This is a genomic window from Rahnella sp. CJA17(1/100), from assembly GCF_963881615.1.
Lineage (GTDB): Bacteria > Pseudomonadota > Gammaproteobacteria > Enterobacterales > Enterobacteriaceae > Rahnella > Rahnella aceris.
In genome coordinates this window covers 228,978-344,320 of sequence record NZ_CAWOJA010000022.1, presented here as the reverse complement: position 1 = coordinate 344,320, position 115,343 = coordinate 228,978, and the positions used below count along the sequence as shown (strand labels likewise).

The 115,343-nt window shown below is 49.3% G+C and carries 108 protein-coding genes, 7 tRNA genes and 1 pseudogene (2 of these 116 cut by a window edge); 56 read left to right on the top strand and 60 right to left on the bottom strand.

All coding sequences use genetic code 11. The features are described 5' to 3' along the window. On the bottom strand, positions 1–831 hold the 5' portion of the coding sequence (gene aroC / locus AACU55_RS13090; protein ID WP_013574539.1) for a chorismate synthase. It extends 255 nt beyond the left edge of the window; only the first 831 of its 1,086 coding nucleotides appear in the window; it begins with the start codon at positions 829–831; its stop codon lies off the left edge, out of view. Positions 832–913: 82 nt separating this feature from the next. Further along, complete coding sequence (gene prmB, locus AACU55_RS13085) at positions 914–1,846, bottom strand: 50S ribosomal protein L3 N(5)-glutamine methyltransferase (RefSeq protein ID WP_013574538.1); 933 nt, start codon at positions 1,844–1,846, stop codon at positions 914–916. A gap of 203 nt (positions 1,847–2,049) precedes the next feature. On the opposite strand from prmB, the gene smrB reads away from it, so the two are divergent. After that, complete coding sequence (gene smrB / locus AACU55_RS13080) at positions 2,050–2,589, top strand: endonuclease SmrB (RefSeq protein WP_013574537.1); 540 nt, start codon at positions 2,050–2,052, stop codon at positions 2,587–2,589. An 85-nt stretch (positions 2,590–2,674) separates the two neighbouring features. Here smrB and sixA read toward each other — a convergent pair whose 3' ends face one another. The 4 genes from sixA to AACU55_RS13060 all read right to left on the bottom strand — a co-directional run bounded on the left by sixA (position 2,675) and on the right by AACU55_RS13060 (position 7,636). Next, complete coding sequence (gene sixA / locus AACU55_RS13075) at positions 2,675–3,163, bottom strand: phosphohistidine phosphatase SixA (RefSeq protein WP_013574536.1); 489 nt, start codon at positions 3,161–3,163, stop codon at positions 2,675–2,677. Between the two features lie 421 nt (positions 3,164–3,584). Then, positions 3,585–5,786 (bottom strand): fatty acid oxidation complex subunit alpha FadJ, encoded by a 2,202-nt coding sequence (fadJ, locus tag AACU55_RS13070; RefSeq protein ID WP_134705589.1) that lies wholly within the window; start codon positions 5,784–5,786, stop codon positions 3,585–3,587. After that, positions 5,783–7,096, bottom strand: coding sequence for an acetyl-CoA C-acyltransferase FadI (gene fadI / locus AACU55_RS13065; RefSeq protein ID WP_037036242.1), 1,314 nt, complete (start codon positions 7,094–7,096; stop codon positions 5,783–5,785). Before fadI ends, fadJ begins: the two co-directional genes overlap by 4 nt. Positions 7,097–7,303: 207 nt before the next feature. Continuing rightward, a complete protein-coding gene (locus AACU55_RS13060) occupies positions 7,304–7,636 on the bottom strand; it encodes a YfcZ/YiiS family protein (RefSeq protein ID WP_134705588.1) in 333 nt (110 codons plus the stop codon). Positions 7,637–8,052: 416 nt separating this feature from the next. On the opposite strand from AACU55_RS13060, the gene fadL reads away from it, so the two are divergent. Further along, positions 8,053–9,330 (top strand): long-chain fatty acid transporter FadL, encoded by a 1,278-nt coding sequence (gene fadL, locus AACU55_RS13055; protein ID WP_037036244.1) that lies wholly within the window; start codon positions 8,053–8,055, stop codon positions 9,328–9,330. Positions 9,331–9,397: 67 nt separating this feature from the next. Here fadL and mlaA read toward each other — a convergent pair whose 3' ends face one another. From mlaA to ccmA, 10 genes are all read right to left on the bottom strand, one after another. Continuing rightward, entirely contained in the window at positions 9,398–10,165 is a 768-nt protein-coding gene (gene mlaA / locus AACU55_RS13050; RefSeq protein ID WP_013574531.1) for a phospholipid-binding lipoprotein MlaA, read from the bottom strand. 34 nt (positions 10,166–10,199) lie between these two features. Further along, on the bottom strand, positions 10,200–11,414 hold the full coding sequence (gene ccmI, locus AACU55_RS13045; protein ID WP_134705587.1) for a c-type cytochrome biogenesis protein CcmI: 1,215 nt from the start codon (positions 11,412–11,414) through the stop codon (positions 10,200–10,202). Beyond that, positions 11,411–11,896, bottom strand: a complete 486-nt coding sequence (locus AACU55_RS13040) for a cytochrome c-type biogenesis protein (protein ID WP_134705586.1) — start codon at positions 11,894–11,896, stop codon at positions 11,411–11,413. Before AACU55_RS13040 ends, ccmI begins: the two co-directional genes overlap by 4 nt. Then, complete coding sequence (locus AACU55_RS13035) at positions 11,893–12,444, bottom strand: DsbE family thiol:disulfide interchange protein (RefSeq protein ID WP_013574528.1); 552 nt, start codon at positions 12,442–12,444, stop codon at positions 11,893–11,895. Before AACU55_RS13035 ends, AACU55_RS13040 begins: the two co-directional genes overlap by 4 nt. Next, on the bottom strand, positions 12,441–14,414 hold the full coding sequence (locus AACU55_RS13030; RefSeq protein WP_134705585.1) for a heme lyase CcmF/NrfE family subunit: 1,974 nt from the start codon (positions 14,412–14,414) through the stop codon (positions 12,441–12,443). Before AACU55_RS13030 ends, AACU55_RS13035 begins: the two co-directional genes overlap by 4 nt. Beyond that, positions 14,411–14,905, bottom strand: coding sequence for a cytochrome c maturation protein CcmE (gene ccmE / locus AACU55_RS13025; protein WP_037036253.1), 495 nt, complete (start codon positions 14,903–14,905; stop codon positions 14,411–14,413). The genes AACU55_RS13030 and ccmE overlap by 4 nt, the downstream gene beginning before the upstream one ends. Further along, positions 14,902–15,162, bottom strand: coding sequence for a heme exporter protein CcmD (gene ccmD / locus AACU55_RS13020; RefSeq protein WP_013574525.1), 261 nt, complete (start codon positions 15,160–15,162; stop codon positions 14,902–14,904). Before ccmD ends, ccmE begins: the two co-directional genes overlap by 4 nt. Continuing rightward, positions 15,159–15,896, bottom strand: a complete 738-nt coding sequence (locus AACU55_RS13015) for a heme ABC transporter permease (RefSeq protein ID WP_013574524.1) — start codon at positions 15,894–15,896, stop codon at positions 15,159–15,161. Before AACU55_RS13015 ends, ccmD begins: the two co-directional genes overlap by 4 nt. A gap of 217 nt (positions 15,897–16,113) precedes the next feature. Then, a complete protein-coding gene (gene ccmB / locus AACU55_RS13010) occupies positions 16,114–16,773 on the bottom strand; it encodes a heme exporter protein CcmB (RefSeq protein WP_013574523.1) in 660 nt (219 codons plus the stop codon). A 21-nt stretch (positions 16,774–16,794) separates the two neighbouring features. Next, positions 16,795–17,436: a cytochrome c biogenesis heme-transporting ATPase CcmA gene (gene ccmA / locus AACU55_RS13005; protein WP_134705584.1), complete on the bottom strand. Its 642-nt coding sequence runs from the start codon at positions 17,434–17,436 to the stop codon at positions 16,795–16,797. A 248-nt stretch (positions 17,437–17,684) separates the two neighbouring features. Here ccmA and AACU55_RS13000 point away from each other — a divergent pair, with 248 nt between their 5' ends. The 10 genes and pseudogenes from AACU55_RS13000 (at position 17,685) to AACU55_RS12955 (ending at position 31,120) form a co-directional block, all read left to right on the top strand. After that, on the top strand, positions 17,685–18,602 hold the full coding sequence (locus tag AACU55_RS13000; RefSeq protein ID WP_134705583.1) for a formate/nitrite transporter family protein: 918 nt from the start codon (positions 17,685–17,687) through the stop codon (positions 18,600–18,602). A 90-nt stretch (positions 18,603–18,692) separates the two neighbouring features. Next, a tRNA-Arg gene (locus tag AACU55_RS12995) sits at positions 18,693–18,767 on the top strand. 179 nt (positions 18,768–18,946) lie between these two features. Next, positions 18,947–20,203, top strand: coding sequence for a tyrosine-type recombinase/integrase (locus AACU55_RS12990; protein WP_134705582.1), 1,257 nt, complete (start codon positions 18,947–18,949; stop codon positions 20,201–20,203). 419 nt (positions 20,204–20,622) lie between these two features. Next, a complete protein-coding gene (locus AACU55_RS12985; protein WP_134705581.1) occupies positions 20,623–22,167 on the top strand; it encodes a recombinase family protein in 1,545 nt (514 codons plus the stop codon). After that, positions 22,167–23,042 carry a ParB/RepB/Spo0J family partition protein gene (locus AACU55_RS12980; protein ID WP_134705580.1) on the top strand — a complete coding sequence of 292 codons (876 nt, stop codon included), beginning with the start codon at positions 22,167–22,169 and terminating at the stop codon, positions 23,040–23,042. Before AACU55_RS12985 ends, AACU55_RS12980 begins: the two co-directional genes overlap by 1 nt. A gap of 10 nt (positions 23,043–23,052) precedes the next feature. Beyond that, positions 23,053–23,922, top strand: a complete 870-nt coding sequence (locus AACU55_RS12975) for a ParB/RepB/Spo0J family partition protein (RefSeq protein WP_134705579.1) — start codon at positions 23,053–23,055, stop codon at positions 23,920–23,922. A gap of 92 nt (positions 23,923–24,014) precedes the next feature. Then, positions 24,015–24,784: pseudogene (locus tag AACU55_RS12970) on the top strand (tyrosine-type recombinase/integrase); the annotation flags it as partial. A gap of 234 nt (positions 24,785–25,018) precedes the next feature. Further along, positions 25,019–28,663, top strand: a complete 3,645-nt coding sequence (locus tag AACU55_RS12965; protein ID WP_134705578.1) for an AAA domain-containing protein — start codon at positions 25,019–25,021, stop codon at positions 28,661–28,663. Then, positions 28,653–30,464, top strand: coding sequence for a phospholipase D-like domain-containing protein (locus AACU55_RS12960; protein WP_134705577.1), 1,812 nt, complete (start codon positions 28,653–28,655; stop codon positions 30,462–30,464). The genes AACU55_RS12965 and AACU55_RS12960 overlap by 11 nt, the downstream gene beginning before the upstream one ends. 245 nt (positions 30,465–30,709) lie before the next feature. Beyond that, entirely contained in the window at positions 30,710–31,120 is a 411-nt protein-coding gene (locus AACU55_RS12955) for a hypothetical protein (protein ID WP_134705576.1), read from the top strand. Position 31,121: 1 nt separating this feature from the next. Here AACU55_RS12955 and AACU55_RS12950 read toward each other — a convergent pair whose 3' ends face one another. From AACU55_RS12950 to AACU55_RS12935, 4 genes are all read right to left on the bottom strand, one after another. Then, complete coding sequence (locus tag AACU55_RS12950) at positions 31,122–31,349, bottom strand: hypothetical protein (RefSeq protein ID WP_134705575.1); 228 nt, start codon at positions 31,347–31,349, stop codon at positions 31,122–31,124. Between the two features lie 730 nt (positions 31,350–32,079). Beyond that, positions 32,080–34,188 carry a peptidase domain-containing ABC transporter gene (locus tag AACU55_RS12945; RefSeq protein WP_134705574.1) on the bottom strand — a complete coding sequence of 703 codons (2,109 nt, stop codon included), beginning with the start codon at positions 34,186–34,188 and terminating at the stop codon, positions 32,080–32,082. Further along, positions 34,181–35,563, bottom strand: a complete 1,383-nt coding sequence (locus tag AACU55_RS12940) for an HlyD family secretion protein (RefSeq protein ID WP_134705573.1) — start codon at positions 35,561–35,563, stop codon at positions 34,181–34,183. The genes AACU55_RS12945 and AACU55_RS12940 overlap by 8 nt, the downstream gene beginning before the upstream one ends. A gap of 265 nt (positions 35,564–35,828) precedes the next feature. Then, positions 35,829–36,620, bottom strand: coding sequence for a hypothetical protein (locus AACU55_RS12935; RefSeq protein ID WP_134705572.1), 792 nt, complete (start codon positions 36,618–36,620; stop codon positions 35,829–35,831). Between the two features lie 1,364 nt (positions 36,621–37,984). On the opposite strand from AACU55_RS12935, the gene AACU55_RS12930 reads away from it, so the two are divergent. The 4 genes from AACU55_RS12930 to AACU55_RS12915 all read left to right on the top strand — a co-directional run bounded on the left by AACU55_RS12930 (position 37,985) and on the right by AACU55_RS12915 (position 40,623). Beyond that, on the top strand, positions 37,985–38,206 hold the full coding sequence (locus AACU55_RS12930) for a hypothetical protein (protein WP_134705571.1): 222 nt from the start codon (positions 37,985–37,987) through the stop codon (positions 38,204–38,206). 238 nt (positions 38,207–38,444) lie between these two features. Further along, positions 38,445–38,885 carry a hypothetical protein gene (locus AACU55_RS12925; RefSeq protein ID WP_167686139.1) on the top strand — a complete coding sequence of 147 codons (441 nt, stop codon included), beginning with the start codon at positions 38,445–38,447 and terminating at the stop codon, positions 38,883–38,885. After that, positions 38,854–40,071, top strand: coding sequence for a relaxase/mobilization nuclease domain-containing protein (locus tag AACU55_RS12920; protein WP_134705570.1), 1,218 nt, complete (start codon positions 38,854–38,856; stop codon positions 40,069–40,071). The genes AACU55_RS12925 and AACU55_RS12920 overlap by 32 nt, the downstream gene beginning before the upstream one ends. Before the next feature lie 231 nt (positions 40,072–40,302). Next, positions 40,303–40,623 (top strand): cell wall-binding protein, encoded by a 321-nt coding sequence (locus AACU55_RS12915; RefSeq protein WP_134705569.1) that lies wholly within the window; start codon positions 40,303–40,305, stop codon positions 40,621–40,623. 52 nt (positions 40,624–40,675) lie between these two features. Here AACU55_RS12915 and AACU55_RS12910 read toward each other — a convergent pair whose 3' ends face one another. The 8 genes from AACU55_RS12910 to nlpA all read right to left on the bottom strand — a co-directional run bounded on the left by AACU55_RS12910 (position 40,676) and on the right by nlpA (position 48,590). After that, positions 40,676–41,098, bottom strand: coding sequence for a hypothetical protein (locus tag AACU55_RS12910; RefSeq protein ID WP_134705568.1), 423 nt, complete (start codon positions 41,096–41,098; stop codon positions 40,676–40,678). Positions 41,099–41,237: 139 nt separating this feature from the next. Next, positions 41,238–41,624, bottom strand: a complete 387-nt coding sequence (locus tag AACU55_RS12905; RefSeq protein WP_134705567.1) for a hypothetical protein — start codon at positions 41,622–41,624, stop codon at positions 41,238–41,240. A gap of 14 nt (positions 41,625–41,638) precedes the next feature. Then, entirely contained in the window at positions 41,639–43,513 is a 1,875-nt protein-coding gene (locus AACU55_RS12900) for a DNA-binding protein (RefSeq protein ID WP_134705566.1), read from the bottom strand. Beyond that, positions 43,513–44,823, bottom strand: a complete 1,311-nt coding sequence (locus AACU55_RS12895; RefSeq protein ID WP_134705565.1) for a tyrosine-type recombinase/integrase — start codon at positions 44,821–44,823, stop codon at positions 43,513–43,515. Before AACU55_RS12895 ends, AACU55_RS12900 begins: the two co-directional genes overlap by 1 nt. Continuing rightward, positions 44,816–46,018 (bottom strand): tyrosine-type recombinase/integrase, encoded by a 1,203-nt coding sequence (locus AACU55_RS12890; RefSeq protein ID WP_134705564.1) that lies wholly within the window; start codon positions 46,016–46,018, stop codon positions 44,816–44,818. The genes AACU55_RS12895 and AACU55_RS12890 overlap by 8 nt, the downstream gene beginning before the upstream one ends. Positions 46,019–46,344: 326 nt before the next feature. After that, positions 46,345–46,551 carry a helix-turn-helix transcriptional regulator gene (locus AACU55_RS12885; RefSeq protein ID WP_032905947.1) on the bottom strand — a complete coding sequence of 69 codons (207 nt, stop codon included), beginning with the start codon at positions 46,549–46,551 and terminating at the stop codon, positions 46,345–46,347. Positions 46,552–46,675: 124 nt separating this feature from the next. Beyond that, positions 46,676–47,530: a DUF6387 family protein gene (locus tag AACU55_RS12880; protein WP_134705563.1), complete on the bottom strand. Its 855-nt coding sequence runs from the start codon at positions 47,528–47,530 to the stop codon at positions 46,676–46,678. Positions 47,531–47,771: 241 nt separating this feature from the next. Next, on the bottom strand, positions 47,772–48,590 hold the full coding sequence (gene nlpA / locus AACU55_RS12875) for a lipoprotein NlpA (RefSeq protein ID WP_134705562.1): 819 nt from the start codon (positions 48,588–48,590) through the stop codon (positions 47,772–47,774). 234 nt (positions 48,591–48,824) lie between these two features. Here nlpA and AACU55_RS12870 point away from each other — a divergent pair, with 234 nt between their 5' ends. Beyond that, positions 48,825–49,352 (top strand): GNAT family N-acetyltransferase, encoded by a 528-nt coding sequence (locus tag AACU55_RS12870; RefSeq protein WP_037036282.1) that lies wholly within the window; start codon positions 48,825–48,827, stop codon positions 49,350–49,352. Between the two features lie 42 nt (positions 49,353–49,394). Here AACU55_RS12870 and AACU55_RS12865 read toward each other — a convergent pair whose 3' ends face one another. From AACU55_RS12865 to AACU55_RS12850, 4 genes are read right to left on the bottom strand one after another with little or no spacing between them, the layout of a single operon-like run. Next, positions 49,395–50,933, bottom strand: a complete 1,539-nt coding sequence (locus tag AACU55_RS12865; RefSeq protein ID WP_013574506.1) for an MFS transporter — start codon at positions 50,931–50,933, stop codon at positions 49,395–49,397. Between the two features lie 41 nt (positions 50,934–50,974). Further along, complete coding sequence (locus tag AACU55_RS12860) at positions 50,975–51,997, bottom strand: Gfo/Idh/MocA family protein (RefSeq protein ID WP_013574505.1); 1,023 nt, start codon at positions 51,995–51,997, stop codon at positions 50,975–50,977. A gap of 13 nt (positions 51,998–52,010) precedes the next feature. Then, the gene (locus AACU55_RS12855) at positions 52,011–53,078 is read right to left on the bottom strand and encodes a Gfo/Idh/MocA family protein (protein WP_134705561.1); all 1,068 of its coding nucleotides are present in this window, start codon (positions 53,076–53,078) and stop codon (positions 52,011–52,013) included. A 2-nt stretch (positions 53,079–53,080) separates the two neighbouring features. Then, a complete protein-coding gene (locus AACU55_RS12850) occupies positions 53,081–54,256 on the bottom strand; it encodes a Gfo/Idh/MocA family protein (RefSeq protein WP_013574503.1) in 1,176 nt (391 codons plus the stop codon). Positions 54,257–54,540: 284 nt separating this feature from the next. Between AACU55_RS12850 and AACU55_RS12845 the strand changes: the two genes are divergently transcribed. Then, positions 54,541–55,602, top strand: a complete 1,062-nt coding sequence (locus AACU55_RS12845; protein WP_134705560.1) for a LacI family DNA-binding transcriptional regulator — start codon at positions 54,541–54,543, stop codon at positions 55,600–55,602. A 92-nt stretch (positions 55,603–55,694) separates the two neighbouring features. Continuing rightward, positions 55,695–56,540: a glutathione-dependent disulfide-bond oxidoreductase gene (gene yghU / locus AACU55_RS12840; RefSeq protein WP_134705559.1), complete on the top strand. Its 846-nt coding sequence runs from the start codon at positions 55,695–55,697 to the stop codon at positions 56,538–56,540. 54 nt (positions 56,541–56,594) lie between these two features. Here yghU and yghX read toward each other — a convergent pair whose 3' ends face one another. Further along, positions 56,595–57,500 (bottom strand): YghX family hydrolase, encoded by a 906-nt coding sequence (gene yghX, locus AACU55_RS12835; RefSeq protein WP_131638713.1) that lies wholly within the window; start codon positions 57,498–57,500, stop codon positions 56,595–56,597. A 151-nt stretch (positions 57,501–57,651) separates the two neighbouring features. Between yghX and AACU55_RS12830 the strand changes: the two genes are divergently transcribed. Then, positions 57,652–58,656, top strand: coding sequence for a hypothetical protein (locus tag AACU55_RS12830; protein ID WP_134705558.1), 1,005 nt, complete (start codon positions 57,652–57,654; stop codon positions 58,654–58,656). Between the two features lie 44 nt (positions 58,657–58,700). After that, on the top strand, positions 58,701–58,901 hold the full coding sequence (locus AACU55_RS12825; protein WP_013574498.1) for a DNA polymerase III subunit theta: 201 nt from the start codon (positions 58,701–58,703) through the stop codon (positions 58,899–58,901). 10 nt (positions 58,902–58,911) lie between these two features. On the opposite strand, the gene AACU55_RS12820 is transcribed toward AACU55_RS12825, so the two are convergent. Then, positions 58,912–59,793 (bottom strand): LysR substrate-binding domain-containing protein, encoded by an 882-nt coding sequence (locus tag AACU55_RS12820; protein WP_037036295.1) that lies wholly within the window; start codon positions 59,791–59,793, stop codon positions 58,912–58,914. Between the two features lie 105 nt (positions 59,794–59,898). On the opposite strand from AACU55_RS12820, the gene AACU55_RS12815 reads away from it, so the two are divergent. The 3 genes from AACU55_RS12815 to AACU55_RS12805 are packed head-to-tail and all read left to right on the top strand — an operon-like array spanning position 59,899 to position 61,198. Further along, the gene (locus AACU55_RS12815) at positions 59,899–60,222 is read left to right on the top strand and encodes a carboxymuconolactone decarboxylase family protein (protein ID WP_013574496.1); all 324 of its coding nucleotides are present in this window, start codon (positions 59,899–59,901) and stop codon (positions 60,220–60,222) included. Between the two features lie 29 nt (positions 60,223–60,251). After that, positions 60,252–60,659, top strand: coding sequence for a tautomerase family protein (locus tag AACU55_RS12810; RefSeq protein WP_134705557.1), 408 nt, complete (start codon positions 60,252–60,254; stop codon positions 60,657–60,659). Next, a complete protein-coding gene (locus tag AACU55_RS12805; protein ID WP_134705556.1) occupies positions 60,656–61,198 on the top strand; it encodes a DUF4865 family protein in 543 nt (180 codons plus the stop codon). Before AACU55_RS12810 ends, AACU55_RS12805 begins: the two co-directional genes overlap by 4 nt. A gap of 5 nt (positions 61,199–61,203) precedes the next feature. On the opposite strand, the gene flhA is transcribed toward AACU55_RS12805, so the two are convergent. From flhA to hypA, 6 genes are all read right to left on the bottom strand, one after another. After that, positions 61,204–63,291, bottom strand: coding sequence for a formate hydrogenlyase transcriptional activator FlhA (gene flhA / locus AACU55_RS12800; protein WP_015689516.1), 2,088 nt, complete (start codon positions 63,289–63,291; stop codon positions 61,204–61,206). A gap of 105 nt (positions 63,292–63,396) precedes the next feature. Then, entirely contained in the window at positions 63,397–64,419 is a 1,023-nt protein-coding gene (hypE, locus tag AACU55_RS12795; protein WP_134705555.1) for a hydrogenase expression/formation protein HypE, read from the bottom strand. After that, on the bottom strand, positions 64,412–65,584 hold the full coding sequence (gene hypD / locus AACU55_RS12790; protein ID WP_134705554.1) for a hydrogenase formation protein HypD: 1,173 nt from the start codon (positions 65,582–65,584) through the stop codon (positions 64,412–64,414). Before hypD ends, hypE begins: the two co-directional genes overlap by 8 nt. Next, positions 65,584–65,862 (bottom strand): HypC/HybG/HupF family hydrogenase formation chaperone, encoded by a 279-nt coding sequence (gene hypC / locus AACU55_RS12785; protein WP_013574490.1) that lies wholly within the window; start codon positions 65,860–65,862, stop codon positions 65,584–65,586. The genes hypD and hypC overlap by 1 nt, the downstream gene beginning before the upstream one ends. Next, positions 65,853–66,614, bottom strand: a complete 762-nt coding sequence (gene hypB, locus AACU55_RS12780) for a hydrogenase nickel incorporation protein HypB (protein WP_134705553.1) — start codon at positions 66,612–66,614, stop codon at positions 65,853–65,855. The genes hypC and hypB overlap by 10 nt, the downstream gene beginning before the upstream one ends. 30 nt (positions 66,615–66,644) lie before the next feature. After that, a complete protein-coding gene (gene hypA / locus AACU55_RS12775) occupies positions 66,645–66,989 on the bottom strand; it encodes a hydrogenase maturation nickel metallochaperone HypA (protein ID WP_013574488.1) in 345 nt (114 codons plus the stop codon). 361 nt (positions 66,990–67,350) lie between these two features. Between hypA and hycA the strand changes: the two genes are divergently transcribed. From hycA to AACU55_RS12710, 13 genes are all read left to right on the top strand, one after another. Then, positions 67,351–67,818, top strand: coding sequence for a formate hydrogenlyase regulator HycA (hycA, locus tag AACU55_RS12770; protein ID WP_134705552.1), 468 nt, complete (start codon positions 67,351–67,353; stop codon positions 67,816–67,818). A gap of 147 nt (positions 67,819–67,965) precedes the next feature. After that, positions 67,966–68,595, top strand: coding sequence for a 4Fe-4S dicluster domain-containing protein (locus tag AACU55_RS12765; RefSeq protein ID WP_015689513.1), 630 nt, complete (start codon positions 67,966–67,968; stop codon positions 68,593–68,595). Continuing rightward, positions 68,592–70,496, top strand: coding sequence for a proton-conducting transporter transmembrane domain-containing protein (locus AACU55_RS12760; protein WP_134705551.1), 1,905 nt, complete (start codon positions 68,592–68,594; stop codon positions 70,494–70,496). Before AACU55_RS12765 ends, AACU55_RS12760 begins: the two co-directional genes overlap by 4 nt. Positions 70,497–70,506: 10 nt before the next feature. Beyond that, the gene (locus AACU55_RS12755; protein ID WP_037036313.1) at positions 70,507–71,460 is read left to right on the top strand and encodes a respiratory chain complex I subunit 1 family protein; all 954 of its coding nucleotides are present in this window, start codon (positions 70,507–70,509) and stop codon (positions 71,458–71,460) included. A gap of 44 nt (positions 71,461–71,504) precedes the next feature. Continuing rightward, positions 71,505–73,229 carry a hydrogenase large subunit gene (locus tag AACU55_RS12750; RefSeq protein ID WP_013574483.1) on the top strand — a complete coding sequence of 575 codons (1,725 nt, stop codon included), beginning with the start codon at positions 71,505–71,507 and terminating at the stop codon, positions 73,227–73,229. 15 nt (positions 73,230–73,244) lie between these two features. Then, positions 73,245–73,802 carry a formate hydrogenlyase complex iron-sulfur subunit gene (locus tag AACU55_RS12745; RefSeq protein WP_013574482.1) on the top strand — a complete coding sequence of 186 codons (558 nt, stop codon included), beginning with the start codon at positions 73,245–73,247 and terminating at the stop codon, positions 73,800–73,802. Beyond that, complete coding sequence (locus tag AACU55_RS12740; protein ID WP_013574481.1) at positions 73,799–74,596, top strand: NADH-quinone oxidoreductase subunit B family protein; 798 nt, start codon at positions 73,799–73,801, stop codon at positions 74,594–74,596. Before AACU55_RS12745 ends, AACU55_RS12740 begins: the two co-directional genes overlap by 4 nt. Then, a complete protein-coding gene (hycH, locus tag AACU55_RS12735; protein ID WP_013574480.1) occupies positions 74,596–75,075 on the top strand; it encodes a formate hydrogenlyase maturation protein HycH in 480 nt (159 codons plus the stop codon). The genes AACU55_RS12740 and hycH overlap by 1 nt, the downstream gene beginning before the upstream one ends. Then, complete coding sequence (hycI, locus tag AACU55_RS12730) at positions 75,068–75,544, top strand: hydrogenase maturation peptidase HycI (RefSeq protein ID WP_134705550.1); 477 nt, start codon at positions 75,068–75,070, stop codon at positions 75,542–75,544. The genes hycH and hycI overlap by 8 nt, the downstream gene beginning before the upstream one ends. A 338-nt stretch (positions 75,545–75,882) precedes the next feature. Beyond that, positions 75,883–76,428, top strand: coding sequence for an electron transport protein HydN (gene hydN, locus AACU55_RS12725; protein WP_013574478.1), 546 nt, complete (start codon positions 75,883–75,885; stop codon positions 76,426–76,428). Positions 76,429–76,451: 23 nt separating this feature from the next. After that, entirely contained in the window at positions 76,452–78,623 is a 2,172-nt protein-coding gene (gene fdhF / locus AACU55_RS12720) for a formate dehydrogenase subunit alpha (RefSeq protein ID WP_037036320.1), read from the top strand. A 63-nt stretch (positions 78,624–78,686) separates the two neighbouring features. Next, positions 78,687–81,014: a carbamoyltransferase HypF gene (hypF, locus tag AACU55_RS12715; protein ID WP_134705549.1), complete on the top strand. Its 2,328-nt coding sequence runs from the start codon at positions 78,687–78,689 to the stop codon at positions 81,012–81,014. Beyond that, complete coding sequence (locus AACU55_RS12710; protein ID WP_013574475.1) at positions 81,007–82,032, top strand: HoxN/HupN/NixA family nickel/cobalt transporter; 1,026 nt, start codon at positions 81,007–81,009, stop codon at positions 82,030–82,032. Before hypF ends, AACU55_RS12710 begins: the two co-directional genes overlap by 8 nt. 11 nt (positions 82,033–82,043) lie before the next feature. Here AACU55_RS12710 and csgC read toward each other — a convergent pair whose 3' ends face one another. The 3 genes from csgC to AACU55_RS12695 all read right to left on the bottom strand — a co-directional run bounded on the left by csgC (position 82,044) and on the right by AACU55_RS12695 (position 83,468). After that, positions 82,044–82,373: a curli assembly chaperone CsgC gene (gene csgC, locus AACU55_RS12705; RefSeq protein WP_013574474.1), complete on the bottom strand. Its 330-nt coding sequence runs from the start codon at positions 82,371–82,373 to the stop codon at positions 82,044–82,046. Between the two features lie 90 nt (positions 82,374–82,463). After that, entirely contained in the window at positions 82,464–82,940 is a 477-nt protein-coding gene (gene csgA, locus AACU55_RS12700; RefSeq protein WP_037036322.1) for a curli major subunit CsgA, read from the bottom strand. A gap of 39 nt (positions 82,941–82,979) precedes the next feature. Continuing rightward, entirely contained in the window at positions 82,980–83,468 is a 489-nt protein-coding gene (locus AACU55_RS12695) for a curlin (protein ID WP_134705548.1), read from the bottom strand. Between the two features lie 871 nt (positions 83,469–84,339). Between AACU55_RS12695 and csgD the strand changes: the two genes are divergently transcribed. From csgD to csgG, 4 genes are read left to right on the top strand one after another with little or no spacing between them, the layout of a single operon-like run. After that, positions 84,340–84,990: a biofilm master transcriptional regulator CsgD gene (gene csgD / locus AACU55_RS12690; protein ID WP_013574471.1), complete on the top strand. Its 651-nt coding sequence runs from the start codon at positions 84,340–84,342 to the stop codon at positions 84,988–84,990. Then, positions 84,971–85,390, top strand: coding sequence for a curli production assembly/transport protein CsgE (gene csgE, locus AACU55_RS12685; RefSeq protein WP_013574470.1), 420 nt, complete (start codon positions 84,971–84,973; stop codon positions 85,388–85,390). The genes csgD and csgE overlap by 20 nt, the downstream gene beginning before the upstream one ends. Before the next feature lie 58 nt (positions 85,391–85,448). Next, positions 85,449–85,841, top strand: coding sequence for a curli production assembly/transport protein CsgF (gene csgF, locus AACU55_RS12680; RefSeq protein ID WP_369794818.1), 393 nt, complete (start codon positions 85,449–85,451; stop codon positions 85,839–85,841). A gap of 32 nt (positions 85,842–85,873) precedes the next feature. Further along, positions 85,874–86,707, top strand: coding sequence for a curli production assembly/transport protein CsgG (gene csgG / locus AACU55_RS12675; RefSeq protein WP_013574468.1), 834 nt, complete (start codon positions 85,874–85,876; stop codon positions 86,705–86,707). 67 nt (positions 86,708–86,774) lie between these two features. Here the strand turns inward: csgG and AACU55_RS12670 are convergent, their stop codons facing one another. Then, positions 86,775–87,233 (bottom strand): nuclear transport factor 2 family protein, encoded by a 459-nt coding sequence (locus AACU55_RS12670; RefSeq protein WP_134705547.1) that lies wholly within the window; start codon positions 87,231–87,233, stop codon positions 86,775–86,777. A 188-nt stretch (positions 87,234–87,421) separates the two neighbouring features. Between AACU55_RS12670 and AACU55_RS12665 the strand changes: the two genes are divergently transcribed. Continuing rightward, positions 87,422–89,227: a DUF4153 domain-containing protein gene (locus tag AACU55_RS12665; protein WP_134705546.1), complete on the top strand. Its 1,806-nt coding sequence runs from the start codon at positions 87,422–87,424 to the stop codon at positions 89,225–89,227. A gap of 43 nt (positions 89,228–89,270) precedes the next feature. On the opposite strand, the gene AACU55_RS12660 is transcribed toward AACU55_RS12665, so the two are convergent. From AACU55_RS12660 to AACU55_RS12650, 3 genes are all read right to left on the bottom strand, one after another. Beyond that, entirely contained in the window at positions 89,271–89,795 is a 525-nt protein-coding gene (locus AACU55_RS12660) for a cytochrome b (protein ID WP_134705545.1), read from the bottom strand. A gap of 168 nt (positions 89,796–89,963) precedes the next feature. After that, positions 89,964–91,223 carry an alanine transaminase gene (gene alaC / locus AACU55_RS12655; RefSeq protein WP_037036327.1) on the bottom strand — a complete coding sequence of 420 codons (1,260 nt, stop codon included), beginning with the start codon at positions 91,221–91,223 and terminating at the stop codon, positions 89,964–89,966. Between the two features lie 116 nt (positions 91,224–91,339). Then, complete coding sequence (locus AACU55_RS12650) at positions 91,340–91,879, bottom strand: GNAT family N-acetyltransferase (RefSeq protein WP_037036329.1); 540 nt, start codon at positions 91,877–91,879, stop codon at positions 91,340–91,342. A gap of 114 nt (positions 91,880–91,993) precedes the next feature. On the opposite strand from AACU55_RS12650, the gene AACU55_RS12645 reads away from it, so the two are divergent. Both AACU55_RS12645 and AACU55_RS12640 read left to right on the top strand, forming a co-directional pair. Next, positions 91,994–93,727 carry a sensor histidine kinase gene (locus tag AACU55_RS12645; RefSeq protein WP_013574460.1) on the top strand — a complete coding sequence of 578 codons (1,734 nt, stop codon included), beginning with the start codon at positions 91,994–91,996 and terminating at the stop codon, positions 93,725–93,727. 64 nt (positions 93,728–93,791) lie between these two features. Then, positions 93,792–94,562 carry a LytR/AlgR family response regulator transcription factor gene (locus AACU55_RS12640; RefSeq protein ID WP_013574459.1) on the top strand — a complete coding sequence of 257 codons (771 nt, stop codon included), beginning with the start codon at positions 93,792–93,794 and terminating at the stop codon, positions 94,560–94,562. A 137-nt stretch (positions 94,563–94,699) separates the two neighbouring features. Here the strand turns inward: AACU55_RS12640 and glk are convergent, their stop codons facing one another. After that, the gene (gene glk, locus AACU55_RS12635) at positions 94,700–95,671 is read right to left on the bottom strand and encodes a glucokinase (RefSeq protein WP_013574458.1); all 972 of its coding nucleotides are present in this window, start codon (positions 95,669–95,671) and stop codon (positions 94,700–94,702) included. 218 nt (positions 95,672–95,889) lie between these two features. Between glk and AACU55_RS12630 the strand changes: the two genes are divergently transcribed. Next, the gene (locus tag AACU55_RS12630) at positions 95,890–97,152 is read left to right on the top strand and encodes an ion channel protein (RefSeq protein WP_013574457.1); all 1,263 of its coding nucleotides are present in this window, start codon (positions 95,890–95,892) and stop codon (positions 97,150–97,152) included. On the opposite strand, the gene AACU55_RS12625 is transcribed toward AACU55_RS12630, so the two are convergent. After that, on the bottom strand, positions 97,149–97,847 hold the full coding sequence (locus AACU55_RS12625; RefSeq protein WP_013574456.1) for an aspartate/glutamate racemase family protein: 699 nt from the start codon (positions 97,845–97,847) through the stop codon (positions 97,149–97,151). The two genes, AACU55_RS12630 and AACU55_RS12625, sit on opposite strands and share 4 nt — an antisense overlap. 102 nt (positions 97,848–97,949) lie before the next feature. Continuing rightward, the gene (locus AACU55_RS12620; RefSeq protein WP_013574455.1) at positions 97,950–98,423 is read right to left on the bottom strand and encodes a multidrug/biocide efflux PACE transporter; all 474 of its coding nucleotides are present in this window, start codon (positions 98,421–98,423) and stop codon (positions 97,950–97,952) included. Between the two features lie 132 nt (positions 98,424–98,555). On the opposite strand from AACU55_RS12620, the gene AACU55_RS12615 reads away from it, so the two are divergent. Next, positions 98,556–99,443, top strand: a complete 888-nt coding sequence (locus AACU55_RS12615) for a LysR family transcriptional regulator (RefSeq protein ID WP_037036332.1) — start codon at positions 98,556–98,558, stop codon at positions 99,441–99,443. Here AACU55_RS12615 and AACU55_RS12610 read toward each other — a convergent pair. After that, positions 99,432–101,090, bottom strand: a complete 1,659-nt coding sequence (locus AACU55_RS12610; protein ID WP_121019569.1) for an alpha-keto acid decarboxylase family protein — start codon at positions 101,088–101,090, stop codon at positions 99,432–99,434. The two genes, AACU55_RS12615 and AACU55_RS12610, sit on opposite strands and share 12 nt — an antisense overlap. Before the next feature lie 328 nt (positions 101,091–101,418). On the opposite strand from AACU55_RS12610, the gene mgrA reads away from it, so the two are divergent. Next, positions 101,419–102,408 (top strand): L-glyceraldehyde 3-phosphate reductase, encoded by a 990-nt coding sequence (mgrA, locus tag AACU55_RS12605; protein ID WP_037036334.1) that lies wholly within the window; start codon positions 101,419–101,421, stop codon positions 102,406–102,408. Between the two features lie 159 nt (positions 102,409–102,567). Further along, positions 102,568–102,981, top strand: coding sequence for a DUF2502 domain-containing protein (locus AACU55_RS12600; RefSeq protein ID WP_134705543.1), 414 nt, complete (start codon positions 102,568–102,570; stop codon positions 102,979–102,981). A 71-nt stretch (positions 102,982–103,052) separates the two neighbouring features. Here AACU55_RS12600 and AACU55_RS12595 read toward each other — a convergent pair whose 3' ends face one another. After that, entirely contained in the window at positions 103,053–104,282 is a 1,230-nt protein-coding gene (locus AACU55_RS12595; RefSeq protein ID WP_013574450.1) for an Nramp family divalent metal transporter, read from the bottom strand. Positions 104,283–104,699: 417 nt separating this feature from the next. On the opposite strand from AACU55_RS12595, the gene AACU55_RS12590 reads away from it, so the two are divergent. Then, complete coding sequence (locus tag AACU55_RS12590) at positions 104,700–105,887, top strand: NupC/NupG family nucleoside CNT transporter (RefSeq protein ID WP_013574449.1); 1,188 nt, start codon at positions 104,700–104,702, stop codon at positions 105,885–105,887. 136 nt (positions 105,888–106,023) lie between these two features. Here the strand turns inward: AACU55_RS12590 and AACU55_RS12585 are convergent. From AACU55_RS12585 to AACU55_RS12575, 3 genes are all read right to left on the bottom strand, one after another. After that, positions 106,024–106,099, bottom strand: a tRNA-Ala gene (locus AACU55_RS12585). A 72-nt stretch (positions 106,100–106,171) separates the two neighbouring features. Beyond that, positions 106,172–106,247: transfer RNA gene (locus AACU55_RS12580), tRNA-Ala, on the bottom strand. Positions 106,248–106,331: 84 nt separating this feature from the next. Next, the gene (locus tag AACU55_RS12575) at positions 106,332–106,472 is read right to left on the bottom strand and encodes a hypothetical protein (RefSeq protein ID WP_153374863.1); all 141 of its coding nucleotides are present in this window, start codon (positions 106,470–106,472) and stop codon (positions 106,332–106,334) included. A gap of 128 nt (positions 106,473–106,600) precedes the next feature. Between AACU55_RS12575 and AACU55_RS12570 the strand changes: the two genes are divergently transcribed. Then, entirely contained in the window at positions 106,601–107,392 is a 792-nt protein-coding gene (locus AACU55_RS12570; protein ID WP_013574448.1) for a formate/nitrite transporter family protein, read from the top strand. 88 nt (positions 107,393–107,480) lie between these two features. Here the strand turns inward: AACU55_RS12570 and gltX are convergent, their stop codons facing one another. Next, a complete protein-coding gene (gene gltX, locus AACU55_RS12565) occupies positions 107,481–108,899 on the bottom strand; it encodes a glutamate--tRNA ligase (RefSeq protein ID WP_013574447.1) in 1,419 nt (472 codons plus the stop codon). Positions 108,900–109,162: 263 nt separating this feature from the next. On the opposite strand from gltX, the gene AACU55_RS12560 reads away from it, so the two are divergent. The 4 genes from AACU55_RS12560 (at position 109,163) to AACU55_RS12545 (ending at position 109,562) form a co-directional block, all read left to right on the top strand. Then, positions 109,163–109,238 (top strand) — tRNA-Val (locus tag AACU55_RS12560). A gap of 46 nt (positions 109,239–109,284) precedes the next feature. Then, positions 109,285–109,360, top strand: a tRNA-Val gene (locus AACU55_RS12555). Positions 109,361–109,403: 43 nt separating this feature from the next. Continuing rightward, a tRNA-Val gene (locus AACU55_RS12550) sits at positions 109,404–109,479 on the top strand. Between the two features lie 7 nt (positions 109,480–109,486). Then, a tRNA-Lys gene (locus AACU55_RS12545) sits at positions 109,487–109,562 on the top strand. A 65-nt stretch (positions 109,563–109,627) separates the two neighbouring features. Here AACU55_RS12545 and eutC read toward each other — a convergent pair. Genes eutC through eat form a run of 3 tightly spaced genes read right to left on the bottom strand, consistent with a single transcriptional unit; the run spans position 109,628 to position 113,262 of the window. Further along, the gene (gene eutC, locus AACU55_RS12540) at positions 109,628–110,437 is read right to left on the bottom strand and encodes an ethanolamine ammonia-lyase subunit EutC (RefSeq protein ID WP_134705542.1); all 810 of its coding nucleotides are present in this window, start codon (positions 110,435–110,437) and stop codon (positions 109,628–109,630) included. An 11-nt stretch (positions 110,438–110,448) separates the two neighbouring features. Next, a complete protein-coding gene (locus tag AACU55_RS12535) occupies positions 110,449–111,831 on the bottom strand; it encodes an ethanolamine ammonia-lyase subunit EutB (RefSeq protein WP_037036339.1) in 1,383 nt (460 codons plus the stop codon). Between the two features lie 21 nt (positions 111,832–111,852). Next, a complete protein-coding gene (eat, locus tag AACU55_RS12530) occupies positions 111,853–113,262 on the bottom strand; it encodes an ethanolamine permease (RefSeq protein WP_015689496.1) in 1,410 nt (469 codons plus the stop codon). A 287-nt stretch (positions 113,263–113,549) separates the two neighbouring features. Between eat and AACU55_RS12525 the strand changes: the two genes are divergently transcribed. Both AACU55_RS12525 and AACU55_RS12520 read left to right on the top strand, forming a co-directional pair. After that, a complete protein-coding gene (locus tag AACU55_RS12525) occupies positions 113,550–114,101 on the top strand; it encodes a nucleotidyltransferase family protein (protein ID WP_037036341.1) in 552 nt (183 codons plus the stop codon). 114 nt (positions 114,102–114,215) lie between these two features. Next, positions 114,216–114,557 carry a FlxA-like family protein gene (locus AACU55_RS12520; RefSeq protein WP_013574442.1) on the top strand — a complete coding sequence of 114 codons (342 nt, stop codon included), beginning with the start codon at positions 114,216–114,218 and terminating at the stop codon, positions 114,555–114,557. Positions 114,558–114,590: 33 nt separating this feature from the next. Here the strand turns inward: AACU55_RS12520 and AACU55_RS12515 are convergent, their stop codons facing one another. After that, positions 114,591–115,343, bottom strand: partial view of a LysR family transcriptional regulator gene (locus tag AACU55_RS12515; protein ID WP_013574441.1) — the 3' portion only. The gene runs 174 nt beyond the window's last position; the window shows 753 of its 927 coding nt (coding positions 175–927); the start codon falls outside the window, past its right edge; it ends in the stop codon at positions 114,591–114,593.

Sequence of the window (115,343 nt, the reverse complement as noted above, 5' to 3'; positions counted from 1 at the left end):
AAGAATGCCGCCAGCGTGGTTGCTTTCGAAACCCTTCGGTGTGATTTCGTCACGATTTTCGCTGCCGCGTTTTGCGACAACCGCAAAACCGTCACCAATTTCAACGCCTTTCACCGCATTAATGCTCATCAGCGCGTGCGCCAGATCGGCATCCAGACGGTCAAACACCGGTTCACCAAGACCGACCGGCACGTGATCCGCCACGACGGTGATTTTGGCACCAATCGAATCGCCTTCTTTTTTCAGCGCACGCATCAGTTCATCCAGCGCTTCCAGCTTGCTTTCATCCGGGCAGAAGAACGGGTTGGTTTCTACCAGATCCCAGTCTTTCAGTTCGCAGGTGATATCGCCCATTTGCGACATATACCCGCGCACTTTAACGCCGAATTTTTCCAGCAGATATTTCTTGGCAACCGCACCTGCGGCCACGCGCATCGCGGTTTCACGGGCAGACGAACGACCGCCGCCACGGTAATCGCGCACGCCGTATTTTTGCTCGTAGGTGTAATCGGCATGTCCCGGACGGAACACGTCTTTGATCGCGCTGTAATCCTGCGAACGCTGATCGGTATTCTGGATAATCAGACCGATGCTGGTGCCGGTGGTCACGCCTTCAAACACGCCCGAAAGAATTTTCACTTCGTCGGCTTCGCGGCGCTGCGTGGTGTAACGCGAGGTGCCCGGACGACGACGGTCGAGATCGTGTTGCAGGTCTGCTTCGGTCAGCGAAATGCCCGGCGGCACGCCGTCAATAATACAGCCCAGTGCCACACCGTGGGATTCGCCAAAAGTAGTGACGCGGAAAAACTGCCCAATACTGTTCCCTGCCATCACGGCTCCTTAACCATTATGTTGATTGTTTTCTGAATGACCGGCACAACACCGGTCATGATTGTCATCGATGACGGGTATATCAGTCGCGGTATGCGCGGAACTCTTCGGCACAATCGACGAGCTGCTGTTTAGTCAGCATAAAGACACCGTCGCCGCCGTTTTCAAATTCCAGCCAGGTGAACGGGATCTGAGGATACTGTTCCATCAGATGCACCATGCTGTTACCCACTTCGCAAATCAATACGCCGTTATCGGTCAGGTAATCCGGCGCGCAGGCCAGAATGCGGCGGGTCAGTTTCAGACCGTCGCTGCCGGAAGCCAGACCCAGAACCGGCTCGTGGCGGTATTCCTGCGGCAAATCTGACATGTCTTCTTCGTCCACATACGGCGGATTGGTGACAATCAGGTCGTATTGCAGCGGCGGCAATTCGCGGAACAGGTCAGAGCGGATTGGCGTGACCCAGTTCTCGATACCGTGCGTGTCGATATTGCGCTCCGCCACGGCCAGCGCGTCGGCAGAAATGTCGACGGCATCGACTTCGGTTTCAGGGAACGCGTAAGCGCAGGCAATGGCAATGCAGCCGCTGCCGGTACACATATCCAGAATGTGTTGGGGCTGTTCGCTCAGAATGCCGGAAAACCGGTTGCTGATCAGCTCACCAATTGGCGAACGGGGCACCAGTACACGTTCATCGACATAGAATTCCATGTCACAGAACCAGGCTTTGTTAGTCAGATAGGCAACCGGAACACGCTCATTAACGCGGCGGATGACTCGTTCAACAATGCGGTGGCGCTCGCTGGATGTCAGGCGCGCGGTGTGCATATCTTCAGGAATGTCCAGCGGCAAAAACACGCTTGGCAAGACCAGTTGCACTGCTTCGTCCCACGGATTATCGGTGCCGTGACCGTAATAGACATTGGCCGCGTTCAGGCGGCTGACGGTCCAGCGCAGCATATCCTGAATGGTATGCAGTTCACTGACAGCTTCGTCGACGAAAATTTTGTCCAATTTTATTCTCCAGGCAGTGCACGGGTTTTTAACAGACGTTTAACCCATTATTTGCCGCATAGTTTGCCACGAAGCCTGCCACAAATCAGCAGCTAGTCAACGCACTTGCGCGATGTCTCGAAGAATTTAACCCTGAGTTTTCTTTAAACCGCAGGGGGACGGAAGGTACACTGTCTGTATTGAACGAAAATGACGATAAAAAAATGAAGAAAAAACACCTGCTCAGCCCCGAGGAAGCGGCGTTATTCCGCGAGGCTGTTCCGGGCATCAAGCGCCTGAAAAACGATACGATTACTCACCGCCCGCTACGGAAAAAGGTATCAGAACTGTCGCCTAAAAAGCTGATTCAGGAACAGGTGGACGCGAGTTATTATTTTTCCGATGAATTCCAGCCGATGTTGCAGGAAGAAGGTCCGGTTCGCCATATCCGGCCTGACGTCAGTCATTTCGAATTGAAAAAATTGCGCCGCGGGGATTATTCGCCCGAACTGTTTCTGGATTTACATGGTTTAACACAGAAAGAAGCTAAGCAGGAACTGGGCGCGCTGATCGCCGCCTGCCGCCGCGAACATGTGCATTGCGCCTGCGTAATGCACGGTCACGGCAAACATATTCTCAAGCAGCAAACTCCGCTGTGGCTGGCACAGCATCCTGATGTCGAGGCCTTCCATCAGGCCCCAAAAGAGTTCGGCGGCAACGCTGCTTTGCTGGTGCTGGTGGAGCTGGACGACAAAATCAGCTAACCGCGAACTCAACACCGATATCCAGAAACGAGAAAGGCACAGCAGAAGCTGTGCCTTTCTTTGTTTAGTTTTCCGTCCCGGAAAACTAAACCTTAGCCATCACCTGGCATGGGCTGAACTGCCAGTCGAAAGTCCCCTGCCCGGTTTCACCGTTCAGTTCAACACTTGCCATCGCGGAAGTGGCGAACATTGGGGGGCAAACACCCGGACACAGCTCTGCCACCAGATAACCGACCAGCGGTAGGTGAGATACCACCAGTACCGCGCTGACGCCGGTCAGCGCCAGATGCTGCAGTTCACTGGCGACCACGGCAGGATCTCCGCCCGGTGTCAGTTCTTTCAGAATATCAATCTCAACGTTTTCAGGCAGCGCCAGACACTGGCGCACTTTTTCAAGCGTCTGCTGCGCACGCAGGTACGGACTGACCAGAACGCGGTCAATTTTGACGCCACGGCCATTCAGCCAGGCAGCCATATGTACTGATTCGTCACATCCGCATTCGCTTAAGGGGCGAACTGAATCGCTTGCAGCTTCGAGAACTGCATCACCGTGACGCATGATTACAACTTGCATATTGCACCGCTTTTGTTAACAAAAATAGCGCCATACAGAAACGCCTTGCGTGCTGTATTACCCATTGCCCAGCATTTCAATCACTGTCTGATTGATGTCTCTCATTACAAGATAGCTGTCAGGCAGTACATCCACTTAACGCGCTGTGCCCACATGCTTTGCATGGTAAGCATCAGCGGTCGGGCATTTTGCCTGAAACTTCACGTAAAGAAAACGCTGTTTTTTACACCAACCCTTACCGCTTGTAAACTATTCAGGCGATTTTTTAACCACTCAGGTTGTAGATCAATCGCTTGGGATTGTTTCTGTACAAAGTCATTCCCACCATAAAAAAGATCCCGCGGGCATTTGTCTGACTGCAAGCATGAAGCATGATCCGTTCCAGATTCTCGCGAAACTCAGCAATAAGCAGTGACCACAATCACACTTTACTGACCTTATCGCCTGTCCCGCTATCTGAACAGAACCGTTCTCCCTGATGCGCCCGACGTAATAGCCCTTCGCATGGGGTGAAGCGCTCACCATACTGATGCGCCAGTCGCTCCAGTGTCTTCACCACACTGGCGATGCCCAACTGGTCCATGTAACGGAACGGTCCCCCAAGGAATGGCGGGAAGCCAATTCCGAACACGGCACCAAGATCGCCATCCCGCGCACTGCGGATCACGTTTTCATCCAGACAACGTACGGCTTCGTTGAGCATCAGCATCACACAACGGTGGGCGATCTCATCTTCTGATTGCTGCACTTTTGGCGTGACATTCAGCAGACGGTAAATCGCCGGATCGACCTGTTTCTTCTTCGTCGCCCGCCCTTTCTGCCCGTAAAGGTAGAAACCTTTACCGTTCTTACGCCCTTTTCGGTCGTCTTTCAGCACTGCATCAAAACCGGAGGGTGCGGCAAAACGCTCACCAAAAGCGTCCACCAGAATCGGACCAATTTTTGTGCCGACATCAATGCCCACTTCATCCAGCAACTGGATGGGCCCGACCGGGAAACCAAAATTCACCAGCGCTTTGTCGATGTGATCGACCGGTTCACCAGCCAGTAAGCAACGCGCCGCTTCATTGATGTAAGGCGCAAGAATGCGGTTTACGTAGAATCCGGCACTGTCGCCCACCACAATCGCCGTTTTCCCCTGTTTCCTGGCCAGCGAGACCGTTGTCGAAATCGTCTGCGCACTGGTGCCCGCATGCGGGATCACTTCCACCAGCGGCATTTTATCCACCGGGCTGAAATAGTGCAGTCCGATCACCTGTTCCGGCCTGTCAGCCTGCTCTGCAATCTTATGAATGGGCAGAGAAGAGGTGTTTGAGGCAAAAATCGTATGGGGGGCAGCATTTTTCTCGATTTCTGCCACCATGGCTTGCTTGAGCGATAAATCCTCAAACACCGCTTCCACCACGATATCAATCTGCGCAAAACCGCTGTAATCCGTGGTGCCGGAAATCAGCATCATCTGCCGTTGCTGTTCGTTGCGGGTCAGCCTGCGGCCTCGCACCTTTTTCTCCAGCAAATCCCAGCTGTATTTCAGGGCATGACGGATGCCTTCGTGATTAATGTCTTTAATACGCACCGGCAGACCGGCTTTGGTGGCAGTCACATTCGCGATACCGCCGCCCATTAGGCCACCACCGAGAATACCTGCACGGCGAACCGGCAAGGGTTCGGCATCGCCACCCTTTTCTTTTTTCAGCGCGGTGGAAGCGAAAAACAGGCCGCGCAATGCTGCAGATTCCGGCGTCATCACCAGCTCGCCAAAGGCTTTAGCTTCCGCCTGATAGCCGCTACCACTGCCCTGATCCAGCCCGGTTTTCACCACATCTATGATTTTTTCGGTGGCAGGATAATTGCCGTGCGTTTTTGCCCGCGTCTGTTTGCGCACAAAATGGAACAGCAAACTTTTGCCCAACGGGCCACCGGCCAGACGCGCCTGCCACGGCAATGGCGGACGTGATTTACGTCCTTTTGCCACACGTTCCAGCGCCGTTTGCAGCAAAATAGAATACGGTACTGCGTCATCCACCAGCCCCATTCTCAGCGCCTGCTTCGCGCGAACACTGCGACCGGTTAACATCAACTCCAGCGCTTTAGGCGCGCCGATAAGCCGCGGAAGCCGCTGCGTCCCCCCGGAACCCGGCAGTAAACCCAGTTGTACTTCCGGCAGGCCGAGTTGCGTTTTTTCATCCAGCGAACACACGCGGGCATGGCACGCCAGCGCCAGTTCCAGACCACCGCCGAGACAGCTACCATGAATGGCCGCCACCACCGGCACGGAAAAGGACGCAATCTGCGACATCACCGTCTGGCCTTTTTGCGCCAGTTCACTGGCTTCGGCAGCGGTCCGGCAACCGGAAATCATCGTGATATCCGCACCGGCAATGAACGAGTCCGGTTTGCCGGAAATCAGCACCAGACCTTTCAGATTGGGATACTGCTGCGCTTTTTGCAAAATGGCACAGATTTGCTGAGCAAATTCAGCCCTTAAGGTATTCACTTTTTCACCGGGAACATCGATGGTGATAATCCCCACGTGTTCAGCAGTAAACATCAGAGAAAAAGCAGAAGCCGGTTCGGCAGCTTCCGTATCTGCCGGATTCAGATTTTCCATATTATCTCTCATTGCGCAGCCTCCAGAATCATTGCCGCACCCAGGCCGCCCGCTGCGCAAGCCGTCGTCAGTCCGTAACGGCCTCCCCGACGGCGTAATTCGTGCAGCGTTTGCGTAATCATGCGTGCGCCAGTGGCCGCAAAAGGATGTCCGTAGGCCAGTGAACCGCCCAGAACATTGAATTTATCCCAGTCTATTTCGCCAACTGCCTGACTGCGGCCGAGTTTTTCGCGGGCGAATTCATCACTGGCTAACATTTTGATATTCGCCAGCGTCTGCGCGGCAAACGCTTCGTGCATATCGATAAGATCCAAATCACCCAGCGTCAGCCCTGCGCGGTCCAGCGCCAGCGGCGTGGCATAAGCAGGCCCGAGAAGCATATCTTCCCAGACGTCGATGGCAGCAAATGCGAAACTTTTCAGGTAGCCGAGAGGTTCAAGGCCCAGTTCACGCGCACGGGATTCGCTCATCATTAATACCGCCGCCGCGCCGTCAGTCAGCGGCGTGCTGGTGGCAGCGGTAACGGTGCCATGTTTGCGGTCAAACGCCGGACGTAATTTGGCGTACTGGCTGATTTCAGAATTCAGGCGGATGTTGTTGTCTTTTTGCAGCACTTCGCGGTAAGGCGGAATCTGCGCTGCCATCACCTGCGAGCTTAAATAATCTTGCTCCCACGCCTGCGCAGCCAGCGTATGAGAACGGTGCGCCAGCTCATCCTGCTGCGCACGGCTGATATTGTGGCTTTTCGCCATCTGCTCAGCGGTATCACCCATGCGCAGACCGGTAGAATATTCGGCTACTGCCGGCGGCACCGGCAATAAATCACGCAGTTTCAGTTTGCTGAAAATGGAAAGGCGCTGCGACAGAGTGCGCGCTTTATTAACATCCACCAGGGCGCGGGCGAGACGTTTGCTGACGCCAATCGGCAGTACTGAAGAAGAATCCGCTCCGCCTGCGATCCCGACCTGCACCATGCCGCTCATAATGCTTTCAGCCACGTTGGCGACCGCCTGAAAACTGGTGGCGCAGGCACGTGAAACGCTGTACGCATCGGTCGACACATTCATGCCGGTGCCGAGCACAATTTCGCGGGCGATATTCGGCGCTTCCGGCATCTGGACTACCTGGCCGAAAACCAGCTGGTCGATGTGCTTCGGGTCTATCCCACTTTTTGCCAGCAGCTCACTGACCACAATTTTGCCGAGATCGACAGCAGGAATGCCGTGATAAGCGGTGGCCTGTTTGGCAAACGGCGTGCGCAAACCGTCGACAATCGCAATGCGATCGCCCTCACGCGTCACCAGTGGAATAACGTTATTCATACAAGCTCCTGAGAAAAATAGGGTCCTAAGAGGTCAGACCTGATAACTCAGTTTTAACCATGTATTTACATTTGGCAAAGTGAAAGGCAATGAAGTGCGAGCAACAGCAAATTTTTCTGAAATAAGAATGAGAAGACAGGCGGCAGGCAGAAATAGCAGACAAAAAAATACCGCTTATTTAAGCGGTATTTATTATCCAGACGGGGATTAACGCAGCCCGAGCTGGAAGATCATGGTTTCAGCCTGACAGCTGAAAGTGAAATCGATATTCAGTTCAACACCGCCTTCCACTTTTTCGATACGGCTGTTGATTTCGCATGGCTCAGATTCCACGCCGCGGGCACGTTCGGTCAGGGCTTGCAGGGTTTCTTTCGCCTGGGCTTCGGTTTCGAAAACGCGGCTGTAAGAAGCAGTGCAATCAGTGTTGTCCATGATGGTACCCACATCTACACAACAGCAGGCTGCGGTTTCTTCCGCACCACATTTGTTGATGGAATGCAGAGGTTGAGTGGATTTAGAGGACATGGTTACGTCAGACATAATTTCTCCCCGGCACCAACGGCAACATCCACCGTCTGGCCTGTTTGCGAATAAAGTTTTATTTCCAGCCTGTATTTTACGCCACCTCTCTGACAACACACTAGCACTTACTTATTATGTGCCTTTCAGGTGATCCAGATCACGTATATGTAAGTAATCGATGATTACAGCGTTATTGTTCTCACTTTAACGTTTCTTAATTGAACTTTTATTGTTTGTTTTTTGTTAAGCAGATCCAATTTCTTGCATCAAATAAGAAATATCAACGAAACATTATTGCAACTTCACCACAGGTCAGACCTATACTTCGCTCACTGGTCTGATTTGTCAGACTGATAACGGACCCTACAATCCCGCGCTCATTGTTACTCCATGTAACATTGTTTGATAAAAAACATAAAATTGAGGTTTTGGTCATGAACCAGAAAAACCTGTTTAAAAGATCAGCTCTGGCAGCTGCAGTGGCAATTGTTTCCTCCAACGTATATGCAGCAGGTTTTCAGTTAAATGAATATACCGCTGCGGGTTTAGGTCGCTCTTTCTCCGGTGAAGGTGCCATCGCTGACACCGCGGCATCCGGGAGCCGTAACCCGGCAACCATGACCATGTTTGATCGTCCTTCCTTCTCCGCGGGCGCGATTTATATCGACCCAGATGTCAAAGTGACGGGCAACTCGCCGGTTACAGGTCAGAGCACTGATGCGGATAACATTGCACCGAATCAGTGGGTACCGAACCTGCACTTTATTATGCCGCTCAATGATCAATGGGCCGTCGGTGCATCGGCTACGTCAAACTACGGTCTGGCGACAGAATTCAGCGATAATTATCCGGCAGGCCCGATCGGCGGCGAAACTGACCTCACTACCGTCAACACTAACTTAAGCGTTGCTTACCGTTTGAACCAGCATTTCAGCTTCGGCCTGGGCTTTGATGCCGTTTACGCGAAAGCAAAAATCCGTCGTACTGCCGGTGAACTGGTGCCGATTAAAACCGGCGGCCTGCTGCCAGCCGATACTGAAGCCGCCAAGCTGAAAGGCAACGAGTGGGGCTACGGCTGGAACGCCGGTATCCTTTATGAAGTCGATGACAATAACCGTTACGGCTTTACTTATCGCTCAGAAGTTAAAATCGACTTCGACGGCGAATACCGCAACGGCATTCCGAAAGCCTTAGGCGGGACTGGCGGTCAAACTGTTCCGGGTTCCCTGACCCTGAACCTGCCAGAAATGTGGGAAGTGTCTGGTTATAACCGTGTGGCACCGAAATGGGCGATTCACTACAGCCTGGCTTACACCAGCTGGAGCCAGTTCCAGGAGCTGAAAGCCACCGGTTCTAACGGCCAGACGCTGTTCCAGAAAGATGAAGGCTTTCATGATGCTTACCGCATCGCGTTGGGTACCACCTACTACTACGACGATAACTGGACGTTCCGTACCGGTATCGCCTTTGATGACAGCCCGGTTCCGGCAGATAACCGCACCATTTCTATCCCGGATCAGGATCGCTTCTGGATTTCAGCCGGTACCACTTACGCCTTCAATAAAGACGCATCTGTGGACGTCGGCGTCTCCTATATGCATGGCCAGACGGTGAACATCAGTGAGAAAGTCGCTGATGGTGTACCGAATTACGAATACCAGGCCAAAGGGACCGCCATGCTGTACGGCGCGAACTTTAACTACAGCTTCTGATGAACTGAGTGATATGCCTGATATAAAAAAAGCGCCGGAAGGCGCTTTTTTTGTGTGTCCGGAACGGTTATTCCGAGTCGATATCTTTCAGGTCGCCCTGAATCAGTGCGGCGTTCGGGTTTTCCTGCGGCATCAGCTGACCGCCTCTTGCCAGGAAATCATGACGCTGGAAGTAAGCCTCACGTATAAACAGATACGGATCAGAAGAGTTACGGATCAGGCCATCAGAATCGAGCAGTTCTGCACGGGTTTCCACCCCTTCCAGTACCCATTTACCGGCTGACATCCAGAATGTCAGATAGCTGAGCATCGGATACAAATCATCAACCAGATCACCACCTTCATCACGAATTGTCGCGCTGCCGTAACCTGGCAGAACCACATACGGGCCGTAACCCACGCCGTAATGGCCAAGCGTGCTGCCAAAGCCCTGCGCCTCTTCACGCGCCAGTTTCGGGTTCGCCATCCCGGCGACGTCGATCAGTCCCCCCATCCCTAAAATGGTGTTCAGGAAGAAGCGGTTAAAGTGGATCGCTGCACGGTACGGATCGCCTTTCAGCAAGGAGTTAACCATGCTGGCCGGTTCATCCAGGTTGCTCAGGAAGTTGCTGGTACCGTTACGCGCCGGTTGCGGCACGTAATCACGCCACGCCACCGCGACAGGGCGCACAAGATACGGATCCATATAGTTATAGTTGAAGTCGAACATCACCCGGTTGAAACCTTCGAGCGGATCAGAACGTCCCTGCTGTTCGCTGTCCGATGATCCGGATGTGCCGGCACAACCGACCAGTAAAACTGTCGCAAACGCCAGCCCAGTCAGGCGTAAGTTCATGGATATCTCCCTGTTTTTGATCGTCGGTTCCTGATTAAGGAACCTGCTGATTAATCTCAATGCTGACCTGACCGTTGCCGGAAAAATCAGTCAGCGGACTGTCGCCGTACCAGTCACCTGAGGCTGGCGTTGCCAGACCATTTTGTGAAATACGAACGCGTACTTTTAATTGATGCAGCGAAGAAAGCAAGCGTTCCGGCATCATTGCGTTGCTGTCATCGACGGTGATCGCCAGCGGGAAGCGACTCAGCGGCAGCTTTTTCACCGCAACCGGCACCGGACTGCTGCCATCTGTCACCGAAATAAAGACCGTGCCATTCTGCGGAAGTTTCACCTGAGCCTCAGCAGAAAGCGTGACATTGACCGCCAGTTTAACCTGATCCAGCCCCGCTTTTTGTTTTGCCTGCGCAATGCTGGCGTTGACCATTTCCAGGCGTTTGTCACCGGCTGGCAGGATTTTCTGCATAACTTCCCACGCGCCAATGGCTTGCGGGTAGTGTCCCTGTTCATATTCATTATAGGCCAGCAGACTTAACACACGCAGATCACCCTGAGATTTTTCCAGCATACTGCGCAAAAGGTTGCCGCCGGTAAGGTTATCCTGCGGATCGGACGAACGGGTTAACACTTCGGCATAACCGAGTTTGACTGACATATCATCCGGCGCGAGCTGATAAGCGTGGGCATAAGCCTGCGTGGCGGTGGCGGCATTATTGAGCGCCATCCCTACACGGCCAAGCATCACCCAGTCCTGGATATTATGCGGATTTGCCTGCAAATCGGTACGCAATCCGAGCCCTAAATCCTGTACGTCGGTGGCGGTCAGCGGCGCGCCGTGATCATCAGCAATGCGATGGCGTAAATCGGGCATACGCTGCATGACCTGATTCCACGCACTCACCTGCCCCAGACCACCGGCGTAGAGATACAAACCCAGCGTGATGATCACCAGCAAAATAGCACCGGGCACCAGCGTCCAGCGACCAATCGGCTGAATGGCAGCAGACGCCTGACCGGCAGGAATATCGGTCAGTAAGTTTTCCTGCAATTCCTGAATATGCGCCGGACGTTCGTCCACCACGCCCTGCGCTTCGTCTTCTTCCAGCTCAGTCAAACGGTGATGATAAAACGCTTTATTCAGCGCATCGCGGGACGTGTGTTCCGCGCGGTCGCCCCGAATAACCGGCACGATAAACAGCGCCAGTGCGATAACCAGCATCGCCAAAATGCACAGCCAAAAAATGCTCATGATCCTTTCCTGTCGCTGTCTTTAAGTAACTGCGCCAGGCGCTGTCTCTCTTGTTCTGACATTGGTGTGGCCGTGTTTTCAGTGCGCGCAGCACCCCGGCGGGAACGCATAAAAATCATGCCTGCGCCGATAACAATGACCAGCACCGGCCCGAGCCACAAAATAAAGGTAGAGGGCGTGACCGGCGGTTCGTAAGTCACGAAATTGCCATAACGCGCCACCATATACGCGACGATTTGCTGTCTGTCCTGCCCTTCATTAAGCAACTGAAACACCTTGGTGCGCATATCGGCGGCGATAATCGAATCCGACGCGGCAATATTGGTGTTCTGACATTTCGGGCAACGCAACTGCGCCGTGATGTCCCGGTAAGCCTGTTCCTGTTCCGGCGATTTGAACTGATACGTGTCGATGGAGGCGAACGCGCTGACACTCAGCAGCATGCCCAGCAACAACGCAGGCAGCGATGAAATCAGTCTCATACATTGCCTCCGTATTTTTTGTACAGCGGCAGAACTTCGGTCTGCCAGACTTTTTCATTTAAGTCACCGGCATGGCGATAGCGGATAATGCCCTGCCCGTCGATCAGGAAGGTTTCCGGCGCGCCATAAACCCCCAGATCTAACCCCAGCATGCCGTCGCCGTCGTAAAGACTCAGCATGTAAGGATTGCCCAGCGTGTTCAGCCAGTTGACCGCTTTCTGCCGGTCGTCTTTGTAGTTCAGGCCGACCACACGGACACCTTTCGCCGCCAGCGTATTGAGATAATCATGTTCGGCGCGGCAGGTCGGACACCACGTCGCCCAGACGTTGAGCAGCATCGGTTTGCCATCGCGCAGCACCGACTGATCGTAGGTTTTGCCCGCCTGCGCCAGCGATTCCAGTTTGAACACCGGCACCGGTTTGCCAATCAGGGCTGATTCCAGCAGCGTCGGATCATCGCCGTTGGCATTGCGGGTCAGCTGCACCAGAAAAGCCGCGGCCAGCGCCAGGAACAAAATCAGCGGAATAAAGAGGAGTTTACGGTTCATGCTTCTTCAGCCTCTGCCAGACCTTGCTTCTTAAGCTTTTTGCTCATGCGATAACGCGGGTCGAGAATACACAGCACGCCACCGGCCGCCATAAACAGGCCACCGAGCCAGATCCAGCGGACAAAGGGTTTGTAGTACAAACGCACTGCCCACGAGCCATCGTCCATCTCTTCGCCGAGCGCCGCATACAGGTCACGCGCCAGATTGCCGTCGATAGCCGCTTCGGTCATCATGCTGCGCGCCACGCTGTAGAAGCGTTTTTCGGCGTGCAGCGTGGTGACTTGCTTGCCGTTCTGCGTCACATCAATATTCGCCTCACCGCCGGTATAGTTCGGGCCGGTGATATCGCGAACGTCGCGGAAGATAAAGTGATAATCATGAATATCCACGGTATCGCCGGACTTCATGCGCACATCGCGCTCAACGCTATAATTCTGGCTAAACGCGATGCCGATCACCGTCACCGCAACACCCAGATGGCCGAGCACCATGCCCCAGTGACTGCGGGAAAGTTTGGTCAGACCGCGCCAGAAAGTGTGCCGGTGCGTGGCGCGTTCGTGCAGTTCCATCAGCGTCAGCACAATCACCCACACCGACATCAGCATTCCCACCACGGTCATGCCGACAATTTTGTCCTGCAACAACCACGGCAGAAGAATCGACAGTACCAGCGTGACGACCAGCGCAACACCCAGACGACGCCACAGTTTGCTGGGCTCATCACGACGCCAGCGCACCAGTGGTCCGATGCCTAACAACAGCGCCAGCGGCGCCATCAGCCAGGTAAACATCGTATTAAAGAAGGGTTCACCGATAGAAATACTGCCCAGCCCGAGCTGTTTGTGGATAAGCGGCAGCAGCGTACCGAGCAGCACCACCAGCATCGCCGCCACCAGCAATACGTTATTGCCCAGCAAATAACTTTCGCGGGAATGCAGTTCATGACGGCTTGGTGCGCGCACCGAGTTACCTTTAAAGGCGTACAGCAGCAGCGAACCGCCGATCACAATGACCAGATACGCGAGAATAAACATGCCGCGTGCCGGATCTGAGGCAAACGAGTGAACCGAAACCAGCACGCCGGAGCGCACCAGGAAAGTCCCGAGCAGACACAGCGAAAATGCAGTGATGGCCAGCAGCACCGTCCAGGCTTTGAACGTCCCGCGTTTTTCGGTGACGGCGAGCGAGTGGATCAGCGCCGTACCCGCCAGCCACGGCATAAAGGAGGCGTTTTCAACCGGATCCCAGAACCACCAGCCGCCCCAGCCTAATTCGTAATACGCCCACGCCGATCCGAGCACGATACCGATGGTCAGGAACACCCATGCGGCTTGTGTCCACGGACGCGACCAGCGCGCCCACGCGGTATCCAGACGCCCTGCCATCAGCGAAGCAATCGCGAAAGCAAAGGCCACAGAGAAACCGACATAACCCATGTACAGCAATGGCGGATGGAATATCAGGCCGATGTCCTGTAACACCGGATTCAGGTCGCTGCCGTCCACCGGAAAATTCGGCAACGAGCGGATAAACGGGTTGGACGTCAGCAGAATAAACAGCAGGAATCCGCCGGTGATCATGCCCATCACCGCCAGCACGCGCGACACCGCATCCTGCGGCATACGGCGGCTGAACAGCGCCACGGCAAGCGTCCAGCAACTGAGTAATAACACCCACAGCAGCAGCGAACCTTCGTGCGCTCCCCACGTCGCCGCCACGCGGTAATACACCGGCAGGTGGGTGTTGGAATTATTAGCAACATAGGCGACGGTGAAATCATTCACCACAAACGCATGCACCAGAATAATGAACGCCAGCGCGATGCAGGCAAACATGCCGTAAGACAACGGGCGCGCCATCGCCATCATCCGGCCATCCTGACGTGCGGCGCCCCACTGCGGATAAATACTCAGCAATACCGCCAGCCCTAATGCCAGACAGAGTGCAAATGTTCCCAGTTCCGGCATCATGAGCGGTCGTTTCCTTTATCGTTACCCACGTAGGCCGAAGCTGGTCCTTTGTGGTTTTCTTTCATGGCGTCGGCAACTTCCGGCGGCACATATTTTTCGTCGTGTTTTGCCAGAACCTGAATGGCATTCACCACATTCCCCGGTTCCATCACACCCTGCGCCACCACGCCCTGCCCTTCACGGAACAGGTCGGGAAGGATGCCGTTGTAGGTCACGGCAATCGCGCCACGCGCATCATAAATTTTAAAGCTCACCTGCAAACTTTTCGGGTCACGTTTCACGGAGCCGGGCATCACCATGCCGCCGATACGCAGGCGCTGGCCCACCGTCGGCAGTTCGTGGTTTTCGCCTTTACCTTGCAGAATCTCACTGGGTGTATAAAACAAATCAATGTTGGAGCGCAGCGCGTACATCACCAGTGAAATGCTCAGACCAAGACCGATCAGCACCACCAGCGCCAGCGACAGCCGCTTTTTACGACGTGGATTCACAATAACTTCTCCGGGGAAGTGTCCGGTTCCAGCGGTGACGTCTGTGCGCCTGGCTGTTTTTTAGACTGAGACTGACTGATGCGTTTTTCGCGTGCCTGACGACGACGGACGTCGCCGAGGATTTGCCGGTGCTGAATCAGGGTATGCGCCACCAGCACAACCAGCGAGAGCAGCGTGGCAGCGACCGACAGCCAGACATAAAAGGCGTAGCCGCCCATCGCAAAGAAATCATGCCAGCTTGAGAATGCAGGACTCATCCGCGACGCTCCTTATTCACAAGACCGGCCACCCACGGACGCAGACGTTCCTGCACCAAAATCAGGTTTCGTAACCGCATCAGCGTCAGGGTAATAAAGAAGAACAGGTAACCGAAAATCGCCCAGCGCAGCGGATAACGCATGCTCGGGTCGATGGTCTGCTGCATATTGGTGGAACCCTGATGCAGCGTATTCCACCACTGCACGGAGTAATGGATGATAGGAATATTCACCACGCCGACCAGCACCAGAATACCGGCGGCACGCCCGGCCAGACGCCGGTCGTCAAAGGCGTTATACAGCGCTATCACACCGAGATACAGAAACAGTAACACCAGTTCGGAGGTCAGACGCGCGTCCCACACCCACCAGGTGCCCCACATCGGTTTGCCCCATGCAGAGCCGGTGACCAGCGCGATAAAGGTGAAAACAGCGCCAACCGGTGCCATTGCCGCTACCGCCAGATCGGACATTTTCATCTGCCACACCAGGCCGATAAATGCCGCAATCGCCATCCCGCTGTAAATCCCCATCGACCAGATGGCCGCCGGGACATGAATATACATAATCCGGTAACTGTTACCTTGCTGGTAATCCGGCGGCGCATAGCCAAAACCCCATACCCAGCCAATCAGCAGGCAGGCAAGCCCCACAATCCCGAGCCAGGGAATGAACCGGCCACAGACGTGGTAAAGCCGTTCAGGCCTGGCGAGTTGATGTAACCATTTCCACATTGTTATCGTTGCTCACTCTAAAATGTCACTGTGTGATATGCCGTGAAACCTCGGTGGGTTCTTGCGCGGTCAGTGTTAAATCACCCGCACTTATTATTGGCAGCTCTATTGTTCACTATAGAGAAGTGTGATGTTAGTCAAAGGTTGCGTTTTTTCTTCTCTATTGTAACGACACGTAAAATAATTCTATGCTATCGCCTTTTACCGGCAAAAAGTGTCAGTGGATACTCACTCTCAAAGCGGCGGCGGTGGCAAAAGGCGCTAACGTTGCACTGCCTGCCAGCATCGCGCCAAGAATGGCGAGATAACCGCCGATCGGCATCGACATCGATGCGGCATCAATCGCGCCGGTGGCAAAAATCAGCACCGGAATATACAGCGGCAATACCAGCAGGCTGAGCAGAACGCCACCTTTGCGCAGCCCGACGGTCAGCGCCACACCAATCGCACCGATAAAACTCAGCGTCGGCGTGCCCAGTAAAATCGTCAGTGCGACGGCTTTCCAGGTCTCAAAATCCAGCGAAAGCAGCAGCGCAATCAGCGGTGAAAGGATCAGTAACGGCAACCCCGTCACCACCCAGTGAGCACATACTTTCCCCAGAACCGTGAGTGCCAGCGGCGAAGGCAATAACAGAAGCTGCTCGAGCGTGCCATCGAGATAGTCATCACGGAACAATCTTTCCAGCGCCAGCAGGGAAGATAACAGCGCGGCGACCCAGACAATGCCGGGCGCAATGCGCGCCAGCAGTTCAGGCTCAGGGCCGATCCCTAACGGGAACAGCGTAATCACAATCAGGAAAAACCACAGCGGATTGATAATTTCAGCGCTTTTGCGAAAGGCAATTTTCAGCTCGCGGCGCAGGACTTTCGTAAACATTCCTTTTATATCCCCTTCGCGTCACACCGGCTCTGCGCTGGTCAGACGAAGTTTTCGCACGTCGCGGTTAACACCCTGCAAATCCTGATGCGTTGTCAGCAACACCATTCCACCCTGCTGCGCATGCTGTTCAAACAGCGCAATCAGTGTGGCAACGCCTTGTTTATCAATGGCGGTCAGCGGTTCATCGAGGATCCATAGCGGCGCATCGCTCAGCCACAGACGCGCCAGTGCGACGCGGCGTTGCTGCCCGGCGGACATCTGCCCCACCGTCACATCTTCATAACCCAGCAATCCGACGTTTTCCAGCGCCTGATAAATCGCTTCCGCGCTGGCATTACCTCTGACCGTCGGGCCATTCACAGACAGATAAAAGGCAAGGTTTTCAAACGCAGTAAGCACTGACTTTACGCCGGGCTGATGGCCGAGGTACAGAAGCTGCTGATGGAAAATATCGCGCTGACGGCGGGTACTCACGCCCTGCCAGCGGACTTCACCGGCGTCCGGAGAGGACAGCCCGGCAAGAATACGCAGTAAACTGGTTTTACCGGCACCGTTACGGCCTTCGATCTGCACCATTTCGCCCGGTTCGATAGTGAAACTTAAGCCGCTAAACAGGGTTCGTTCATCACGAACACAGCTCAGATCAAGGGCTTCAAACATGGTGATGTCTCTTATTTTTCACAAGTGTGCATCATATCACAGGCGTCAGGCGCGACGCAGCTCAGGGAGGCACAGTTTACCCGGCTGAAAAGCCTGAAATCCGGCAAACATCTTCTGAAATGTTCCATCAGGTTCATGGGTTAACGGTTTGTAACTTTTTTGTATACCTGCTCATAATTCACCTGCCTCGCCTATGCTTACTCATGAACATATCTGCAATCACTTTGCTTTACTTTTGGGGAACAACGATGGCCGGAGAAAAACAGCATCACAATGACAACGATGTTGACAGTGACGAACATACACAGGGAAAGGAAATCGAGACCGGTGAAGAGAACTTGCCGTCGAAAGCGGCCGCCGTTCACGAAGTTATCCGCATGGAAGGTGAAAAAGAGCTTGAGCGCGACGGACAGGCGTTGCTGTGGTCAGCAATTGCCGCCGGATTGTCGATCAGCGCCTCGCTGATGGCAAAAGGCATTCTTCACGCCCGCCTGCCCGATACACCGGAACGTTTCTTCATTGAAAATATCGGTTATACCGTCGGGTTCATTATTGTGATCATGGCGCGCCAGCAGTTATTTACCGAAAACACCGTTACTGCCGTGTTACCCATCATGCAAAAACCGACCGGCAGAAACATTCTGTTGTTGCTGCGTTTATGGGGCATCGTGCTGGCGGGTAACGTCATCGGCGGCGGACTGGCGGCGCTGGTGTTTCATCTGGTGCCCTTTTTCGACACGGCAACCGACGAGGCGTTTCGCACCATCAGCATGGATATCATGAAAAAAGACCCCGAAGGTATGTTTGTCGGCGGTATGGTTTCCGGCTGGCTGATTGCCACCATGGTCTGGATGATCCCTTCTGCCGGTACCGCCAAACTGTGGGTGATCATGCTGATGACCTACATGGTGGCGATTGGCGACCTGACGCACATCGTCGTCGGCTCGGTAGAAGTGCTGTATCTGGTGTTCTCGGGCGCCATTCCCTGGTACGAATTTATCTGGCCATTCGCCCTGCCGACGCTTGCCGGCAACATCTTCGGCGGCACCTTTATCTTCGCGCTGATCAGCCACGCGCAGATCCGCAACGATATGAGTAATCAGAAGAAAGCCGAAGCGAAGAAAGAGGAGCAGGAAGCAGCGAAAAAAGAGGCCGCGAAGCCCTGAGTGGCGAGGAAACGACCAAACGGCAGCCTGATGCCTTATTATTACGAGAAAAATGGGTATACTACGCGGGCGCTTTCCACAGGCGCCCGTGTCTCCTTAGTTAAACGGATATAACAAGCCCCTCCTAAGGGCTAGTTACAGGTTCGATTCCTGTAGGGGACACCATTTTAATGTCTACAAACGCCCACTCAAGTCTATTTTATTCTCTAAATTCAACAAGTTAACCCCATCACTTCGTCTACCAAATTCCAATAACTTTTATCAACATCCTGCACATTTTGTTGGTATAACAGTTGGTATGGTAAGTTCGATAATGCAGATACCATCAGTATGGGAGGTTTTCTATGGCACTCACTGAGGTAAAAGTAAGAAATGCTAAACCTGCGGAGAAGCCGGTAAAGCTGACTGATGGTGGTGGTATGCACCTTCTGATTCAGCCCAGCGGTTCGAAATATTGGCGTCTGCAATACCGTTTTGCCGGTAAACAAAAAATGTTGGCGTTAGGTGTTTATCCTGAAATCTCTCTTGCCACTGCACGCCTTAGAAGAGACGAAGCAAGAAAGCTAATCGCAAACAACATAGATCCGGGTGAGAAGCGAAAATCTGAAAAGATTGAAGAAAAAGGGTTGCTCACATTCGAAACGGTTGCAAGAGATTGGCATTCGAGCAACAGGACATGGTCTGATAGTCACAGAACCACAGTGTTAAACAGCTTAATCACTCATCTGTTTCCAGTTATTGGTAAACGGAACATCACTGAACTCAAAACCCGTGATTTATTGCTTCCGCTAAAAAACGCTGAGAAAAGCGGGCATCTTGAAGTGGCTTCGCGTTTACAACAACGCATAACAGCCATAATGCGATATGCCGTCCATAACGCTTTGATTGACCAAAATCCCGCCTATGACCTTTCGGGTGCCGTGACAACACCTAAAAGCACTCATCGCCCTGCTCTCCCCTTCGAACAGCTACCTGAGCTTCTAAGACGAATTGAAGCTTATAAAGGTAAAGGCATAACGCAAATCGCAGTCCAGTTAACTCTGCTGACTTTCATCCGTTCAAGTGAACTTAGGTTCGCACGTTGGTCCGAAGTGAATTTCGAAAATTCCTTATGGACGATCCCAGGAGAACGTCAAGAGTTGGATGGAGTTAAGTATTCTGGCAGAGGCTCGAAAATGAAAAACCCTCACCTTGTGCCATTGAGCAAACAAGCCAAAACCCTGCTCGAAAAACTTCATTCTATCAGTGGCGATAAAGAACTTATGTTCATAGGTTTTAGTCGTGATGACAAACCAATCAGCGAAAACACTGTCAACAAGGCCCTGCGCACTATGGGCTACGATACAAAGAAGGAAGTGTGTGGACATGGTTTTCGAACCATGGCATGTAGTGCTCTAATTGAGTCTGGATTGTGGTCAAGAGATGCTGTTGAACGTCAAATGAGCCATCAAGAACGAAACTCCGTTCGAGCAGCATACATACACAAAGCAGAACATCTCGAAGAAAGGAAACTGATGCTCCAATGGTGGGCTGACTACCTTGAAGCATGTGAAGAGAGAGAACTGACTCCTTTTTCGTTTTGTAACAAAGCTGGATTTTAGCGAGCTAAAGGACACTCATATCCACCGATTAAAATGGCTCTTGTCAAAGAGAGCCAAGATTCATGCATTTGTCTAAGAGCGCTATGAATGCAGACCTTTTCTTCTTTTTTGCCGAATTAGCATCAATCCTATCAATTACTTAGTTGGCTAATACAGGATAAGGTGTGGGCATTATTTTACATAAAAAAAATGCCCACACCTTGCGACTCAACCAATGTCCAAATTTCAATTCAACTAAAAGCTACACAAAACCCACCCAGGCGCCTTTCCATTTCAAACCATCATTAGATAACAATCCCTATATCTATTGCTCGAGAGACAAATTTTTAAAAAACAGATGTCAAAAAAGGTTGCAAGAGCATCAAAATTGATCAATTTTTAACCACAATAACTTATTAAAGTTGCATCAAGGCATTGTAATGAACAATCAAATCAAGGAAAAACAGAAGGTTAATGTTGTCCAATACTTGAGGATGTCAACTGATCATCAAATCTTCTCAGTTGATAACCAGGCTGAGTTCATCTCAAAATATGCGCAAAGTCACAATATGGAAATCATTGGAACATATGATGACCGGGGCAAAAGTGGCATATCAGCAGACGGCAGGGATAGTTTTAACAAGCTGATTCAAGATGTTGTAACTCATACAATAAAAATAGCGGCTGTCTTGGTCTATGATGTTAGCCGCTTTGGAAGATTTCAAGATAATGATGAGGCTGGGCATTACAGTTTTTTGCTGAAATTACATGGAGTTAAAGTAATATATTGTGCTGAAAACTTACCAGAAGAATCACCAGAAATTCAAATGCTTACATTGCCTGCATTAAGATACGCTGCAGGTGCATACAGTAGAAACCTTTCAATAAAAGTATTTGCGGGTCATGTTAATCTTGTAAAAAGAGGTTATTTTCAAGGCGGTATGCCTGGTTATGGGCTTCACAGGAAATTAGTTGATTCCAATAATTCTCCCAAAATGATTCTATCGCACGGTGAACGTAAAAGTTTACAAACAGATAGGGTTATCTTAGTTCCAGGCGAAGAAAAAGAACTTGAGATAATAAGGTTAATTTTCAATATGTTCATTTTTGATTCATACAATGAATATATAATAGCTAACAAGCTTAATGAGCTTGGGTATAGAAATAAATATAGCCAGTGGACTCGAAGTAATGTCCATCAAATATTAATTAATGAACGATACACCGGAAAATACATATATAACAAAACATCTTCAAAACTAAAATCAAAAAGGATAAAAAATCCAGAAGAAAATTGGGTTCAGTATATGAGCGCATTCGAACCTATTATCTCTATAGAAAAATTTAACATGGCTCAGGATATTATCAAAAATAGAAGTTTAAACGTAAGCAATGAACAAATACTTTCATATTTATCAAAAAAACTAAAAAGCAATGGTAAGCTTTCCGGAGTAATTATTGACGAGGATGACACAGGACCATCCAGCAGTATCGTTGCTAGCAGATTTGGTGGGTTGTTACGAGCGTACAAGCTTATTGGATATACTCCAGAAAGAGATTATTCATATATCGAAATAAATGAATCTTTAAGAGAAATGCATAGTAACGTAATTAATGATTTTTTTGAAAGACTAGAAAATGTATCTTTATATCCCAGAACAGATGAAAAAAAGAAGCAAATTACAATAAATGACTCATTGAAATTATCTTTAATTTTATCAAGATGTCACAAACTGAAATCAGGAAAATTCAGATGGGTGGTAAGATTTGAAAGTAATTTAAAGTCAGATTTTAATATTATTGTAAGAATGAACTCTTCAAATAGTGAACCTGTTGATTATTATATATTACCTTCGATTGAAAGTTTCGAAAACGAAATTAAAATTAAAGAAAATAATCCTTTATTATTAGAGTTATACCGCTTTGATGATATTGAGTTTTTCTTTAAATTGCTCATGCCATTAACAACAGAGAAGGCCGCGTAATGTCTGATGAGAACACCAAGATATCTATGATTAAAATATCATCAATCAAAATTGAAAATCCAAGAACCAGAAGTAAATTCAGACATGATGAAATTACGGAAAGCATCAATAAAAGTGGATTAAGAAAACCAATAACTGTTAGAAGAATAAATGATGAAACATATAAATACGCTCTAATTTGTGGGCAAGGGAGACTAGAATCAATATCCAAGCTTAATGAGGAGTCTATACCAGCATTTATTATAGATATAGATGAAGAAGGTGCTTATATAATGAGTTTAGTAGAAAATTTCGCACGTATAAATCCTAGGGCGGGAGAACAATTTTATAGAATAAAAGAGATGAAATTAGAGGGGTTTAGCGAGAAGGAAATCGCCAAAACTGTTGGTTGCACAGTAAGTTGGATAAATTCCATCTCAACATTATTAGAAAAAGGAGAGAGTAAGCTTCTTTCAATAGTAGAATCAGGGAAAATGCCTTTATATTTAGCTGTGCAGATTGCACGTTCTGATTTTAATGATTCTCAGAACCTAATCGTTGACGCATTCGATGAGGGCAAAATAAAAGGTAAGAACATAACTAAAATAAGAGATATTTTAGACTCTAGAAATGAAGGGTTAAAGGGGGTGTTCAACCGTACATTTGGAAAATCTAAGTCTCAAAAAAAACTGACAACAGATGAACTTACAAAATTATATCAGGATAACATTGATGAACATCGCTCCTTGAAAAATAAAGCTGATTTTATTGAGGAAAATATCATTCTTGCGAGGCAAATCATGACTGAACTAATGAAAAACGAGGAGTTTTTTGCAATCATTGAGAGCGAGAAACTAACAAACATTCCATCAATAATATTAGAAAGAAAACATTGAGGACAAATAAATGGTTAGCTATTGCTTTGAGAGAAACTCTGTGAAATTCAAGATAGATGATTTGATACCGACAAAGAAACCACCCATAAATGTTAAAAACAGCAAAAAATACCTTCAAATTAAAAAATCAATAAACAGCATAGGAATAATTGAACCGATTGTAGTTTATTTAGATAGCAAACTTGGTAAAATTAAAATACTTGATGGACATCTCAGAATTGAGGCACTAAAAGAGTTAGGAGAAACGGAAGCGATCTGTTTAGTCTCAACCATTTACGACACTTATACACCTAATAGTAAAGTAAGCCGAATTACAATAATTCAGGAACAAAAAATGATAAGGAAAGCACTTAAGTCAGGTGTTTCCATAGAAAAATTGAGCGAAGCATTGGGTATATCAATTGATATTTTAAAAGGTAAAATTAACTTATTAGACGGCATAGATCCTGAGGTTGTTAATTTACTAGCGAACCAAAACGTTCCAAAAGCCACTTTTAACGTTCTGAGAAAAATGAAAAATATCAGACAAATAGAATGTGCTTGTATAATGAACAACATGGAAAATTATTCCGAAAAATTTTCCATATCATTGCTACACAATACTCAACCTAACTTACTTGTAGATGGTCAACAGGGAAATGATAAAGAAGGACATCGAAAAACAATAGATCGTCTCGAAAGGGAAATGGCGCAAGTCCATATTGAATCTGAAAAATTAAAAGAATCTTATGGAGAGAACACTCTTAGGCTGGTCATTATGAAATCTCATATTCAGAAACTACTTGAGAATACAAAAATATTACATTGGTTGTTAGATAACAAAAATGAATTGCTGATAGAATTAAAGAAAATTTCGAACATTAACTCCTTAACAAAATGATTGAGGTCTATGAAAGAAAGAGTATACCAATCGAAAGCTAATTGCCAAAAATGATAATAAGTAATTCATCTAAATATCATTAATGTATATACGAAGTTGCTTCGCGTGTACAACAACACATAACCGTCATAAATCATTATGCGCTCCATAACGGTTTGATTGACCTAAACCCAGCCTATGATCTTTCAGGTGCTGTAACGCCCCTAAAAGTACTCATCGTCCTGCCCTACCCTTTGAACAACTTCCTGAGCTTTTAGGAAGAATTGAAGCCTGTAAAAAGGTAAAGGCATGACACTGATCGCAGTTCAGTTAACTTTACTAACTTTCATCCGCTAAAGTGAACTGAGGTTAGCTCGCTGGTCTGAAGTGTATTTCAAAAACGACACCCAGGAGAACATCAAGAATGGGATAGGGTTAAGTATTGTGGCAGAGACTCCATAATGAAAATGTCCCACCTTGTGAAGTTGAGCAAACTAGCCAAAACCTTACTCGAATAATTTCATAATATCACTGTTGATCAGGATCTTATGTTCATAGGGTTTAGTCGTAATGACAAACCATTCAGTGAAAACACTGTCACAAGGCTCTTCGCTCTATGGGCTACGATACAAAAACGGAAGTGTGTGGGCATGGTTTTCGAACAATGGCATGTAGTGCTCTAATTGAGCCTGGGCTGTGGTCAAGAGATGCTGTCGGGCGTCAGATGAGCCACCAAGAACGGAGTTCCGTTCGAGCAGCTTACATTCATAAAGCGGAACATCTTGAAGAAAGGAAACTGATGCCCCAATGGTGCGCTGATTATCTTGTCGAGTGTAAAACAAGTGCTGTTACTCCATTTGAGTTCGCAAAACGATTAAAATAAAAAAAACATAAAGATCAGCAAATTAAAGATACAGACAACAAAATCCATCAGATTTGGTAAATATATTCTTGATCTAAAGCAAATAAATTAACCTAAGTCATTGTAAATACTGAATTTACATGTTAGCAATAAATACGATATACAGCGTACTTGCATATGTTGGGGCGGTAGCGTTTAAAACGTACACCTTTCACGAGTAAAATTTACACAAGAATATTGGAACAAGGTTGAAATATGAATGATACTCATCTATTAGATAATTATGAAATCATAGAACAAAATATATTAAAATCAGGAAAAAACAAAAACATTCCAGATTTAATACTTACTCAAAAAGAGGGTGAGATATATATTATAAAATATTGGCCAAGGGACATTACAAGTGACGAACAAGTCCTTGAGAATATTTGGCAGCATGAATTACGACAGTTACAAAGATTGAAAGGGTATCCCGGAGTTGGAGATTATATAGTTAATCCTGTTGAATCGAAAAAAACAAACGATGGTTTCTATCTTGTTTTGAACTCTGACGGACGAGTGCCAGCTTCATACTTACTTAATAGAAAAATATTATCCCTCCCAAGAAACAGTCACTGGTTGACTCGTTTAAAAGATCCAACTGTGAGAATCCGATTCTGGAAAAACATATGTAGAATTACTAATGCTATTGGCTTACTTCATGCACAAGGGTTATTACATCGTCACTTAGATGAAGACTCAATCCTGACTTATGATTATGAATCTGATGATTATAACGATTTTCAATTAACAGGTTTTGAGTGGTCAATTCGAATGCCAACCTTGACCACAGCAAATATAAAACCTGTAGGTGAGCAAGGTAAAATATCGACGTTTGCTACAGACTGGATCAATTTAGGTATATTAATAGCTAAATTTTTAAAAATAGAATTAAATCAGATTAAGAATCTTAATTTTACTGCAGAACACTTTATCTCTAATCACGGGCTAACCATAAGCGAAGTTGCAATCATCCGTAGTCTTTTAGGAATACAGCCAATACAACAGAATGCTATTAAAGAACTTCTCAGTGAAAAGGAAATACTACATTCTATTGAACGTATAATTAACGAACTTACCGAATTTTATAAAAAGACAAAAATTATACATGGCGTAGCCATAAACATTAAATATGAGCAATCAGATAATAGTAAAGATAAAAAGGATTTATTTTTTTGTATACAAAAGATTTTCTATGAAAAAAATAAATTCACTATATCAAGAAATGACACGGAAATAATTAAGCAATTAGTGAGTGATGACTTATCTGATTCACCCATTCTATTTTTAAACACAGAAAATAATCGTCATGAAGTAGTATTGAAAGGAAAAGAAATATGTTATGTTCTCACACCATTCCAAACTGACTATCGAACCAATGATAAAACATGGGAATTAGGGTATTCACAACATGCATATTTAGAGCTACCTAATAGATTTTTTAACAAAGAGAATTACGTTGAGGTAAATAGTAATAACATATCGTGCTTCACTCACTATGACGCTAAAAAATTCTTAACAAATAATGATGAATCACTAAATTTAATGCCATGGGATATATTATTTAAAGAAATAGTAAACGTTAACAATAAGATAAATGAAGAACATCTCAAGTTATTGGAGGGATTAACAGCAGTACATATTGCTAATATTGCATACGCAAAAGCTGAGATTTTTCCTGTAGAAAACATCAGTGAAGAAAATTCCCCAGATAACGTTGGTTCATGGATTTTCAAATTTATACCAAAGCATAACGAATCAACAGAAGGGTTATCTAAATCTCTTGGAATTGAATCACCTTCAGTAAGGCTTGAAAAAATTATAAATAGTAGTGAAAATAATGACAAACTTTCTTGGAGCCTTGTAAATAATAAAGACTTCAGTAGAGTTGATGATGAGATTATTTTAGAGTTTTATGGTTATAACTGTGATTCACAAAAACGGGATGTTTACAGTTTTATATCAAAAAAATCTTTACCAAGTTGGAAGGATTTTTTTATTGTACCAGATTCTCTCGAAGGAACACTGCGACAAATAACAAGACACGCTAATACGTTGGATATGCTCGAAAACCACGTTGAATTGATGAACGTAATTACATCTCCACAGTATCATCTATCAGTGAGTAATGAAGAAATTATTGCAGCAGATATAATTCCTTCATTAGACGAATCAAAACAAAAAGTTTTCAAGAAAGTATTATCAACTTTACCAATCAACCTTGTTCAGGGACCGCCTGGGGTTGGTAAAACTCACTTAGTAAAAGCGCTTTCACAATACCTATTCAAGGAAGAACCAAATAGCAGAATACTATTTACTGCGCAGAGCCATGCAACTGTGCAACATCTTTATCATGAAGTAGTCAAAGATTTAACAAAAGAAGAAGGTAATATCAACGACCTAATTATTGTTAGATGTAACAAGGTTACGGGCGAAGATAATATTGTATTAAACAGTGCAGATGAAACTGGATTAGAATATTTAAACAAATTTATAAAAAGCAATTTATTTAAAGACTCATCCAACCACAAACTTAAAAATGATATAACTAACTTACTTAAATCACCACCTGTAAAAAGATACCCGTTAATCAATCAACTGATAAAATCAGCAAGCTTAATATTTGCCACAACTAATTCTGATTATGTCGAAAGAATGATAAAAGAAAGAGCACAATTTGATTGGTCAATTATGGAAGAAAGTGGAAAAGTTACAGGTATAGAACTAATTAGTCCTCTTTTGTTATCTTACCGTAGATTAATGATAGGTGATCATCATCAATTACCTCCATATAGATCAATAGAGTTGAAAAAAATATTAGTGAATAATAAAAAACTAACAAATACTTTTGAAGAAGTAGATAGCATAAATAATTTTAGATTAAAAAATGAACTCATCAGGAATGGGCATTTTTCTTCAATCGATGAAAATCAAGCAAAAGAAATAGGGTTACGGGCGACCAGATATGTAAATTTATTTGAATCCCTTATTTTGGCTGATGAACAAGAAGACATAAAGCACGAGAAATTATTTGGTAAAGAGAAAATCCGAATAAACAAGTTATCTTCTATGTTGTCTGTTCAGCATCGTATGCATCCATATATAGCGGAGATAATTTCCAATGTTTTTTACGAAGACAAGTTAGTTACAGACAAAGAAAAGGAAAAAAAATATCTTAGCGAGGACTTTGATTCATTAATAAGTTTAAAAAATGAATCTGTGCTTAAAAACACTCCGGCGATAGTCTGGGTTAATCAGCCTGATGTACAAAAAGTCAAGGGTAGTAGAGTTGGAGAACATGAACCAACATGGTCAAATAGAAATGAATGCAACGCAGTAATTTCGATATTAAAAGACATAAATAAAAATACGTCACCACTTAAAAAAATCAAACTGGCTATACTATCTCCTTATTCAAAACAAGTTAACCTGATGTCTAAGAATATAGAGATAGAAAGGAAAAAAAATAACCTAAATAATTTGTTAGATAATTTCATCCCCCCAGATGACAATGATGGTTATTGCCTTACAGTTGATTCATTTCAAGGAGGTGAGGCAGATATTGTTATAATATCGTTAGTAAGGAACAATGGGAAAAGCACTATCAAAAGTGCTTTAGGATTTTTATCAGATCAACGTCGAATAAATGTTTTACTAAGTCGAGCCAAACATAAGTTAATTATAATCGGTTCATACGATCTTCTTAAATCTTGGTCGAAGAGGATCTCAATGGGAAATATGGAAGAATATAGTTTTATACCAACACTAACAAAACGATTAGATTTATCATTATCTCAAAGAAAACTGGCTTCAATTGAAATAAAACCAATTGGAGATAAAGGAAAAAAACATGGAAAATAAAAACATATATGTAAAAGTTCCTTTTCATTTTGGCGTTCATAAGTTTAAAATATTCAAAGGTCATAGATGGGGAGCTTTAGACCATTTCTTACTTCTCGAAATCAGTCATAAATCATACCCTATTGAAGAATTATCTTCACAATCTAACCTTCCTCAGAGATTAATAATTGAAATTGTAATACCCTTTATGAAATTGGGGTGGGTTGAATTAGTAGAGTTAGGTTCAAAATATCACTTCAGAATTACTGAAACAGGAAAGAATATTGCAAATCTTGATGAACTCCCTTACGAAAGGGAACCAATGGAGTCTACAAGGAAATTTTTAATTGACCCCAAAACAGCCAAGTGTTATCGGGTCAATGCAAGAAATCAAAACTATCAAATTTATTACAAACCAAGAGCTATTGAATTGCTTAAAAACAAGGGTTCTATTGCAACAGAATTAAATATTAAAAATCCAAAGCACTCTCCATTCTCCTCAGACATTCTCAATTGTGTAGAGGATACCGATGAAGAAGTCATTGGATATGAAGAAAGAGTTAGTGATAGACCTTATTATCAAAATACAACATTTGCAATAGCACAGGTCGATGAAGCAGATAACATAACTGGTGTGCCATCAGATATATCAAAAGAGTTAGCTGCTGATATTATTGCAGCAGCTAATTCAAAAAGAATTGAAAACAAAGAAATCAACTCCTCACTAAACAACATTCAGAAAATCAGCAAATATAACACTGAATCCCATGAAACTCGACTTGAAGAGCATTACATTGATGAAAGTGAATTCAAAATAATATCCGGTGCTGATCACCATCGCGACCATCTGATAACTATGATAGATAGTGCTGTTAGCAGAATTATCATCCACTCAACTTTTATACAGTTAAAGAATTTTCAAACCATCTTTCAAAAATTAATTAACTCTGCACAAAGAGGTGTCCAGGTCGATATCTTATGGGGCCAAGAAGAACCCGATGATGATAGAAATATTGGGAGTTATAATCAATTTCTAAATGGGCTTAATGTTTATAGAGAAGAAATAGTAAAACTTGGTTTAACTTCACTCTTTACTATACATTCAGATCCAACAGGTTCACATGCAAAAGTGATAGTATGTGACACAATGAACTATGGATATTGTTCTACCATAGGTTCATGCAATTGGTTAGCGAGTGGATTCAATCGATATGAGTGCTCAGTTTTTCTAACAAATATTGCCCTCACCACCGAAGTGTTGGACATCTTGAGCGTAATAGCAAAAGGAAAATCCAGGGTATCAAATAATTTAAGCAAGTCTATTTCAGCCATCTCATATGAGTTGAAAAAAACTTTTATTAATTTATCCACCGAAAACTCTAAAAATGTGAAAATTAAAATTGTCACCAAAAACGAGCACCATGACTACGTATTAGATGCAAGAGATAATGCCAAGGAATCAATATTTATTGCAAGCCACAGAATAAGCAATAATGCAGAAAGACCAATTTTAACACCATTAATAAGCTCTATAAATGCCAATAGTGAATTACGTATAAGCATGTATTATTCTTCACTTAGTGGTGGCATGAACATTCAACAACTTGAAGAAATAAGTAGTTCACTTAGAATAAATGGGATTTTTTTAGATAAAAAGAAAGATCCTATATCTCATGCGAAGATATTATCTTGGGATAACCACAATATTCTAATATCCAGCCTAAATTGGTTATCTGCTTCTGCTTATGGTAATCCATACGACGAGCTTGGAATATTCATATCAACAAATAATGTTTTTGATAAAGTATCGGAAAACTTCTAACTTAACCTTAAGCATAATGAAATATATGGCCTCTACAAATAACTTTCAGATGAGGCCTCATAAATTTCATGAGCTATCAATAGCATGGGTATCCCCCCCTATAATATCAAAAAATAATCATCAGTAATTTGGAGATATACATGATTAATGTTTCACAATTGAATAAATATGTCACACAAACACTATTAATATTCCTTACTATACTATTCACTTGTCTTCTTAATATATTCATTGAATATCTCATATTGAATAAACACTATGCCATCGCATTAATTCTCCCAGCATTATTAGGAAGCATCCCTATATTTTTATTATATAAAAGACACAAAACAACAATTAAATTAGTTTATGACTCAGTACTATTCTGGACGGCTTCTGTTTTAATGCTTAAGTATGTAATTTATACTTTTCCTAAAATAGTTGAAAATATGTTATCGATACTAAGTAAAGGAACGATACATGATAATTTTTTTGATATTCTTTTCACAAATAGAGCTGGATATTCATTATTAATTACGTTGTCTATGTGTGCTCTAGCTAAGGCTTTAGCCACTTCAAGTGACCTTTATGATGAGGTTATAAAAATAATTGTCGTCAAGAAAAACATCAACAGGGAAAGGTTAATAAATGAAAAAATAAAGAAATACTTATGGTGATTTACTTTTTAAGCATCCCACAAATATAAGCAATGATCATTGTGTAAATTGCTGGCCCGAAAGTTATAATAAACACAAGATTCAATTCTGAAAAAACAGTCAATATATAATCATCACTCTTATTATGATGTGCATCATATGTAATTCCGAATACATTAATAGATACTAAGGACAGTAGCACAACCAAACCAATAATTATTTTCACAGCCTCTTCTTTTGTTTTTTTCATATTCATCTCCTTTTATTATATTTATATTTGTTTTAAATTTTTTGTCAAATCACTACTTAAGCAAGGGCTAACTCTCCGAAGCTCCGCTTCTCTGAGTAGCCTTGCTTTTCTGCTCTATGATTGAAAAGGAAAAGAGATAGTCCCAAATTATTCAGGAGGATTTGATGTAAGATGTGATGCGAAGATGTATTTTACTGACTATTCTACGCTAGAAACGTGAGTTTCCAGCGGTCATCAAGGTCGAAATGATAGATTATTTTAAGATTTCAAATTTAAGAGAATACTTATTCGCAGAAATTCTTGATTTTCACTGTTTCACACCCCCTCATTTTTTCCAAAAAATTTGCAATGTATTTTTACATCTCTCAATAATCTTGAATCTTGAAGTAATTGAATTTACATCCTCCAATTTGGACTTATATGCGCCTAAATTGGCAAAGAGTACACCGTTCTCCTTCATATTTCTAACTCACATACTTAGTGCCAGGAATGCATCGGAATTCATAGTTCCGCCAGTGATAGTTATTTAAATTATATATCACCTACTGCTCGTAATGGTTGAAGCGTTAAAGTGTACTTTTAAAGCAGTATTTTCGTAGTAGATCACGTTGATAGGTTTAAATTCGGACTCTCAGATCTTCCTCCGTACTATTTAAATTCTATCCCCAAATCTTATATGTAAGCATCTTTGAGTTATATAGTTTACAAACATAACGCCTCATTATAATGATTAAATCTCACTTAAATTAATAATTCTATCTGCGGATGCAATAGTGGATTGACGATGGGCAATGATTATTCTGGTGATATCTAGATTAGAAATAGTATGATTAATCTCACGCTCATTTTTTTCGTCCAGATGACTAGTAGCCTCGTCCATAAAAATTATTGATGGCCGTCGATATAAAGCCCGGGCAATAAATAGTCGCTGACGCTGTCCACCGGATAACCCCTCCCCCAGCTCCCCTACAAGAGTGTCATATCCCATTGGCAAGGAAATTATATCATCGTGAATGTTACTCATTCGAGAGCACTGATGTAACCAGCTTTCGTCAACAGATTCACTAAATCCTGCGATATTTTCTCTTAAAGAGCCTGCCAACAGCCTATCTTCCTGCAAAATGCATGAAACAGCTCGGCGATAATTATCGATGCCGCTAATATTAATATCCTTACCATCGGCAAAAACTCTACCTTCACTTGGGGTAATCAAGCCAGAAAGTACTTTCATCAACGTAGTTTTGCCACATCCAGATTGCCCCGTAATAGCAACACTCTCCCCTGCTTCAATAGTTAGATTAATGTTAAAAAAAACATGAGGACTTCGAGGATCATGGCGGAATGAAAGGCCAGAGGCTTCAAGCTTTATTGCTTTCCCAGACTGATACAGATTGGATAAAGTCCCCTTTATTTCTGTCTCAGAATGCGTTATGTCAGCTATGCGCTCGCAGTGTAATCTGAGCATACGGAGCCGTAGGGACATGTCAGTTAAAGACATAGCTCTGTTTGTAAAAATTTCCCTGTAGGTTCCAAATGCAACAAACGCCCCAACAGATAGCTGATGTGTGAGCACTGCCATTACGCCTAGCCAGAGAATTACAATATTATCGACTGCGCCTAAAAGACTACTTACAGCATCATAGAAAACGTTGAAACGTCTACGATTGATACCTGCATTAGTAGCATTAACTTCGAGAGTCAGCCAGTTTCGACGTCTCTTTTCTTGTAAGCCTTGAGCACGAATTGTAGCAATGGCGTAAAGGGACTCCGTGAAATGCGAACTTACTGCTGCATTTTTAATTATCTGCTCTTCCGCTAGTTGTCGATATCTGGGGAAAGTTACGATTCGCATAGCCAAAGAGAGTAATACAAAGCCTAAGACTATTGAACTGAGTAAAACTCCTCCATATGCCATAAGTAGGAGTAAAGCCCCAACAAGCATAATCCCATCGATAATGCTCCCCGTAATGTCGTTGATAAAGCTATCTCGTATTACATCAAGTGAGGAAAAACGCGATTGGACATCCCCCACTTTACGCTTTTCAAACCACACTAAAGGTAAGTTAAGTAAATTTTTTAATAAACCATCCTTCCATTGAACATCTGTCAACGCATCAGTAACCATTACTGTCCATGACCGTATCAAATTAAGCCCGGTCTGAAGCAAAACCATTACTAACAGTGATAGAATTACAAGCTCTAAAAGGCTTTTGTCCGAAGAAGGAATTACGTGATCCAGAGCTATCTGTGTTCCTACAGGAAGTAACAAACTTACTGATTCAATCATTAGTGAAAGTAAAAATACCTTTGCTAATGCAGGAATAAATCCACTTATCCCTCGCATAAGTTCAAGTGGTTTGACTCGCCTTATTTTTTTCCGAAAAGTGAATGTCCTGTTAGGCCATAGTTCCAAAGCCGCTCCAGTAAAATGCTGCATCAACATTGTCAAACTGATTTCACGTCTACCTGTCGCAGGATCGTGAATTACTGCAGAGTTAGTTGATAACCTGTCGAGAACCACGAAATGGTTGAAGTCCCAGTGAAGTATACAAGGCAGTTGCAGTTGAGACAGTTCTTCGGCCTCCAGTGATAATGCTCTACCACTTAAGCCTATATCACTAGCTATTTCATAGAGAGTTCCCAGAGTAGCACCACGTGATGACAACCCCCCCAGACTTCTCAAAGAAAACAAGTCTGTGTGATGCCCATGCCAGCCGGCGACCATTGCTATACATGCGAGTCCACACTCAGCATTTTCTGTCTGTAAGACAACAGAGAGTCGCTGACGCAATGAGAAATTCAGATTACGCTGCAGCCAATTAAGCAATTCGTTATTCATTATCTTCCCCCTTTAGACTTTGGCTTAGTTCAAATAATGGGGATAGTATCCATTGCCACAGCTGCCTTTTTTCCAGAGACAATGTGCAATCTGCGCGTAATCCATTACCAGGCCTGATTTGACGACCTTGCCAGATGAAGTTTTTGAGATCGGGTATTATGACCAACCGATACCAGTTTTGAGGGTTATTTTCCACCGGGAGTGTATTGTTTGCATCTCCACCGCGTTCACGGTAAGTAGATGGTGATGATGATATTTCAGAAACATATCCGGGGAAATAACCAAATTTCTCTGTAGGAAAGGCGCTGTAATGAATTTTGACAGGCTGGCCAATGCGAACGAAAGGGGCAGCATTGTCTGGTATCCACATAATAAGTTCCCAGTGAGGTGCTCCACCAGGAATAATTTGCGCTAAGGCATCGCCCTGGCTGGTAGACTGTCCCACCGTCATGTTTGTGCTATCAACCCTGCCGCTTACAGGAGAAGTAACGATGATTTCACTAGCTGCGTCATCTTCAGATAACTGACGCGTGAGTTCATTTTTTTTCATTTCCATGCGTAAAATTTCATTTTCATAATCGCTTGCACGAGTGCGTATCTCGTTTTCAAGTGAAATTACCTGTAATTCATTTTGTTCACGCTGTGTGCTTAGTGTCAGCAAATCATTTTGCTGCTGATAAAAGATAGATGATTGCTGAGAGAGTTGGTCGCGTGTAATTAGGCCGTCATGCTGATATTTCCTATAACTTTCCATGTTACTCTTCATTTCTTTTAAACCATCTCCAGCCTGTTTAATCATGCTCCCAGAATTTATTAATGATTTTTTGTAACTATCTCTTTGTGCCTCCAGCCCCGCAATATTTACAACTTTACTTTGCTTTAAGCTAATAATTATATTGTCAGCATTTTTAATCTGATCCTCTGTATTATGACGCTGCTGAACACTTACTACACCACTGCGAGTCATCTTGCTAACATCGATAGCATAAAGAGATTGCCCTTTCTTAACTTTATCTCCTGCCGTTACAAATTGGGTTATAACAAATCCTTGTGAAGGTGCAATAATATGTACGGCACGAGGAACAGACAGCAATTCACCACTCACTGTAATTTTTCGGGTATAAGAACCTTGACTCAGAAGCAGAGTCAGGGCAGAAAAAAATATAACGGTGAAGCATAGTATAAACCAAGCAGGCAATCCCTTTGTTAACAGAGCATGTCCTGCCCATGCTTGAGCGCGATAAGTTAGCGCCGCCTCATTATAAAAAGATTTCTTAGTCATTAATATTAAGCGCGCTATTTTATGTAAAAAAATATTATTTAAGGCTACGAAAAACGGCAACTTGAAAGCTGCCGTTATATAACTATTAATCAACGGTTTTTGCCGCCGCCTCTTTGCGAACTTTGATTGCCACGATTACCATTGTTGTTACTGCTACCATTTCTACCGTTAGATGCAGTGCCATTCACGTCAGGGGCATTAACTCCACATCCTGCATGAAAACTTACTGAGGTGGAAGTTCCACCATGCCCGTCAGAATGACTTGTGTAACTGCCCCCTATGGAGCAACTCCCAATTGAAAAACCACCTGCTACAACGTTCATTTCAACTGTTGAAAGCTCGCGCATTATCGAATCTCCTAATTACAATTGTTTGCGAAAATAACATTTTTACTTCTCATCAATAAAATCCATTGAGAAGGTGAGTTGGCATAATGGATATTGGATATGCCAAATTTTTCAAGAGAAAGGGGTTCATATGAAAACCACTTTTCCGGAAATTTATCTGAATAATTCTCTTCTAACTGTGGGCAATAAGGGTATTTAGAGTCAACATTAATTTTATGGTAAAAAATCAGTTCTCTAGATTTGATTTTCTTTACTTCTGGGGACTCAAAGAAGCTATTTCTCGAAAAATCCTTATTCGTATCCAGCTGAAACTCTTTTTCAGGACTGTTTACACCACCGTGCAGTAATAGGTAAGAATCTTTTCCTATGAATTTATTTCTTGCAGCAGGAAATAGATAATTTGCGCAAGCAGATGCGCAAACAGTACGAATTGTTATATTAATATGATTTTCCCACATCCAATCAGCTATATCGAGAGCAGCTTCAACGTCACCTCCCATACTATTGATTGAAATGGATTCAATTTTATCTGGGTGTGGGAAATTACTTAGTGTTGTAAAAGATTGTTTTGATATAAGACCATCAAAGTAGACAACATTTCCCTTCTGAACAATGACGGATTTTTCCTGAAAAGGTTTGATATCAGGTATGTCTATTCCAGTAAAACTGTAACCAATAGGTGAATAAGATCCCATTAGAGTAACAACTAAGAATCTCAGTATCCTCAGTGTATAAAAATAGTCATTATTCAAAACGATTTTCAGAAAACTTTTTTCGTGACTTGAGGTTTTGGCAGATAGCATTGACACATCTCCTCCCTGGAGAAATATAAATTGATGCCACAATGTAAGCGATACAAAGAAGGTCAATGGTGCTTTTTGTGTAAGCTACTCGTAACGAAATATAAAGTTAACTTTAAATATGTAAATATTTGTAAATTCACCTTGAGATTACTCTAACGCTTTACCAAAGCTTTTAGAGTATAAAACCATCTGTTTGGAGTTAACCTTTCGTATGCGTTGTTCACGCTGCCACACTCTCCTGCGAGTAAAGCTTTCGAGAGTTTTTTGCTTCCGTCCGAGACGAATTATTCAAAGATACTAAAATGCAGCCTTTAGAATGCCTACTGTATGGTTCAGAAAATTATCTCTTTTAGCCTATGAGCCCCCCTGCTACCTTAGATGACAGCCATCGTCCTAAAAAAGGGCTGATAGGCCATTTACCCTGCACTAACATGGCATTATTAGGCCAATTGTTCAGAACACGATCACAGCTAAGCATTTTCATTAACAATTTCTATTGAGTAGATATGCAAGTTATTACTTGCTATAAATCTTCGCTTTCATGAAAAAAAGATAAAAGGTCTGAAAGGATGAACAATACTAATTGGAGTTGGGAAACACATTTCAATATAGACAGCTCAGTGCTTCTTAAGATAGTGGTGATAACCCTTCTTTCACTTTGGGGCTATGCTGAACTGCGGAAAAGAAGAAAAAAAAACCAAATTTAGAAGCTTCAATCTCAAAAGCCAACGCGAGAGAACGCCATGAATGGCGTTATGTTAGACGTCCATTTAAGGTGATACAGATTGCATTTACTCTGTATATTTTATGGTCAGTCATTCAGTACCTTTTAACATAAAGCAGTTAATATTTTCATCATAGTTTTAGTCCTTTGCCTGATACTTCTGATTTACTCTGATCGTTTTTGGAAAAGAGCCGATTCATCTGCTTCTTAGGCATTGATATATATATATTTTCTTCGCCGATAATCTGCAACCCTGGAAATATTATCGGCAGCTATGATGGAGGAGTCGATGAGAAATTAGAGGCTCACTCGCTATTTAATTATGATGTAGGTCAATCTAATAAATGTGACCTGATCCTTGAAGTAGGGTCAGTAGTCAAGTCTTCGTCCTTACTAATGCATAGTTAATGAGTCACTCTTTTATCAACCTCCTTTCAGAAAAATCTATGCTATCGAAACATTGATAACGGATGGCAAACATATAATTAACTATTTGCTAACATTATGTGTTAATGGAATATAAATCATATTTTCGCGATCTATATCACACAAAATTTGAACAAAAAGTTCATAACTAGATATGTTGAAAAACCTTTCTAAATTAAAGATCGCTTGGAAACTTACTTTAAGGATTGTAGAAATGACTAAGAAAGTTGATATCGTCAAGGTTAAAAGCCCTGCTGGATGGACACCAAACATACACAATGCAGTTGAAGAAGAGAAAACTGAGAATATTTTGCATGAATGCGATACGCAGCAGCAAGCAATTGCTTGGGCAGAAAACAAAGGATATGAAATAAACATCCATAGAGAAAGAAATAGAAAACCGGCTGATAAACACGGTCAATTTAGAAAACAATAAAATTTCTTAATTGATAAATAAATCACGAATAACAAAACCAAGATCACTAAGCTTTATAGATAGTGGTTGAGATTAATGTTTAGCGATTCGAATGAGGAAAGGTGCTTATTGGGCTTTCCTCTTTTTAAATTATCTATTATCGTATCAGCAATAAAGACCAGCACTCTATTGACAAAGAGATGAAATAGTAATAATGATGTAATTGAATGTTCAATTCCAGATATGAAAAGGAGTTCATATGGAAAAACAATTATCAATGCCTCACATTGCCAAAAGTATAGCCCCCGTAATTAAAAAATCCTCAAATCTTACCGATCTGATACCAGGAACACTTAGAACCCATTGTGTCAGTGTCCGGCTTAATAACGCAGAATTGAGCAAGCTGAACACCCTAAGAGGTAATTACGCAAAAGGTGAATGGCTTCGCATGGCATCCCTCCAAAAATTACCCCCCATTATACCCGCTATTAATACCGAAGCGTGGAAGGCATTTTCTGAAATATCACAAAAGCTAAATCGTATTGCTCTCCATATTGATAGCAAGAGCAAAGAAAGCCAGCTTACTCATACTGAATTATTCGCTGTTAAGCGACAACTGGAAGAGCTCCGCTGCAACTTGCTAAGAGCAGATTTCTGGAGTGTCCCTCGTGAAGGGAATGCAGAAGATACGCAGAGGTAAGAGCTTCGCTGGTGTAGTCCTATACGCATTAAAAGCTGGAACCCACCATGGAAGCGATCCAGCCGTCATTGGCGGGAACCTGTTGAGCGACTCTGCCATTGGACTAATCGCTGAATTCGATACAAGCAAACAGCTTCGCCCAGACGTTGCCAAACCAGTTTGGCATAACTCGCTTCGTTTACCTGCAGGTGAATCACTGTCAAAAGACAAATGGGTTATGTTCGCAGACGACTACATGCAACGCATGGGCTTCTCAGAAACGCATCTTCGTTGCTATGTCCTACATGATGATTCAGCAGGCCAGCACATACATATCATCGCAAGCCGCATAAATCTCAGTGCCGGTAAGCTTTACCTGGGCAAGAACGAAAATCTCATCAGCACTCGTATCATTAGTGAACTTGAAATCGTTAATGGCCTTACTATTACCAAAGCAGCATCTTCAACCAAACCGGCACAACCGAAGCGGAAGAAGTTATCCCGTAGCGAAGAGATGCTTGAAGCACGAACGTCTTCACCCTGCCCTAAGAAATCGCTGCAGTTCATACTTGATAAAAGTTTAATCGACAATCCAGATCTTCAAACTTTTATTAACAGGCTTGGTGACGAAAACGTAATCTGGAATGCAAATGTTGCCTCTACCGGAAAAATGAACGGGTTCTCTTTTGAATATAATGGCATCGCGTTCAAAGCCTCACAATTGGGCAAGAGCTACTCCTGGGCCAATCTTCAAAAACGACTTAACTACAACGCAGAACACTTACAGGGTCTAAGAGCCAGCATATCTACAAAAGAGGCTCCTGCTCCTGCTCCTGCTCCTGCTCCTGCTCCTGCTCCTGCTCCTGCTCCTGCTCCTGCTCCTGCTCCTGCAAGGATTTTGTCGTATAGACAGAAAGAAACACTAAGTATTTCTGAAAAAATTGCTTCTCTCGATTCAAAAATTGATGTTAAGGAGGATAAACGCAAACGCATAATCAAGGCCGTTTTCGATTTACAAAATTCACAAAGAAGTAAATCTGCAAACGTTACTCGTTTTAACTCATGGCTCTTATTGATTAACTTATTGAAAAAAATAGGTTTCTCTTTATTGTATCCAGTCAGAAACTTTAAGAACATCTTCACTGTTCACCGCTTTCCCCCTCCTGTTCGTTCTCAGTTTACTGCAAATCTTAAACAACAAAGATAACAACCAATTTCATCGGCCTGAAAGCAACCATATCGAAAGTAGGGATTAATCCATTGATTTCACGAGATTGATTGATCGGTTTAACAGATCGATAATTTATTTTTGATAGGTTATAGCTATCACAAGTAAGCCATCGATCGGTACAAACGTTTTTACTTCAGATTGGTAAACATCGAAGATTCATCGAGATAAGTTTAAACGTGGTTAAAAAATATCTATGTGGAAAATAAAATGAAAAAATATACTTTTGTTGCAGCAGTCATAATTTCTTCTTTCCTGCTTGCAGGGTGCGATAGCGAGCCCTCAGAAAATGATATTTCAAATGCATTAAACAAGTCTATAGAGAGTGGGAATTCTGCAGTTCGAGCCATTAACCCAAATGCTCCGGAAGCAATGCTTAGAACGCTAAACTCTGTTAAGAAAATTGATTGTGCAAAAGAATCTGATAAAAGTTACAAATGCAATGCTGAAATAAGTATTAACAATCAAAACAGAACTACCCCTGTTAGATTACTCAAAACTGACGATGGTTGGAAAGTGATCGGCAATTAATGATTAATTCCCTTAAAAAAGCTCCCTTCTGGGAGCTTTTTTTTCTAAATAATCACAACCTTGCTCTCTTTCTCGCACTTCCCTTATTTAGAATCCCTCTGCTTATCTCACGCTTCTCATACTGAGCTTTCAATTCAACGTATACTTGCTCTAACCTCACCTGATTCCCTTCAATGTAATCTATCAATGTATTTAACTGAAAGAAAAGCACCTCTTTATGTGGTAGTTCTTTTATAAGGTTGCCTTTTAGACATTTAAATACGCAACAGAACATCTGCATAATATTATCAATGTTTTTAGTTGAACAGCAATACTGAGAATTTGGGTAGAAATACTTAAGATGATACCCGACAAAAACCAAATACAACTTATATGTGAATATTTCATCTTCTGGGTTATACGTGTCATTGATATATTTATCGATGAGCATGATTAGCTGTTCTTCTCTTGTTAGAGAATCTATTTTATTATCCATAAATTGCATCCTTGCAATAGTTTTGTCTTCCTGACTTAATTAAATAATTATCAGCTTTAGCGCAATTGTCAATAGGTAAAACCTATCAACCTAAAAATAAATAACAAAAATATCATCATACTAACTCAATCATTATTATTTACTTTTGATTAAATGGTTGATTCAAGTTCTCAGGTGAAACACCATGCCTGTAAGCATTATACTGCCAACGGGTAAACTGTTCCTTATACCTTTTGTTTTGGCTTTTTAATGCATCGTTCTCAGCTTTAAGATTTAATATTTGCTGTGCAGCAATAGCTAAATTTGCTGGTTTCTTTAAATCAGACGCTTTCAAATTTAGTATATTCTTTTTAATTCTATACGCTTCAACAACTTCATTATGTGAACTTAGTGATTGCCTTGTTATGGTTCTGCTTAATTTCTTGTGTATTGACTCACACAAATTATCCCAAGTGATTTTTCCATCCCACGTTTTTATAATGTTTGTTATCGCCTTTATCTCGTTATTACTCAAATGTTTTGCCATGTGAATTTCCTATTTTAGTTATCTAATAGACTGTTTATCCTGCTCAAATTAGCATCATGATGTTTGAGCCATTTGTCAGCACCATACTCACCATTTTCAAATGCTACTTGAGTTGCCCCCTTAAATTTTATTATTCTATCTCTGATGACGATAAGCCTATTCTTATCAGCCGGTTTTAGCTCTTTTAATTGATTGCATGTCTCGATATATTGATTGATTTTTTCACAAGGTAGAATTGCATAATCATGTATACAATAACCGCGTTCTGTCAAATGTAGTGCTCCATGCTGAACATCATTCAAATTCACAGCTAATACCGAAGATGAAATCGGCTCCTTATGGCAGTAAGAGTTTACATGAAAATTAATAGATCCAACTTTTTCCACCATCTCTTCTTCTGAGACATGGTTATAAACACGATTCTGATTTACATTGACTCGACCAGACCATTTAGAGATATCTAATTCCGACATTTCACCGTAATGAGCAATTGTGTTTAAAAGATGTCTTGGCTGGTGTGAACGAATGAGTAGTGGCTTTCCTTCCTCATCAAAGAAACCATATCGAGCAAAGATATTTTTATAACCATACTCATGACTTTCTTTCCATTGCATATCAACGGAAAAGAATCCTTTAGTAGGTTTATACAGAGAATAGATATTCGTCATTCGTGACAAAACAAGCTGATTATCATTAAGTAAACATAATGCATTACTATATTTTATAGATTTTTCTTTATCAAACCATGGGAAATTTAGGCTAAATCCTGAACGAATCATTTTCCATAGTTCAGTCAATGTGTATGCGTAATCACTTGAATTAAGGAAGGTCTTATTGCCATCAAGACTCGTCCTTTTAACTTTCAATATACATGCTTTTTTGTCATGCAAAGGATATCCCAATGCATGGCAGACCTGCTCAACTGTTAATTTATCTTTTTCATCGACCAATGGACACAGTTCATGTCGATAAAACTCGTCAGGGTGATCTTCGCACCATATAGCCAGTGACCTTGCATTTCGAGAGAGATGACGTAGCCTTCTGACAGCCTTCTTTGCAACTGGCACCATAACTTGTGGAATCCACTTTATATTAGGCCCATATCCCTTAACTGAATAAAATCTCAAAGCATATCTTTCAATTCCCTTGCTATCTTGCTGGATAATTTCACAATCAGCAGGTAAAGCTAAAATCTCAGAAATTCGGCTTGGACAACAGAGGAGAAGCGCAAATACTGAACTTGTAAACATATCTCTTTGGCTCATTACATCATCATCTTTTGAAAAGATATCTGCAATAGCTAATAACGCAGACTCATTGGGCAATTTATCTTTTCTTTGATAGTCATCTATGACTGGAATATAATTATTTTTAACTTTTTGTTTTACCGAATTTTTCCAAGCTATATAGCCAGCTTTTACAAGATTATGTTCGTAAAGGAAATTGGATAATCTTTCAAGCTGTGTTCCACATTGTGCCAAAACATTACCCTTGAAATGTTTTCTTCCGATTTGCATTGCTTCATCAAAAATTATGGTTGTAACATTATAAATGAAACCATTACTACAAATCTGCAAAAGTGCTTGTTCAAGACACCTCAATGCCATCATCACAGATCCATAGCTCTTTAGCGGTTTTAGTGAGTGTTGATACTTAATGTATGATTTAGCAAAATTAGCAAACTCGTCATGCATTGCATCTGCAGAACTGAATTTTTTACACCCCACGCCGATCTTCCTAAATGTCGTAACTCCTTTCCACACACAGTTATCCCAATCTTTAATTTGAGTAAATCCAATCAATTTATAATGGCAAAATTTTATGAAGTTATTATAATTATCCTCCACATTTATTGAATATTTAGATTTAAACAAAACGATATTATTCATTAACTGTTATCCTTAATATCTTCAAATGGGATAAAAAAAGGACATTGATCACAAGGGTAATCTGAATTTTGCGCTTGACATATTTTTTTCGAGAAAAACTTAAAAGCCAGGTCTTTTTTCGATTTCATCCCATACATAAAAATATCTGCTAAAAATGAAAGTTGCTTTGTAACAGCATTATCTATCCTTTCTGCACTATCGGCTAAGTTCTTAATATAAATCCCAACACTTGAAGTCGAAGAGTGGTCAAGCAATTCGGCAATGACGCTGGCATCATGACCATCCTGAGCCAGCAGTGTCGCTATCGTATGACGAAGTCTTCTTGGATTAATTTTTAGTAACAAACCTGTCCGACTTGAAATTAAATTTTCAAATTTAACTATTCTAGTTAATGCAGCATGGGCTATTGAAGGCTTTGCATTTAATACATCATTATTAGTTAGCTCAAATATATTTTTTGTTTTCTCTAACTTGCAGAGGCTTTGCTTGTTTAGAAATATAGGAATTTCTCCTTTAACCTTATCATCAAGAGACATGCCAAGAGCTTTCTCAACAAGACCAACTGAATCATTGGCTTGCTTAACTATAATCGAAGCCAGGTGCGGGATTATAGCAATATCCCGATATTGTTGTTGTACATCTCGTTGTTTAACTCTTGGCATACTAATTAAGAATTCAGTTAAATCGCCACTTATATTCTTTTTTTTAATATCTTTATATTTTAACAGAACTAACTGCTGTGGCCTTCTTCCTGTCATGCTAATTAATAACGATATCGCATAATCTGATAATGATAATTCCCCTTTGCCATACGCATTAGTTATAGCTTTGATCAATGAATCAAGCTCATGTTTAGTTAATGGTCCTACATTCGGGTCGTCTTGCAAAACTGCCTGCCCAAATTTCTTTATTTTAAGATCGAAGTGTTTCAATAACTCAACTGCATTTTCATCAACTCCAGGATATCCAAACTCGAACCATTTAATAATAAATGGTCTTAAAACCCGTAAATTTGTAGGGTGGATATCTTTATATTGAATCACTGCCTTATCATTAATGCTTTCTGGCTGTATGTTCTTAATGAAATGCACCATATGATTAATTATGGTTTTTACGTAAGAACGACTATTACTACAAGCATATTGCTGCAATGTATTTATGAATCCATTAAGCAAGTTTACATTCATAATCTCGATTAAATTGCTAATACTTATTTTACTGTTCTCATCTAAACCTAATACCCTCTGGACGATAATGGTTTTACCTTCATTAGATTCTAGATTTTTATTGTTTTGCATAATATTATTCATTACACATTCCTTTAAATAGTGTCTTTTGAAGATCAATTGATGTCTTTTTCGAAATTTCGACAATATGCCTGCGATTATAGATTAATGAAGTGTCTGAACCCGGTCTCCATCCCATTAGGTAAGAACGGATTTGCTGTTCCTTTTCATCTGAGATGCCCCCTATTTCATCTATTGCTTTCGAAAACTCATAGTTCCAAGTATGTCTAAGTTTATGACCTGTCAATCCATCTAAAAGTGAAGATGATTGTCGAACAACGCTGACTATTTTATGATAGGAGGAAAATGATAGAGGTTGTCCCTGGGTTCGGCCTTCCTTGTAAGTAACAAAAAGAAAATCGTTCTTTTTCGCGTTTTTAATTTTACGTCTATCATTTAAAATATAGTCTGAAATTTCCAGCATTAGTGTTGTATCAACACTCAGCTTTCTCTCACAAGTTTTAACCAATGGCTGGTATACTCGTGGATCTGATCTATCATTAGGTCTTCTTCTTATAGAGATTGTTGATTCTGAAAAATTTATATCGCTAATCCTTAAATTCAAAAGCTCACCAACTCTAATGCCAAATGAGTGAAGCAACAGAAATATCAGATTATTCCTTTTTTGTACATTTATTGAAAATGGGTTTGAATTACTACCGGGTGCAAGCATGTTAAATAAGGAATCAAGTTGATTTTCATCTAAACTTTTTTCAATATTCATATTATATTTACTGTTGTTCCTTGGCTGTTTTCTTTTTATGTTTTTAATGAAAATCTGTATCTCTTTAATCTTATCTTTCTGGCTTGAAAGAGAAAGATGAATTTTGCATAACCATTCTAGATAGTTAGCAATTGTTGTTACCCTGAAATATCTAGTTGGAATTTTAACAGCAATATCTTTAAAACTGTTAGGTTTTGCTTTCTTGAAATTGATCGATGTATACTCTATCAAGTCATCGATTTCATTAGGAGTCAGAAATATCATCTTCTGAATTCTTTCGTCAATCTCAATGTTCTTATTGTCAAAAAAGCGATATAGCAATGAAATGTTGCCTGCTATCACTTTCATTGTTGATATTGACTCAGAACGATTCCTGACTTGTGTTGTTATATACAGATTAGGATAAAAAAGTGGTTCCCCTGTTTCTTTATCAACAATATGACAATATCTTTCACCATTTTCAAACATAAATGAATCCACGCAAATACTACACATATATTCCTCCTAAAGTTTACAAAAAGTATAGTTCTAATATATTAGTAATAGACGGTTTTTAAATTTACAAAAAAAATTAAAGAGAATATTCTTAAAATTATATGCAAATCAATATATAACGATTTAAAAAATTACAATTTATCATCTGGTAGATCTAGTATATATTATGTACACCTAATACTTAGAAACGAGTGTCAAACCTAAGTAGAATAAGACACTCAATGTTTTCGTAAAGTATTTTGTAAAGTTTAACCCTGTATTTATCATTCAAACTTTACATTTTCTGTGAATATTCCCATTTTCTCTATCCTTTAATAGAATTAGTTTTAAGCAGCGTTTTTTCTTGTTTCATCTATTGTTGCTTGAATCCAATCATCAATTTCACTTTCAATAAAAGCTATAGACCGTGAGCCGATTTTAATTTGAGTTGGGAAACGCCCTTCGCTGATGAGCCGATAGATCCAGGCTTTTCCGTAACCAGTTCTCAAGAGGACTTCAGGAAGACGTATTAGACGAGTGCTTTTGTTGTTCATTTCATATTTCCTCTTGTTCGTTTCAATGAAATGACTATACGAACTGTCGGAATAAAAAAGGAGCGAGCTTCCGAACCACAGGGCAATGAGTAGCCCTGTAGATCTAGGTGTCGTGGAGTTACGATTAGTTGGAATCAGAGAGTTTCATCACATCTGAAACTCTCATGTTTTTTAGGTGTGGATTTCGATTCATGAAAAAATTGAACTGCTTGGCGAAGTCCATTGTTGCAGCTTTCATAGCAAGTGGTCGATCTGCATCTTTGATGTGATAGTGAAGACGGATTGAAGCCTCATCGTCTTCGTCCGTGTATAGAAGACGAGAAAGGCGATCATCTGACACTCGAACATCTTTCCTTTTCGCCCATAGCAATATGTCCAACATCGCTGGCAAACGGTAGTTTATGATTTTTTTGATAGTTCCATAGCCAAAACGAACCGCACCAGCCTCATCAACCTCAACCCCTATAATCCGTCTCCATTGAGGCAGTGCTGCTTTTATGGACTCTGTAATTTCATCGTCTGTTCCACTACCGAGATCGATTTCGAGCAGAACAGTTTTCTCACATAAAGGGGACATTAGCGCTGATACATAAGCTTCGTGATGGGGAGCGTTAACACTGTATATATCGTTTCCTCTTTCCCAAGTGAAAAGATTCACATTGAGAGCAGATACGCTCAGTTGAGCAAGCCTGCTGATATCAGTTATAAAAATGTGGGGAGGGTTGTAAAGGCTATCGTGGGTCGTTGGGTAGTCGAGTTGTGTGTCATTGAAAAGATGGGGGTTGCCACTGAAAATTTTCGTCATGTAGTTCCACAACCCTTTTTTCTCTTCCTCCGTGGGCCATGGCTTAAACAAATGCGATCTAGCCCAAAGTTCATGATACAGGCCGTTTAGGGTGATTTCTTCGAACTTACGGTAGTTATCTATGTCGAGCCAAGCTTTGATTTCTTTTGTATGCTCTGGGGACCAATTTTTCATCGAAACACACTCCAGCAATAGACCATAATCTGTTAGTGTTGAACTTCCCAGACTTACTCGATTTATGCAAGTTTCAAAGACTTAACTGATGACAGCGACATAAAAAATCTTTGTTGGTATTAATGTTGGAACAATTATGACTACCTATAAAAATTCTCTTTTAAATCATGAAAATATTTATACATTCGATTCCTGTAGGGGACACCATTTTTAGTGCTCATAATATTCCCCACAAACCCCCTCACCAGCCCGGAACCGCGCCGCCGTTAAAGATTTTTTCTGCCGCTTTCGCCACTTCTGGCGACTGATAGGATTTCAGAAACTCTTGCACATTTTCCGCATCTTTATTGTCCGGGCGCGAAACCAGAATATTCACGTACGGCGAATTTTTATCTTCGATAAACACGCTGTCATGCACCGGTGATAATCCGGTTTGCTGGATATAGGTCGTGCTGATGATCGCCACATCGACTTTCGGGTCGTCCAGTATGCGGGGGAGTTGCGCGCCTTCCAGTTGCATAATATTCAGATGATGCGGGTTTTCGGTGATATCCAGCGCCGTTGGTAGCAGGCCCTTGCCTTCTTTCAGCGTGATCAGTTTCTCTTTTTGCAGCAGCAGAAGCGCACGGCCTAAGTTGGTCGGATCATTTGGGATCGCCACGGTTGCGCCGTCTTTCAGTTGATCCACGGTTTTGATTTTTTTCGAGTAGCCCGCCATCGGGAACACAAAGGTGTTGCCGACCACCACCAGATGGTAGCCGTGGGCTTTGTTATCCTGCTCAAGGAACGGACGGTGCTGGAAAACATTCGCATCCAGATCGCCATGTTCGGTCGCGTCATTCGGTAATAATGAGCCGCTGAAACCGACCAGTTCGACGTCCAGACCGTATTTATCCTTCGCGACCTTTTTCGCCACTTCCGCCACATCCTGCTCTGCGCCATTAATCACGCCGACTTTGATATGTTTTGCATCACCACTTTTTTGATCACAACCCGCCAGCAGTAATCCTGCCAGCAAAAACACAACACCCGTGCGTAAATGAGATAACGTCAGTTTCACTTTTTTTCCTTAAAAAATAACCGCTAATGCGTAATGAAAATGACTATAGCAGGAGGATGGTCGCTGTTTAAAAAACCAATAAAGCATCGCTAAGAAGAAAAAAGCATATAGATGATCCCGCTTAAGTCCGGGCATCCAGATCTTTTACTTATATCAGTTATAAACAGTTTGCCCTCCCCGCCCCTTTTCGGAAAGAGTAGGCTTATCAGAAATAACCAATGAGAACCTGCAAGAATGGAAATTATTGAAGCCGGAGAGCAGCATATTCCCGCGATACAGAAAATTTATGCCTGGCACGTTCTCCATGGAACCGCCTCGTTCGAGACACAGCCCCCGGATGAACGCGAGATGGCGGGCCGACTGAAGAAGATTAAAGAGGCAGGTTTGCTCTGGCTGGTGGTTTTGCATGAGGATGAAGTGAAGGGATATTGCTATCTGGGTCATTATCGCGAACGCTATGCGTATCGCCACACGCTGGAGGATTCTATCTATATTGATCCTGCTTTTCAGAAACGCGGGGCGGGTAAAGCGTTGCTGCGACGGGCGATAGACTGGGCGGAAACTCACGGCTATCGTCAGTTGATCGGTAACGTCGGTGACAGCGAAAATAAAGCCTCAATTGGCTTACATCTCGCCGCCGGTTTTCAGATGAAAGGCACCCTGCATAGCGTTGGATTTAAGCATGGCCGCTGGCTGGACACCGTGTTTATGCAGCTCGCGCTGGGTGACGGAAACCAGACCCTGCCCGCGCAGGATCACTGACAGAAAATACCTGCGGGCCGGTTGCGGCCCGCAGGTTACGGGTTACTCAATCGCTAACTTTTCCCTCGCGGTTTTACGTGTCGCGCTCCCGCCCCAGACTTCGTTGTATTCGTAACCGGTCAGATCTTTAATCACCTTACGTGACACCTCATCGCAGTCTTCCTGCGCGCCACCCAGTTTCAGACGGGCGGTTTCCTTGATCAGGATTTTATGTGTGTCCCGCGTCAGCTTGAATTTGAAGGTCATGTAGAAGCTGATCGCCAGTAACGCACCGGTGGCGAAGATCATCAGGCCGATGATCGCGTGTAACGCACTGAGCGGCTGAGCACCCTGCCCTTTCACAAATCCACTTTCTTCCAGTACCAGGCCAATCACCATGATGGCAATCGCAACGGTACTTTTACGGGTAAACACCATCACACCGGCAAAAATTCCTTCACGACGTTTTTTGGTGACTATTTCATCGACGTCCGGGATAAAGCTGTAAATATTCCACGGAATATAATAAAGCCCTGAACGTCCAAAGCCTAAAATAACGAAGATGGAAGTAAAGAGAATTAACGGCACCGTTGCATTGGTGATATAAATATAAAACAGAGCAGCCAGCACAAAGAATATACAACCATAGGCGATTCGCAGCGCTGCAGAAGGCGAAAGATTCATTCGTTCCATCACCATCATATAAACAATCGTCGATGGTACAGAAACAAAGGCCGCCACACTTAAATATCCGGAAACCGATCCCACATCCTGATTCAGACCATAAACCACATAGTAGGTAAAGACGGCACCGAATACGTCCATGGCGGTGAAGGAAGCAATATAAATAATAATATGCTGGCGGAACATGCGGATATTAAAGGATGAGATAAAATCTAAAACCAGACTCTTCAGATGATGCCAGAGACTGCCGCCGGTTTCCATTTCCGGTTCCGGCTCATTCGGATCCCGCACGTCTTTGGCTTCCCAGGTACACAGCCATGTGGTGAATACCGCGATACAAAATACCGTGGCGAAGAATATGCCGGTATAGGTATACGTCATCGGATTATCTTTACCGGTAAACATCATGATGACGCCCGGCACAGACACAGCCAGGAAACCGCCGAGCTGCGAGCAAATCATGCGCACACCGGCGAGACGGGTACGTTCGCCGAAACGGTTGGTCATCTCGGCGGCCAGCGTTTCCCACGGCACCAGCACCATCGCCGAAAGTAATTCAATCGACAGATATGTGCCAAGATAATACCAGTAGCCCATGTCCTTTACCCAGACCAGCGCATACAGGAACATCAGTGGCGAACTGATCAGCAGGAAAAACCGGCGGCGACCAAACCGTTTTCCGAGCCAGGTATTTCCGAAGTGATCGGTGATATAACCCATGATCGGACTTAATACGGCATCAATGACACGGGCAATAGCAAAAATAGATCCCGCTTCTAAAACGGTTAATCCGCAATACATGGTATAGAAGAATAAAAGCCAGGTACCGATAACGGCGAATGCACCACCGCCAAATAAATCAGTTACGCCATAGCCTATAGCCGTGCCGTAACCTACTCTGCGTTCAGTAGGTTTCATTATTATTATCCTGTGAATGTAGGGTTATTATTAATAGAGATTTAATCAGCCAACGTGATCCATTTCCCTGATTGTGAGGAGCGGTAAATCGCACCGACAATATTCAGGGAAACTTCGGCTTGTGAAACAGAGATATAATTTTGTTCTTCCGGATGACGTACAGAATGATAGAAATTCGAGACTGCCTGACGATGACTGTCGCCCCAGTAGCTTTTGGCTGTTCCTGACGGGCTGTCATCACTTATCAGCAGCGTTTTATTTTCTCCTTCAATCAGCCACAACACGTTGTGATACAACTGCAACAGTCCTTTTTCACAATGAATTTCCAGCAGCAACGGTGAATCGGTGCTGTGGCAGTTCGTTGCGTAAAACAATCCATGCGCACCGTTGCCCATTTTCAGGCTGACCATCGCTGTGTCTTCATTTTCAGTCAGTTCACTGAGAAAGGTTCTTTCCACCACGCCTTTCAGCGCGTGAACACCGCCGCCAAACCACTGCATTAAATCCAGCGTATGTATCGCCTGATTGATCAGCAGGCTGCCGCCTTCAGTGGCAAAACGCCCGCGCCACAGGCTTTCGCTGTAATAGGCACCACTGCGCGACCAGGTCAGAATAGCTTTGATGCTCAGCATGTTGCCCAGTTGCCCGCTTTCCAGCAGCGTTTTAATTTTCTGACTGGAAGGATTCAGACGGTTCTGGTAACACACGCCTGTCAGCCCCGCAGCCTGTGACGCCGCGAGTTTAATGGCGCTGACTTCTCCGATATTCAGCGCCACCGGTTTCTCGGTAAAAACATGCTTTCCCGCCGCCAGCGCGGCGAGAATAGCCTCCTTGTGCAGATGATGCGGCAGGCAGATATGCACCACGTCAATCTGCGGATCGCACAACATTTCGTGATAATCCGTGTAAAAATCACAGCCATATTCCTGCGCCAGCGCCCGGCCTTTGCCAATATCGCACTCCGCAATCGCCCTTAACTGGCAATCCGGTTCGTGCCGGATCGCTGCCACATGGCAGGTATGGATAGACCCGCAACCGATCACCGCAGCCTGGAGAGTTTTCATCATCTGCTCCCGTTTAGTGGGTTCCGTTTGCCAGCATCTGTGCCCGGATGCACAGCTCGGCAGCTTTAAACGCATGCTCCTGGGTCATGGCGTGCTCGGTGCGGTTCAGGCAATCGAGGATCAACTGACCAAAGAACGGGAAGCCGACGTTGCCGGAAACCGGATAGCGGAATTCGCCTTGTTGATTCACCAGATACACCACGTCCTGCTCGCCGAGCGTGAGATCAACATATTTGCGGATCTCGATATAACCTTCGGTGCCGAGCAGCGTCAGACGGCCATCGCCCCAGGTGCTCAGCCCTTCTGGTGTGAACCAGTCGCAGCGGAAATAACCCCGTGCGCCGTTATCGCCTTTCAGCATCGTGTCGCCAAAGTCTTCGAAACGCGGATACTGCGGGTGATTGAAATTAAGGGCCTGGGCTGCCACAACCTGCGCGTCAGTGTTGCCGGTATAAAACAGAAATTGTTCAATCTGATGGCTGCCGATATCACACAGGATGCCGCCAAAACGCGCTCTCTCGTAGAACCAGTCGGGACGCCCTTCACCCTCACGATGCGGGCCGGTACCCAGCGTCTGGATCACGCGTCCGATTGCCCCTTCATGCACCAGCTGGCCCGCGAAGACCGCACTTTCTACGTGCAGGCGTTCGCTGTAATACACGGCATATTTGCGCCCGGTTTCGGCCACTTTGGCCTTCGCTTGCGCCAGTTGTTCCAGCGTGGTCAGCGGCGCTTTGTCGCTGAAATAGTCTTTCCCGGCTGCCATGACTTTCAGCCCCAGCGCGCAGCGTTCGGACGGAATGCCCGCCCCCGCGATCATCTGCACTTCACGGTCATCAAGGAGTATCTGCAATGACTCCGCGACCTTAACCTGCGGATACTGGGCGACAAACTTCTCCACTTTTACCGGATCCGGATCGTAAACCCATTTCAGGCTGGCGCCCGCCTCAATCAGCCCGTTACACATACCGTAGATATGCCCGTGATCCAGGGCCGCAGCAGCAAACACGAATTCACCGGGCTTTACCACAGGTTGCGGTTTCCCTACCGGCGCATAATTCATACCGTCTTTATTGCTCATGTTCAGGCTCCTTTATCCATATTTTTGCCGAGAGGGATCGCATCTTCATTGGCGAAGTTTTCCACCGATGCTGATTTTTCGTAAAAGTGCGGTGCCAGCGAAACCAGCCCGCCGGTTTGATAAAACGGATCTTCCGGCGACAACGGCAGTGACACAATGCTGCGGGTAATGGCGGATTTATAAATCGCGGCAATCAGTTCCAGTGAACGCTTGCCCTGAATGCCGTCAATCAGCGGCGCGGTACCGGTTTCCAGTGCGGTCAGGAAATTGTCGATCTGGCCGGTGTGCAGGGTATAAGTGAGTTTGGGAATCGACTGGTAAATGTCTTCAAGCTGGTTTTCACGATCCGTGTCACGCGCATCAATCGGGAAACCGTTCGGCGCAGAAATGCTGGCGTATTTGTCCCACGGGGCTGAAATTCGCGCTTTCTCGCCCTGAATAACAATCTTCTGATCTTCGCCGTGATGCACCACGGAAGCCGTCAGTTGGGTCAGTGCGCCGGAGTCATATTTGAAAATGGCCGCCGAGAGATCTTCCACTTCGGCATTATCATGCGCAGCGTTGGTAATCATCGAGACCACTTCAGAAGGAAAACCGAGCATCCACTGAATCGCGTCAATATGGTGAACGGCGTGATTGAGCGTGCAACCGCCCGCTTCTTTTTCCCAGGTGCCGCGCCACCACAAATCGTAATAGGAATGACCGCGCCACCAGAAAGAATCCACCTGTGCATGACACACTTTGCCGGTTTCACCGGAATCGAGCACTTTTTTCAGCCGCCAGAACGCGTCGGTAAAACGGTTTTGCGCGATGATTGACAGCGTTTTCCCGCTCGCCTGCGCCGCGCTGATCATCGCGTCGCATTCCTGTAACGACGCCGCCATCGGCTTTTCACACAACACGTGTTTGCCTGCGTTCAGCGCATTAATCGAGATTTCGGCGTGGACATACGGCGGCGTGCAGACGTCAAAAATGTCGATATCTGCATCATTGAGGATTTCCTCATGGCTGGCATAGACCCTGGCGTTCGTCAGGCCATAATGCCGTTTTTTCTCTTCCGCTTTTTCAGGATAAATATCTACCAGCGCAACAATCTGGCAACGATCAGCAAACTCTAAATATCCCTGAATATGGTTATGTGAAATATTACCCGTACCAATAATTGCTATTTTCAGCATTCTCTTACTCCTTATATTTAATCGAACAGCTGGCGGATTTAAGCCGCATATAGGGCGTCACCGTGTTGAATTCTTTATAGATTCAGCACAGATAAATACCTTATTTTTTGTTTCTGAGGTTTATATTCTGGAGAGTAATAATGGTTTTTTTTTCCAACAACTGTTATTTGTGACAGGAATTGCAGTGCCGTTTGCGGAATTTGCTATCATGCTGAATAGCCCATGAATTACAACCAGTTAACCATGGCAATAAGTCCATCTCCATTTGAGGCATTGATCACAAAATGACGGGAAAATTAAAAATCAGGCAAATAGCGGAGTTAACCGGGCTTTCTCCGAGTACCGTTTCCCGTGTGCTGGCAGGGAAAGCCAATGTCAGTCTCCAGGCAAAAGAGAAAGTATTTGCCCATGCCAGAACAATGGGTATTTTGCGTGACATTCCGGCCAGCCGTTTGTTAATGAATTGCCTGTTGCTCTGTGCGCCACCCGCCGCCTTCTCTCCCCATGAAGATCGTTATTATTATGAAGTGATTCAGGAAATAACGGCGGAAGTTGCGCGTTTTGATATTCACATACGTAAATGCGCGCTGGCAGTCAATGAACCGGATATCGCTGTTTTTATGCAGGCACTTCATCAGCCGGATGTCGACGGCATCGTCATTATCGGTATTGATGACGTGATGCTGTATCGGCTGGCAGCAGAATCTAACAAACCGGTGGTAATGATCAACGCCAAGGACAGCGAGATGCGTCTGGACTGTGTTTCTGCCGATCATTATTCCATCGGTTACAGTGCCGCCAACTATCTGTTTACCAGAGGTCACCGCCCCGTTTTATTGTTCACCGACCTGCGTCGTGAAACCATGATGCAGCGCCTCGATGGCTTTAAACGCGCCTGCCTTGAACACCATGTGGTATTCGACGAAGCCCTGCATTTGCTGGTCAATCATGGCAGCGGAGGGGAACAGGCGAGAGAAAATATTGAGAAGTATCTCCGGAGGCATAAACGGGAAACCATGCCGTCAGCCATCTTATGCGGAGGCGATCAGATTGCACAGGCCACCATTGATGCCCTGAACGAATACGGATTTAAAGTCCCGGAAGATATTTCGGTGATGAGTATCGATTTTGCGCACGACATGAAAACATCAGCGGCACAAAGTTTCACTGCCGTGCATTTGCCGTGCCGCGAGCTGGGTACCGAGGCGGTGTATATTCTGCAAAGCCGCCTGATGCGCGCTACCGGCGCGAAATTCAATTTGCTGTTACAGGGGAGAATTCACAACGGCCAGTCAGTGGCCGATGTGAAATGGAAGCGCAAAGGGTTGTATCCTGCCGCCAGTTAGCCGCGCCCCGAAGGCACATTCTCAGCGTCGCCATTGATTATCTCCTGCTAGACTTTTGAGTCTTAACCTCAAAAAAAGATGCGGAGAATGCAATGTCAGAACAGTATCAGCCCCCTGAAGTCTGGACCTGGAATAAAGATGAAGTCAGCAAGTTCTCGAACATCAACCGCCCGATAGCGGGCCCGACGTACGAAAAAACGCTGCCGGTGGGTAAACACCCGCTTCAGCTCTATTCCCTTGGCACGCCGAACGGCCAGAAAGTGACGATCCTGCTGGAAGAGTTACTGGCGCTGGGTATCAGCGGTGCGGAATACGATGCGTTTATTATCCGCATCAATGAAGGCGATCAGTTCTCCAGCGGCTTTGTTGACGTCAATCCGAACTCAAAAATTCCGGCGCTGCTGGATAACTCAACCACACCGCCAATCCGCGTGTTTGAATCCGGCAACATCCTGCTGTATCTGGCGGAAAAATTTGGCCAATTCCTGCCAAAAGATCTCGCCGGTCGCACTGAAACCCTGAACTGGTTGTTTTGGCTGCAAGGTTCCGCGCCGTATCTTGGCGGCGGTTTCGGTCATTTCTACCATTACGCGCCGGTCAAAATCGAATACGCCATTAACCGCTTTACGATGGAAGCCAAACGCCAGCTCGACGTATTAGACCGCCAGCTTGCTGAACACCGTTTTATTGCCGGGGAAGAATACACGATTGCTGATATCGCCATTTTCACCTGGTATGGCAGCCTGGCGCAGGGCGGTCTGTATGAATCAGCTAAATTCCTCGACATCGAATCTTATAAGCACTTCCAGCGCTGGGCGGCTGAAGTGGCGGGCCGTCCGGCGGTGAAACGCGGACGCATTGTGAACCGCACCTGGGGTGATGAACAACTGGAAGAGCGCCATGATGCCTCGGATTTCGATGGCATCCTGAAATCGTAACGGACATCTGAAACGTAAAAAAAGGGCGGGATTTTGCGATCCCGCCCTTTTCTTTTATGCGCTTTCTGTCTGCGGTTCGAGGTACTTTTTAAACCAGGCAATGGTTCTTTCCCACGCTAAATCCGCCGCCGCTTTGTCATAACGCGGCGTCGAATCATTGTGGAAACCGTGGTTCACGCCGGGATAAATATGCGCTTCATAAACTTTGTTATTGGCCTTCAGCGCCGCTTCATACGCCGGCCAGCCTTCGGTAATGGGTTTATCCAGTTCAGCATAATGCAGCAATAACGGCGCTTTGATACGCGGCACATCTTCCGCTTTCGGCTGACGCCCGTAGAACGGCACGGCGGCCGCCAGTTCAGGGTAAGCCACCGCCGCCGCATTTGCCACGCCACCGCCGTAACAGAAACCGGTGATGCCGACTTTGCCAGTGCCAGTCTCGTGGTGCATCAGAAATTCTACCGCCGCAAAAAAGTCGTTCATCAGTTTGGCCGGATCAATGTGTTTTTGCAGTTCGCGCCCTTTCTCATCATTGCCCGGATAACCGCCGACCGAACTCAGCCCGTCCGGCGCCAGCGCGACAAATCCGGCTTTCGCCACCCGCCGCGCGACATCTTCGATATACGGATTCAGCCCGCGATTTTCATGCACCACCACCACACCAGGCACTTTACCGGTCACTTTGGCCGGACGCACCAGATAGCCTTTCACGCTGCCGTGTCCCTGCGGCGACGGATACTGAATGTATTCCGCCACGATATCCGGATCAGTGAATTGCACCTGTTCGGCGTAGGCATAGTTCGGCGTCATCAGCGTTGTCAGCGCAGCCAGCGACAATCCGCCTGCCACAAACTTCGCCGAGAGATCAAGAAACTCACGTTTGGTCATTTTGCCGTGCACGTAAAAATCAAAATATTCGAGGAGTTCAGGCGGGAAATCTTTCGCTGTCATTCGGGTCATTTTTCAGGCTCCGTTCCGGTCAGGGGAAGGATAAATAATGGCCTGTTTTTGGCGATTTTGTAAACCCGTTGTGAGATGGGATGGCTTTCCAGGCCGCATCAACACTTTTATGCACTGAAAATGCTAAACTTTGGTCATAAAGGGAGAAACAATGAAAAACCATCTTTCGCAACCACCGAAAATACATTTCATCGAATGGAACTCAGAGTACGAACGGATGATGACCTCTGCACTGAAAAAAGAATTTAATGTGCATATGATTTATCACGTCAAAAAACACTTTAAATCTGTCCACTCTTTGCTGCCGGGAAAGCGGCTCAAACACTGGCACCGGAAATTTCAGATTGCTATCAAGTTCAGCCGCGTGCGTGAAAGCGACATCATCATTTGTAACGGCTACAGCGCATTTCTGATGCTGGACTTACTTTCCCTGCTCAAATGCAAAAAAATATTGGTATTGCGCGACTCAGTGGCCGCGCTTACGTCTAAAAGACGTCGGCTGAAATTACTTTCCCATGACGAAAATTATCTCGACCGGGTCACCGCTGTTTTTGATGTTATTTACAGTTTTGATCCCGAAGATTGCCGGAAATACGGACTTTCTTATGTTGACCAGTTTTTGCCGTTCACCCGCCATAACATGGCTGCGTGGCAACCGGAACCGGCAAATACGCCGTCATCCTGCTCATGCTTTTATGTCGGCGGGTTTGATGATTATCGGGCAAAACTCATTAACGACCTGACACCGGTATTGCGCCAGAATCACTGCCAGACCGACTTTTATCTGGTGGGCGATTGCAACGGAACCCCGGATTACCCGGACTGTTGTATCAATCAGAAAATCAGTTATCAGCAAAATATTGAAAAGTTGAAACGCGCTTCTGTCGTTCTTGAGATCAACAAGCCTGATCAATGTGGATTAACGCTGCGTGCTCTCGAAGCCATGGCTTTTAATAAGAAACTGATCACCAATAATGCCTCAATAAAAAAACATGCTTTTTATCATCCCGATAAAATCTTTATTTGGGGAGAAGATGATCGCAACGCTATTGCCAAATTTCTTTCATCGGAACATCAGAAAACCGACCCGGCGTTGCTGGAGACGTATTTCGCTGACGGCATGTTAAAGACACTGGCCGGAACCGCAGTAGAATAGAGGCTTTGCCCGACAACCTAACAGAACAATCAAAAGGAGAAACCATGAACAAAGCACTCGCAGGGCTGAGTAAAGAGGAAATGGATAAAGTCAGCGCCGGGCTGGCGGCCGGGACTGTCGTGGTGCGTGAGCGCAACCATCTGCCGGTCAACGCAGAAGAAGTGGAGATGGAGCAGCCGGAACATCTGCGCGCTTATTTTCGCGAACGTCTGGAACATTATCGTCAGCAACCGGCTAAAAAATAGTCACAGCGGCTCAGTGCTGCTGCGTAAAGAAGCCGACAATCGACTCTCTCAGGCTGACGGCCGCCTCGCCCGGTGGCGTCAGGCTCTGATGAAGGCTGATCCCCACCTCACCCGGCGCGGGCAATTCCTGCAAAATCCGTACGGTTGATGGCATACCGAAATCCGTACGAACAGTCACCCCCAGCCCCGCCGACATCGCCGCCCAAATCCCGCTCAGGCTGCGGCTGGTGAAGGCTATCCGCCACGCAATACCGGCGTTATCCAGCGCCGTCGTTGCGGCATTCCGCATCAGGCATGGCGCTTCGAACACCAGCAGGGGCACCGGTTCGCCTGTTTCCTGATAGTGCTTCAGGTCGAAACTTTCAGGGCCAATCCAGCGCAGCGGTATCCGTCCGAGCGAGCGGCTTGACGGGAAAAGTGGCGTTTCATCAGCCTGCCAGCACACCGCCAGATCAAACTCGTTATGCCGGATCCCGTCCAGCAATTGCTGATTACGGGTAATACTGGCGGAAACCTGCACCTGCGGATGTGCGCGGGTGAATGTGCCGAGAATGGCCGGTAACAGGGTTTCGCCGAAATCCTCCTGCATGCCCAGATTCAGGCTGCCACTCAGCGTACTGGCGAGCAGCACAGCGCTGGCCTCATCATTCAGGCTGAGGATCCGCCGCGCATAACTCAGCATCACTTCGCCGCGTCCGGTCAGGATCAGGTGCCGTCCGGATTTCTGTACCAGCTCCGTGCCCGCCTGTTGCTCCAGCTTTTTCAGCTGCGCGCTGACGGCAGATGTGGAGCGTCCCAGCCGGTCGGCGGCCAGCACAAAACTGCCCAGTTCAATGCCGGTAACAAAACTGCGCAAGGCTTCTGAATCAAAAGTGACCGGTCTTTTCGCCATGCTTAATCATCCCGTTTTTATGGACTAATGCTGCTGTTATTTTCGATATTCAGGATAATCATAACGCCTTATGCTCCTTTTCACACCGACAAAAAGGAGCCTGATATGAGCACGACCTCGTCCCAAACACAGACGCTGGATACCATGGCGCGTCTGACGCCCAAATTTGCAGAACTGACGGAACAGGTGCTGTTCGGCGATCTGTGGAAAAGAAATGAATTGTCTGCGCGTGATCGCAGCCTGATCACCGTTGCCGCACTGATTGCCCTCAATCGCGTTGAACAACTGCCTTTTCATCTGAGCCTGGCGGTAAAAAACGGGGTCTCACAGGCCGAACTGTCAGAAGTGATCACCCATCTGGCATTTTATGCCGGCTGGCCCGCAGCGGCATCCGCCCTGAGCCGCTTCGCCGCTCTCAATGACCAGTAACCCGCGCCCCGTAACCGGAGGAACAACCGATGCCTTTTAGCCGAATTTCTTTACCAGCCCACCGCGCGGATGCCTGGCAGGATGCCATTTCAGCCATATTACAGGAAGCACTGGTTGATCACTTTTCCGTGCCCAAAGATGACTGTTTTCAGTTGTTCGAACCGGTCAGCCGCCACCAGCGGGTAATCAACCCGACCTATTTAGCCGGTGAAAATGACCGGCGTTCAGACGATTTTCTGCTGTTTCACATCACCGCAGGCAAACCGCGTAACGGTTATCAGAAACAGCAACTGTTCCACCATCTGGCCGAAAAATTACACCTCACACTGGGAGTTTCTCAGGCTGATGTGATGGTGGTGGTGAGTTTTACACAGCCGGAAGACTGGTCGTTCAGTCACGGTGAAATGTTCAGAATTGCGCAAGGAGCCCGGTCATGATTGCCATGCAATACAGTTTTACCCTGCCTGCGGACTACGACATGGGCATTATTGAAAAGCGCATTGCGGATAACGGATATCGGACGGACGGTTTTGCAGGGCTTATTTTCAAAACCTATCTCTATGCCCGCCGCAACGGCCTGCAAACCGGCAGCGCAGAAAATATCTACGCGCCGTTTTACCTGTGGCAGGACGTATCAGATATGAACCGTTTTATTTCAGGTGCAGGTTTTCAGGGCGTCGCCGGCGCCTTCGGCTGGCCGCAGATCCGGGTTTATCCGGTGCTGACGGCACATGTCAGCGGAAGCGTCGCGGAGGCGGTATATGCGAAAAGAGAGATAACGGATATCGCACCGTTCAGTGACCTTGCGCCATTCAGTGAGCAAACGGTGAGCGACAGACTTATCGACGTCACCGCCTGGGACACGACAAACTGGAAGAAAATCCATTTTACGGCGGGGAGAAATCCGCTGACAGGCGGTGGGCAGCATTACCGCATCGGCCATATTTCATTGTCCGGTGCGGTAAAAGCAGTCTGACCCGGTTAATGCGCGGCAATCCCCAATTTTTTCATTCTCGACAACAACGTCGTACGTTTTAACCCCAGACGTTGTGCCGCACCACGCGGACCGGCGACCACACCGTTGGTCTCCTTAAGTACCTGAAGAATACGTTCGCGCTCGTCTTCCTCATTCAAATGCGGGGCGGGCGCTGTATCAGGCGCGGGCATCACCCTCTCCGGCTGAGATACCGGCAACGGATAATTCAGCTCAGGAAGTTGTAAATCCAGCACTGTTCCGCGGGTCAGCAGCACAGCGCGTTCAATAACATTTTCCAGTTCGCGCACATTGCCCGGCCAGGGCATCCGGCTTAATAAACGTAAGGTCTCGGCGGGAATACTGTCGATGGTGCGTTTCATGCGCTTGGCGATTTTATAGGTCAGGAATTTCACCAGTTGCGGAATGTCTTCAGGGCGCTCACGCAACGGCGGGATGACAATCGGGAACACATTCAGCCGGTAATACAGATCACTGCGGAATTCTTTATCGGCAACCATCTGGCACAGGTCGCGGTTGGTCGCTGCGATCATCCGCACATCCACCGAAATCAGTTTATTGCCGCCGACACGCTCGAACTCCTGCTCCTGCAAAATACGCAGCAACTTCGGTTGCAGTTCAATCGGAATTTCACCCACTTCATCGAGAAATAAGGTGCCTTTATCGGCCAGTTCAAAACGCCCCATCCGCTGAGCGGTAGCCCCGGTAAACGAGCCTTTTTCATGGCCGAATAAATCGCTTTCCATTAATCCGGCAGGCATGGCCGCGCAGTTCATTTTCACCATGCGCTGGTCACGACGATCGCCGAGATTATGGATCGCACGGGCGATCAGCTCTTTACCGGTGCCGGTTTCGCCGAGGATCAGCACAGAACAGTCGCTTTTCGCCACGATCTCAACCTGTTTCAGCACCGCCGACATGCTGGAACTGCGTCCGACAATGTCGCTGAAATCCGGGTTATTGCTGTTTATCTGCTCGGTGAGATACAGGTTTTCGTGTTGCAGTTTTTCCTTCAGGCTTTTAATTTCCTGATAGGCCAGTGCGTTATCCACGGCAATCGCAATACGTTCGGCGATCTGCTGCAACACGCGCAGATTAGCGGAATTAAAGTTATCCGGCTGGCACTGTGCCAGTTTCAACACCCCCAGCGTTTTATGACCAAAACGTAACGGCAGAATGCACAGGGTTTTGGTCTGATCCCGCCATAACAGCTGGAACAACGTGCTTTCATCGTTGTCCGGTTCTTCGGCGGACCGCACGTTAGTCAGCAGCATTTCGCCATTTTTCATCACCTGCTGTTCCAGCGAACCCTCCAGCGTCATGCGCGACTGTTCACGCTCCGCGACGTGCGTCTGCACATAATGTGTCGCGTAAACACTGGCTTGTTCGCTGTCTTTATCGGCATCACACAACACAATGCTGATGGCATTAATGTGAAAGAAATGGTGAATAGTCTTGGCGATTTCGCCGGTCAGTTCGTCGAGATCCAGCTTGGACAGGACGGCGTTGGTGATATCCACCAGAATGCGGAAATCGTCACGTTCATGGCGCAGCAGGGATTGCTGGAGCGAGGCGTTTTCGCGCAACTGGATTTGTTCGACCGCAATGGCCGCCAGCGTACAAAGCTCATAAAGACCGTTCTTGTCTTCCTCACTGAACGGGGTCGCGTGCTGACGGGTAAACTCACAGCCCCCCAGCAAGCCGGAAGAGGCCAGCAGAGGCACCAGACAATAATCGGTAAACGCCGGATACAGGTTCAGCGCCGCCAGTTGCGGATAGCGCAGATGCAACGCTTCGCTGCGCCAGACCTGCGTTTTAGGATTGCTCAGTAAGGCATGTACCGGCCCGGTCGCCAGCAGCGTTTCATCTTCATAACTGACCGGCTGATGATGCGGATCGATGCCATAAAAACTGACGCGTTCGCTGTTATTGTCGAACAACACCAGCGTCACAGCCTCCGCAATACCGGCGCTCTGAACCACTTGCGTCAGGGTTTCCAGCAGCGATGTCATGTTCTGTTGCAGCAGCAATGTGCGCGTCAGTTCCAGTAATCCTTTGTGTTTTGTGGTGCTCATTGTTGCACTCTGCATACCGTGGGCTCTGGCTTTTGATGTAAAGCGTTTTTGAAGAAACGATTAAGAAAGTTTACGCCTTCGCGGCGGCGCGCTCCCCTGACGAGATCAACAAATGCGGGGTAATGGCTCCGCATGGGGCAACATTAACTGGCGGGAAACACCCAGCGCGCCGCGCAGACACACCTGCGGACTTATCGTCACCTCGCCGATAGTCGCCGCATCAGCGCCCAGCGGATGGCTGCGTAACAGGTTCAGCACCTGCTCTTCAGCCCGGTCGGACACGACGATCACCAGTTTGCCTTCATTGGCAAAATTCAGCGGTTCCAGCCCCAGTAATTCACAGATGCCACGCACAGCCGGTTTCACCGGCAACGCGGTTTCGTCGATACATATCCCAAAACCACTGGCGGCGCTGAACTCATGCAAAATCGCATTCACCCCGCCGCGCGTGGCATCACGTAAGGCATGCACGCCAGCCAGCGGTCGCAGTGGTGCAATCATCGGCGCAAGCACCGCGCAGTCACTTTCCACGCCCAGATCCATCCCCAGCTTTTCACGCAGATTGAGGATCGCCGCACCATGATCGCCGAGCGTCCCGCTGACGATCACTTTATCGCCTGCTTTTATCATACCGGCGGCCCAGTTAACGGCCGTTGGGATCACGCCGATCCCGGCGGTATTAATAAAGATTTTGTCGGCGGCACCTCGCTGCACGACCTTGGTATCGCCGGTCACAATGGCAATGCCCGCAGCGTGTGCGGTCTGCGCCATCGCGCTGACTATTTTTTGTAAGTCATCCAGCGCTAACCCTTCTTCCAGAATAAAACCGCAGGAAAGATAGGCGGGGGTCGCCCCGCAGACCGCCAGATCGTTTGCCGTGCCGCACACCGCCAGCTTGCCGATATTGCCGCCGGGGAAAAAGATGGGATCAATCACGTAACTGTCCGTGGTAAACGCCAGCCGGTCGCCCTGTGCACTCAGGCTGGCAAGTGACAATCGTGCGCCATCTTCCCGTTCGTTAAGCCAGGGATTATCAAATGCGCTGATGAACATCTGTTCGATCATCTGTTGCATGGCGCGGCCGCCGCTGCCATGCGACATTGTGACGACTTCTTTGCGATCACTCATCCTGACTTACCTTCTGCTGTTGATGCTTTTGCTGCGGTTTATCCGCCATTGCCGTTTCCTGATGCCGGTACTGATACCACGCCGCGCACGCACCTTCAGAAGACACCATCAGCGCACCAAATGCATTATGTGGCGTACAAGTGGTGCCAAACAGCGGGCACTCATGCGGCTTGCAGCGCCCGGTCAGCACTTCACCGCAACGGGAGCGGGGATCGTCCGCTACCGGTTGTGCCTGCGGGTTAAAGCGCCGCTCTGCATCAAACGAGGCATAGGCGGGGGCCAGGGAAATCCCTGAGGCTTCAATCACCCCCAGACCGCGCCACTCGCTGCTACCGGCAAGCGTAAACACTTCGCGCATCGCTTCCTGTGCCAGCAGGTTACCCTCTTCCGGCACCACGCGGCGATACTGGTTTTCCGTTTTACACGATGCCTCGCAAACTTGTTCCACCAGCATCAGCACGCTTTGCAGCATATCGAGTGGCTCAAAACCGCTGATCACCAGTGGCTTGCCGAATTCTTCATTGATGAAATGATAAGGTGCGGTACCCGTCACCATGCTGACGTGACCGGGAGCCAGAAAAGCATCAATCCGCACATCATCCTGCGAGAGCAGGCTGCGTAAGGTCGGCATCAGGCTGATGTGCTGACAGAACACGCTGAAATTGGGCAGACGTTCGCGCCGTGCCTGTTGCAGCGTGACAGCGGTAACCGGCAGCGTGGTTTCAAAACCGAGGGCGAAAAACACCACCTGACGTGCCGGATTTGCACGGGCCAGTTTCAGCGTATCCAGCGGGGAATAAACCACACGCACATCGGCACCCCGTTCGCGCGCCTGCAACAGCGAGCCTTGCTTGCCGGGCACGCGCAGCGCGTCGCCAAAGGTGCAGAAAATCACGTCGGGATGTGCGGCAATTTCACAGCAGGCATCGATACGCCCCATCGGTAACACGCACACCGGACACCCCGGCCCGTGGATAAATTCCAGTTGCGGGGGCAGCAGTTTATCCAGCCCGAATTTGAAAATGGCATGGGTATGGCCGCCGCACACTTCCATAATCTGCATGGGTTTTTCAGCGGTGTAAGGCAGTAATGCCGCCCGCTGATGCAGCCGTTCAATCAGCGTTTTCGCCAGTTTCGGATCACGGAATTCATCAACAAAACGCATTATCGTGCCTCTCCCGCACCGAGAAACAGGGCGACATCGGCTTCCACTTCTTCCATCGCGTGCAGCGCAGCCAGCGTCTCTTGTGCTTCCTGTTCATCAAGTTTGCTCAATGCAAAACCGACGTGGATTAACACCCAGCCGCCGATCAGCGTTTGTGGCTGGCCGTCGCACACCAGCGCAATATTCACTTCGCGGCGCAGACCACAGACTTCTGCCCAGGCGTGATCAGGCTGCTGGTCATGCAACGCGACGATTTGTCCCGGAATGCCTATGCACATCGTTGCTGCTCCAGCCAGGCCAGCCACTGCTCCATACCTTCGCCGGTAGTGGCAGAAAGCCGGATCACTTCAATCTGCGGATTGACCTGGCGCGCATTGGCAATACAGGCTTCGACGTCAAAACTGACATACGGCAACAGGTCGATTTTATTGAGGACCATCAGGCGCGATGCGGCAAACATATGCGGATATTTCAGCGGCTTGTCCTCGCCTTCCGTGACGGACAGCACCGCCACTTTGTGCAATTCACCGAGATCAAAACTGGCCGGACACACCAGATTGCCGACATTTTCGATAAACAACAGGCTGTTATTGTTTGGCGACAGCTGATGCAGCGCATCATGAACCATTTGCGCGTCCAGATGGCAGCCTTTACCGGTATTCACCTGGATCGCCGGGACGCCGGTGGCGCGGATACGATCGGCATCGTGAGTGGTTTGCTGATCGCCTTCTATCACCGCGCAGTCGAAATACGGTGCCAGCCGGGTCAGGGTGCTGGTCAGCAGGGTCGTTTTACCGGAGCCGGGGCTGGACACCAGATTCAGTGCCAGAATGCCCGCCGCCGCAAAATGCTCGCGGTTATGGGCAGCGATATGGTTATTCTTCGCCAGCACGTCCATTTCGATGTCCACCAGGCGTCGCGGTGCAAACGGCAGACCGTGGCGATGATCATGTGAATGGTGATGAGTGTGTTCAGGGCTGACGCCTTCGATACGAAGTTCGCCGCTGGCACAACCGCAGGTACTGCACATAGCTTTCTCCCCGGGCACATCGGGTGCCCGTTATTCGATTTCGATTCGTTTAATTTTCATGCCGTCATCGGCCACCACCCGCACATCACGTCCGCCACAGTGCGGACACAGCAGCACGCCGGGGCTGAGTAAAGTGATGTCCTGCTGGCACGTGTAGCACCAGCTTTCTGCCGCCGGTGTGTGGAGATGCAATTCACAACCTTCAGCGAGTGTTTCGCGGCACGCCAGTTCGAAGCAAAATTGCACCGCTTCAGGTTCGACGCAGGAAAATGCGCCAATTTCCATCCATACCGCCGTAATTCTCCGGGCATTATTTTGCCGTCCAAACTGTTGCATTATTTCCACGGCGTTCTGGCACAACGTAATCTCGTGCATTATTTCCCTCTCCGTCAGGAGATTAATAAACAGCGCATGGGAAGGTAAGTAGCAATATTGATGCCACAATTTTTCGACACGGAGACACGGAGAAGAAAACCGGATAGCGAAATAATCCCGGCGCAGTCCGTCATATATGTCGAAATACAGTGTCATCGACATGTCATTATGTTTTTCATGCGACCGGACACACAGGCTTTAAATATCTTAACCTTTTAATAATAAAGCAGTTATTAAACAAAACCGGAAACTGGCACGTTTTATGCCAGCAGGGATGTATGCGCCGTATTTTCGTCGTCACTTTCTGCATAAAGACGGACCGGAAAGGCACCTACGCACACCTCAATAACGGGTAATGACAATGAGCACTCTCAGCGAACTGACCAGTAAAGCGGATTATATAGCCAGCAAAAACAGCCATCTGAAATCACAATGGCGCCTGTATCAGAACAGCCTGACACAGGCCATAACCCATTCAAATAAAAAGATAAACCATGAATTCAGTTGCGGCGAAGATCAGGATATCCGCTTCACCCTGTTTAACCATTTTTCCGTCAGTATTCATCTCAGCGACGACTTCTACAGTCAGGATATCGTTTACAGCCTGAACATGGCGCACAGCGGTGAAGAACCCGACTTCAGAGCGTTTGCACACGCCACGCTGAGTGAAGAAGGCCGGGTTGATGGCACCGTGGATATTAAAGATAAGAACGCCGTGCTGGAACATTATCTCAATAAAATATCGGCTATTTATCAGTGTATTTTTGACTCACTGAAAACTAATCAGCCCATTCATTCGCAACTCGAAAAATTACTCGACCACGCCTGAGTTACATTCAGAAATATATTATCGCACCGGCATAACAGGAATGTTTTTCATTGCCGTTTTTTTACTGGGATCTATTCCGACATAAATGTCGAAATGTCAATTTAAGTGCCGATTTCGTCACCTTTGACGAAATACCAAGGAGACTTCATGAGCTTTAAAAATGCCATGAATCAATATGTGATAGCTGATCCGAAACTTTGTATTGGCTGCAATACCTGTATGGCCAGTTGTTCGCAGGAACACCAGCGTCACGGTTTACAATCTGCCCCCCGTTTGCAGGTGATGCGAAACCGTCTGGATTCCGCGCCGGTGATGTGTCACCAGTGTGAAGATGCCCCCTGCGCGCAGGTGTGTCCGGTTAATGCTATCACCCGTGAAAACGACGCGATTCATCTCAATGAAAGCCTCTGCGTCAGTTGCAAACTGTGCGGGCTTGCCTGCCCGTTCGGTGCCATCACCTTTTCCGGCAGCACGCCGCTGGACATGCCCGTCGACTGTAACACCTCAAAAGCGCTGCCCGCGCCGCGCCCGCCACGTGCGATCAGCCCTTTCCTGGATTGTGTGCCGGGGGTTCGCGCGGTGGCAGTGAAATGCGATTTATGCAGCTTCAGCCCTGAGGGTCCGGCGTGCATCAAGACCTGTCCCACACAGGCCATCCGGCTTATCACGGCCAGTCTGTCTGAAAATGCCAGCCAGCAAAAACGCCTGAATGCGATGAATGTATTCCCGGCCGGGCTGACATCCTTTAGTGCGCCTGACACGGAGGCCAAACAATGACGGCACTATTAGCGTTGGATCCGGCATCACTGTTGACGCTGGCGCTGCTGGTCTGGGTTTTCAGCGGCATTATCTGCGGGTTACTGGCAGGAGCCGCGAAATTAAGCAGCCTGATTTCAGGCGCTGGCAGCATGGTGGCATCCGTCGCGGTTATTATTGCGGCGGTTCAGATGGTAAACAGTGGCGCTCCGGTGACCCTTACACTGCCGGTTCTGCCTTACCGCGCCAGCTTCAGCCCGCTGAATGCATTGTTGTTACTGGCGATGTCGGTAACGGCCTTGTTCAGCAGCCTGTATGCCTGCGCATGGCTGGCGAATGCCCGTCCGCGCCAGCGCGCCCGTACCGGGTTGTTATGCAATCTGCTGCTGGCGGCGCTGACTGCCGCGGCGATTTCCGCCAATGCGGCTGAACTGATCCTGATGATGGAAATGGCCGCGCTGTGTGCGTATTTCATGATCGTACAAGCCGACGATGTGAAAAGCCGCCGTGCCGGTCTGAATCAGTTTTTATCCGGCCGCCTCGGCACGCTGTGTCTGATCCTGGCGTTTGCGCTGCTGCATCACGCCAGCGGCAGTCTGGATTTTGAGGTTCTTCGCCACACCACGTTTACGCCAGGCATTAAATCGCTGGCTTTCCTGCTGGCACTGGCCGGTTTCGGACTCTACGCCGGGATTATCCCGCTGCACGCCTGGGTGCCGCAGTCGCATTCCAGCGCCCCCGCCCACGCCGCTGCCCTGTTCTCTTCGGCGCTGATGAAAATCGGCATTATTGGCATCGTAAAAGTCGGTCTGGACTTGCTCGGCGCACCGCCACTCTGGTGGGGCCTGATGGTATTGCTTCTGGCAATCCTGACCGCATTTATCGGCGGCCTGTACGCGCTGATGGAGCACGATATCCGCCGTCTGCTGGCCTATCACACGCTGGAAAACGTCGGGATTATTTTGCTCGGCATCGGCGGCGCTATGGTGGGCGTGGCGCTGAATCTGCCGCTGCTGGCCTCGCTCGCCCTGCTGGCCGGATTGTTTCACCTGTTCAATCACGGGTTGTTTAAAACCGCGCTGTTCCTCGGTGCCGGTGAAATCGAAATGCAGACCGGCATTAAGGACATGGAAAAACTCGGCGGGATCGCCCGTCTGATGCCGTGGACCGCCGTGTCGATGCTGATTGCCCTGATGTCGATGGCTGCCCTGCCGCCGCTGAACGGCTTTGCCAGCGAATGGCTGCTGTATCAGTCGCTGTTCCAGCTGAGTGCGGGTCACGTGTTTATCGCACGTCTGCTCGGGCCGCTGCTGGCGGTCGGTCTGGCCCTGACCGGTGCGCTGGCACTGATGTGTATTGCCAAAGTTTTCGGCGTCACTTTCTTAGGCACACCACGCAGTCCGGCGGCGGCAGACGCCACGCCTGCCCCGCGGCTGATGACACTCAGCAGCGTATTGCTGGCGCTGTTGTGTGTGGTTTTCGGTGTCGCCTCGCCGTGGTTGATTCCGCACTTCTCCGCCGTTGCCGCTTCAGTGCTGAACGTGCCTGTTTTACAGGCCGCCGGACATGGCGCGGCGTTCTCCGCCACGTCTGCGGTATCCGCGCCGATGGTCGCCATTCTGCTGCTGGGCATGCCGCTGCTGCCGTGGATTGCCGCCACGGTATTGCGCGGTTCCCGTCTGCCAAACCGTTCACGCGGCGATGCCTGGGCCTGTGGCTACGGCCATTCCGCTGACATGGTGGTGACAGCGACGGGTTTTGCCCAACCGCTGCGCGTGATGTTTGCCCCGCTTTATCGCCTGCGTCAGCACATGACACCGGCTCCGCTGGTGGCCGCGCTGCACCGTGGCTGGCTGGGTGCCTTCTGCCGTCGTCTGGCTTTCATCGAACTGGCCGTGTTGCTGGTCGTGGCTTTTGCCTGAGGAACTGACTATGAACACTTCATTCTTACTCGCGGGTTCGTTGTGGCCGCTGGCGCTGATTCAGGCGATTGCGTTGCTGGCGCTCGCGCCGCTGTTTGCCGGATTCAGCCGCGTAATGCGCGCACGGATGCACAACCGTCAGGGACCGGGCGTGTTACAGGAATACCGTGATATCACCAAACTGCTGACCCGCCAGAGTGTCGCACCCGCCGCGGCCGGTGCGGCGTTTCGCAGCATGCCGTACCTGCTGACCGGCGGCTTACTGGTGATCGCCACCGCCCTGCCGGTGGTGACGCTGGCGTCGCCAATGGGCGCGGCGGGCGATCTGATCACGGTCATCTATCTGTTTGCCATAGTGCGTTTTGTGTTCGCCATCGCCGGGCTGGATACCGGCAGCACCTTCACCGGCATCGGCGCCAGCCGTGAAGCGGTGCTTGGCGTGCTGGTCGAGCCCATTCTGCTGCTCGGGCTGTGGATTGCGGCGCTGGTCGCCGGTTCCACCTCGCTTGGTGCCATTGCCGCCCGTGTTCTGCACTGGCCGCTGTCGTCTTCCTTAACCCTCGTTCTGGCCGGTCTGGCCTGTGCATTCGCGACCTATATCGAAATGGGCAAGCTGCCGTTCGACATGGCGGAAGCCGAGCAGGAATTACAGGAAGGCCCGCTGACCGAATATTCCGGCGCGGCGCTGGGCGTGCTGAAAATCGGCATCAGCCTGAAACAACTGGTGGTGTTGCAGCTATTCCTTGGTCTGTTTTTCCCGTTCGGACTGGCGGAGCAACTCACGCCGCTGACGTTGCTGACCGCCGTGGTGCTGTGTCTGGTGAAACTGCTGATCGCGGTATTTGTGGTGGCGCTCATCGAGAACAGCGTCGCCCGTCTGCGCTTTCTTAAAACTTCCCGCACCACCTGGGCGGGTTTCGGGCTGGCGTTTCTGGCGCTGGTTTCCTGGCTGGTCGCAGGCTGACCTGACATTTTTCTTGTCCCGCTGCGGCGGGAAGAGGCTTTGTAATGAGTGAGTTCAATACCGCATTAAATCAAAACCCGGTCGGTAAAGAGTATCTGGCCGCGCTGGCGAAGCAGTTTCCGTCGGCGATCTTAGGCAGTGAATGGCAGACCGACACGCAGGCGACCGTCACCATCAGGCTGAACTGGCTGCCGGAAGTGGTCGAATGGCTGTATTACCAGCAGGGTGGCTGGCTTTCCGTGTTATTCGGCAATGACGAACGTACGTTGTGCGGCAACTACGCGCTGTATTACGTGCTGTCGATGGAAAAAGGCGTGAAGTGCTGGATCACCGTGCGCGCCGAAGTGGATCCTGTGTCGCTGGAATTCCCTTCCGTGACACCGCGCGTGCCGGCAGCAGTCTGGGGCGAACGTGAAGTGCGTGATATGTACGGGTTGCGCCCGGTCGGGTTGCCGGACGAACGCCGTCTGGTGCTGCCGGATGACTGGCCGGACGATTTATACCCGCTGCGCAAAGATGCGATGGATTACCGCCAGCGCCCGGCACCCACCACGGACGAAGAAACCTATCCGTTTATTTCCGAAGCCAAAGAAGGCAGCAAAATTGTGCCGATTGGTCCGCTGCACGTCACTTCTGACGAACCGGGACACTTTCGTCTGTTCGTTGACGGTGAAGACATTATCGATGCCGATTACCGGCTGTTTTACGTGCACCGTGGCATGGAGAAACTGGCCGAAACCCGCATGGGCTACAACGAAGTCACCTTCCTCTCAGACCGCGTTTGCGGCATCTGCGGCTTCACCCACAGCGTGGCGTACACCTCTTCGGTCGAAAACGCGATGGGTATCGTGGTGCCGGAACGCGCCCAGATGATCCGTTCTATTCTGCTGGAAGTCGAACGTCTGCACAGCCATCTGCTGAACCTCGGGCTTGCCTGTCATTTTGTCGGTTTTGATTCCGGTTTCATGCAGTTTTTCCGCGTCCGTGAACAGTCGATGAAGATGGCAGAAATCCTGACCGGCGCGCGAAAAACCTACGGCATGAACCTGATCGGCGGCATCCGCCGTGACATCCTCAAAGACGACATGATCGCCACCATTGCGCTGGCGGGCAGCATGCGCCGGGATCTGAACGAGCTGGTGGATATCCTGCTCAGTACGCCGAATACCCGGCAGCGCAGCGTCGGCGTCGGTATTCTGGATCCGCAGGTAGCGCGCGATTTCAGTAACGTCGGCCCGATGGTGCGTGGCAGCGGTCACCGCCGCGATATGCGTCAGGATCACCCTTATGCCGGTTACGCCAAACTGCCATTTGAACTGTGCAGCGAAACCGGTAACGACGTTTATTCCCGCCTGAAAGTGCGCATCCACGAAGTGTTTAACGCCCTGAATATGATCGAGTTCGGCCTGCAAAGCCTGCCGGGTGGCCCGCTGGCGGTAGAAGGTTTCAATTATATTCCTCACCGTTTTGCCCTCGGCTTTGCTGAAGCGCCACGCGGTGACGACATTCACTGGAGCATGACCGGCGACAACCAAAAGCTGTTCCGCTGGCGTTGCCGTGCGGCGACTTACGCCAACTGGCCGACGCTGCGTTACATGTTGCGCGGCAATACGGTCTCCGATGCGCCGCTGATTATCGGCAGTCTCGATCCTTGTTATTCCTGCACCGACCGCATGACGGTTGTCGATGTGCGTAAGAAAACGTCCATCGTCGTGCCTTACAAAGAGATCGAACGCTACGGCATCGAACGCAAAAATTCGCCGCTTTGAGGAGCTGCTTCCATCATGCTGAAACTGATTAAAAAAGTGCTTAAAACCGGCACCGCAACCGTGGCTTATCCGTTTAAGCCGCTGGATCTGGCAGCGAATTTTCGCGGCAAACCGCAATACACCGCACAGCAGTGTATTGCCTGCGGTGCGTGTGCCAACGCCTGTCCGTCTAACGCGCTGACCATGACCACGGCAGAAGATGGCGAAACCCTCCGCTGGCAACTGTTCTTAGGCCGCTGCATTTTCTGCGCCCGCTGCGAGGAAGTCTGCCCGACGGCGGCCATCAGACTGTCGCAGGAATTTGAACTGGCAGTCTGGCGTAAAGAAGACCTGTTTGAGACCGCGGATTTCCCTATCTGTCACTGCCGTGCCTGCGGCAAACCTTACGCGGTACAAAAGGAAATCGACTTCGCACTCAGCCTGTTGCAGGAAAGCGCCGCCCTGAGCGACCGGCAAGTTGCTGACCGCCGGGAGCAGTATGAAACCTGCCCCGAATGCAAAAAACTGCACAGCCTTTCTTCCTCCGACCGTATTGATATTGGCCGGCACATGACCACGGAGGCTCATTCATGAGTCATAACCTGATTGCTCCGCGTGACGAAAATGGCCTGCCGGTACCCGTCACGCTGGATGAAAGCATTGCCAAACTGAAATCCACACTGCTTCACAGCATCCGCCGCTCAGCTTACGTTTACCGCGTGGACTGCGGCGGCTGTAACGGCTGTGAAATTGAGATTTTCGCGGCCATTTCTCCGCTGTTCGACGCCGAACGCTTTGGGATTAAAGTGGTCCCGTCGCCGCGCCACGCAGACATTTTGCTGTTCACCGGTGCCGTGACCCGCGCCATGCGTATTCCGGCGCTGCGCGCCTGGGATTCTGCACCGGATCCGAAAATCTGCATTTCCTACGGCGCCTGCGGCAACAGCGGCGGCATCTTCCACGATCTGTATTGCGTGTGGGGCGGCACTGACAAAATCGTGCCGGTGGATGTGTATATTCCGGGTTGCCCGCCGACACCGGCCGCCACCATTTATGGTTTTGCGATGGCGCTGGGTTTGCTGGATCAGAAGATCAAAGGCCAGCAACACGATGAGGCGGCTACCGAACCGGCTCTGCTGCTGCACCCGGATTTACCGCAGCCGCTGCGCGTGTTGCTGGACCGCGAAGCGCGCCGGATGGCCGGTTACCGTTATGGCCGCCAGATTGCCGACACCTTTATGGATATCGTGGCCGCGCCCGGCTTACAACCCGTGGAACAGCGCGTTTCTGCATATCTTGAAGAACAAGGCGATCTGCGTCTCAACGAAATTGTCGGCAACCTGCAGCACATTTATCAGCAGGTTCTGCGTGGCGAGGTACACCTGTGATGACCTCCGTTAACGACCAGCGCTACGCGCGACATCAACCCTACGCAGGTCATCAGCCGGACAAGAACAAAGTGATTTTCTATTCGCTGAGCAGCAAGTTTGTCGATGAGAAAAGCGCCCTGAAACGCAGTTCGCAAAAAGTGCAGGAAGTGGTGTATTACAGCCTGGCGATCGGCCATCACCTCGGGGTGATCGACTGCCTGAAATCCCGTCTCGAATGCCCTCTCGACGGGTATATGCACTGGATTGACTGCCTGCCCGAAAACAGCGAAGCATATCGAAAACTGGCCGGTGTGCAGCGTTTCGGGGAGATCATTATCGACAGCAGCCACACCCACCTGCTGGCGCTGGCGCTGAGCGCTGCCCGCCCGTACATGAGTGATACGCAACAGGGCTGGAGCGATGCGCTGATCACCCTGCTTGCCCAGATTGAAAACGACCCCGCCATGTACCTGATGGTCAGGAGATACGATGCCTGATTTATCCTCCCGCTACGCATTGCTGTGCGTGGGCAACAGCATGATGGGCGACGACGGTGCCGGCCCGCGGCTGGCCGAACTGTGCGCTGAAAAACCGCTGTCCGGCTGGACTGTGGTTGACGGCGGTGCGGCACCAGAAAACGACATCGGTTATTTACGCGAACTGCGGCCTGCGCATCTGGTGATTGTTGATGCCACCGACATGGGGCTGGCGCCCGGTGAAATGCGCATTATCGATGAAGATGACATCGCTGAGATGTTCATGATGACCACCCACAATCTGCCGCTGACGTTCCTTATTCAGCAATTGCGTGAAGACATCCCGCAAATCACCTTTGTCGGCATTCAGCCGGACGTGGTGGCTTTTTACTTCCCGATGAGTGCCGCCGTTGAACAGGCCGTGAACCGCCTGTATCAGCTATTGCCTGCGCTGGATCAGGGGCTGGGAATCGCCCCTTTCCGGCCCTAAAGCCTCTGACAGCGGCTGTCGACATAACTGTCGATGCGGTGACGAAACAGACATGACATCAGCCCGACATTTCGTCATCGTTACGTCATTTTTATATAACCAACTGAAATACATAGATAAAAACAAGCATCCGAAACTGGCACGTTTTATGTATAGAAGTAGATGAAAACTTTTAACCCCCTGAATTAAAAGCACACTGAAATCCCCTAAGGCATTGGCATGGCAGGAAGGCGGCAAGCGAAGGAGTCCCGATGAGCTGACATGAGTCAGTGATTCGGGCGAGTGAACGCAGCCAACGCACCTGCGATGTCAAGGACGACGGGGATTTGGAGAGAAAAATGAACCGGTTTATCATCGCCGACCCTAAAAAATGCATCGGCTGTCGTACCTGTGAAATTGCCTGCGTGATGGCTCACAGTGAATCGCAGGATATTTCGCTGCTCAACGCCGCGACATTCGCACCGCGTCTGCACGTTATTAAAGGTGTCAATCTCAGTACACCGGTGATGTGTCGCCAGTGTGAAGATGCGCCCTGTGCCAACGTCTGTCCGAACGGCGCCATTCTTCGCACCGGAGATCATGTACAGGTGATGCAGGAACGCTGCATCGGCTGTAAGACCTGCGTTGTCGCCTGCCCGTACGGCGCCATGGAAGTCGTCACCAAACCCGTTTTCCGCCAGAACGGCGCGGCGATGGTCACCACCTCGGATAAAGCCGAGGCGCACAAATGCGACCTGTGCCACACCCGCGCTGAAGGCCCGGCCTGTATGGAAATCTGCCCGACCAAGGCACTTTTCGCTATCGACCGTAACCACTTACAGGAAATGAACGCAGAAAAACGCCGCCGCGCTGCGCTCGACAGCACCTCCCCGTTGCTGTTTTAACCCCGGATTAAGGAAGCAAGACCATGAAAAAAGTCACCACTGTCTGCCCGTATTGCGGCGCCGGATGTAAATTGAATCTGGTTGTAGATAACGGAAAAATCATCCGTGCGGAAGCCGCGAACGGCGTCACCAATCAGGGCGAACTGTGCCTGAAAGGCTATTACGGCTGGGATTTTCTCAATGACACCAAACTGCTGACCCCGCGCCTGACCCAGCCGCTCATCCGCCGCCAGAAAGGCGGAAAATTCGAAGCCGTCAGCTGGGATGAAGCCATCCGTTACACCGCACAGCGCCTGAAAGACATTAAACAAAAACACGGCCCGCGTTCCATTATGACCACCGGTTCTTCCCGCGGGACCGGCAATGAAACCAACTATGTGATGCAGAAATTTGCCCGTGCAGTGATCGGCACCAATAACGTCGACTGCTGCGCCCGCGTGTGTCACGGCCCGTCGGTGGCCGGTTTGCAGGCCACGCTCGGTAACGGCGCGATGAGTAATTCCATCGGCGATATCGAAAACTCAAAATGTCTGCTGGTGTTCGGCTATAACTGCGCGGATTCCCATCCCATCGTCGCGCGCCGTGTGATCAAAGCGAAAGAAAAAGGCGCGCAGATCATCGTCTGCGACCCGCGCCGCATCGAAACCGCACGTATTGCCGATCAGCATCTGCAAATCAAAAACGGCTGCAACATGGCGCTGGTGAATGCCTTTGCCCACGTGTTGATCGAAGAAGATCTGTATGACCATGACTATGTCGCGAAATACACCGAAGGCTTTGAGGAATACCGCAAAAATGTGGCGGATTACTCACCGGAAGCCGTGGCAGAACAGACCGGTGTTTCCGCGCAGCAAATCCGTCAGGCGATGCGCACTTACGCCGCTGCACCTTCAGCCACCATCATGTGGGGCATGGGCGTCACCCAGTTTGGTCAGGCGGTTGACGTGGTAAAAGGTCTGGCAGGGCTGGCTTTGCTGACCGGTAATCTTGGCCGCGCCAACGTCGGCGTCGGACCGGTACGCGGTCAGAATAATGTGCAGGGTGCCTGTGATATGGGCGTGCTGCCGAATGAATTCCCGGGCTATCAGTCCGTCACCGATCCGAAAGTTCGCGCGAAATTCGCCGATGCCTGGGGCATTGACGTGAATCAGATGGACACCGAAGTCGGTCACCGTATCACGGAAATCCCGCATCTGGCCCTTGAAGGCAAAGTTAAAGCCTATTACATCATGGGTGAAGATCCGTTGCAGACCGAAGCCGATTTAGGTCTGGTGCGCAAAGGTTTTGAAGCACTGGAATTCGTGGTGGTTCAGGACATCTTCATGACCAAAACCGCCGAGCAGGCCGACGTGATTTTACCGGCCACTTCCTGGGGCGAACACGGCGGTGTCTTCTCCTGCGCAGACCGTGGCTTCCAGCGCTTCGAGAAAGCCATCGAACCAAAATATAACGTCAAGCGCGACTGGGACATTATCAGCCTGCTGGCGACCGAAATGGGTTATCCGATGCATTACAACGATAACCAGGAAATCTGGGACGAAATGCGCAGCCTGTGTCCGCTGTTTTACGGCGCCACCTACGAAAAAATGGGCGACCTGGGACACGTGCAGTGGCCTTGTACCACGCTTGAAAGCCCGGGGACGCCATATCTGTATGCCGACAATCACTTCGACACCCCGACCGGTAAAGGCCAGTTGTTTGCCGCACCGTGGCGCGCACCGGCTGAAGTGCCGGACGGCGATTATCCGCTGGTGTTGTGTACCGTGCGTGAAGTCGGTCACTACTCCTGCCGTTCAATGACCGGTAACTGTGCGGCATTGCAGACGCTGGCTGATGAACCGGGCTTCGTGCAGATGCACCCGGTGGACGCCCAGGCGCTGGGTATCCGTGATCAGCAACTGGTCTGGGTGGCATCGCGCCGTGGCAAAGTCATTTCCCGCGCCAACTACAACGAACGTATCAACCCGGGTGCGGTGTACATGACGTATCAGTGGTGGATCGGTGCCTGTAATGAACTGACCCAGGACAATCTCGACCCGATTTCCAAAACGCCGGAAACCAAATACTGCGCGGTGAAAGTCGAGCAGATCGCCGATCAGCGCTGGGCAGAGAACTACGCTCATCAGACTTACAGCGACATGAAAGCGCGCCTGCGCAGCGCCGTGGAAGATGTGATCCCGGTGGTTGAGGTTTAGTTTTTAAGCTCCTCCCCCTTCGCAGGGGGAGGAGCAAAACCCCCTGAGATTTAAGAGGTATTTATGTCTGATTCCGGTCTGCTCATTCGCGTCTGCGGCAAAGTCCAGGGCGTCGGTTTCCGACCTTTTATCTGGCAACTGGCCGACCGTCTGCAGCTCCGGGGGGAAGTGTGTAATGACAGCGCGGGTGTGGAAATCAGGCTGCTTCAGCCGGTCAATCTCGAACTTTTTATTGAACAATTACAGCGCGACTGCCCGCCGCTGGCGCGCATCGACAGCATCAGCTTCAATCCTTTCGACTGGCAGACGCTTCCGCAAAATTTCACTATCGCTGACAGCCGTCACAGCCGGATGGATACGCAGGTGGTGCCCGACGCGGCGACCTGCCCGGAATGCCTGAAAGACATCACCCGCCCGGGTGATCGTCGTTTCGGCTACGCCTTCACCAACTGCACACATTGCGGCCCGCGTTTTACGCTGATCCGCGCCATGCCTTATGACCGCCCTTCCACCAGCATGGCGGAATTTACATTGTGTCCGCACTGTCGGCAGGAATATCAGAACCCCGCCGACCGGCGGTTTCACGCGCAGCCGGTCGCCTGCCCGCAGTGCGGGCCGCAGGTCAGCGCGACGTTGCAAAATGGCGACATGCTGGCGCAAGGAGATGCGGCGCTGGAATACGCGGTTGCAGCATTACGCGCGGGTAAAATCGTCGCTATTAAAGGGCTGGGAGGCTTTCATCTGGCCTGCGATGCCACGCAGCAAAATGCGGTGATGCGGCTGCGCGAACGTAAACAGCGTCCGTCAAAACCGCTGGCGGTGATGCTGCCGGACATCGGCTGGCTGGCAGAATGCAGCGATGAAAGCCCGCCATTTGCGCTGCGCGAAATGCTGGAGTCACCGGCCGCGCCCATCGTACTGGCAACGAAAAGCGCGATGTCGCCACTGTGCGCGGCAATCGCGCCGGAACTGGACGAAGTCGGACTGATGCTGCCGTTTACCCCGCTGCATCATTTGCTGATGCAGGCAGCGGATACCCCGCTGGTGATGACCTCCGGAAATGCGAACGGTTGTGCCCCCGTGCTGACTAATGCGGCTGCGCTGTTGCAACTCGATGGCATTGCAGACATGTGGCTGTTGCATAACCGCGATATCGTCCAGCGCGCCGATGATTCGCTGCTGCGTGTGACGCCGCACGGTACTGAAATGCTGCGCCGCGCACGCGGCTATGTGCCCGATGCTTTTACGTTGCCTGACGGATTCGATGCCCAGCCGTCGCTGCTGGCACTGGGCGGTGACCTCAAAAATACCTTCTGTCTGGTGCGCGGTGATCAGGCGATTCTCAGCGCACATTTCGGGTCACTCACCCGCAGCGATATTGCCGGACAGCAGCAGCAGGCGATTGAACATTTTCAGCACCTTTATGACTGTATGCCGCTGGCGGTGGCCCGTGATGCACATCCGGCGTATATCAGTCATGTGCAGGCGGAAAGTCACGGTGTACGCATGATTGATGTTCTTCATCATCACGCTCATATCACCGCGTGTCTGGCGGAACATCACTGGCCGCTGGATGGCAGCAAGGTCATCGGGCTGGCGCTTGACGGGCTGGGTTATGGTATTGCTGACGATAAAACCGGTGCCCTGTGGGGCGGTGAGTGTTTACAGGTGGATTATCTGCACTGTGAACATTTAGGCGGATTGCCTGCCGTTGCGCTGCCGGGTGGCGACCGGGCCGCGCGGGAACCGTGGCGGAATTTGCTGGCGCAGTGGCAGGCGTTTGTGCCGGACTGGCAGACACGCCCGGAGGCAAAGGTGTTGCAGGCATATCCGTGGTTGCCGCTCTCCAGAGCCATCACCGCCGGGATTAATGCCCCGCTGGCGTCTTCCTGCGGGCGCTTGTTTGATGCCGTCGCCGCCGCACTCGGCTGTACGCCTGCGCAACTGAGCTGGGAAGGCGAAGCGGCATGCCGTCTGGAAACGCTGGCACAACGTGCACAGGGTATTTCGCATCCGGTCACGATGCCACTGCGGCATACGCCGTCGGGCACTTTTCTGGATTTAGCGACGTTCTGGCAGCAATGGCTCGGCTGGAATGCCACGCCTGCCGCACGGGCTTTCGCTTTTCACGACGCGCTGGCGCAAGGCTTTGCCGCCCTCGCCTGCTACCACGCGGTGAGAACCGGCACCCGCACTGTCGCACTGGGTGGCGGCGTGCTGCATAACCGCCTGCTGCGCCAGCTTTTACATCGTTATTTAGCACCCCTTCGCGTGCTGATGCCGCAAAACGTGCCCGCCGGAGACGGCGGGCTGGCTTTGGGTCAGGCCGTTGTCGCCTGCGCCCGTCTGCAATTTTCTTCTGGTTTTAACAACAAGGACTCCCATGATTAACCGTGATTTTTTTCACACGCACCGTCGTGCTTTCTGGCTGCTGATCGGGCTGCTGGCAATCAATTTACTGGCCTGGGGCTGGGCACTGGTGGTGTTTCGCCACAATGCGGCGCTGGTGGCGGCGGCCTTGCTGGCTTACGGTTACGGGCTGCGTCATGCCGTCGATGCCGATCATATTGCAGCTATCGATAACGTTACCCGCAAGCTGATGCAACAGGGTCAGCGTCCGGTGGCCGTCGGGGCATTTTTCTCCCTCGGACATTCCAGCATTGTGGTACTGGCCTGCGTGGCGATCGCCGCAACGTCACTGATGTTTGGCAACAAAATTGGCTGGTTGCACGATTATGGCAGCACCATCGGCACGATGGTTTCCGCACTGTTTTTACTGATGATGGCCCTGCTGAATGCGCTGATTCTGCGCGATGTTTACCGCCGTTTTCAGAAGATCAAACAGGGCAAAAGCTTTCCGGACGCCGGAGAAACCCACGCGATGCAGGGAGGTGTGATGAGCCGGTTATTCAGCTTTGCATTTAATCTGGTGAATAAAAGCTGGCAGATGTATCTGGTGGGATTTTTGTTCGGGCTGGGTTTTGATACCGCCACGGAAATTGGCCTGTTGGGGATTTCCGCTGCGGGGGCCTCTTCCGGCATGTCCGTATGGAGCATTCTGGTATTTCCGGCGTTGTTCGCCAGCGGCATGGCACTGGTCGATTCGCTGGATAACTTTGTCATGGTCGGCGCTTACGGCTGGGCGTTCGATAAACCGGTGCGAAAGCTCTATTACAACATGACGATTACAGCCACCAGCGTGATGATCGCTCTGTTGATCGGCGGCCTGGAAGCACTCGGACTGATGGCCGATAAACTGGATTTACACGGCGGAATATGGGCGGTTGTCGAACGCCTGAATGAGAACATGGGCAGCGTCGGCTATGCGGCTGTGGCGATTTTCGTCGTGTTCTGGGGCATCTCTGTCCTTAATTATCGCCGCAAAGGCTATGACAATCTGGCGGTGTGATCCGCCCGGTATCAGGCGTCATTCGGCAAGGTAAGCTGCTTTTCCAGACGCAGTTTGTCGCCGTCTGTAATGGTTATCATAATTTGTGTTTTCCCGCCGGGCTGGACGGCAAAACGCATCTGTCCCAGAGGCTGCGGCTGATTGGCGGAAAGATTCACATTGTGGCTCTGGCGGCTGGTGCTGGTGCCTGCGGTGCTTTCCTGCAACACAGAAACCGCCACCTGACAGGAACAGGCTTTGGTGAGACTGACCATCGGGGTAATAACATAATTCTGCGCCTCGTTGTGCGTATCAAACCAAAGCTGGTTGGACATCACGGCGGCGATCAGCAGTAAGTGCATAGCGTTTATCCTCAGGGTTCCGTCGAAAAAAAACAGGGCTAGTGCCCTGTTCTGCTTTACTCCTCCCCTTCGCAGGGGAGGGAACACTAATCAGTTTTGTGACGCGTAGGCCAGGTTCGCGGTACCGACCTGAGTAATGCTGGTCAGAGAGCCATTCGCACCTTGTGAAGCCTGAGCATAGTTACCTGAACCGTTCTGGGACACGAGCACTTTGCTGCCGTTAGCGCTCTGAGAAACGTTAGCGCCGTTGTATTCACCTTTTTGTACCACACTGATCAGGCTGCCATCACCGGTCTGAGTCGTCCCGGCGCTATTTCTGTAGCCATCCTGACTGATTGCGGTCAGCGATTTTTGTGCGCCAGATTGAGTGGCATTCGCCAGGTTTGCCGTGCCCTGCTGGTAAATCTGAATTTCAGAATTCCACTGAGTGGCAGTGAATGTCGGCACAGTTGATGAAGGTGGATTATTACCGTGGTCAGAGCCACCCCCGCCATGACCAGGACTGGTTGCAAATGCACTGCCACTGACGACTAAAGCGGAGACTGCCACAATTTTCCAAAGTTTCATGATGCTACCCCATTGGTTTAATATCGGATGTTTGGTGTGTTAATGCTGTGTCACTCTAATCGCCATTCCTGACGAATTTTGCACGACGCCGCTGCTCTGGTTCGTACCATTCTGGCGAATTTCCGTCACACTCCGGCCTTTTTGCAGAATGTATGCGGTATTGCCAAAATTCTGTTGCGTAATGGATGCATCCCCGCCACCGGTTTGCGATACGTAGGCGAAATTATCGCTGCCGCTCTGGGATATATCCGCGTTATTTCCATTACCTCGCTGATTCACCAGCGCAGTATTCTCTGACCCGGACTGACGGATAACGCCGGAATTTCCAGAACCCGTCTGATAAGTGGTGGTCAGATTGTTATTACCGTTCTGATAAATCACTGACGAATTCCCCGATGAATTCCTTGCGCCAGCAAAGATCTGATCCGGCACCTCAGAATTCACTTCCGGATAAGCCATATCAAATTGCTGTGCATGAATGCCCCAGGAGGCTGAAAGTAACGCCAGGGTCAATAAAGTCTTTTTCATTTCGTCACCCTGTATATACCGGCACCACACTTTGCTTACCGGCTAATTGCTGCTGACGAATTGATTATGGTGTTTGCTCAAAATAAGGAACTCACCCGCTCGTCGTATTTTAATCTCAGACTTCATCAAAAAGCATGAGGCGGTATTTATCATACGGATTGACCAGCGCGTCTCAGTAAAAGGTCAGCACGGCTAATCAACCCATGGCATTAATCCTAAAGTTACAGAGCAAACCGTTTTAAATAATCACACAAATGCAACTATTCTTAATTCCCTCTGAAACTAAAACAGTCCTAAAAGAGATCCCCCGCACATTTCCACCCCTTAACAGTCGCTTAAAAATGCCTTCCCGCTGCCTTGCGGCGCGGTTTAACAGGGTATAAAGAAGCCTGCAGATGTGCTCACCTAAGTAAAATCAATACGAAAAGATAAACCAGTTTGAGTTATTTAAGGCGAAATATGCAGCCAGCTGGTGTTTGAGCCCCCTTAATCCGCAGCGTTATCTGACAAATATGCTGTCTTAACAAGGCCAAACGTTAAGATAGTGTAAATTTATTACTTAAGCCCTCTTTAATAGGGCGGAATTTAATTTCCCGGAATACATAAGGAAAGCTTTATACATTTTCAGTTACATTTTGAAACATAAATAAGCCTTGCGTAAGGTAAACCAAAAGCTAAATTGAGTCAGTACCGCACATAAACCACCTGAAAATATTATGTGCCTCAGGTTGTGAATATTTGCTACTTTCAGATATGCACAGCAAACATACAGCTATAGATTTAGCAAAATAAAATCTCAGTCTATTCCGTGCCTTTTCAATATTCAGGCAGTGGCAGACTGTGGCTATAAAAATCAGGGCAGGGTTTCATTATGAGTAATGAAGCAGCAATCAATAATAATATTCTTTTATTAGTGACCAAACCATCATTACAAGCCAGTGCTTTATTGCAGCAATTAAAACAGCAACTTTGTGTCAATACCCGGCTGCATAATATCCATAAATCACTTGAGGATCAGGCGCTTCAACAGGCATTAATTCTCTTCGATATGATGGAAGCCGATCGCCGGACAATTGAACTGTGGCAAACGGCTATTAACCGCTATCACGACAACGTGAAGTTATTATTATTAAACACACCTGATAATTATCATTTTCGGGAAATTGAAACCTGGCCGGGGATCAGCGCCGTTTTTTATCTCTCCACTGACGAAGAGCATCTGGTGGAAGGGATCAGAAGCGTGATCCGCGGAGAATGTTACTTCTCTCAGGGCTTCGCCAGTTACCTGATCAATCAGTCCGGTGCTTTCCGTCATCTTCACTCAGAAGAAACCGGCCTGACCCATCGTGAAAAAGAGATCCTCAATAAGTTACGTGTGGGCGCCTCGAACACGGAAATCGCGCGTTTGCTGTTTATCAGCGAGAACACCGTCAAGACGCATCTCTATAATTTATTTAGAAAAATCTCGGTTAAAAACCGTACCCAGGCGGCGTCCTGGGCGAATGACAATCTCAAGCGCTGACATCATGACTATTTGCATAAAGGGCTTCTGGCTCTGGCTGGCGCTGTTATGCGCCACCTGCCTGCATGTTCAGGCTGCGGATATAAAAGACCCGGGGCTTATCACCGACAGAACCGTGACATCGGTCGGCCACGATTTTTACCGTGGCTTTACCGGCAAATGGGAACAGAACTACCCGGAAACCATCACCATTTCAGAAAGGCCCAGCGCCCGCTGGGGGAGCTGGATCACCATAAAAATAGGTCAGGACACCCTGTATCAGACTTTGCTGTTTCCCAACCGTCGCAATTTTAATAAGGACGTCGATACCGCCATTGCCGGTGTAACCGAAGCGTTATCACGGCGGCAATTAGACAAAGCGTTACTGGGCACCGGGGATCTCGCCCATGACGAATTTTAATGCACAGCCTCTTAAGGAGAGCATCGTGAATATTCCAGTCTCAGCTTCGCGTTCAGTCATGCTGCTGGCATTGCTGACGGCGTCCCCGGTTTCCTGGGGCGGCAATATGGTTTTCCAGTTCATCAACCCGAATTTCGGCGGCAACCCGAATAATGGTGCGTTCCTGCTCAACGAAGCTCAGGCGCAAAACTCCTATAAAGACCCCGATGCGTATGACTTCGGGTCCACCTCGACGTCTGCACTGGACAATTTCACCGCCTCAATTCAGTCACAATTGCTGGGCAGCCTGATGGGCAACGTCAATCAGGGAAAACCGGGGAGACTGGTAACACAGGACTTTATCGTGGATATCCAGAATACCGACGGACAGCTGGTGATGAATGTCACTGACCGCAAGACCGGTAAAATTTCCACTATTCAGGTTCAGGGTTTGTCCGCCACCACCAACTGATTCCGACGACCAATAAAAACAGGAACGACATCATGCGCAGCTATTTATTACTCATCGCAGTTTTTGTGTTGAGCGGGTGCCTCACAGCAGCACCGAAAGAAGCCGCAAGACCGACATTATTGCCCCGGGCGCCAAGCTATACCGATCTGACGCATTTGCCTTCGCCGCAGGGCCGGATTTTTGTGTCGGTCTATAACATTCAGGATGAAACGGGCCAGTTCAAACCGTATCCGGCCAGTAACTTCTCGACCGCCGTGCCACAAAGCGCCACGGCGATGCTGGTATCGGCACTCAAAGATTCAAAATGGTTTATCCCGCTGGAACGTCAGGGGCTGCAAAACCTGCTGAACGAACGCAAAATTATCCGTGCCGCGCAGGAAAATGGCAGTGTCGCGATCAATAATCAGCGGCCACTTTCCTCGCTGGTAGCAGCGAATATTCTGATTGAAGGCTCGATAATCGGTTACGAAAGTAATGTGAAATCAGGCGGCGTGGGGGCGCGGTATTTCGGTATCGGTGCCAGTACGCAATACCAGCTGGATCAGATAGCCGTGAACCTGCGTGCTGTCGACGTCAATACCGGCGAGGTTTTATCTTCCGTAAATACCAGCAAAACGATTTTGTCGTATGAAGTGCAGGCCGGGGTGTTCCGCTTTATCGATTATCAGCGGTTGCTGGAAGGCGAACTGGGCTACACCACCAATGAGCCTGTGATGTTATGCCTGATGTCGGCGATTGAATCCGGCGTGATTTATCTGGTGAATGACGGTATCGAACGTAACCTGTGGCAGTTGCAGAACCCGTCGGAGATCAACTCACCCATTTTGCAACGCTATAAGAACAACATTGTCCCTGCCGAATCCTGATGAGAGGCAGTTGGCGAAGGGGAACCGTGGGTTGAAACGGTTTCCCTTCTTTTTTTATCCGACAATCTCAGGTTTTGCTTTCCTCGCTTTTCATCACCTGCCGGTAATTATTCACCCGCTTTTTATCCTCAAGATTAAAGTCCGGATCGAGATAAATGCTCAGCCGTTTGATCAGCAAATCTTCAAAGACAAAGACAGTGCAGAAATGATGGCTGCCGACCTCGGACGTCGGCCAGCGGTCACCGCTTTGCATCACGCCGCGCATCTGCCCTTCCAGCACAATGGCATCTCCGTCACTCAGAAAGCGGAAAGCGTTCTGAATATGTTGGATCTTGTCGATTTCAAGCGCAAAGCGTTTACCCAGTTCCCCCAGTGAAGACTTTCCCTGCGCGGTGCCAAATTTTGGGAAAAACAGCACCACATCTTCAGCAAAGAGATCCAGTAATGAGGCATCTGCCTGATCCAGTTTGGCGTAGAAATTCTTAACAATTTCAATACGCTTTTCTTTCAGTTCGTGTTCTGCCATTTTCACCTCGAAATTCTCCATCCAGTCCATAAGCCTAGTGACTGCCGCTGATTTTGCCAGTTATGAAGGGTCGCTCACAAAACGCTGAGGCCGCTCAGGTGAAGAGTTTTCTGCACCGGAAGCCGGAACCCTCTACACTGGCATGCGTTTTTAACAACATGTCCTCTTACACTTTCGGAGAGTCACGGATGTCTCAGTTCAACAGAGCAGGTCGCGCGATGCCGCCTCTGCCCGTTCCCACCCGCTGGTTAATCCTTGCGATTTGCCTGTTGCAGGGGTTCCTGCTGTATTACTTCTTTTCAGATCACGCGGCCATCAGATATGCCGGGTTCTCTCATAATATTTACGGCCAGACTATGGCATTAACATTACCGGTGCTGATTTCTCTGTCAGTAGTACAGCCTGGTGATCGCCGGTTCTGGGGCGGAACAGGGTTGCTCATCCTGTTACTGGCGGGCATGGCAGCCTGGGCGAAAAGCAATATCGCGGCAACGTCCGGGGACAGCGTGATGGCGCCGTTTAACCTGTCGCTGACGCTGCTGGTCTTTTTTGTTTTGCCGTGGCTACAGGTGCAGGCGTTCCCGGCAGACAACCGTTACCGTTACGCCAACCTTTCCGCCTGCTACAGCCAGAATACGCTGTGCGCCATGCTGACGTTGCTGATGATGCTGCTGGCCGTTGGCGTGATGGCATTATGTGCCGGGCTGTTCCGGGTGATCGGCATTGAATATTTCCATGAGCTGTTTTTCGATACGCCGCTGTTTATGCATCTGGTGTTCGGCCTGCTGCTGGGCATCAGTATCGTCACCTGCCGCACGCAACCGGCGCTGATGAATACCACCCGCAATATCATCCGTTTTATTCTCAAAGGCCTGCTGCCGCTGGTGGCGTTCGTTGCGCTGATTTTCCTGTTCGCCCTGCCGTTCACCGGCCTGACGGTGTTATCGCAAGCCTGGTCCGCAGCCAGTTTGCTGACCACCATGGCGCTCGGCATTCTGCTGCTGGTTAACGTGGTACGCGAAACCGATCACGCTGAAAAACCGTATCCGCGGGCGGTCCGTTTGCTGGTGAATGCGGCGATTTTATTGCTGCCGGTGTATGCCGCGCTGGCGCTGTATTCCACCGGCCTGCGCGTTTCGCAATACGGCTGGACGCCGCAACGTCTGTGGGCGGTGCTGGTGATCAGCGTCACGCTGATCGCCGCCCTTTGCTACAGTTTTTCGGTGATCGATAAACGCCCGGACTGGCTGCCGCGTATTACTCAATTCAATAAGCCGTTGTCGCTGCTGGTGGTCATTCTGGTGATGGCGGTCAACAGCCCGCTGCTCGATCCTTACCGTATCAGCGTCAACAATCAGATTGCGCGACTCGACAGCGGCAAAACGCAGGCGAAGGATTTCGATCTGAAGATGCTGCGTTTTGATACCGGTCGCCGTGGCAACGAGGCGCTGACAGCGCTGCAACAACACCCCGCGTTTACTGCCGATCCGCGCCTGCAGGCCACACTGAAAAATATGATCGCGCAGACATCACGCTGGGGCGCTTACGATGATAAAGAGCGTGCTGCACTGGCGGAAAATTATCGCGTGGAAGACGCTAAGAAGATGATTCAGCTTGCGAAAGGCGCGGTATCCCCCGACGACACCTGGTGGAAAAACCTGCCGCAGCTGGATGAATACCGCAACACACTGCGCGACTGTCACAGCCTGGAGGGCGCGTGTATCGTCAATACGCTGGATTTAAACAACGACCGGCAGAAAGAAGTTTTCCTCTGTAATACGCTGGATACGCCTTCCGTCAACTGCCGTATTTACGCCAGAGAGGCCGGGAAATGGGCGCAAACGGGAGAACTTTATCTGTATGAAGAAAAGGATAACCCTGCACTGATCACTGCCCTGCGCAACGGCGAGGTCAAACCGGTAACGCGTAAATGGGCTGACGTACAGATTGACGGTAAACGCCGGGTCATTCATTACAAACACGACGAAGAATAATCGCCTCCCCTTCACCGGCAGATTTCTGCCGGTGAATCCCGCTTTATTTTCCCGGCATCATGCGCAGTAAGGTGTCATCTTTACGCAAGTAATGATGATAAATCGCTGCCAGCGCGTGCAGGCCAATCAGGTAATAACCGCAGTTTGCCAGGAATTCATGCGCCGTTTTCACCGTGCGGCGTACATCGGGATCCGGCGTCACAAACTGTGGCACCGGCCAGCCGAATAAAAACCACTCCCGCCCGCCAAACTCCAGCGTCAAAATCCCCAGCACCGGCAACGACAGAAACAGCAGATATAACACCCCATGCACTGCATGGGACGCGGCTTTTTGCCAGCGCGGCACGGGCGGCGTGATCGCCGGTGTCGCATGGCGGGTCCGCAGGAAAATGCGCACAAACATCAGCAACCAGACACCAATCCCGAAATTAAAATGCAGCAAACGCACCAGCGGCTGATTATCTTCAGGGAAATAATCACGGGTCAGCATCGCCGTGTAGGTCAGAATAATCATCAGTAACGTCGCCCAGTGCAGGCTGATCTGCGACAGCGAATAACGGGTTTTCATGAGTAATTTCCTCGCCGGAGGATAACGTGTGGAAAACAGGAATATTGCCCTGAGTATAGAAAGGAATTGCGCAGACTTTGTGGATAAATGCGGCCACGAAAGTAAAGAAGTTAAATTAATGTTATAAAAAAACCGGGCATGTGCCCGGTCTGGTTGTCTGACGGCGTATTACGCGAGGCTGGCCGGATCCTGTTCCACAGGGGGTTCACCCGCCGTTTTTTTCGGTGGCAGCAAACCGTCTGCCCGGAACATCGCTTTGATGCCGCGCACCGCCTGGCGGATCCTGTCCTGATTCTCGATCAGGGCGAAACGCACATGGGTATCGCCGTAATCACCAAAACCAATGCCCGGCGACACACAAACTTTAGCATCGGCCAGCAGACGTTTGGCGAATTCCAGTGACCCTAAATGCGCATACGCAGGCGGAATTTTTGCCCAGACATACATCGACGCTTTCGGATTTTCCACCATCCAGCCCGCTTCATGCAGCCCGCGGACCAGCACGTTACGGCGCTGGCGATATTGCTCGGCAATGTCTTTCACGCATTGCTGATCCCCTTCCAGCGCCGCGATGGCCGCCACCTGCAACGGCGTGAAGGTGCCGTAATCGTGATAACTTTTGATACGCGCCAGCGCGCTGACCAGTTCAGGATTACCGACCATAAAACCGATGCGCCAGCCCGCCATGTTGTAACTTTTTGACAGCGTGAAGAATTCCACCGCAATGTCTTTTGCACCCGGCACCTGCATGATTGATGGCGCTTTCCAGCCGTCGTATACGATGTCGGCATACGCCAGATCGTGGATCACCAGCACGTTGTATTGCTTGGCCAGTGCCACCACGCGCTCGAAGAAATCCAGCTCCACGCACTGCGCCGTCGGGTTGGACGGGAAGCCGAGGATCATCATTTTCGGCCGCGGAATGGTTTCGCGAATGGCTTTTTCCAGCTCGGCAAAGAAATCTACACCTTCAGCCAGCGGCACAGAACGCACCTGCGCACCGGCAATCACGGCACCATAAATGTGGATCGGATAACTTGGGTTGGGCACCAGAACGGTGTCGCCGTGATCGAGCGTCGCCAGCATCAGATGTGCCAGCCCTTCTTTCGAACCGATAGTGACGATAGCTTCACTTTCAGGGTCGATCTCTACCTGATAACGATCGGCATACCAGCGGGAAATCGCACGGCGCAGACGCGGAATGCCGCGTGAGGTCGAGTAACCGTGCGTGTCTTCACGCTGCGCAACCTGCACCAGTTTTTCCACAATGTGCGGCGGTGTCGGGCCGTCAGGGTTACCCATACTGAAATCGATAATGTCTTCGCCACGATGGCGTGCGGCCATTTTCAGTTCAGCAGTAATGTTGAAAACATAAGGGGGAAGACGATCAATACGTGAAAAACGACGGGGTGAACTGGAATCAGCCATAATTTCCTCTGGGATACGTAAGCGCCCGGACCGTCCGAGCGACGCTGGCCGCGTAACGGCCTTCTACGAACATAACGCAGAGGAAAATGGCTGTCGAGATACTGCGCATTATTTTTTTACTGCGGACGCGGATCGGTCGCCAGCAGCCCCAGCAGCCAGTCGTTTTTCCACTCGTCGCCGATCCGGTAGCTGTCCCGTAAACGGCCTTCCATTTGAAAACCGCATTTTTCCAGCACACGGCGCGAAGCGTCGTTGCCTTCCAGCACGTTGGCCTGCAGACGGTGAAAACCACACTGGTCAAACGCAAAGTTCAGCACTTCGCGCAGGGATTCCACTGCATAACCTTTGCGCTGATGTTCAGGAGCCAGAATGAATCCGACTTCGCCCTGTTTATAGGGCCGCCAGTCCGGGAAAAATCCGGTCAGCCCCACCGCCGCGCCGGTGTCTTTTTCGCGGATCAGCAGGCACAGCCAGAAATCACTGTAGCGATCCCAGTGACCAAGACGTTGTTCAAAACGGCTATGAACCTGTGCATGGGTTTCGATATCGCCGATAAAACGCATGACGTCCGGGGTCTGATACAGCCGCAAGAAAAATGCCCAGTCGTCAGCCTGGATGGGCTGCATGATCAGCCGCGGCGTGGATAACAAAATCATGTCGGAATGTGCTCCTGTGTCTGGCGATGGTGAAAGTCTGACCTTTTACATATAATAACCGCTGAATCCATTTGGCACGCTTATCTTTCAATCGTGCAAAGAGCCTAATCTGCCATGCCTCACATGTTCGATATGCTGCTGGCGGTCTTCGACCGTGCGGCGCTGATGCTCATCTGTCTGTTCTTCCTCACGCGAACCCCGCTGTTCCGCAAACTGCTGCACAAAGAAAATGAAACCCATACGCCGCTGGAACTGACTGCGGTCACCGCCATTTTCTCGCTGTTCGCCATTTTCGGTACGCTCTCAGGGATCAACGTCGAAGGCTCACTGATCAACGTGCGTACGATCGCGATCATGTCGGGCGGGATCCTGTTCGGGCCGTGGGTCGGGATCATTACCGGCCTGATTTCCGGCACGCACCGTTTCCTGATCGACATTCACGGGCCAACGTCTGTTCCGTGCCTCATCACCAGTATTACCGCAGGTTTCCTTTCCGGTTATATCAATAAGAAAGTCAAAAAATCACTGCACTGGAAAGTCGGCATTCTGGGCGGCATGCTGTGCGAAACGCTGACCATGATCCTGATTTTACTGATGGCGCGACCGTTTTCGCTCGGGCTGGATATCGTCATGAACATCGCTGCACCGCTGATCCTCGGGGCCAGTTCCATCGGCCTGATTGTGTTGCTGGTGCAAAGTGTCGAGGATGAAAAAGAGGTGATTGCCGCACGGCAGGCACGGCTGGCGCTGGATATTGCCAATAAAACGCTGCCGTACTTCCGCAATATAGATGGCCGTAACATAGAAGGCAGGAATATCAACGCCGAATCCCTGGCCAGTATCTGTAGCATTATTCGTGATGATATCGACGCCGATGCGGTGGCGATCACTGATACCAAAAACATTCTGGCGTACGTCGGCGTGGGTGCTGAAGAATATAATATCGGCCATGAAACGCTGAGTGAGATGACCAAAGCGACGCTGGAAAGCGGTGAAATCACGGTCAGAAACAACGACGAAATGCACCGTACGCCGCAAATTCACTCGCTGATTATTATTCCGCTGTGGGAAAAAGGCGAAGTCACCGGCTCGCTGAAAATCTATTATTGCGACCCGCACCGCATCACTTATTCGCTGAAAGTGATGGCGATCGGGCTGTCGCAAATTATGTCGACGCAGATGGAAGTATCACGCACCGAACAGTTGCGCGAGATGGCCAATAAAGCCGAAATGCGGGCGTTGCAGAGCAAGATAAATCCCCATTTTCTGTTTAACGCGCTGAATGCGATTTCGTCGTCTATCCGCGCCCGCCCCGACGTGGCGCGCCAGCTCATCATCAACCTTTCCCGTTATCTGCGTTATAACCTGGAACTGAACGATGAACTGATCGACCTGCGCAAAGAACTTCATCAGGTACAGGATTACATCGCCATTGAGCAGGCGCGGTTCGGCAGCAAACTGACGGTGATTTATGACATTGATGACGACATTTCGGTGAAAATCCCCAGCCTGCTGATCCAGCCGCTGGTCGAAAACGCCATTGTGCACGGCATCCAGAAATGCAGCGGAAAAGGCGTGGTGGTGATTTCAGTGAAGCATCAGGCTGACGGTATCAGGGTGTCAGTAAAAGATACCGGCCACGGTATTAATCAGGAAACCATTGACCGTGTGGCACGCAATGAAATGCCCGGCAACAAAATCGGCCTGCTCAATGTGCATCACCGTGTTTCATTGCTGTATGGTCAGGGCCTGAGCATCCGCCGTCTTGAGCCAGGCACCGATATTTCGTTTGTTATTACCCACGCTCCTGCAAAAGTCACGCAAGCCCTTGAGAGCAAAATAGCCTGACTACAGGGACGCTTTTTCATTTTACCCGCCCGCCTTTCGGGCCATCGCACCGGGAGATAATTCAGTGAAAGCGATTATCGTCGAAGATGAAGTACCGGCTCAGGAAGAGCTGAGTTATCTGATTAATACCCACAGCAGCATCAGCATTGAAGCAATATTGGATGACGGGCTGGACGTGCTTAAATACCTGCAATCACATGAAGTGGACGCGATTTTTCTCGATATCAGCATCCCTTCCCTTGACGGCGTATTACTGGCGCAAAATATCAGTAAGTTTGCGCATAAACCTTATATCGTGTTTATCACCGCCTATAAGGAGCACGCCGCAGAAGCCTTTGAAATCGAGGCATTTGATTACATTCTTAAGCCTTATCACGAGTCACGCATTGTCACCATGCTGCAAAAGCTGGAGTCACATTTTCGCCGGGATAAAGAGCTGACAGTGAAGGAACCGGGCGATAAACCGGAAGGTGTTGCCCCCGTCGCGGGCAGCACCCCGCGTGTCAGTCACAGCATCAATCTGATCAAAGATGAGCGGATTATCGTTACCGATATCAACGATATTTATTACGCCGCCGCGCAGGAAAAGGTCACGCAGGTATATACCCGCAAAGAAGAATTCACCATGCCGATGAACATCACCGAATTATGCAACCGCCTGCCGGAGGAGCATTTTTTCCGCTGTCATCGTTCGTACTGCGTGAATCTGTCGAAAATCCGCGAGATCGTGCCGTGGTTCAATAACACCTATATTTTGCGCTTAAGTGATTTAGATTTCGAGGTGCCGGTAAGTCGCAGCAAGGTGAAAGAATTCAGGCAGTTAATGCGGTTTTGATCGGGCTTTTGAAATAGAAAGCCCGATTCTTCCGCTAAGTCATTGGAGTTGCAGCAAGGCGGCAAGTGAGAAGATCCCGATGAGCTGACTGATGTCAGTGATTCGGGTCTTCGAGCGCAGCCAACACCGCTGCAACTTCAAGGACGAAGAGGAAGGCCGATAGACTGACGTAAGTACGCACCTGCACCCACAAGCCCCGGCTGATCGTGCGTGATCAGGAACACCGGAATATCCATCAGGTAATCTTTGAAGCGGCCTTTGTCTTCAAACGCGGCACGAAAACCGGACGCTTTGAAGAAGTCCAGGAAGCGCGGAACAATGCCGCCAGCGATGTACACGCCGCCGAAGGTGCCCATGTTCAGCGCCAGGTTGCCACCGAAACGCCCCATGATGACGCAGAACAGCGACAGTGCGCGGCGGCAATCCAGATTTTCATCTGCCAGCGCCAGTTCTGTGACGTCTTTCGGTTTGAAGTTTTCCGGCACGCGGTTATCTGATTTAACAATGGCACGGTAGAGATTCACCAGCCCCGGACCGGAGAGAATACGCTCGGCAGAAACGTGCCCCATTTCGGTACGCAACTGCTCAAGAATGATGTCTTCTTCTTCGCTGTTTGGCGCGAAATCAACATGGCCGCCTTCGCCGGGCAGACTCAACCATTGGTTATTGGCATGAATTAAGTGTGCGACGCCCAGCCCCGTGCCAGCACCGTAAATCACTGCCGGTTTGCCGTCCTGCGCTTTTTTACCGCCGAACTGCAACAGGTCATCTTCTTTCAGCATCGGGATCGCCATCGAAACGGCGGTGAAGTCATTGATCACTTCCAGATGTTGCAGGCCAAGGTTTTTCTTCATTTCGGCAATGGAAAAGGCCCACGTATGGTTGGTCATGGCCACCCAGTCGCCAGTGATCGGGCAGGCGATGGCAATACATGCATCCTCAACATCCTGATGCTGCTGCGCGAGGTACTCACGCACCACGGCTTCGAGGCTGTCGTAATCCAGCCCGGAGAAAGTCTTAGACTGAGAAATATCGCCGCTGTCCAACGCGCAAAGCGCCAGGCGGCAGTTGGTGCCCCCGACATCGCCCACCAGGGAGTATTTGGTCATGTTATTCTCCGCAAAAGTAAATTCATTATGCTGCGCATTTGCGCCAAATTCGTGTGGGCAAAATAGCGGTAATTGCTATACGCTGCAACGCAGTTTTGAAGCAACCCACATTTATGCAGCATGCCACACAAAATAATGTCGACAGCCCGCAAACCGACTTTGCCGGGATTCATCTAAGCTATCAGAGCAAACAAAATTATAAATAAGGAAATACGTGCATGTTCCATCCCCGCACCAGAGTCATGTTAGCTTTTGCCCTGCCCGCGATCATTATCGGCGTGATGTCCAGCCTGGTTCTGGTATTCGTCATGATGATTTCTGGCGCGCTGCAAAATCTGCTGTGGGAGAACATTCCCGCCGTGCTGAATATCAATACACAATCCGCCAGCTGGACGCTGTTTATGCTGACACTGACCGGCATTGGCGTCGGCGCCATCATTAAGTATATGCCAGGCCACGCCGGGCCGGATCCTGCCACGGAATCTCTGATTGGCGCCCCGGTGGCAGTCAGCGCTTTACCTGGGCTGGCGCTGGCGCTGATGGTCGGACTGGCAGGCGGTGTCAGTCTGGGGCCGGAACATCCGATTACAGTGATTAATATCGCGCTGGTGGCGGCAATAGGATCCCGTTTATTGCCCGCAGTGCCAACGACGGACTGGGTGATCCTGGCGGCGGCCGGGACTATCGGCGCGTTGTTCGGCACGCCGGTGGCGGCCGCGCTGATTTTTTCGCAAACCCTCGGCACCAGCAAAGATGTGCAATTATGGGATCGCCTTTTTGCGCCATTGCTCGCCGCGGGCGCTGGCGCCATCACCACCGATCAGTTTTTTCAGCCCGATTTTTCGCTCAGCATTCCGTCGTATGACGCCGCCAGCCTGATGGATATTTTCAGCGGATCAGTCGTGGTGCTGATTGCCATCGCGCTGGGGATGATTGCCGTCTGGTTGTTCCCGCATGTTCACCGGATGTTTAACAATATTCAGAATCCGGTATTGCGCCTGGGTATTGGCGGCTTTGTGCTGGGTTTACTGGCGCTGACAGGCGGGGAAATTACCCTGTTTAAAGGGCTGGATGAAATGAAGGAGCTGGCGCATTCCAATGCATTGTTTGAGATGGGGCCGCTGCTGGCGATCACCCTGACCAAACTGGCGGCGTTAGTGGTGGCGGCAGCCTGCGGTTTTCGTGGCGGACGCATTTTCCCGGCGGTGTTTGTCGGGGTATCGCTTGGCCTGATGTTGCATCAGTACGCACCGGATGTGCCGGCGGCGGTGACCGTTTCATGCGCCGTCATGGGCATGGTGCTGGTGGTGACACGTGACGGCTGGCTCAGCTTGTTTATGGCCGCAGCGGTGGTGCCGGGGCTGAAATTATTGCCGCTACTGTGCATCGTGATGCTGCCAGCCTGGCTGATGCTGGCAGGTAAACCGCTGATGCAGGTGGCAAAACAGCGGCTCAACCGGCCGGTCCCGGAAGAAGATTAATCCTGCTTTAGTGCAAACTCCGCCGCCGCCAGCGCATGAATGGCGGTGGTGTCAAAAACCGGCACGCTCGCGTCTTCAGCGCCCACCAGCAGGGTGATTTCGGTACATCCGAGAATAATGCCTTCGACGCCCTGCTGTTCTAATTTGCCAATAATCCGCCGGTATTCTGCGCGGGAATCCTCCTTAATCCTGCCCAGGCACAGCTCTTCATAAATAATGCGATGAACAATCGCGCGGTCAGCTTCATCCGGCGTCACCACGTCAATCTGATGTTTTTCCTGCAAACGTCCGCGATAGAAATCCTGTTCCATGGTGAAACGTGTGCCGAGCAGACCGATTTTATGCAGCCCCTGTCCGGTGATTTTGTCAGCCGTCGCATCGGCGATATGCAACAGCGGCAGGCCGCCGATCCGCTCGATATCGTCTGCCACTTTATGCATGGTGTTGGTACACACAACGATGACCTCCGCCCCTGCACGCGCCAGTGAATTCGCGGCGTTACCAAGAATTTCACCCGCCTGCTGCCAGTCACCGGCCATTTGCAGCTTTTCGATTTCATAAAAATCGACGCTGTAGAGAAACAGTTTGGCAGAATGCAATCCCCCCAGTTGCTGCTTCACATGCTCGTTAATCATGCGGTAATACGGCACGGTAGATTCCCAGCTCATGCCACCAATCAACCCTAACGTTTTCATTTGCACACCCTGTGTTTATGCGGATGGCAAAACCATAACCGACAAAAAGCCCGCGGACAAAGAAAATGTCGGCGGGCTTTTTTGCGCATTCAGCGATGCGGATTAATGTTTGGCCGGGCAATCCTCTGCGGCCAGACGGCGGTCCATCCAGCGCTGGCGCAACGTGTCGTAAACCCAGTTGTAGGCCACGGTATACGGCAGGAAGAACAGGAAGAACCCGACTTCCAGCATAAAGGCGTCCAGCAGCCCGATCCCCAGCCACAGCGCGGCAACCGGCAGACCAATCATGATGAATCCCCCTTCGAACCCCAGCGCGTGCGCCACGCGGATTTTAAATGTCCGCACCACGCGGGAAACCGGCCAGAATTTGTCGAACAGGCTGTTATAGACGATGTTCCAGACCATCGCTGTCGTCGACAGCATGATCGCCAGCGCGCCCATTTCCCAGACCGGTTTGTTCAGCGCCCAGGCTGCTGCCGGTGCCGAAATCAGTACCGCGATTGTTTCAAAACCCACCGCGTGGAAAATGCGTTCGCCGAACGTTTTCTGAGAGATATTCCGTGTTTGCTTAGACATAAAAACCTGCCTGATTCCTGATCATTGTTACGTGACGGCTGTCACAGGCAGTGATTATCATCACTAAATGAGATAGTTAAAAGATAGAAAGTATCGATAAAATAGATATGTCAGAACCAGAAGGAGTACCTGATGCGCTATTCACCGGAAGCCCTGATGGCTTTTGTCGAAGCGGCCGATACCGGATCGTTTTCAGCAGCGGCGCGTAAACTGCGCAAGAGTCAGTCAACTGTCAGTACGGCGATCGCCAATCTGGAAGTGGATTTAGGCGTAACACTGTTTGACCGCCAGAGTCGCCAGCCGGTGCTGACCCCAGCCGGACAACGCGTGCTCAGCCACGTTCAGGCGATTCTGGCCGCCAGCGAACGCCTCGATGAACTGGCGGTGCGTTTATCGACGCAGGTGGAAACCCGCCTGACGTTTGTGCTGTCTGACACTTACCAGCCGACTCACCACGAGGCGCTGCTGCGCCGGTTTGAACGCCGGTATCCGGATATCGAATTTGAATGTCAGATCGCCGAAGATCAGGATGTGATCGACCTGTTGCAGTCTGGCCGTGCCCATGTCGGCATGGTGGAAGTACAGGCGAGTTATCCGCCGGACATTGGTGTGGCGCGTTTACCGGAACAAACGGATATGTCGGTATTTTGCAGCCGTGAACATCCGCTGGCAAAAATCACCGATCTGCAACCGGAGCAGTTGCACACCTTCCGCCAGCTTTGCCTGCAGCCTTACAGCCGTCGTGAAATGCCGCGGGCGCGGGGTCAGATCTGGTCAGCGCCCAGTTATCTGATGTTGCTGGAAATGGCGGAACAGGGATTTGGCTGGGCGACACTGCCGCACTGGCTGGTGAAACAGTTCGGACATGACAAACTGGTCAGCCTGCCGATGCGCGGCTGGCCGAAGCAGATATCGGTGGATGCGGTCTGGAGTAAAAACAATCAGCCCGGTCCGGCGGGTTGGTGGTTCATCGACCAGCTGACTGTCCCGCCATCACCGGAAACTGATTTATTGCCCTGAGTTACGTTGCGCCAGCGATTTAGTCACTGAGTTGAGCAGTTCAGGAATATCCATTTTTGGCAAAATGACTTCTATCCAGGCCATCTGCCGCCGTGCGGTGGCCTTTGCTATCGCTTCTTTCAGCGCCTGCGGCGAATCCGCCCGCGCACTGAAGACTTCTTTACCGCCGAAGGCCGCCGGGAACTGTGTCCAGTTCCACTGCGCGATGTCGTTGTAGCGCTGGGTTTCGCCGTGTATCGCCCGTTCGACGGTATAACCGTCATTGTTAATCACAAAAATAATCGGCGGCAGGCCATAACGGATGGCGGCGCCTAATCCCTGCAGGGTGAGCTGTGCGGAGCCATCACCAATCAGCAGCACGACACGGCGGTCCGGTACGGCAATCTGTACACCAAATGCGGCGGGCAGCGTGAAACCGATTGAGCCCCATAACGGCTGGACGACGAACTGGCAATCCTGCGGCAAATTCAGCGCCGCCGCACCAAAACAGGCGGTGCCCTGCTCGGCGACCAGTACATCTCCCGGTTGCAGGAAATCCTGAATCTGTTGCCAGAAGGCATATTGTCCGAGGCTGTTATCGTGCGACAACGGCAATGCGTTGTGTTTAACAGGATAAGGCGTCCGGCCGGAAGCCAGTTCAGCGGTCAGGCGGTGCATCACGCTGACCGTTTTTTCGAGCGGCAGCTGATGGAAGATCTTATCGCCCACGCGGGCAAAAAAGGGCTGAAGGTCGATGCATTTTCCGGACGGAAGCTGCTGGGTAAAACCGGCGGTGATGGTGTCAGTAAATTTCACCCCGACCGTGATCACCACATCAGCCCCTTCAATCGCTTCTTTCGTTGACGGTGCGCTGGCGGCCCCCGAATAAGTGCCAGCAAAATGCGCCTGCTGCTCGTTGAATAAACCTTTACCCATCAGCAACGTTGAATGCGCCAGCGGCACTTCTTCCATCCACTGTTCCAGCGCCTTTTTAACCTTGAAGCGGTCTGCCAGAAAATCCGCCAGCAACGAAACACGGTTTGCACCCCGCAACTGCGTTTCAGCGGCGGCAGTAAAAGCTTCCAGAGAAGAAGCCGAGAAAGGCGGCTGACGCGCAGGTAACGCATGCGCACGGGTACTGACCGGCAAAGCGGCCACATCGCTGGGCAATAACAGGTAACCCGGCCGCGAGCTGTACATCACTTCTTCAATCACACGGTCGATTTCAGCCAGGGCATTTTCCGGTGTGAGGGACGCCTGCGCCACGCTGACCGGAGCTGACATCCGCATGAAATGACAGAATTCGCCATCTCCCAGCGTGTGATGCAGCAGCTCACCTTTACGCTGAGACGTCAGTGCTGGCGCACCCACGATATGCACGACAGGCACATATTCCGCATAACTACCGGCAATGCCATTCAGTGCGCTCAGTTCGCCGACACCAAACGTCGTCAGCAACGCCGCAATACCTTTGGTACGGGCGTAACCATCTGCGCCATAGGCGGCATTTAATTCATTGGTACAGCCGACCCAGGTGATTTGCTGATGATTAATCACACTGTCGAGGAATTTCAGATTGTAGTCGCCCGGCACGCCAAACAACTCGGAGATCCCGCTGAGTGATAAACGATCTAAGAGATAGTCACCTACTGTGTATTCATTAACCATGACGATCCTCTGTAAAAAATAAAGTAACCAGTTAATCCCACTAATATGAGTATTACTCCAAACCGGGGAACAGCACATTTATTATTCGAAATAAGGCATGGCAACGCAGAGTTACACCCCTGCACTGTGTGAATGCAGGGAAGCGGATTCAGCAGTAAAGGTAATAGGCAGGAAGAATAGTCACGGTAATCAACGATCCTGCGCACAAGGATTGTTCCGTATGTGATCTGATTAGCTGGAAATGCTTGTGAAAGCGCATACACTAAAATTGGTTTTTTATGACATTTATAACCTTCTGTTCACTTCTGAATTTATTATAAGGACTCACATGGTGTATCAAGCCAGTCCAACCCGTTACGAGAATATGGAATACCGTCGCTGTGGCCAGAGCGGTCTGAAACTGCCCGCCATTTCCCTGGGTTTGTGGCATAACTTTGGCGATAACGCCCATTTTGAGAATGGCCGGAAACTGATCCGCCATGCTTTCGACCATGGGATCACCCATTTCGATCTGGCCAATAACTACGGCCCGCCTCCGGGTTCGGCAGAACAGCATTTCGGCCGCATCCTGCAGGAAGATTTATTGCCTTATCGCGATGAGCTGATTATTTCCTCCAAAGCCGGTTACACCATGTGGGACGGCCCGTACGGAGACTGGGGCTCGAAAAAATATCTGGTCGCCAGCCTGAATCAGAGCCTGAAACGCATGGGGCTGGAGTACGTGGATATTTTCTATCATCACCGTCCTGACCCTGATACACCGCTGGAAGAAACCATGGCCGCGCTGGATTTGATCGTGCGTCAGGGCAAAGCCCTGTACGTCGGGCTGTCGAATTATCCGGCAGAACGCGCCAAAAAAGCGTTTGAAATCCTGAAAGATCTTGGCACGCCGTGCCTGATCCATCAGCCAAAATATTCCCTGTTCGAGCGCTGGGTTGAGGCTGATCTGCTGGATACGCTGGCGGATAACGGCGTCGGGTCTATCGCCTTCTCGCCACTGGCAGGCGGCGTGCTGACTGACCGTTATCTGGCGGGCATTCCTGAAGATTCCCGCGCAGCCAGCGGCAGTAAGTTCCTGACAGCAGATCAGCTGACGGAAGAGAAGCTGGCAAAAGTGCGTAAGCTGAATGATATTGCGCAGGCACGCGGTCAGAAGCTGTCGCAGATGGCGCTGGCGTGGGTTCTGCGCGGCGACCGCGTGACGTCCGTCCTGATTGGTGCCAGTAAAACCAGCCAGATCGACGATGCCGTGGGCATGGTCTCTCACCGTCATTTCAGCACAGAAGAACTGGCGGCGATCGAAGGGATTTTAGTGTAAGCGATTACCCTGCGGTATAAAAAACGCGCCTTTATGGAGGATTCGTAAGTAAACCGTTAAGGCGCGTAAATCATTCAAAACAGGATTGTAAGCAATAGTACCGGTGCCCTCTTCCCCTTATAACTGTCAGCATAAATTATAAGGAATCTGGGGCCACTCATGTTAAAGCCGGTACTTTTTGCCACATTGTTCTTTACCCTGCTCCCTGCGGCGGTACCCACCGTGCAGGCCAGCAGTTTCAGCCTGAATACGCCGGGCCTTTCTATCAATATCGGTGATCGCGACAGGCGGGGTTATTACTGGGACGGCTATGACTGGCGTAACCCAAGCTGGTGGAATGGTTACCGTGGTCACCACTATGGTGCACGCAGCCCGCGCGGCTATTACTGGGATGGTTATCGCTGGCGCGATCATGGCTGGTGGAACGAACGCCATCCGCCACGTCGTCCGATGCCGCCACCGCGTTATCATCACAGCGACCACGGACGTCCGCATTATGATCACGGCCGCGGGCCGGATCGGGGTCGCGGCCATGATGATCGCCGGGGCGGGCATGGCGATCACCGCCATTAATCAACGGAATAAAACAAAAACGGGACAGCGCAAACTGTCCCGTTTTTTATTATCTGTCGCTGGCGAAGGCGTTATTTCAACATACCTGTCAGCAGATAAAGGTTAAGGCTGACGACGATCAGCACGATGACCCGCCCCGCCCACTGCACGGTTTTAGTATTCACCATCTCGCCCATCAGGCTGCGGTTACCGGTAAAAGCCAGCAACGGCAGCAATGCCAGCGCAATCCCGAAGCTCAGCAATACCTGGCTCATCACCAAAATGCGTGTGGCATCTAATCCCATCAGGATCACAATAAAAGACGGCATCATGGTCACCGTACGGCGAACCCACAGCGGAATGTAGAATTTCACGAACCCCTGCATCACTACCTGTCCGGCCAGCGTGCCGACAACTGTAGAAGATAAACCGGCTGCCACCAGACTCAGACCGAAGGTGGTCGCGGCAGCGTGGCCGAGCAAAGGTTGCAGCGTCAGATAGGCTTCATCCAGCTCACTGATCCCGCTGTGTCCGCTGAAATGGAATGCCGCCGCAGCCGTCGCCATCATCGCCAGATTCACAAAACCGGCGATGGTCATGGCAATACCGACATCCAGCTTGGTGGCTGAATAACGCTGCGCTTTGGACGCCTTGCCGCCCCGCTGAGTCAGCGAAGAGTGCAGATAAATGACATGCGGCATAATGGTCGCGCCGAGCACACCGGCGGCCAGATACACCGAATCAGCGGTTGGCAGTGCGGGGATTAACATGCCTTTGCCCAGCGCCAGCATGCTTGGCTGCGAGAAGAACAATTCAACAATATAGGCCGCAGCAACAAACAACAGTAAACCGGCGATCACCAGTTCCAGCGGCTTTTGCCCGCGTTTTTGCAGCCCAAGGATAATAAAGGTGGCAATCCCGGTAAGTACTGCGCCCTGTAACAGGGAAACCCCGAGAAGCAATTTGAAGCCTATGGCGGCGCCAATAAATTCGGCCAGATCGGTGGCCATTGCAATAATCTCCGCCTGCACCCAGTAAGCCCAGACGGCCGGACGCGGGAAACGATCGCGGATATGTTCGGCCAGGTTTTTGCCGGTCGCGATACCGAGTTTGGCAGACAACAACTGGATCAACATCGCCATGACGTTGGCCCATACCACCACCCACAGCAACTGATAGCCATAAGAAGCACCGGCCTGAATATTCGTCGCAAAGTTGCCCGGATCGATATAACCAATGGCGGCGATAAAGGCCGGTCCCATCAGTGAAAGCTTCATCTTTCTGGACGCGCGGCCTGCAGATTCGGCCCGGCTGTTCAGCATAGTTAGTTAACCCTTACAATTATTACGCTTACATCAATGATATCTAATTGATAATGATTATCAAGTGCATTTGGGATGATCTGAGTGATTACTCTGATAGGCAGCAGCGGTAAGCGAGAAAGTAATAACTGAGGGGGTGATTCGCTCACCCGGCTTCAGAAAGCCAGACGCAGCGCACTTTCCTAAAACAGACATTAACGGGCCAGATTCAGAACGCATTACGGCACATGATAAAACTAGCACAGGAATGCTAATTGTGCTTAGTTTTATTAACATCTTGATTTTTTGTGTGATGGGCCGCGATTTGTTGCAATTCGTGTCTGTAATTTCTATATTTGCAATCGACTTCACGTTTTAAATGTACGCGTTACATAAAATGACCGTCGAAATATAGCCTGCCTCTAATTTGGAGCACCCATGTCCCGAATATTGCACTTTGTATTAGCGTTGGCCGTTGTCGCTGCACTCGCTTTACTGGTGAGCCGTGACCGGAAAAATATCCGTTTACGCTTCATCGTTCAGCTGTTGGTCATCGAAGTCTTGTTAGCCTACTTCTTCCTGAATTCTTCTGTTGGTTTAGGTTTTGTGAAAGGCTTCTCAGACTTGTTTGAGAAATTATTAGGATTCGCTGCGGAAGGGACCGGCTTCGTATTTGGAGGCATGAGCGATAAAGGATTAGCGTTCTTCTTCTTGAAAGTCTTGTGTCCGATCGTGTTTATTTCTGCGTTGATCGGTATTTTACAACACATTCGTGTACTGCCTTTCGTCATCCGTATTATCGGTACGGTTCTGTCGAAAATTAATGGCATGGGAAAACTGGAATCTTTCAACGCCATCAGCTCCCTGATTTTGGGTCAGTCAGAAAACTTTATCGCATATAAAGATATTCTGAGCAAAATGTCTGAAAAACGTATGTACACCATGGCTGCCACAGCAATGTCGACGGTTTCTATGTCGATTGTGGGTGCGTACATGACCATGCTGGAACCGCGCTTTGTTGTTGCTGCGCTGGTGCTCAACATGTTCAGTACCTTCATCGTACTGTCGTTGATCAACCCTTATAAGGTTGATTCAGAAGAAGACCTGCAAATCGGTAATACGCACCAGGGTCAGAGCTTCTTTGAAATGCTGGGTGAATACATCCTGGCAGGCTTCAAAGTTGCTATCATCGTTGCAGCCATGTTGATTGGTTTCATCGCACTGATTTCCTGCCTGAATGCGTTGTTCGACGTGGTATTCGGTATCACCTTCCAGGGCGTGCTGGGTTATGTCTTCTATCCATTCGCGTGGATGATGGGCGTGCCAAGTCACGAAGCCTTGCAGGTAGGCAGCATCATGGCAACCAAACTGGTTTCCAATGAATTCGTTGCGATGTTGGATCTGCAGAAAGTAGCAACCGAACTTTCACCACGCGGCGTGGGCATCCTGTCCGTGTTCCTGGTGTCATTCGCTAACTTCTCTTCCATCGGTATCGTTGCCGGCGCTATCAAAGGCCTGAACGAACATCAGGGCAACGTGGTTTCACGCTTCGGCCTGAAACTGCTGTACGGCTCAACGCTGGTCAGCGTGTTGTCTGCTTCTATCGCGGGTCTGGTACTGGCGTAAGTAAGCAAATACAGAACGACATGAAAGGCGCTCCGGCGCCTTTTTTTATGTCTGCGATTCAGCGCAGTAAAACAGGCAAGAGAAATGACAAACCGACAAAAGCAAAAAACCCGCCGAAGCGGGTTTCTTTAATATTTGGTGGAGATAAGCGGGATCGAACCGCTGACCTCTTGCATGCCATGCAAGCGCTCTCCCAGCTGAGCTATACCCCCACACGAGGTCGTACACATTTACTTTTTTGTTTCCCTGGGAAGGAAACAGCCAACTTGCTCTGGAAAGGAAGTTGGTGGAGATAAGCGGGATCGAACCGCTGACCTCTTGCATGCCATGCAAGCGCTCTCCCAGCTGAGCTATACCCCCAATTCATGCCCGTAAAAACGGGTGAACGGGGCGCATAATATGAAACGTCGCTACCCCTGTCAACGGCTAAATCCGTTTCTCAATTCAAGCGCTGAAAAAGCCGCCAAATCCCCCATTCCACAGGGAAAAATCCTCTGCCATCAGGGAAATTTTCAGACAGACGCTTTGTTTTACAATTTGTCCGCCAGCCCGCATTTTTCCTAGCTTTCTGATCTGCTTACGCATTTCCTTAACATCTATGTCCGAATGATTAATGAAATGTTAGCAGACTATGATAATCGCCTTGTTTTGAGATAAATCTCAGAATAGACTTCTCGCGCAATAATCATAACTTACACCATTCGAGCACTCCCATGTCCTTGTATTCACCTAAAGAAATCGCATCCATCGCCGTCACAGCGGGCGTTAATAAAAGCCGCGCCACCGTGTTGAATTTGTTAATTTTGGGCTTTCTGGCTGGCGCATTCATCGCCACCGGTTTCCTTCTGGATCTGCATGTAATAGGGACATTACCTGCATCCTGGGGTTCATTCAGTAACTTGCTTGGCGCTGCCGTCTTCCCGGTAGGCATCATTCTGACCGTGTTAGCAGGGGGAGAACTGCTGACCGGTAATATGATGACCTTACCTATCGCCTGGTTCGCGCGTCAGATAAGCCTTTACGCGGTGCTGCGTAACTGGTTCTGGGTCACTGTCGCTAACCTGCTGGGCAGCCTGGCAGTGGCCTATTTCTTCGGCCACGTTCTGGGGCTGACGGAAGGTGCTTTCCTTAGCAAAACGGTGGCCACCGCCACCGCGAAGGTCAACGCAGACTTCATGCATGCGTTCATTTCCGGTATCGGCTGTAACTGGCTGGTGTGTCTGGCAATCTGGCTGGCCTTCGCCAGCAAAGAAGTTGGCGGCAAAGTGATCGGCATGTGGTTCCCGGTTATGGCGTTCGTGGCCATCGGCTTCCAGCACGTGGTAGCAAATATGTTCATCGTGCCTGCGGCAATCTTTGCCGGTGCGCTGAGCTGGTCAGAATACCTGCCTAACTTCGTGGCCGTGTTCCTCGGTAACGCCGTAGGTGGTGCGGGCTTCGTTGGCCTGATGTATTTCCTGGCCTACCGCCCGACCGTTGAAACACCGGCAACTGAACAACGTTAATTAAGACGTTTTTCACACCCGGGTTTTAAGAAAAGAAAAAAGCCAGCCGGTTTCCCGCGCTGGCTTTTTTATCGCTATTTAACCGCCATTACTGTGCTTGTGTTTCGCGCTCAGCAATAAAGGCTAACGCCATATCGATACGCGCCAGCACACGGCTCTGGCCGATAGCGTGAACGGTGACATCAACACCCGGTGACTGGCCTGCGCCCGTTACCGCAACGCGCAGTGGCATACCAACTTTACCCATCCCTACTTCCAGCTCATCCGCCGTGCCCTGAATCGCATGGTGAATGTTTTCAGCGGTCCAGTCAGTGATAGCGGCCAGTTTGGCGCGAACCACTTCCAGCGGCTGACGTGCAACCGGGCGTAAGTGTTTCTTCGCCGCATCGGCATCAAACTCTGCAAAATCTTCGTAGAAGTAACGGCAGGACTCCGCCATCTCTTTCAGCGTCTTGCAACGTTCGCCCAACAGGGTCACGATTTCAAACAGCTGCGGACCGTTACGGGTTTCGATACCCGCCTGCTCAACATGCCACAGCAGATGGGTCGCCACGTAATGCGGATCCATCGTGTTAATGTAGTGGTGGTTCAGCCATTGCAGTTTTTCAGTGTTAAACGCACTGGCAGATTTGCTGACGTTTTCCAGTGAGAACAGCGCTTTCATTTCGTCGCGGCTGAAAATTTCCTGGTCGCCATGAGACCAGCCCAGACGCACCAGATAGTTCAGCAGCGCTTCCGGCAGATAACCGTCATCACGGTATTGCATCACGCCGACCGCACCGTGGCGTTTGGACAGTTTTTTACCGTCGTCACCCAGAATCATAGAAACGTGCGCGTAAACCGGTACCGGCGCGCCCAGCGCTTTCAGGATGTTTATCTGACGCGGCGTATTGTTGATATGGTCTTCGCCACGGATAACGTGGGTGATTTCCATATCCCAGTCATCGACAACGACACAGAAATTATAGGTCGGTGAACCGTCGGTACGGCGGATGATCAGATCGTCCAGCTCGTCATTACTGAATTCGATCGGTCCGCGGATCTGATCGTCAAAGATGACAGAACCTTCCTGCGGGTTACGAAAACGCACCACACACGGCTCATCAGCAGCGTGATGTTCGTGGCTGTCGCGGCAGCGGCCGTCATAACGAGGCTTCTCGTTATTTGCCATTTGTTCTTCACGCAGCGCTTCCAGACGTTCTTTAGAGCAATAGCATTTATAAGCCGTGCCGTTTTCCAGCATCTCATCAATCACCGCGTTATAACGGTCAAAACGCTTGGTCTGGAAATACGGGCCTTCATCCCAGTCCAGATTCAGCCAGTTCATGCCATCCATAATCGCGTCGATAGCTGCCTGAGTGGAACGTTCGAGATCGGTGTCTTCGATACGCAGCACAAACTCACCGCCAAGGTTGCGGGCAAAGAGCCAGGAATAGAGCGCGGTACGGGCTCCACCGACGTGCAGATAGCCGGTCGGGCTTGGGGCAAAACGGGTTTTGATTTTCATCTGGGTGCAACCTTAATCACGCAACGCCAAAAAACGTCGCTATCAATTAACAAAAAGTGGCTGACATTCTACCACTCTGCCCTGATTCCTCAACGCACAACCAGGGGCAGTCACGTGGTTTAAGGCCATGAATGCGTAAAGAATCGACTACGCGGGCGAGAAACACGTCAGGTTGACTAAAAATAAGCCGAATGAACATTTTTGTTTTTAAAAAGCGTTGACGTAATTTCAAGTATCCCTATAATGCGACTCCATCACGACGGGGGCGATTAGCTCAGTTGGTAGAGCATCTCCTTTACACGGAGGGGGTCGGCGGTTCGAGCCCGTCATCGCCCACCACTCTTTAAGAGTGCCGCGTTGTGATAAGTAAGAAGAATTGAGAAATGGGCGATTAGCTCAGTTGGTAGAGCATCTCCTTTACACGGAGGGGGTCGGCGGTTCGAGCCCGTCATCGCCCACCATTTCTCAGCACGTTTCTTCTTACATGGGGAAGTACCCAGAAGTGGGCGATTAGCTCAGTTGGTAGAGCATCTCCTTTACACGGAGGGGGTCGGCGGTTCGAGCCCGTCATCGCCCACCACTTCTGCGGGCCGTTAGCTCAGTTGGTAGAGCAGTTGACTTTTAATCAATTGGTCGCTGGTTCGAATCCAGCACGGCCCACCAATTCAGAGAAAAGCGCCTATAGGCGCTTTTTTCGTTTCTGTACTCCGGTAATTTTTTCCCTTCTCCTACTCCAGTTTAAACATCGGCACGACCTTATTGTGTAGCGCCGGATTATCGCTTTCATCTTTCAGATTGACGCCCGACAACTGGCGATGGAAAGATTGTTCGAGCAGCCAGGCGAGTTTAAAAGCCGCCTGCGGATAATTCAGCCCTTCCGGCCGCACATTGGAAATACAATTTCGTTCCGATTCCAGTCTTTTGGTATGGGGCCCCCAGGTCATGTAAATGCCTAAACTGTCGGGAGATGACAATCCCGGACGTTCTCCGATCAAAATCGCTACCGCCTTCGCTTTCATCACCTGCGCAATATCATCGCCCAGTGCCACCCGCGACTGATGCGCCAGCACCACAGGCCCGATTTTCAGCTCCAGCGTGCGCAGATAGGGCAATAACGCCGCAATCAGCGGTACGGCCTGCCGGTGCACGGCTTTCGATGACAAACCGTCAGCGATGACCAGCACAACGTCGGCAGGCTCCGGCGCCAGACGCTGCAAGGCCTGACGGCTGCTTTCTGACAGCTTGCGGCCAAGATCAGGACGACACAGATAGGTCGCCCTGTCCGGTGCAGCGCTGGCAACGGTCAGCGTTTCCACCCCCAGCGCGTAAAGTTCGGGTTCGAGCTTCTGGCTGTCAAAGGGCTGATGCACGGCATCACGCGCCTGCGCATGGGCTAAACCAAATCGCAGCAGCTCATCGGTGGGCAGACTCGAACCGGTACGTCCCAGCGCGATACGTGCGGCCGTAAACTGACGCAGAGTTTCCCACGGGTTGCTATGCACCAGCGGCGATAATCCCTGCTCTTTTTCTTTATTCATCAGCACAGACCTCAGCTCAGTTGCGGCAACTGACGCAGTAACGGATGGGACGCCCGGGTATCCTGCAAGACGCCCTGCGGATCGATAATTTTCATTTTCTCCAGCCATACAGCAAATTCCGGCGCATGTTTCAGCCCGAGTAATTCACGGATGTATAACGCGTCATGGAAAGAAGTGCTCTGATAATTGAGCATGATGTCATCCGCGCCCGGTACGCCAATCAGGAACGTCAGCCCGGCAGTGCCGAGCAGCGTCAGCAAAGTGTCCATATCATCCTGATCGGCTTCTGCATGATTGGTGTAACAGACATCGCAGCCCAGCGGCACGCCCAGCAGTTTGCCGCAGAAATGGTCTTCCAGACCCGCACGGATAATTTGTTTACCGTCATACAAATACTCCGGGCCGATAAACCCCACCACGGTGTTAATCAGCAGCGGTGAAAAATGGCGGGCGATGGCGTACGCACGCGCCTCACAGGTTTGCTGATCGACCCCAAAATGCGCATTGGCAGATAAACAACTGCCCTGCCCGGTTTCGAAATACATCACGTTGTCGCCGAGCGTGCCACGCTTAAGACTGAGCGCCGCCTGTTGCGCTTCCGCCAGCAGCGCCAGATTGATACCAAACCCGCTGTTCGCCGCTTCAGTTCCCGCTATCGACTGAAACACCAGATCAACCGGTGCGCCGCGCTCCACCAGTTTGATGGTGTTAGTGACATGCGTCAGAACACAGGACTGCGTGGGAATTTCAAAGCGCGTAATGATGTCATCAAGCATGTAATTGAGGTTTTCCAGCAGCGGTAAGCTGTCGCTGGCAGGATTAATGCCAATCACCGCGTCGCCGGAGCCATATAACAAACCGTCGAGCATACTGGCAGCAATGCCCTGTAAATTATCGGTCGGATGGTTCGGCTGCAGGCGCACGCTCATGTGCCCCGGCAGCCCGATAGTATTGCGGAATTGAGTAATCACCCGGCATTTTTTAGCCACCAGGATCAGATCCTGATTGCGCATCAGTTTGCTGACGGCAGCCGCCATTTCGGGCGTGATCCCGCGGGCGACGGCTGCCAGCACAACGCTGTCGGTTTTTTCACTCAACAACCAGTCGCGGAAATCCCCGACGGTGAGATGCGAAATCGCGGCAAACGCCGCGACATCATGAGTATCGACAATCAACCGCGTGACCTCATCGTCCTCATACGGCACCAGCAATTGTTGCAGGAAGGTTTTGAGCGGCACATCAGCCAGTGCCATTTTTGCCGCCATGCGCTCTTCAGCGCTGGCGGCAGCCACTTCAGCCAGATAGTCGCCCGACCGTGCGGGCGACGCCTTTGCCATCAGTTCGCGTAAATCCTTAAACTGATAACTTCGGTGACTTAATGTCGTCTGAAACATAACACTCCTTAGCGCGCCGGATTATTTGCTGCTTTTAGCGGGAACCGGGCGCAGGCCACGTAATTGCGGATCTTCCGCAGCATCAGTCCGCGACTGATGGGTGATACGGAACCAGGCATACGCCAGCAACATCATGGCGGCGAAGATCAAAAACAGTAAGGTGTTGTAGTAAATCATAGCGATCAGACAGACGACTGCCAGCACCAGCGCCAGAGCAGGTGCAAAAGGATAGAGCGGCGCACGGAACGGACGGATTAAATTCGGTTCGCTGCGGCGGAGTTTAAACAATGCAGCCATCGAAATGATGTACATCACAATGGCGCCAAAGACCGACATTGTCACGATATTGGCCGTCAGTGGCTGGCCGCCAATCACGATCAGTGAATCCGAGAAAATAGCCGCGATGCCAACAACGCCCCCCGCGATAATACCAAGATGCGGTGTCTGGAAACGGGCGTTGACGCTGGCCAGTCGTTTAGGCAAATAACCTGCCCGGGCCAGCGCGAAGATCTGACGGGAATACCCCATGATAATGCCGTGGAAAGAGGCAATCAGGCCAAAAAGCCCCAGCCAGACCAGCATGTGCAGCCAGCCACTGTTGCTGCCGACAATCAGTTTCATGGCCTGCGGTAACGGGTCGTTGATGTTCGACAGCTTGGTCCAGTCGCCCACACCACCGGCAAACAACATCACGCCGAGCGCCAGAACGGTCAGAGTCAGAATGCCGCCGATAAAAGCTTTCGGAATGGTACGCTGCGGATCTTTCGCCTCTTCAGCGGCCATTGAGGCACCTTCTATCGCCAGGAAAAACCAGATAGCAAAAGGAATGGCCGCAAAAATACCGGAAAAGGCTGCGGGACTGAAAGTGTCGCTGCCCGCCCATCCACCGTGAACAAAGTTCGACATTTCAAAGCCCGGTGCCACCACGCCCATAAAGACCAGCAATTCAAAAATTGCCAGCAACGTGACCAGCAGTTCAAAGGTGGCGGCAATACTGACGCCGAGAATATTGAGCGCCATAAATACCAGATACGCGCCAACAGCCACCCATTTCGGCTCAATCGACGGGAACTGCACATTGAGATACGCCCCGATCGCCATCGCGATAGCGGGCGGCGCAAAAACAAATTCCACCAGCGTTGCGAAACCCGCGACAAATCCGCCCGTTGGCCCGAACGCACGGTAAGCGTAAGCAAAAGGACCGCCCGCGTGCGGAATCGACGTAGTGAGTTCGGTAAAGCTGAAAATAAAGGCGCAATACATAGCCGCTATCACCAGAGCAGTGATAAGAAAGCCCAGTGTGCCTGCCTGCGCCCAGCCGTAACTCCAGCCAAAATATTCGCCGGAGATAACCAGCCCGACGGCAATGCCCCAAAGTTTAAAACTCCCCAGTGTACGTTTTAAAACAGGTGTGACTTTCGTGGTTTGCATAAATGATCCCCTGCCCGGTGATAATTCAATTTTTGTTGGAAAAGAACTGCGACAGCCTTGCTCTTATTTGTGTTGCAAAGGATGGATGTTGCAAAGGCTGTACCACTTAAGAAACCCTCAGCAGGCGCGGCCTGTAGCCGTATTCAGGGGAGGCTTGCTACATTTTAGCGCGCCGCCGTAAGCCGCATATCCGAAATGGTGCGTTGGATAAGCGTCACAAAAGGGCGCTACACTTTGGCTTCTCAGAACGCTGACGTCGGATAAAAGGAGAACATCACGTGGCAACAATGGAACAGCAAATCATCACCTGGCTCAGAGAGGAACCGCTTCACTTGCAGGCACTGACGCAGGCACGCACGCAAAATCTTAACGATGCCTGGCTGGCGGCGGGCTTTGTCCGCAATCTGGTCTGGGACCGGCTACACGGATATGCGCAGGCCACTGCGCTCAATGATATCGACGTGGTGTATTTCAATCCGCTGGATTGCTCGCCGGAAGCTGACGAGCGCTATGAACATCGCCTGAAAGCGCAATCGCCCGACCTTCCCTGGTCTGTGAAAAATCAGGCCCGCATGCATGAGCGCCACGGCCATGCGCCCTATTCCTCCAGCGCCGAGGCGATGAGCTACTGGGTGGAAATGGAAACCGCTATCGGCGCAAGAATGAATGCTGACGGGCAAATTGAGCTGAATGCGCCGCTGGGACTGGATGCTTTGTTTGCTTTCAGTATTACGCCAAACCCGCGGCATGCGATCCCCGCAGTTTTTGCCGAGCGGATCAGCAGCAAAAGCTGGCTGACCCGGTGGCCGAAGCTCAGAGTGAAAGCGTTAACCGAATGAAAGCCATAAATACCGTAAGGAATATGCAAAGCCTGTAAAGCCTCGCTGATTTTTGCCGATATAGCTTAAGCACTTTTACGTGCAAAATTTTATTCTTACTCAATGAGGCTTTTTATGACGACTATCAGCGCGACCAGCAGTTCGGTAAGCTCTGCGTCCACCAGCGACTCAGGCAGTGCCAGCCAGATTGCAAAGCTGACTAAGCAGATTACCAAACTGACTGAGCAGCTCAAAAACGTGGGCAATTCAGGCGGCGATACTGACGAAGTTAAGCAACAGCAAGAACTCCTGCAGCAGCAAATCGAAATGCTGCAACAGCAGATCGCGCAGATTCAACAACAACAGGCTCAGAAAGCGCTTCAGCAACAGCAGCAACAACAAGCTGACGCTGAAATGAAGAAAGACGAAGGCGTGAATAAGCCTTCAGAAACCAACGCTGTCGATATCTACGTATAATCCCGGTCAAAGCCTGAAACAGCCGGCAAGGTATCAGTGGTTGTACATTCCCTGCTGGCTGCGTTTTTCCCGTAATAAATTCGCCTGCTCTTTCACCACCTGCCAGATGGCCTGTGCAGCGGGTGATAACGACCGGTTTTTACGTCTGACCAGCATCAGCACCCGGTTGATTTCCGGCACCAGGCTTCTGACCACCAGACGGCTCCCTTCCGGCATGGGCAACGCCAGCGCCGGGATAACACTGATACCAATTCCGGCTTCCACCATCGGGAATAACGTGGCTGGATGGCCGATTTCCTGAGCAATCTCCGCTTTCACTTTCTGCGCTTTCAGTGCGCCGTCGATCAGGATCCGGCTTCCTGATGCGTAATCCTGCAGCACCAGTTTTTGGCCGTTCAGTGCCTGCCATTCAACCTCCGGCAGCGCCGCCAGCGGATGATCCTCACGGCACATCAGCAAAAACGGCTCATGCAGAATCGGCTCGCAGTCCAGATCGGTGTTTTCACCCGGATCAATCACAATGCCGAAATCCACTTCCGCATTTCTGACGCTGTTAAGCACCAGTTGCTGCGCCTGATCGCGCAACAAAATACGAATGTCCGGATACTGCCGCTCGCCGCTGGAGATACATTGCGGCATCAGTTGCGCCGAAATCGTCTGGCTAGAGGCAATACGCACCCGACCATTATGCTGCGTGCCGAAGCTGCGGGTGTCGAGCAGCATGGCGTGGAGTTCGTCGAGCAACGGCTCGACACGATTCGCCAGACGCAGACCGGCATCAGTGAG

What these genes read in the sequence shown, in the direction of transcription:
- ccmB (WP_013574523.1), bottom strand. Translation starts at nt 16,773, where the DNA reads ATGTTTACGAAAGTCCTGCGCCGCGAGCTGAAAATTGCCTTTCGCAAA.
- AACU55_RS13035 (WP_013574528.1), bottom strand. Translation starts at nt 12,444, where the DNA reads ATGAACCGTAAACTCCTCTTTATTCCGCTGATTTTGTTCCTGGCGCTG.
- AACU55_RS12575 (WP_153374863.1), bottom strand. Translation starts at nt 106,472, where the DNA reads ATGCGTAAGCAGATCAGAAAGCTAGGAAAAATGCGGGCTGGCGGACAA.
- AACU55_RS12925 (WP_167686139.1), top strand. Translation starts at nt 38,445, where the DNA reads ATGGAAAAACAATTATCAATGCCTCACATTGCCAAAAGTATAGCCCCC.
- fdhF (WP_037036320.1), top strand. Translation starts at nt 76,452, where the DNA reads ATGAAAAAAGTCACCACTGTCTGCCCGTATTGCGGCGCCGGATGTAAA.
- csgA (WP_037036322.1), bottom strand. Translation starts at nt 82,940, where the DNA reads ATGAAACTTTGGAAAATTGTGGCAGTCTCCGCTTTAGTCGTCAGTGGC.
- smrB (WP_013574537.1), top strand. Translation starts at nt 2,050, where the DNA reads ATGAAGAAAAAACACCTGCTCAGCCCCGAGGAAGCGGCGTTATTCCGC.
- AACU55_RS12755 (WP_037036313.1), top strand. Translation starts at nt 70,507, where the DNA reads ATGAACACTTCATTCTTACTCGCGGGTTCGTTGTGGCCGCTGGCGCTG.
- AACU55_RS12855 (WP_134705561.1), bottom strand. Translation starts at nt 53,078, where the DNA reads ATGAGCAATAAAGACGGTATGAATTATGCGCCGGTAGGGAAACCGCAA.
- fadL (WP_037036244.1), top strand. Translation starts at nt 8,053, where the DNA reads ATGAACCAGAAAAACCTGTTTAAAAGATCAGCTCTGGCAGCTGCAGTG.
- mlaA (WP_013574531.1), bottom strand. Translation starts at nt 10,165, where the DNA reads ATGAACTTACGCCTGACTGGGCTGGCGTTTGCGACAGTTTTACTGGTC.
- flhA (WP_015689516.1), bottom strand. Translation starts at nt 63,291, where the DNA reads ATGAGCACCACAAAACACAAAGGATTACTGGAACTGACGCGCACATTG.
- AACU55_RS12895 (WP_134705565.1), bottom strand. Translation starts at nt 44,823, where the DNA reads ATGAATAATATTATGCAAAACAATAAAAATCTAGAATCTAATGAAGGT.
- AACU55_RS12915 (WP_134705569.1), top strand. Translation starts at nt 40,303, where the DNA reads ATGAAAAAATATACTTTTGTTGCAGCAGTCATAATTTCTTCTTTCCTG.
- yghU (WP_134705559.1), top strand. Translation starts at nt 55,695, where the DNA reads ATGTCAGAACAGTATCAGCCCCCTGAAGTCTGGACCTGGAATAAAGAT.
- hycH (WP_013574480.1), top strand. Translation starts at nt 74,596, where the DNA reads ATGACCTCCGTTAACGACCAGCGCTACGCGCGACATCAACCCTACGCA.
- AACU55_RS12880 (WP_134705563.1), bottom strand. Translation starts at nt 47,530, where the DNA reads ATGAAAAATTGGTCCCCAGAGCATACAAAAGAAATCAAAGCTTGGCTC.
- AACU55_RS12870 (WP_037036282.1), top strand. Translation starts at nt 48,825, where the DNA reads ATGGAAATTATTGAAGCCGGAGAGCAGCATATTCCCGCGATACAGAAA.
- ccmA (WP_134705584.1), bottom strand. Translation starts at nt 17,436, where the DNA reads ATGTTTGAAGCCCTTGATCTGAGCTGTGTTCGTGATGAACGAACCCTG.
- AACU55_RS12930 (WP_134705571.1), top strand. Translation starts at nt 37,985, where the DNA reads ATGACTAAGAAAGTTGATATCGTCAAGGTTAAAAGCCCTGCTGGATGG.
- AACU55_RS12950 (WP_134705575.1), bottom strand. Translation starts at nt 31,349, where the DNA reads ATGAAAAAAACAAAAGAAGAGGCTGTGAAAATAATTATTGGTTTGGTT.
- AACU55_RS12965 (WP_134705578.1), top strand. Translation starts at nt 25,019, where the DNA reads ATGAATGATACTCATCTATTAGATAATTATGAAATCATAGAACAAAAT.
- AACU55_RS12570 (WP_013574448.1), top strand. Translation starts at nt 106,601, where the DNA reads ATGTCCTTGTATTCACCTAAAGAAATCGCATCCATCGCCGTCACAGCG.
- ccmI (WP_134705587.1), bottom strand. Translation starts at nt 11,414, where the DNA reads ATGAGCATTTTTTGGCTGTGCATTTTGGCGATGCTGGTTATCGCACTG.
- AACU55_RS12865 (WP_013574506.1), bottom strand. Translation starts at nt 50,933, where the DNA reads ATGAAACCTACTGAACGCAGAGTAGGTTACGGCACGGCTATAGGCTAT.
- gltX (WP_013574447.1), bottom strand. Translation starts at nt 108,899, where the DNA reads ATGAAAATCAAAACCCGTTTTGCCCCAAGCCCGACCGGCTATCTGCAC.
- yghX (WP_131638713.1), bottom strand. Translation starts at nt 57,500, where the DNA reads ATGACCCGAATGACAGCGAAAGATTTCCCGCCTGAACTCCTCGAATAT.
- hypC (WP_013574490.1), bottom strand. Translation starts at nt 65,862, where the DNA reads ATGTGCATAGGCATTCCGGGACAAATCGTCGCGTTGCATGACCAGCAG.
- csgE (WP_013574470.1), top strand. Translation starts at nt 84,971, where the DNA reads ATGACAATCTCAAGCGCTGACATCATGACTATTTGCATAAAGGGCTTC.
- AACU55_RS12520 (WP_013574442.1), top strand. Translation starts at nt 114,216, where the DNA reads ATGACGACTATCAGCGCGACCAGCAGTTCGGTAAGCTCTGCGTCCACC.
- alaC (WP_037036327.1), bottom strand. Translation starts at nt 91,223, where the DNA reads ATGGCTGATTCCAGTTCACCCCGTCGTTTTTCACGTATTGATCGTCTT.
- csgD (WP_013574471.1), top strand. Translation starts at nt 84,340, where the DNA reads ATGAGTAATGAAGCAGCAATCAATAATAATATTCTTTTATTAGTGACC.
- AACU55_RS12535 (WP_037036339.1), bottom strand. Translation starts at nt 111,831, where the DNA reads ATGTTTCAGACGACATTAAGTCACCGAAGTTATCAGTTTAAGGATTTA.
- AACU55_RS12845 (WP_134705560.1), top strand. Translation starts at nt 54,541, where the DNA reads ATGACGGGAAAATTAAAAATCAGGCAAATAGCGGAGTTAACCGGGCTT.
- AACU55_RS13060 (WP_134705588.1), bottom strand. Translation starts at nt 7,636, where the DNA reads ATGTCTGACGTAACCATGTCCTCTAAATCCACTCAACCTCTGCATTCC.
- AACU55_RS12665 (WP_134705546.1), top strand. Translation starts at nt 87,422, where the DNA reads ATGTCTCAGTTCAACAGAGCAGGTCGCGCGATGCCGCCTCTGCCCGTT.
- hycA (WP_134705552.1), top strand. Translation starts at nt 67,351, where the DNA reads ATGAGCACTCTCAGCGAACTGACCAGTAAAGCGGATTATATAGCCAGC.
- AACU55_RS12975 (WP_134705579.1), top strand. Translation starts at nt 23,053, where the DNA reads ATGGTTAGCTATTGCTTTGAGAGAAACTCTGTGAAATTCAAGATAGAT.
- AACU55_RS12820 (WP_037036295.1), bottom strand. Translation starts at nt 59,793, where the DNA reads ATGGCGAAAAGACCGGTCACTTTTGATTCAGAAGCCTTGCGCAGTTTT.
- AACU55_RS12740 (WP_013574481.1), top strand. Translation starts at nt 73,799, where the DNA reads ATGAGTCATAACCTGATTGCTCCGCGTGACGAAAATGGCCTGCCGGTA.
- AACU55_RS12525 (WP_037036341.1), top strand. Translation starts at nt 113,550, where the DNA reads ATGGAACAGCAAATCATCACCTGGCTCAGAGAGGAACCGCTTCACTTG.
- AACU55_RS12625 (WP_013574456.1), bottom strand. Translation starts at nt 97,847, where the DNA reads ATGAAAACGTTAGGGTTGATTGGTGGCATGAGCTGGGAATCTACCGTG.
- AACU55_RS12660 (WP_134705545.1), bottom strand. Translation starts at nt 89,795, where the DNA reads ATGAAAACCCGTTATTCGCTGTCGCAGATCAGCCTGCACTGGGCGACG.
- AACU55_RS12595 (WP_013574450.1), bottom strand. Translation starts at nt 104,282, where the DNA reads ATGCTGAACAGCCGGGCCGAATCTGCAGGCCGCGCGTCCAGAAAGATG.
- AACU55_RS12600 (WP_134705543.1), top strand. Translation starts at nt 102,568, where the DNA reads ATGTTAAAGCCGGTACTTTTTGCCACATTGTTCTTTACCCTGCTCCCT.
- AACU55_RS12890 (WP_134705564.1), bottom strand. Translation starts at nt 46,018, where the DNA reads ATGTGTAGTATTTGCGTGGATTCATTTATGTTTGAAAATGGTGAAAGA.
- AACU55_RS12910 (WP_134705568.1), bottom strand. Translation starts at nt 41,098, where the DNA reads ATGGATAATAAAATAGATTCTCTAACAAGAGAAGAACAGCTAATCATG.
- AACU55_RS12885 (WP_032905947.1), bottom strand. Translation starts at nt 46,551, where the DNA reads ATGAACAACAAAAGCACTCGTCTAATACGTCTTCCTGAAGTCCTCTTG.
- csgC (WP_013574474.1), bottom strand. Translation starts at nt 82,373, where the DNA reads ATGCACTTACTGCTGATCGCCGCCGTGATGTCCAACCAGCTTTGGTTT.
- AACU55_RS12630 (WP_013574457.1), top strand. Translation starts at nt 95,890, where the DNA reads ATGTTCCATCCCCGCACCAGAGTCATGTTAGCTTTTGCCCTGCCCGCG.
- AACU55_RS12900 (WP_134705566.1), bottom strand. Translation starts at nt 43,513, where the DNA reads ATGAATAATATCGTTTTGTTTAAATCTAAATATTCAATAAATGTGGAG.
- AACU55_RS12850 (WP_013574503.1), bottom strand. Translation starts at nt 54,256, where the DNA reads ATGCTGAAAATAGCAATTATTGGTACGGGTAATATTTCACATAACCAT.
- AACU55_RS12710 (WP_013574475.1), top strand. Translation starts at nt 81,007, where the DNA reads ATGATTAACCGTGATTTTTTTCACACGCACCGTCGTGCTTTCTGGCTG.
- csgG (WP_013574468.1), top strand. Translation starts at nt 85,874, where the DNA reads ATGCGCAGCTATTTATTACTCATCGCAGTTTTTGTGTTGAGCGGGTGC.
- hypD (WP_134705554.1), bottom strand. Translation starts at nt 65,584, where the DNA reads ATGCGTTTTGTTGATGAATTCCGTGATCCGAAACTGGCGAAAACGCTG.
- AACU55_RS12695 (WP_134705548.1), bottom strand. Translation starts at nt 83,468, where the DNA reads ATGAAAAAGACTTTATTGACCCTGGCGTTACTTTCAGCCTCCTGGGGC.
- AACU55_RS12810 (WP_134705557.1), top strand. Translation starts at nt 60,252, where the DNA reads ATGCCTTTTAGCCGAATTTCTTTACCAGCCCACCGCGCGGATGCCTGG.
- AACU55_RS12615 (WP_037036332.1), top strand. Translation starts at nt 98,556, where the DNA reads ATGCGCTATTCACCGGAAGCCCTGATGGCTTTTGTCGAAGCGGCCGAT.
- hydN (WP_013574478.1), top strand. Translation starts at nt 75,883, where the DNA reads ATGAACCGGTTTATCATCGCCGACCCTAAAAAATGCATCGGCTGTCGT.
- hycI (WP_134705550.1), top strand. Translation starts at nt 75,068, where the DNA reads ATGCCTGATTTATCCTCCCGCTACGCATTGCTGTGCGTGGGCAACAGC.
- AACU55_RS12745 (WP_013574482.1), top strand. Translation starts at nt 73,245, where the DNA reads ATGCTGAAACTGATTAAAAAAGTGCTTAAAACCGGCACCGCAACCGTG.
- AACU55_RS12985 (WP_134705581.1), top strand. Translation starts at nt 20,623, where the DNA reads ATGAACAATCAAATCAAGGAAAAACAGAAGGTTAATGTTGTCCAATAC.
- hypA (WP_013574488.1), bottom strand. Translation starts at nt 66,989, where the DNA reads ATGCACGAGATTACGTTGTGCCAGAACGCCGTGGAAATAATGCAACAG.
- AACU55_RS13030 (WP_134705585.1), bottom strand. Translation starts at nt 14,414, where the DNA reads ATGATGCCGGAACTGGGAACATTTGCACTCTGTCTGGCATTAGGGCTG.
- AACU55_RS12650 (WP_037036329.1), bottom strand. Translation starts at nt 91,879, where the DNA reads ATGATTTTGTTATCCACGCCGCGGCTGATCATGCAGCCCATCCAGGCT.
- mgrA (WP_037036334.1), top strand. Translation starts at nt 101,419, where the DNA reads ATGGTGTATCAAGCCAGTCCAACCCGTTACGAGAATATGGAATACCGT.
- fadI (WP_037036242.1), bottom strand. Translation starts at nt 7,096, where the DNA reads ATGAATAACGTTATTCCACTGGTGACGCGTGAGGGCGATCGCATTGCG.
- AACU55_RS12590 (WP_013574449.1), top strand. Translation starts at nt 104,700, where the DNA reads ATGTCCCGAATATTGCACTTTGTATTAGCGTTGGCCGTTGTCGCTGCA.
- AACU55_RS12945 (WP_134705574.1), bottom strand. Translation starts at nt 34,188, where the DNA reads ATGAATAACGAATTGCTTAATTGGCTGCAGCGTAATCTGAATTTCTCA.
- AACU55_RS12905 (WP_134705567.1), bottom strand. Translation starts at nt 41,624, where the DNA reads ATGGCAAAACATTTGAGTAATAACGAGATAAAGGCGATAACAAACATT.
- hypB (WP_134705553.1), bottom strand. Translation starts at nt 66,614, where the DNA reads ATGTGCAGTACCTGCGGTTGTGCCAGCGGCGAACTTCGTATCGAAGGC.
- eat (WP_015689496.1), bottom strand. Translation starts at nt 113,262, where the DNA reads ATGCAAACCACGAAAGTCACACCTGTTTTAAAACGTACACTGGGGAGT.
- hypE (WP_134705555.1), bottom strand. Translation starts at nt 64,419, where the DNA reads ATGAGTGATCGCAAAGAAGTCGTCACAATGTCGCATGGCAGCGGCGGC.
- glk (WP_013574458.1), bottom strand. Translation starts at nt 95,671, where the DNA reads ATGACCAAATACTCCCTGGTGGGCGATGTCGGGGGCACCAACTGCCGC.
- AACU55_RS12990 (WP_134705582.1), top strand. Translation starts at nt 18,947, where the DNA reads ATGGCACTCACTGAGGTAAAAGTAAGAAATGCTAAACCTGCGGAGAAG.
- AACU55_RS12860 (WP_013574505.1), bottom strand. Translation starts at nt 51,997, where the DNA reads ATGAAAACTCTCCAGGCTGCGGTGATCGGTTGCGGGTCTATCCATACC.
- AACU55_RS12750 (WP_013574483.1), top strand. Translation starts at nt 71,505, where the DNA reads ATGAGTGAGTTCAATACCGCATTAAATCAAAACCCGGTCGGTAAAGAG.
- AACU55_RS12980 (WP_134705580.1), top strand. Translation starts at nt 22,167, where the DNA reads ATGTCTGATGAGAACACCAAGATATCTATGATTAAAATATCATCAATC.
- AACU55_RS12825 (WP_013574498.1), top strand. Translation starts at nt 58,701, where the DNA reads ATGAACAAAGCACTCGCAGGGCTGAGTAAAGAGGAAATGGATAAAGTC.
- csgF (WP_369794818.1), top strand. Translation starts at nt 85,449, where the DNA reads ATGCTGCTGGCATTGCTGACGGCGTCCCCGGTTTCCTGGGGCGGCAAT.
- ccmD (WP_013574525.1), bottom strand. Translation starts at nt 15,162, where the DNA reads ATGAGTCCTGCATTCTCAAGCTGGCATGATTTCTTTGCGATGGGCGGC.
- AACU55_RS12935 (WP_134705572.1), bottom strand. Translation starts at nt 36,620, where the DNA reads ATGCTATCTGCCAAAACCTCAAGTCACGAAAAAAGTTTTCTGAAAATC.
- eutC (WP_134705542.1), bottom strand. Translation starts at nt 110,437, where the DNA reads ATGAATAAAGAAAAAGAGCAGGGATTATCGCCGCTGGTGCATAGCAAC.
- AACU55_RS12610 (WP_121019569.1), bottom strand. Translation starts at nt 101,090, where the DNA reads ATGGTTAATGAATACACAGTAGGTGACTATCTCTTAGATCGTTTATCA.
- AACU55_RS12620 (WP_013574455.1), bottom strand. Translation starts at nt 98,423, where the DNA reads ATGTCTAAGCAAACACGGAATATCTCTCAGAAAACGTTCGGCGAACGC.
- sixA (WP_013574536.1), bottom strand. Translation starts at nt 3,163, where the DNA reads ATGCAAGTTGTAATCATGCGTCACGGTGATGCAGTTCTCGAAGCTGCA.
- hypF (WP_134705549.1), top strand. Translation starts at nt 78,687, where the DNA reads ATGTCTGATTCCGGTCTGCTCATTCGCGTCTGCGGCAAAGTCCAGGGC.
- AACU55_RS12815 (WP_013574496.1), top strand. Translation starts at nt 59,899, where the DNA reads ATGAGCACGACCTCGTCCCAAACACAGACGCTGGATACCATGGCGCGT.
- fadJ (WP_134705589.1), bottom strand. Translation starts at nt 5,786, where the DNA reads ATGAGAGATAATATGGAAAATCTGAATCCGGCAGATACGGAAGCTGCC.
- AACU55_RS12645 (WP_013574460.1), top strand. Translation starts at nt 91,994, where the DNA reads ATGCCTCACATGTTCGATATGCTGCTGGCGGTCTTCGACCGTGCGGCG.
- AACU55_RS12805 (WP_134705556.1), top strand. Translation starts at nt 60,656, where the DNA reads ATGATTGCCATGCAATACAGTTTTACCCTGCCTGCGGACTACGACATG.
- AACU55_RS12670 (WP_134705547.1), bottom strand. Translation starts at nt 87,233, where the DNA reads ATGGCAGAACACGAACTGAAAGAAAAGCGTATTGAAATTGTTAAGAAT.
- AACU55_RS13015 (WP_013574524.1), bottom strand. Translation starts at nt 15,896, where the DNA reads ATGTGGAAATGGTTACATCAACTCGCCAGGCCTGAACGGCTTTACCAC.
- AACU55_RS12830 (WP_134705558.1), top strand. Translation starts at nt 57,652, where the DNA reads ATGAAAAACCATCTTTCGCAACCACCGAAAATACATTTCATCGAATGG.
- AACU55_RS12765 (WP_015689513.1), top strand. Translation starts at nt 67,966, where the DNA reads ATGAGCTTTAAAAATGCCATGAATCAATATGTGATAGCTGATCCGAAA.
- AACU55_RS13000 (WP_134705583.1), top strand. Translation starts at nt 17,685, where the DNA reads ATGGCCGGAGAAAAACAGCATCACAATGACAACGATGTTGACAGTGAC.
- AACU55_RS12760 (WP_134705551.1), top strand. Translation starts at nt 68,592, where the DNA reads ATGACGGCACTATTAGCGTTGGATCCGGCATCACTGTTGACGCTGGCG.
- AACU55_RS12960 (WP_134705577.1), top strand. Translation starts at nt 28,653, where the DNA reads ATGGAAAATAAAAACATATATGTAAAAGTTCCTTTTCATTTTGGCGTT.
- AACU55_RS13040 (WP_134705586.1), bottom strand. Translation starts at nt 11,896, where the DNA reads ATGAGACTGATTTCATCGCTGCCTGCGTTGTTGCTGGGCATGCTGCTG.